General features: G+C 57.5%; 85 protein-coding genes and 2 pseudogenes (2 of these 87 only partly in view). 30 read left to right on the top strand and 57 right to left on the bottom strand.

Annotation, left to right across the window (positions count from 1 at the left end):
- The 13 genes from nuoH to arfB all read left to right on the top strand — a co-directional run.
- Positions 1–111 carry the 3' portion of an NADH-quinone oxidoreductase subunit NuoH gene (nuoH, locus tag B9Z49_RS02335; protein ID WP_108351838.1) on the top strand. Its footprint begins 972 nt before the window's first position, so 111 of the gene's 1,083 nt are visible here — the last part of the coding sequence; its start codon lies off the left edge, out of view; it ends in the stop codon at positions 109–111.
- Positions 112–124: 13 nt separating this feature from the next.
- Positions 125–634: an NADH-quinone oxidoreductase subunit NuoI gene (nuoI, locus tag B9Z49_RS02330; RefSeq protein WP_108351987.1), complete on the top strand. Its 510-nt coding sequence runs from the start codon at positions 125–127 to the stop codon at positions 632–634.
- Between the two features lie 37 nt (positions 635–671).
- Positions 672–1,322 (top strand): NADH-quinone oxidoreductase subunit J, encoded by a 651-nt coding sequence (locus B9Z49_RS02325; protein ID WP_108351837.1) that lies wholly within the window; start codon positions 672–674, stop codon positions 1,320–1,322.
- On the top strand, positions 1,322–1,630 hold the full coding sequence (nuoK, locus tag B9Z49_RS02320; protein ID WP_108351986.1) for an NADH-quinone oxidoreductase subunit NuoK: 309 nt from the start codon (positions 1,322–1,324) through the stop codon (positions 1,628–1,630). The genes B9Z49_RS02325 and nuoK overlap by 1 nt, the downstream gene beginning before the upstream one ends.
- Positions 1,631–1,637: 7 nt before the next feature.
- The gene (gene nuoL, locus B9Z49_RS02315; RefSeq protein WP_108351836.1) at positions 1,638–3,683 is read left to right on the top strand and encodes an NADH-quinone oxidoreductase subunit L; all 2,046 of its coding nucleotides are present in this window, start codon (positions 1,638–1,640) and stop codon (positions 3,681–3,683) included.
- 22 nt (positions 3,684–3,705) lie between these two features.
- On the top strand, positions 3,706–5,181 hold the full coding sequence (locus B9Z49_RS02310) for an NADH-quinone oxidoreductase subunit M (protein ID WP_108351835.1): 1,476 nt from the start codon (positions 3,706–3,708) through the stop codon (positions 5,179–5,181).
- 51 nt (positions 5,182–5,232) lie between these two features.
- Entirely contained in the window at positions 5,233–6,720 is a 1,488-nt protein-coding gene (gene nuoN, locus B9Z49_RS02305) for an NADH-quinone oxidoreductase subunit NuoN (protein WP_108351834.1), read from the top strand.
- An 18-nt stretch (positions 6,721–6,738) separates the two neighbouring features.
- Complete coding sequence (locus B9Z49_RS02300) at positions 6,739–7,041, top strand: DUF2818 family protein (RefSeq protein ID WP_108351833.1); 303 nt, start codon at positions 6,739–6,741, stop codon at positions 7,039–7,041.
- A 28-nt stretch (positions 7,042–7,069) separates the two neighbouring features.
- The gene (locus tag B9Z49_RS02295) at positions 7,070–7,654 is read left to right on the top strand and encodes an NUDIX domain-containing protein (protein WP_108351832.1); all 585 of its coding nucleotides are present in this window, start codon (positions 7,070–7,072) and stop codon (positions 7,652–7,654) included.
- A 9-nt stretch (positions 7,655–7,663) separates the two neighbouring features.
- Complete coding sequence (locus tag B9Z49_RS02290; RefSeq protein ID WP_108351831.1) at positions 7,664–8,197, top strand: DUF1178 family protein; 534 nt, start codon at positions 7,664–7,666, stop codon at positions 8,195–8,197.
- A gap of 201 nt (positions 8,198–8,398) precedes the next feature.
- Complete coding sequence (locus B9Z49_RS02285) at positions 8,399–8,737, top strand: helix-turn-helix transcriptional regulator (RefSeq protein ID WP_108351830.1); 339 nt, start codon at positions 8,399–8,401, stop codon at positions 8,735–8,737.
- On the top strand, positions 8,727–10,004 hold the full coding sequence (locus B9Z49_RS02280) for a type II toxin-antitoxin system HipA family toxin (RefSeq protein ID WP_108351829.1): 1,278 nt from the start codon (positions 8,727–8,729) through the stop codon (positions 10,002–10,004). Before B9Z49_RS02285 ends, B9Z49_RS02280 begins: the two co-directional genes overlap by 11 nt.
- Complete coding sequence (arfB, locus tag B9Z49_RS02275) at positions 10,001–10,402, top strand: alternative ribosome rescue aminoacyl-tRNA hydrolase ArfB (RefSeq protein ID WP_108351828.1); 402 nt, start codon at positions 10,001–10,003, stop codon at positions 10,400–10,402. The genes B9Z49_RS02280 and arfB overlap by 4 nt, the downstream gene beginning before the upstream one ends.
- Before the next feature lie 29 nt (positions 10,403–10,431).
- Here arfB and B9Z49_RS02270 read toward each other — a convergent pair whose 3' ends face one another.
- The 11 genes from B9Z49_RS02270 to B9Z49_RS02220 form a co-directional block, all read right to left on the bottom strand.
- Positions 10,432–11,676 carry an ATP-binding protein gene (locus B9Z49_RS02270; protein WP_108351827.1) on the bottom strand — a complete coding sequence of 415 codons (1,245 nt, stop codon included), beginning with the start codon at positions 11,674–11,676 and terminating at the stop codon, positions 10,432–10,434.
- Between the two features lie 143 nt (positions 11,677–11,819).
- Positions 11,820–12,044, bottom strand: a complete 225-nt coding sequence (locus B9Z49_RS02265; RefSeq protein WP_108351985.1) for a ribbon-helix-helix protein, CopG family — start codon at positions 12,042–12,044, stop codon at positions 11,820–11,822.
- 75 nt (positions 12,045–12,119) lie between these two features.
- Positions 12,120–14,225, bottom strand: coding sequence for an HlyD family efflux transporter periplasmic adaptor subunit (locus B9Z49_RS02260; RefSeq protein ID WP_108351826.1), 2,106 nt, complete (start codon positions 14,223–14,225; stop codon positions 12,120–12,122).
- A gap of 3 nt (positions 14,226–14,228) precedes the next feature.
- On the bottom strand, positions 14,229–15,578 hold the full coding sequence (locus tag B9Z49_RS02255) for an efflux RND transporter periplasmic adaptor subunit (RefSeq protein ID WP_233254478.1): 1,350 nt from the start codon (positions 15,576–15,578) through the stop codon (positions 14,229–14,231).
- The gene (locus B9Z49_RS02250) at positions 15,578–24,994 is read right to left on the bottom strand and encodes a Calx-beta domain-containing protein (protein WP_108351824.1); all 9,417 of its coding nucleotides are present in this window, start codon (positions 24,992–24,994) and stop codon (positions 15,578–15,580) included. The genes B9Z49_RS02255 and B9Z49_RS02250 overlap by 1 nt, the downstream gene beginning before the upstream one ends.
- A 1-nt stretch (position 24,995) precedes the next feature.
- Positions 24,996–25,784 (bottom strand): efflux RND transporter periplasmic adaptor subunit, encoded by a 789-nt coding sequence (locus B9Z49_RS02245; protein WP_108351823.1) that lies wholly within the window; start codon positions 25,782–25,784, stop codon positions 24,996–24,998.
- The gene (locus B9Z49_RS02240) at positions 25,784–27,331 is read right to left on the bottom strand and encodes a TolC family protein (RefSeq protein WP_233254477.1); all 1,548 of its coding nucleotides are present in this window, start codon (positions 27,329–27,331) and stop codon (positions 25,784–25,786) included. Before B9Z49_RS02240 ends, B9Z49_RS02245 begins: the two co-directional genes overlap by 1 nt.
- A gap of 104 nt (positions 27,332–27,435) precedes the next feature.
- The gene (locus B9Z49_RS02235; protein ID WP_108351822.1) at positions 27,436–43,356 is read right to left on the bottom strand and encodes an autotransporter-associated beta strand repeat-containing protein; all 15,921 of its coding nucleotides are present in this window, start codon (positions 43,354–43,356) and stop codon (positions 27,436–27,438) included.
- A gap of 36 nt (positions 43,357–43,392) precedes the next feature.
- Positions 43,393–45,087: a ShlB/FhaC/HecB family hemolysin secretion/activation protein gene (locus B9Z49_RS02230; protein WP_108351821.1), complete on the bottom strand. Its 1,695-nt coding sequence runs from the start codon at positions 45,085–45,087 to the stop codon at positions 43,393–43,395.
- Positions 45,088–45,500: 413 nt separating this feature from the next.
- On the bottom strand, positions 45,501–46,193 hold the full coding sequence (locus B9Z49_RS02225) for a response regulator transcription factor (RefSeq protein WP_108351820.1): 693 nt from the start codon (positions 46,191–46,193) through the stop codon (positions 45,501–45,503).
- Positions 46,194–46,268: 75 nt separating this feature from the next.
- Positions 46,269–48,230, bottom strand: a complete 1,962-nt coding sequence (locus tag B9Z49_RS02220) for an ATP-binding protein (protein WP_146188444.1) — start codon at positions 48,228–48,230, stop codon at positions 46,269–46,271.
- A 156-nt stretch (positions 48,231–48,386) separates the two neighbouring features.
- Here B9Z49_RS02220 and B9Z49_RS21985 point away from each other — a divergent pair.
- Both B9Z49_RS21985 and B9Z49_RS02210 read left to right on the top strand, forming a co-directional pair.
- Positions 48,387–48,569: pseudogene (locus B9Z49_RS21985) on the top strand (IS5/IS1182 family transposase); the annotation flags it as partial.
- A gap of 164 nt (positions 48,570–48,733) precedes the next feature.
- Complete coding sequence (locus tag B9Z49_RS02210) at positions 48,734–51,733, top strand: IPTL-CTERM sorting domain-containing protein (protein WP_158273400.1); 3,000 nt, start codon at positions 48,734–48,736, stop codon at positions 51,731–51,733.
- Positions 51,734–51,788: 55 nt separating this feature from the next.
- Here the strand turns inward: B9Z49_RS02210 and miaA are convergent, their stop codons facing one another.
- Genes miaA through mutL form a run of 3 tightly spaced genes read right to left on the bottom strand, consistent with a single transcriptional unit; the run spans position 51,789 to position 55,974 of the window.
- The gene (gene miaA, locus B9Z49_RS02205; RefSeq protein ID WP_108351817.1) at positions 51,789–52,739 is read right to left on the bottom strand and encodes a tRNA (adenosine(37)-N6)-dimethylallyltransferase MiaA; all 951 of its coding nucleotides are present in this window, start codon (positions 52,737–52,739) and stop codon (positions 51,789–51,791) included.
- A complete protein-coding gene (locus tag B9Z49_RS02200) occupies positions 52,736–53,953 on the bottom strand; it encodes a multidrug effflux MFS transporter (protein WP_108351816.1) in 1,218 nt (405 codons plus the stop codon). Before B9Z49_RS02200 ends, miaA begins: the two co-directional genes overlap by 4 nt.
- A complete protein-coding gene (gene mutL, locus B9Z49_RS02195) occupies positions 53,953–55,974 on the bottom strand; it encodes a DNA mismatch repair endonuclease MutL (protein ID WP_108351815.1) in 2,022 nt (673 codons plus the stop codon). The genes B9Z49_RS02200 and mutL overlap by 1 nt, the downstream gene beginning before the upstream one ends.
- Positions 55,975–56,011: 37 nt before the next feature.
- Between mutL and B9Z49_RS02190 the strand changes: the two genes are divergently transcribed.
- Positions 56,012–56,653, top strand: a complete 642-nt coding sequence (locus tag B9Z49_RS02190; RefSeq protein ID WP_108351814.1) for a DedA family protein — start codon at positions 56,012–56,014, stop codon at positions 56,651–56,653.
- A 31-nt stretch (positions 56,654–56,684) separates the two neighbouring features.
- Here B9Z49_RS02190 and pobA read toward each other — a convergent pair whose 3' ends face one another.
- Positions 56,685–57,881: a 4-hydroxybenzoate 3-monooxygenase gene (pobA, locus tag B9Z49_RS02185; protein ID WP_108351813.1), complete on the bottom strand. Its 1,197-nt coding sequence runs from the start codon at positions 57,879–57,881 to the stop codon at positions 56,685–56,687.
- A gap of 191 nt (positions 57,882–58,072) precedes the next feature.
- Between pobA and B9Z49_RS02180 the strand changes: the two genes are divergently transcribed.
- Complete coding sequence (locus tag B9Z49_RS02180; protein WP_108351812.1) at positions 58,073–58,843, top strand: IclR family transcriptional regulator C-terminal domain-containing protein; 771 nt, start codon at positions 58,073–58,075, stop codon at positions 58,841–58,843.
- Positions 58,844–58,855: 12 nt separating this feature from the next.
- Here B9Z49_RS02180 and B9Z49_RS02175 read toward each other — a convergent pair whose 3' ends face one another.
- The 17 genes and pseudogenes from B9Z49_RS02175 to B9Z49_RS21470 form a co-directional block, all read right to left on the bottom strand.
- Positions 58,856–60,049 (bottom strand): aromatic ring-hydroxylating dioxygenase subunit alpha, encoded by a 1,194-nt coding sequence (locus B9Z49_RS02175; protein WP_108351811.1) that lies wholly within the window; start codon positions 60,047–60,049, stop codon positions 58,856–58,858.
- A gap of 13 nt (positions 60,050–60,062) precedes the next feature.
- Positions 60,063–61,034, bottom strand: coding sequence for a tripartite tricarboxylate transporter substrate binding protein (locus tag B9Z49_RS02170; protein WP_108351810.1), 972 nt, complete (start codon positions 61,032–61,034; stop codon positions 60,063–60,065).
- Positions 61,035–61,101: 67 nt separating this feature from the next.
- A complete protein-coding gene (locus B9Z49_RS02165) occupies positions 61,102–62,121 on the bottom strand; it encodes an SDR family oxidoreductase (protein ID WP_108351809.1) in 1,020 nt (339 codons plus the stop codon).
- On the bottom strand, positions 62,118–63,050 hold the full coding sequence (locus B9Z49_RS02160; RefSeq protein ID WP_108351808.1) for a bile acid:sodium symporter family protein: 933 nt from the start codon (positions 63,048–63,050) through the stop codon (positions 62,118–62,120). Before B9Z49_RS02160 ends, B9Z49_RS02165 begins: the two co-directional genes overlap by 4 nt.
- A 27-nt stretch (positions 63,051–63,077) precedes the next feature.
- Complete coding sequence (locus B9Z49_RS02155) at positions 63,078–64,391, bottom strand: NAD(P)/FAD-dependent oxidoreductase (protein ID WP_233254476.1); 1,314 nt, start codon at positions 64,389–64,391, stop codon at positions 63,078–63,080.
- Complete coding sequence (locus B9Z49_RS02150; protein WP_108351807.1) at positions 64,388–65,215, bottom strand: SDR family oxidoreductase; 828 nt, start codon at positions 65,213–65,215, stop codon at positions 64,388–64,390. The genes B9Z49_RS02155 and B9Z49_RS02150 overlap by 4 nt, the downstream gene beginning before the upstream one ends.
- A 97-nt stretch (positions 65,216–65,312) precedes the next feature.
- The gene (locus B9Z49_RS02145) at positions 65,313–66,308 is read right to left on the bottom strand and encodes a hypothetical protein (RefSeq protein WP_146188443.1); all 996 of its coding nucleotides are present in this window, start codon (positions 66,306–66,308) and stop codon (positions 65,313–65,315) included.
- An 84-nt stretch (positions 66,309–66,392) separates the two neighbouring features.
- Positions 66,393–66,842: a flagellar FliJ family protein gene (locus tag B9Z49_RS02140; protein ID WP_108351805.1), complete on the bottom strand. Its 450-nt coding sequence runs from the start codon at positions 66,840–66,842 to the stop codon at positions 66,393–66,395.
- Positions 66,843–66,861: 19 nt separating this feature from the next.
- On the bottom strand, positions 66,862–68,181 hold the full coding sequence (locus B9Z49_RS02135) for a FliI/YscN family ATPase (RefSeq protein WP_108351804.1): 1,320 nt from the start codon (positions 68,179–68,181) through the stop codon (positions 66,862–66,864).
- Entirely contained in the window at positions 68,178–69,113 is a 936-nt protein-coding gene (locus tag B9Z49_RS02130) for a FliH/SctL family protein (protein ID WP_158273399.1), read from the bottom strand. The genes B9Z49_RS02135 and B9Z49_RS02130 overlap by 4 nt, the downstream gene beginning before the upstream one ends.
- A complete protein-coding gene (gene fliG, locus B9Z49_RS02125; RefSeq protein ID WP_108351802.1) occupies positions 69,100–70,245 on the bottom strand; it encodes a flagellar motor switch protein FliG in 1,146 nt (381 codons plus the stop codon). Before fliG ends, B9Z49_RS02130 begins: the two co-directional genes overlap by 14 nt.
- Positions 70,246–70,264: 19 nt before the next feature.
- Complete coding sequence (gene fliF / locus B9Z49_RS02120) at positions 70,265–72,118, bottom strand: flagellar basal-body MS-ring/collar protein FliF (protein WP_108351801.1); 1,854 nt, start codon at positions 72,116–72,118, stop codon at positions 70,265–70,267.
- 21 nt (positions 72,119–72,139) lie between these two features.
- The gene (gene fliE, locus B9Z49_RS02115; RefSeq protein WP_108351800.1) at positions 72,140–72,487 is read right to left on the bottom strand and encodes a flagellar hook-basal body complex protein FliE; all 348 of its coding nucleotides are present in this window, start codon (positions 72,485–72,487) and stop codon (positions 72,140–72,142) included.
- An 11-nt stretch (positions 72,488–72,498) separates the two neighbouring features.
- Positions 72,499–73,977 (bottom strand): sigma-54-dependent Fis family transcriptional regulator, encoded by a 1,479-nt coding sequence (locus tag B9Z49_RS02110; RefSeq protein WP_108351982.1) that lies wholly within the window; start codon positions 73,975–73,977, stop codon positions 72,499–72,501.
- Positions 73,978–74,863: 886 nt separating this feature from the next.
- Positions 74,864–76,333 (bottom strand): flagellin, encoded by a 1,470-nt coding sequence (locus B9Z49_RS02100; RefSeq protein ID WP_233254475.1) that lies wholly within the window; start codon positions 76,331–76,333, stop codon positions 74,864–74,866.
- 222 nt (positions 76,334–76,555) lie between these two features.
- A pseudogene (locus B9Z49_RS22475) lies at positions 76,556–76,870 on the bottom strand (flagellin FliC); the annotation flags it as partial.
- 246 nt (positions 76,871–77,116) lie between these two features.
- Positions 77,117–77,443, bottom strand: coding sequence for a hypothetical protein (locus B9Z49_RS21470; RefSeq protein WP_146188442.1), 327 nt, complete (start codon positions 77,441–77,443; stop codon positions 77,117–77,119).
- A 226-nt stretch (positions 77,444–77,669) separates the two neighbouring features.
- On the opposite strand from B9Z49_RS21470, the gene pseB reads away from it, so the two are divergent.
- The 10 genes from pseB to pseI are packed head-to-tail and all read left to right on the top strand — an operon-like array spanning position 77,670 to position 86,396.
- Positions 77,670–78,668, top strand: a complete 999-nt coding sequence (pseB, locus tag B9Z49_RS02095; protein WP_108351797.1) for a UDP-N-acetylglucosamine 4,6-dehydratase (inverting) — start codon at positions 77,670–77,672, stop codon at positions 78,666–78,668.
- A gap of 3 nt (positions 78,669–78,671) precedes the next feature.
- Positions 78,672–79,832 (top strand): UDP-4-amino-4,6-dideoxy-N-acetyl-beta-L-altrosamine transaminase, encoded by a 1,161-nt coding sequence (pseC, locus tag B9Z49_RS02090; protein WP_108351796.1) that lies wholly within the window; start codon positions 78,672–78,674, stop codon positions 79,830–79,832.
- Positions 79,829–80,539 carry a pseudaminic acid cytidylyltransferase gene (gene pseF, locus B9Z49_RS02085; protein ID WP_108351795.1) on the top strand — a complete coding sequence of 237 codons (711 nt, stop codon included), beginning with the start codon at positions 79,829–79,831 and terminating at the stop codon, positions 80,537–80,539. The genes pseC and pseF overlap by 4 nt, the downstream gene beginning before the upstream one ends.
- The gene (locus tag B9Z49_RS02080) at positions 80,529–81,152 is read left to right on the top strand and encodes a pseudaminic acid biosynthesis-associated methylase (RefSeq protein WP_108351794.1); all 624 of its coding nucleotides are present in this window, start codon (positions 80,529–80,531) and stop codon (positions 81,150–81,152) included. The genes pseF and B9Z49_RS02080 overlap by 11 nt, the downstream gene beginning before the upstream one ends.
- A gap of 11 nt (positions 81,153–81,163) precedes the next feature.
- Positions 81,164–82,315 (top strand): N-acetyl sugar amidotransferase, encoded by a 1,152-nt coding sequence (locus tag B9Z49_RS02075; RefSeq protein WP_108351793.1) that lies wholly within the window; start codon positions 81,164–81,166, stop codon positions 82,313–82,315.
- A gap of 10 nt (positions 82,316–82,325) precedes the next feature.
- A complete protein-coding gene (gene hisH, locus B9Z49_RS02070; RefSeq protein WP_108351792.1) occupies positions 82,326–82,964 on the top strand; it encodes an imidazole glycerol phosphate synthase subunit HisH in 639 nt (212 codons plus the stop codon).
- Entirely contained in the window at positions 82,958–83,725 is a 768-nt protein-coding gene (gene hisF, locus B9Z49_RS02065) for an imidazole glycerol phosphate synthase subunit HisF (RefSeq protein WP_108351791.1), read from the top strand. Before hisH ends, hisF begins: the two co-directional genes overlap by 7 nt.
- 1 nt (position 83,726) lies before the next feature.
- Complete coding sequence (gene pseG / locus B9Z49_RS02060; protein ID WP_108351790.1) at positions 83,727–84,824, top strand: UDP-2,4-diacetamido-2,4,6-trideoxy-beta-L-altropyranose hydrolase; 1,098 nt, start codon at positions 83,727–83,729, stop codon at positions 84,822–84,824.
- Complete coding sequence (gene pseH / locus B9Z49_RS02055) at positions 84,817–85,335, top strand: UDP-4-amino-4,6-dideoxy-N-acetyl-beta-L-altrosamine N-acetyltransferase (protein WP_233254472.1); 519 nt, start codon at positions 84,817–84,819, stop codon at positions 85,333–85,335. Before pseG ends, pseH begins: the two co-directional genes overlap by 8 nt.
- Before the next feature lie 2 nt (positions 85,336–85,337).
- Positions 85,338–86,396 (top strand): pseudaminic acid synthase, encoded by a 1,059-nt coding sequence (gene pseI / locus B9Z49_RS02050; RefSeq protein WP_108351789.1) that lies wholly within the window; start codon positions 85,338–85,340, stop codon positions 86,394–86,396.
- A 51-nt stretch (positions 86,397–86,447) separates the two neighbouring features.
- Here pseI and B9Z49_RS02045 read toward each other — a convergent pair whose 3' ends face one another.
- The 18 genes from B9Z49_RS02045 to B9Z49_RS01960 all read right to left on the bottom strand — a co-directional run bounded on the left by B9Z49_RS02045 (position 86,448) and on the right by B9Z49_RS01960 (position 107,408).
- Positions 86,448–88,013, bottom strand: coding sequence for a hypothetical protein (locus B9Z49_RS02045; protein WP_108351788.1), 1,566 nt, complete (start codon positions 88,011–88,013; stop codon positions 86,448–86,450).
- Positions 88,013–88,660 (bottom strand): TylF/MycF/NovP-related O-methyltransferase, encoded by a 648-nt coding sequence (locus B9Z49_RS02040; RefSeq protein WP_108351787.1) that lies wholly within the window; start codon positions 88,658–88,660, stop codon positions 88,013–88,015. Before B9Z49_RS02040 ends, B9Z49_RS02045 begins: the two co-directional genes overlap by 1 nt.
- Positions 88,661–88,706: 46 nt before the next feature.
- The gene (locus B9Z49_RS02035; RefSeq protein ID WP_108351786.1) at positions 88,707–90,338 is read right to left on the bottom strand and encodes a tetratricopeptide repeat protein; all 1,632 of its coding nucleotides are present in this window, start codon (positions 90,336–90,338) and stop codon (positions 88,707–88,709) included.
- A 135-nt stretch (positions 90,339–90,473) separates the two neighbouring features.
- Entirely contained in the window at positions 90,474–92,519 is a 2,046-nt protein-coding gene (locus tag B9Z49_RS02030; protein ID WP_108351785.1) for a flagellin, read from the bottom strand.
- 166 nt (positions 92,520–92,685) lie between these two features.
- Positions 92,686–93,090, bottom strand: coding sequence for a flagellar protein FlaG (locus B9Z49_RS02025; protein WP_108351784.1), 405 nt, complete (start codon positions 93,088–93,090; stop codon positions 92,686–92,688).
- Positions 93,091–93,195: 105 nt separating this feature from the next.
- Complete coding sequence (gene fliD, locus B9Z49_RS02020) at positions 93,196–94,614, bottom strand: flagellar filament capping protein FliD (RefSeq protein WP_108351783.1); 1,419 nt, start codon at positions 94,612–94,614, stop codon at positions 93,196–93,198.
- A gap of 72 nt (positions 94,615–94,686) precedes the next feature.
- Positions 94,687–95,601, bottom strand: a complete 915-nt coding sequence (gene flgL / locus B9Z49_RS02015; protein ID WP_108351782.1) for a flagellar hook-associated protein FlgL — start codon at positions 95,599–95,601, stop codon at positions 94,687–94,689.
- Between the two features lie 11 nt (positions 95,602–95,612).
- A complete protein-coding gene (gene flgK, locus B9Z49_RS02010; protein WP_108351781.1) occupies positions 95,613–98,114 on the bottom strand; it encodes a flagellar hook-associated protein FlgK in 2,502 nt (833 codons plus the stop codon).
- Entirely contained in the window at positions 98,111–98,575 is a 465-nt protein-coding gene (locus B9Z49_RS02005) for a rod-binding protein (protein ID WP_108351780.1), read from the bottom strand. The genes flgK and B9Z49_RS02005 overlap by 4 nt, the downstream gene beginning before the upstream one ends.
- Before the next feature lie 40 nt (positions 98,576–98,615).
- A complete protein-coding gene (locus tag B9Z49_RS02000) occupies positions 98,616–99,740 on the bottom strand; it encodes a flagellar basal body P-ring protein FlgI (RefSeq protein ID WP_108351779.1) in 1,125 nt (374 codons plus the stop codon).
- Between the two features lie 26 nt (positions 99,741–99,766).
- Positions 99,767–100,495, bottom strand: coding sequence for a flagellar basal body L-ring protein FlgH (locus B9Z49_RS01995; RefSeq protein ID WP_108351778.1), 729 nt, complete (start codon positions 100,493–100,495; stop codon positions 99,767–99,769).
- A 7-nt stretch (positions 100,496–100,502) separates the two neighbouring features.
- The gene (gene flgG / locus B9Z49_RS01990; protein WP_199224960.1) at positions 100,503–101,288 is read right to left on the bottom strand and encodes a flagellar basal-body rod protein FlgG; all 786 of its coding nucleotides are present in this window, start codon (positions 101,286–101,288) and stop codon (positions 100,503–100,505) included.
- 19 nt (positions 101,289–101,307) lie between these two features.
- Positions 101,308–102,069, bottom strand: coding sequence for a flagellar basal body rod protein FlgF (locus B9Z49_RS01985; RefSeq protein WP_108351777.1), 762 nt, complete (start codon positions 102,067–102,069; stop codon positions 101,308–101,310).
- 41 nt (positions 102,070–102,110) lie between these two features.
- Positions 102,111–104,498 carry a flagellar hook-basal body complex protein gene (locus B9Z49_RS01980; protein ID WP_108351776.1) on the bottom strand — a complete coding sequence of 796 codons (2,388 nt, stop codon included), beginning with the start codon at positions 104,496–104,498 and terminating at the stop codon, positions 102,111–102,113.
- A 54-nt stretch (positions 104,499–104,552) separates the two neighbouring features.
- Positions 104,553–105,242, bottom strand: coding sequence for a flagellar hook assembly protein FlgD (locus B9Z49_RS01975; protein WP_108351775.1), 690 nt, complete (start codon positions 105,240–105,242; stop codon positions 104,553–104,555).
- A gap of 14 nt (positions 105,243–105,256) precedes the next feature.
- On the bottom strand, positions 105,257–105,682 hold the full coding sequence (gene flgC, locus B9Z49_RS01970) for a flagellar basal body rod protein FlgC (RefSeq protein ID WP_108351774.1): 426 nt from the start codon (positions 105,680–105,682) through the stop codon (positions 105,257–105,259).
- Positions 105,683–105,684: 2 nt separating this feature from the next.
- Positions 105,685–106,074, bottom strand: a complete 390-nt coding sequence (gene flgB, locus B9Z49_RS01965) for a flagellar basal body rod protein FlgB (protein ID WP_108351773.1) — start codon at positions 106,072–106,074, stop codon at positions 105,685–105,687.
- 206 nt (positions 106,075–106,280) lie between these two features.
- Complete coding sequence (locus B9Z49_RS01960) at positions 106,281–107,408, bottom strand: hypothetical protein (RefSeq protein WP_146188441.1); 1,128 nt, start codon at positions 107,406–107,408, stop codon at positions 106,281–106,283.
- 56 nt (positions 107,409–107,464) lie between these two features.
- On the opposite strand from B9Z49_RS01960, the gene flgA reads away from it, so the two are divergent.
- From flgA to B9Z49_RS01945, 3 genes are all read left to right on the top strand, one after another.
- Positions 107,465–108,274, top strand: coding sequence for a flagellar basal body P-ring formation chaperone FlgA (flgA, locus tag B9Z49_RS01955; RefSeq protein ID WP_233254470.1), 810 nt, complete (start codon positions 107,465–107,467; stop codon positions 108,272–108,274).
- 124 nt (positions 108,275–108,398) lie between these two features.
- The gene (gene flgM / locus B9Z49_RS01950; protein ID WP_233254469.1) at positions 108,399–108,701 is read left to right on the top strand and encodes a flagellar biosynthesis anti-sigma factor FlgM; all 303 of its coding nucleotides are present in this window, start codon (positions 108,399–108,401) and stop codon (positions 108,699–108,701) included.
- 7 nt (positions 108,702–108,708) lie between these two features.
- Positions 108,709–109,146 (top strand): flagellar protein FlgN, encoded by a 438-nt coding sequence (locus B9Z49_RS01945; protein ID WP_108351770.1) that lies wholly within the window; start codon positions 108,709–108,711, stop codon positions 109,144–109,146.
- Positions 109,147–109,191: 45 nt separating this feature from the next.
- Here B9Z49_RS01945 and B9Z49_RS01940 read toward each other — a convergent pair whose 3' ends face one another.
- The 7 genes from B9Z49_RS01940 to B9Z49_RS01910 form a co-directional block, all read right to left on the bottom strand.
- Positions 109,192–110,553, bottom strand: a complete 1,362-nt coding sequence (locus B9Z49_RS01940) for an MATE family efflux transporter (RefSeq protein ID WP_108351769.1) — start codon at positions 110,551–110,553, stop codon at positions 109,192–109,194.
- A 7-nt stretch (positions 110,554–110,560) separates the two neighbouring features.
- Complete coding sequence (locus B9Z49_RS01935) at positions 110,561–110,899, bottom strand: ATPase with chaperone activity (protein WP_108351768.1); 339 nt, start codon at positions 110,897–110,899, stop codon at positions 110,561–110,563.
- Positions 110,900–110,989: 90 nt separating this feature from the next.
- Complete coding sequence (locus B9Z49_RS01930; protein WP_108351767.1) at positions 110,990–112,390, bottom strand: chromate transporter; 1,401 nt, start codon at positions 112,388–112,390, stop codon at positions 110,990–110,992.
- Positions 112,387–112,767: a hypothetical protein gene (locus B9Z49_RS01925; RefSeq protein ID WP_108351978.1), complete on the bottom strand. Its 381-nt coding sequence runs from the start codon at positions 112,765–112,767 to the stop codon at positions 112,387–112,389. Before B9Z49_RS01925 ends, B9Z49_RS01930 begins: the two co-directional genes overlap by 4 nt.
- Positions 112,768–113,037: 270 nt before the next feature.
- Positions 113,038–114,099, bottom strand: a complete 1,062-nt coding sequence (locus B9Z49_RS01920) for a cyclase family protein (protein ID WP_108351766.1) — start codon at positions 114,097–114,099, stop codon at positions 113,038–113,040.
- Positions 114,100–114,361: 262 nt separating this feature from the next.
- Positions 114,362–115,252: a DMT family transporter gene (locus B9Z49_RS01915; protein ID WP_108351765.1), complete on the bottom strand. Its 891-nt coding sequence runs from the start codon at positions 115,250–115,252 to the stop codon at positions 114,362–114,364.
- A 10-nt stretch (positions 115,253–115,262) separates the two neighbouring features.
- A protein-coding gene (locus B9Z49_RS01910; protein WP_108351764.1) for an SDR family oxidoreductase crosses the window boundary here: on the bottom strand, positions 115,263–115,343 show its 3' portion. 687 nt of this gene lie beyond the right edge of the window; the window shows 81 of its 768 coding nt (coding positions 688–768); its start codon lies off the right edge, out of view; it ends in the stop codon at positions 115,263–115,265.

Genomic DNA, 115,343 nt, shown 5'->3' with positions numbered 1-115,343 from the left:
CGTTATGACCAGATCATGCGTCTGGGCTGGAAGATTTTCATCCCGGTCACCTTGGTGTGGTTGCTGGTCGTGGGCGTGTGGTTGCACTCGCCTTGGAACATCTGGCTTTGAGCGGTGAATGACCATGACAACAATGACTGCTTCCTCTTTCTCGATCAAGGACTTCCTCAAGAGCTTCATGCTCGTGGAGTTACTCAAGGGCATGGCCCTGACCGGACGCTACGCTTTCGCCCGTAAGGTGACGGTGCAGTTCCCGGAAGAAAAAACACCGCTGTCGCCGCGTTTCCGTGGATTGCATGCCCTGCGTCGCTATGACAATGGTGAAGAGCGCTGCATTGCCTGCAAGCTCTGCGAAGCCGTGTGCCCAGCGATGGCCATCACCATCGAAGCCGGTCAGCGCGAAGACGGTTCACGCCGCACCACGCGCTACGACATCGATTTGACCAAGTGCATCTTCTGCGGCTTTTGTGAAGAAAGCTGCCCAGTGGACTCGATCGTCGAGACGCACATTTTTGAATACCACGGCGAAAAACGCGGTGACCTGTACTTCACCAAAGACATGTTGCTGGCCGTGGGCGACCGTTACGAAAAAGAGATCGCTGCCGCCCGTGCCGCCGATGCTCCTTACCGTTGAACGCCGCCCAGTCCTGAACACTTAAAAAGACAGACTTATGGACGTCAAGACCGGTTTCTTCTACCTCTTCTCGGTGGTACTGCTGTTTGCAGCCTTCCGGGTGGTGACCGCACGCAACCCCGTGCACGCGGTGCTGTACCTCATGCTGGCTTTCTCGCAAGCCTCGGCCGTGTGGTTCCTGCTCAACGCCGAATTCCTGGCCATTTTGTTGGTGCTGGTGTACCTGGGCGCGGTGATGGTGTTGTTCTTGTTCGTGGTGATGATGCTGGACATCGGCATCGACACAGTACGCAAAGGCTTCTGGAAAAACTTTCCTTTGGCGGCCACTTTGGGGGCCATCGTGGCCCTGGAAATGGCCGCTGTGTTGTTGTCCGGTTTTCGCGTGTCCGAAGCACCTGTCATGGGCAACGGTGCCTTGCCGGTGGACAATGCCAAGGCACTGGGCATCTTGCTCTACACCGAATACCTGATGCCGATCCAGATCGCTGCGGCCATTTTGCTGGTGGCCATGATCGCGGCCATTGCTCTGACTTTGCGTGAGCGCAAGGACAGCAAGGCGATTGACCCGTCCACCCAAGTCAAGGTGCGAGCTTCCGACCGCATGCAAGTGGTCAAAATGGCCCCGACCCAAGCAGCGCCTGCCCCCGTTGCTCCAACTGATGCAGCACCTGTGGAGGTGAAAAAATGATGACACTGACCCTTGGACACTTTTTGTCACTTGGCGCCATGCTGTTCGCGTTGTCCGTGATCGGCATTTTCCTCAACCGCAAGAACCTGATCGTGTTGCTCATGGCCATCGAGTTGATGCTGCTGGCCGTGAACATGAACTTTGTGGCGTTTTCGCACTACCTGGGTGACATGCACGGGCAAGTGTTCGTCTTCTTCATCCTCACGGTGGCCGCGGCCGAATCGGCCATTGGCCTGGCCATTCTGGTGCTGTTGTTCCGCAACCAGAACAACATCAACGTGGACGAACTCAATTCGCTCAAGGGTTAACAAGAATATGAGTCAGACCCTCAACGCCAGCACACTGCTGGCCATTCCCTTGGCCCCACTGGCGGGCTCTCTGTTGGCCGGCATTTGGGGTACCCAATTCGGTGGCAACTGGATTGGCCGTCGCCTGTCGCACAGCTTCACCATTTTGGGTGTGCTCTTGGCGTTCATCCTGTCGGCCATGACGCTCAGCAGCGTCTTGGGTGGGGCCCGTTTCAACGAAAGCATCTACACCTGGATGGTGGTGGGTGGCCTGAAGATGGAAGTCGGCTTCATGGTCGACAGCCTCACGGCTATGATGATGTGCGTCGTCACCTTCGTGTCCCTCATGGTGCACATCTACACCATCGGCTACATGGACGAGGACGAAGGCTACAACCGCTTTTTTGCCTACATCTCGCTCTTCACCTTTTCCATGCTGATGCTCGTCATGAGCAACAACTTGCTGCAGCTGTTCTTCGGCTGGGAGGCTGTGGGCCTGGTGTCGTACTTGCTGATTGGCTTTTGGTACAACAAACCGACCGCCATCTTCGCCAACATGAAGGCATTCTTGGTCAACCGGGTCGGTGACTTTGGTTTCATCATCGGCATCGGCCTGATTGTGGCCTACACCGGCACACTCAACTACACCGAGCTGTTTGCCAAGGCGCAAGAGCTTGCCGCCATTGATTTCCCTTGGTACATCTTTGGCATGGACGCGATGCTGATCACCGTGATCTGCATTTGCCTTTTTATTGGTGCCATGGGCAAGTCGGCGCAGTTCCCTTTGCATGTGTGGCTGCCCGACTCGATGGAAGGCCCCACGCCCATCTCCGCTTTGATCCACGCAGCGACCATGGTCACAGCAGGCATCTTCATGGTGGCGCGCATGTCGCCGCTGTTCGAGCTGTCTGACTCGGCGCTCAACTTCATGATGCTCATCGGCTCGATCACGGCGCTGTTCATGGGCTTTTTGGGCATCATCCAAAACGACATCAAGCGCGTGGTGGCTTATTCCACCTTGTCGCAGCTGGGTTACATGACGGTGGCTTTGGGTGCATCGGCCTACTCGGTCGCGGTGTTTCACCTGATGACGCACGCGTTCTTCAAAGCGCTGCTCTTCTTGGGCGCTGGCTCCGTCATCATGGGCATGCACCACAACCAGGACATCCGCTACATGGGCGGTCTGCGCAAGTACATGCCCATCACCTGGATCACCTCTTTGCTGGGTTCGCTGGCCCTGATTGGCACACCTTTGTTCTCGGGTTTTTACTCCAAGGACAGCATCATCGAAGCCGTGCACCTGAGCACCTTGCCTGCGGCTGGCTTTGCCAACTTCGCGGTTTTGGCAGGTGTGTTTGTCACGGCTTTCTATTCGTTCCGCATGTATTTCCTGGTCTTCCATGGCCCGGAGCGCTACGACCAGAACCCGGACGCGCACCATGGGCACGATGACCACCACGGTCACAACGATCACGGAACCGATCACGGCCACGACAAACCCCATGAGTCGCCTTGGGTGGTGACGGTGCCACTCATCTTGCTGGCGATTCCTTCTGTGGTGATTGGCTACATGACGATCGGCCCCATGTTGTATGGCGACTTCTTCAAGGACGTCATCTTCATCGACGCCGTCAAGCACCCTGCGATGCAGCAGTTGGGTCAGTTGTTCCACGGCCCAGTGGCCATGGCTTTGCACGGCATGACCATGGCGCCGTTCTGGCTGGCTTTGGCCGGTGTGGTGACCGCTTGGTACATGTACCTGGTCAACCCCAAAGTACCAGCCTTCTTTGCGCGTGTACTGCGTCCGCTGATCGTGGTCATGGAGAACAAGTACTACATGGACTGGATCAACGAAAACATCCTGGCCATGGGTGCCCGTGGTTTGGGCATGGGTCTGTGGAAGGTGGGCGACCGCGCCATCATCGACGGTTTCTTCGTCAACGGTTCCTGGAAAGTCGTGGGTTGGGTGTCTGGCGTGGTGCGCTGGTTCCAGTCGGGTTTCCTGTACCACTATGCCCTGGTCATGATTTTGGGTGTGTTCGTGCTGATGACGTATTTCGTCTGGCTCGCTTAACGGTTTTGAGGACAAAATAAAAATGGGATTGTTAAGCCTTGCCATCTGGATGCCGATCGCTTTCGGTGTCGTCTTGCTGGCCTTCGGTCGCGACAGCCAAGCGGGCGCTGTGCGCTGGTTGGCTCTTGTCGGCGCGATCGCCAGTTTGCTCGTCACACTGCCTTTGATTTCGGGCTTTCAGCTCGGCACATCCGAGATGCAGTTTGTCGAAAAAATCTCTTGGATTGAGCGCTTCAATGTGCACTACCACCTGGGTGTGGACGGCATCTCGTTGTGGCTGATTCCACTGACGGCCTTCATCAATGTGGTGGTGGTCATTGCGGGCTGGGAAGTCATCACCCGCAAGGTCAACCAGTACATGGCCGCATTCCTGATTTTGTCGGGCCTGATGATCGGCGTGTTTTGTGCGCTGGACGGCATCTTGTTCTACGTGTTTTTTGAAGCCACTTTGATCCCGATGTACCTGATCATCGGCATCTGGGGCGGCCCGAACAAAATTTACGCAGCGTTTAAATTTTTCTTGTACACCTTGCTCGGCTCTTTGCTGATGCTGATCGCGCTGATCTACCTGTACGTGACGTCGGGCGGCAGCTTTGACATCTTGACCTGGCACCAGCTTCCCTTGTCGGGCACGGTTCAGACCTTGTTGTTCTTTGCGTTCTTTGCGGCCTTTGCCGTCAAGGTGCCCATGTGGCCGGTGCACACTTGGTTGCCCGATGTGCACGTTGAAGCGCCTACAGGCGGCTCTGCCGTGCTGGCGGCCATCATGCTCAAGCTGGGCGCTTATGGTTTCTTGCGTTTCTCGATGCCCATCGCCCCCGATGCGGCCCGCGAGTGGGGCATGCTGATCATCGTGCTCTCTTTGGTGGCCGTGATTTATGTGGGCCTGGTCGCCATGGTTCAGCAGGACATGAAAAAGCTGGTGGCTTATTCGTCGGTGGCGCACATGGGTTTTGTGACGCTTGGCTTTTTCATCTTCAACCCGCTCGGCGTGTCCGGCGGCATTGTGCAGATGATCGCGCACGGCTTTGTGTCCGCCGCTATGTTCCTGTGCATTGGCGTGTTGTACGACCGGGTGCATTCGCGCGAAATTGCCAGCTATGGCGGCGTGGTCAATACCATGCCCAAGTTCGCCGCCTTTGCCTTGCTGTTTGCCATGGCCAATGCGGGCTTGCCGGGTACCGCGGGTTTTGTGGGCGAGTGGATGGTCATTTTGGGCGCCGTCAAGTTCAACTTCTGGATCGGCTTGTTGGCCGCCTCGGCTCTGATCTTTGGCGCGGCTTACACCTTGTGGATGTTCAAGCGCGTGTACCTGGGCCCTGTGACCAATGACGATGTCAAAGGGCTGGCCGACATCAATGCGCGTGAATTCATGATGCTCAGTTTGCTGGCCGTGGCCGTGCTTTACATGGGCATTTATCCCAAACCTTTCACCGATGTGATGGATGCTTCGGTGATGGACTTGCTCAAGCACGTGGCCGTGTCCAAGCTGCCTTGAGCAGCCCGGGCCAGAACGTATCGCCTGAATTGAAGAATTGAAAGAACACAGATGATGGACAACTCCAGCTGGATGACGATGTATCCGGAGATCGTGTTGCTGGTCATGGCCTGCGTCGTGACGCTGGCCGACCTCTTCGTGAAAAGCCCCAAGCGCACAGGCACTTATGTGCTGACGCTGGCGTCTCTGGGCGGCGTGGCCTTGTTGCACGCCTTCTACGCCGATGCCGGGCAAACGCTCTACGGCTTTGGCCGCATGGTGGTCAGCGATCCAATGGGCCACTGGCTCAAGTGCTTTGCCACCATCGCCGTGATGGTGACCTTGGTGTATTCGCGCCCCTACGCTGCTGACCGCGAGATGCTGCGTGGCGGAGAAATTTTCAGCCTCAGCCTGTTTGCCTTGTTGGGCATGAGCATGATGATCTCGGGCCAGAACTTCATCGTGATCTATTTAGGCTTGGAGCTGCTGACCCTGTCGAGCTATGCGCTCGTGGCCCTGCGCCGCGACCACGCGCAAGCGAGTGAAGCAGCCATGAAGTACTTTGTGCTGGGGGCCATGGCCTCAGGCTTCTTGCTGTACGGCATGTCCATGATGTATGGCGCGACCGGCAGCCTGGAGTTGTCCGCGGTGCTCAAAGCCATTGCCTCGGGCCAGGTGAACCACCAGGTGCTGGTGTTTGGTTTGGTCTTCATTGTGGCTGGATTGGCCTTCAAGATCGGCGCCGTGCCTTTCCACATGTGGATTCCTGACGTGTACCAGGGCGCCCCAACTGCGGCAACCTTGATGATCGGTGGCGCGCCCAAGCTGGCCGCGTTTGCGATTCTTGTGCGCTTGCTGGTGGAGGGCATGCTGCCGCTGGCGTTTGACTGGCAGCAAATGCTGTCGCTGCTGGCCATTGGCTCCTTGCTCATTGGTAACTTGGCGGCCATCGCGCAGACCAACCTCAAACGCATGCTGGCTTATTCGACCATCTCTCAAATGGGCTTTGTGCTGCTGGGTTTTGTGGCGGGCGTGATCAATGGCGAGACCACCTTGGCCGCCAACGCTTACAGCTCGGCCATGTTCTACATGGTGTCGTATGTGTTGACCACTTTGGCCGCTTTCGGCGTGATCATGTTGCTGGCCCGTCAGGGCTTCGAGAGCGAAGAGATCACCGACCTGTCAGGTCTGAACCAGCGCAGCCCCTTGTATGCGGGTGTGATGGCGATCTGCTTGTTTTCGATGGCCGGCATTCCGCCGATGGTGGGCTTTTATGCCAAGCTGTCGGTGCTGCAATCTTTGCTCGCATCGGGGCAGGGCTTCTATTTGGGCCTGGCAATTTTTGCGGTCATCATGTCGCTGATCGGCGCTTTCTATTATCTGCGCGTGGTCAAGGTCATGTACTTTGACGAGCCGGTCACGGCCACCACCGTGTCTGCCTCGCTCGATGTGCGCCTTGTTTTGTCCACCAACGGCCTGCTGGTCTTGTTGCTGGGCATTTTCCCCGGCGCGCTCATGGCTTTGTGTGCCGACTCGATTGTGCGTATGCTGGCGGTCTGATGCTTTGAACACCGCACCATGAGCACGTCCACCCAAATTGGTTTGTTGATCCTGCTGGCAACGCTTGCCGCCAACGTGCCGTTTTTCAATCAACGCATCATGCTGCTGGGTCCACAACGCCTGTCCAAGCCTTTGCTGTGGCGATTGATGGAGCTGTTGGTTTTGTACTTCGTGGTGGGGGTGGTGGGCCTGGCTCTGGAAAACCACAGTGGACAAGTGGCCCCGCAGGGCTGGGAGTTTTATGCGGTGACCGGCACCATGTTCGTCACGCTGGCGTTTCCGGGTTTCGTCTACCGCTACCTGATGCACCGCAAACACTGAGCGCAGCACGGCCCTCACATTGGTTTGCATGTCTGACGACCACCTGATCGAGCACCGGGTCCACCAGGAAGAGCTTTTGCGCGGGCGTTTTCTGCATGCTTTCCGCGACACTGTGCGGCTGCCCAATCAAAACCTGTCTACCCGCGAATACGTGGTGCACCCCGGCGCCGTCATGGTCATCCCCATGCTCGAAACACCCGATGGTTTGCGCTTGGTGATGGAGCGGCAGTTTCGTTATCCCGTGGGGCAAGTCATGACCGAGTTCCCGGCCGGCAAGCTGGACCCCGGCGAGGACCCTTGGCTGTGCGCCCAACGCGAGTTGCAAGAAGAAACCGGCTATACCGCGCGCCAGTGGGCCCGTGCCGGGGTGTTGCACCCGGTCATCTCCTATTCGACCGAGGTGATCGAGATCTGGTTTGCCAAAGAACTGAGTCTGGGTGAGCGCCGACTGGACACCGACGAATTCTTGGATGTGTTCACCGCCAGCCCATCCGAGTTGATGGCCGCTTGCCAGCAAGGCCGTTTGACCGATGCCAAGAGCTTAACGGGCTTGCTCTGGTTGCAAAACGTGCAATCGGGCCAGTGGCCCTTGCATTGGCAAACCGTTACCTGAGTCGATGGCATGAAAGTCCTTGACCTGCAATGCCGCTTGGGCCACAGCTTTGAAGGCTGGTTTGGCTCTCAAGACGACTACGACGCTCAGCGCGAACGCGGCCTGGTGACCTGCCCGGTGTGCAACGACAGCGAGATCACCAAAAAGCTGTCAGCACCGCGCTTGAACCTGGGCCACGGCACAGCCCCCAAAGTGGAGCCGGGGCAGGGCGCTGAACCTGCGGGCGCGGGCAGCGCTGCGGGTGGCTCGCAATCCTCCGCTGCCGTCGCCCCACCTGCTACACCAGCCCTGGCTGATATGCCGCCCGATGCCTTGCAGCAGATCCAGTCGGCCATGATGAAAATGGTCCGCCACGTCATGGCCAACACCGAAGATGTGGGAACGCAATTTGCCGAAGAAGCCCGCAAGATCCATTACGGCGAGCGCGAAGAGCGCAACATCCGAGGCCAAGCCACGCGCGAAGAAACCGAGGCCCTGATCGACGAAGGCATCGAGGTCATGGCCTTGCCCGTGCCAGAAAACCTCAAGGGGCCGCTGCAATAAAGGCCACTGCATCATTGGACTGTGCGCCGTGCGCTGGACTTATGCCCCATCTGGGTTCGCGCCATGTATGTATTTGCTCATTCATGATCCAAAAAAGGCTATTTGACTCGTTTATGAATCAAATCAAGCTTGACTTTGCGCGGTGCACTTGAAACAATGCGCTTTTAGACCGCTCTTAAACGGTTCTTCACGACACCCGCCATGGCCAAGCCCACCACCCGCCCTTGTTCGCAGTACAGCCTGGATGCCCTGTCGCTGCTGGGGCAACTCGTGCGTGAAGCGCGCCTGAGCAGGGCCCTCACCACCACCGATTTGGCGGCGCGCGCAGGTATTTCCCGCAGCTTGCTGCAACGCATTGAGCGCGGTGACCCGGGCTGCTCCATCGGTGCCGTGTTTGAAGTGGCGGCTATCTGTGGCGTGCCTTTGTTCGAGTCGGACGCCCGTTTGCTGACCCAGCAATTGGGCAGACAGCAAGAAAAAATGGCCTTGATGCCCAAGGCCAGCCGGCCTGGCAAGCAGGTGGTCAACGATGACTTCTGAGCCCACCTTGCCCACAGAGGCCTTCGTCTGGGTCTGGTTGCCCGAGGCCAGCGAGCCCGTGGTGGCAGGTGTATTGACGCGGCAAGGGGCGCGATTTGTCTTCAATTACGGCCGCAGTTACCTGGACCGCCCGAATGCCATCCCACTGTTTGCGCCCGAGTTGCCCTTGCGTGCCGGTCCCTTGCCCTTGCTTCCGGGCTTGACCATGCCCAGTTGCATCCGTGATGCCTCGCCCGATGCCTGGGGACGCCGTGTATTGATCAACCAGCAGTTGGGCGTCAAAGGGCCAGGGTCAGACGGCTTCGAGTTGGACGAGTTGACGTATTTGCTCGTATCTGGCTCTGACAGGGTGGGGGCCATGGACTTTCAGGCGTCCCCGCTGCGCTATGTGGCGCGGCATGCCCAAGAGGCTTCTTTGGCGGCGTTGCAAACAGCGGCAGAAAAAGTCGACCGAGGCCTGCCGCTGGCACCCGGGCTGGACCAAGCTTTGCTGCACGGCACTTCCCTAGGTGGCGCTCGGCCCAAGGTGTTGATGGATGATGGGGAGCGCAAATTCATCGCCAAATTTTCGGCCAGCAATGACCTCTACAGCGTGGTCAAGACCGAGTTCATCGCCATGCGATTGGCCCACAAAGTGGGCTTGAACGTGGCCCCGGTACAGCTGCGCCAAGCGCTGGGAAAAGACGTGTTGTTGATTGAACGCTTTGATCGCATTCGGCACCAGGGGCAATGGCGTCGCCGTGCCATGGTGTCTGCGCTCACGCTGTTTGAGTTGGATGAAATGATGGCCGCTTATGCCAGTTACGAAAAACTGGCCGAAATCATTCGCCACCGATTCACCCATGCCAAAGCCACTTTGCGCGAACTGTTTTCGCGCATCGTCTTCAATGTCTTGTGTGGCAACACCGACGACCACGCCCGCAACCACGCAGCCTTTTGGGATGGACGCCAACTGGCGCTGACGCCTGCCTACGACATCTGCCCCCAATCCCGCTCGGGCCAGCAAGCCTCACAAGCCATGCTGATTCAGGGTGCTGACCGCGCCAGCCAGGTGGCCAGCTGCATCGCAGCCGCGACTGTTTTTTTGCTCGGGCGCGAAGACGCCATTGCCATCGTCAACCAACAGGTGACGGTGATCGAGCGCGAATGGCAAGCCACTTGCGATGATGCAGCCCTGAGCGAAGTGGAACGCCAGCTGTTCTGGCGTCGCCAATTTCTCAACCCTTTTGCCTTTCAACAGGCGCCCGACGGGGTACGTCTGCCATGAAACACGCCCTGCACATCGACGACGCCGAGGTCGAGCTGAGCGCCATCCGTGCGCAAGGCCCGGGTGGGCAAAACGTCAATAAGGTCTCCAGTGCCATCCAGCTGCGTTTTGATGTGGCGGGCTCGTCCTTGCCCGACGACGTCAAACAGCGCTGGCTGCAATCGGGCGACAGCCGATTGACGCTGGAAGGCGTGTTCATCCTCAAAGCTCAAAAACACCGCACACAAGAAGCCAATCGGGTGGACGCCTGGGCCAGGCTGTATGAAACGCTGGACCTCTACGCCAAGCCCCCTAAACCCCGCAAAGCCACCAAGCCGACTTATGGCTCGGTACAAAGGCGGCTAGAGGGCAAGTCGATTCAGTCCAAGATCAAGGCCTCACGGCGGGGCCAGGACTGACGGCCATCAAGTCACACGTCGTGGCGCGCCTATTGTTTGCCCCACAAACTTGAAATCGGTGCTGCCCAGATGCCTTCGCCCAAAGGCATTGTTTCGAGACCGTCGTAAAGCAGTACCCCCAGCTTGAACTGGTTGCCCGCCAAGTTTGCCCATTTGCGCAGCCCGCGCAGGTCGCTTTGTTTGACTGTGGCAGCGGCCTTGACTTCTACGCCAATCAGTTGACCTGCAGCGTTTTCAATGACCACATCGACTTCGACTTTGTCAGCGTCTCGGTAGTACATCAGCCGATAGTCTCCGTCGGATGTCGTTGTTTGTTTGAGCAGCTCCCCATAGACAAAGGTCTCTAAGGCATGCCCAAATCTTGTCCGATCTCGTTCAACTTCTTCGGCCGTGAGGCCCAAAAGTGTTCCCAGTAAGCCTGAATCAATGAATTGCAATTTCGGGGTTTTGACAATCCGGTTGAGGTGGTTGCGGGACCAAACATCCACACGTTTGAGTAAATACATGTGCTCAAAAATACCGATGTAGCGCGATGCCGTTTTGCTGTCCAGGCCAACCTGTCCACCCAGTTGGGTGTAGTTGCACATTTGACCGGCAGTTTGAGCCAATGCGCTCAGAAAGCGTGGCAAATGGGCAAGTTTTTCGATGTTTGCAATGTCGCGGACATCGCGCTGGACGATGGCGTCCAGGTATTGCCGTGCCCAAGCGTTTCTACGCCTTGGAGATTCACGTGAGACCGCTTCCGGGTAGCCTCCGCGCAACACGCGTTGAATTAGAGACTCGCCTGCCACCGATGGGTTTGCATTCAGCAGGTGTCCTGAGAACGCGTTGTCTATCCAGTTGGCGTGATGGCCCTCGATTTCGCTTTGAGACAAAGGCAGAAGCGAAAGGGTTTCCATGCGGCCGGCTAAGGAATCTGCCACGGTTGGAATGGCCAACAAATTGGCGGAACCTGTCAGTAAAAAACGACCTGCTCGGCGGTCTTCGTCGATGTTTTTTTTGATGGCCAGCAAGAGCTGTGGCGCACGTTGAATTTCGTCAATGACCGATCTGTCCAAGTTGCGGATCAGGCCCACGGGGTCTTCGCGTGCGGACAGTCGGGTGAGTTCGTCATCCAATGTCAGATAGCGCATCCCCTTGAGCTTGGCGATGTGTTTGACCAGTGTGGTTTTGCCAGCTTGTCGTGGTCCAGCCAGCAAGACAACAGGCGTGTCTTCCAACGCCTCCGTCAGGCGAGGTTCAATTCGGCGTGAATAAAGATTGTGAGGTTCCACGTCGAAAATTATGCCGTAAATTACGGAAATAATCGACGTAAATTACGGATTTATAGGCTGTAAATTTTGGAATTTAAACGTTTGAGCCATGCCGGCAGAGGATCGCCATCCGTCAAGCTGGTCGGGGCCAGGACTGACGGCCATCAAGTCAATGTGTCGGTGGCGTCCAGCCGATCCAGCACGGCCAGTGCCTTGCCCACATCTCCTGTGGCAGCCATAGCGCGGAAGTGGTTTTCTGTGTCCCACGCTGAAATTGCATGTGCACTGAGTTGCTCTACCAACTTGTTCATGCTCAGGCCTCGGCTTTGCGCCAGCGACTTAAGCCGCTGCGCAGTGTCGTCGGGCAACCTAATCGTCAAAGTACTCATTTCCACTCCTCTAGACATTTCGCGGGTGTCATGATCCGCAAACTTCCTAAACGTAAATCTCCACCACGCACTTCGTCAGAATCCAGTTTCCCTGACCAAAACAACCATGATTTGCCGTAAATAACGCGCGATCGGACTGGCCAAATCGGCATGGATCATCAAATTGCCGCGCCATGACAAGTCCTGCATATCCTCCGGCATATTCTGCAGCTCTAGCGTGACGCGGTACACCGCGCGCTCGGGCATTAAAACACCATTTTTTTCGCGAGTGATCACATGCCCGCCCAGCACACTGGCCAACTCTCGCCGAGGTAAAGTTCGCGCAGCGTCTTGGTCGATGGCCGCCACCTTGAGCTGCAACATCTTGCCCGTCGCGCTGTCCACCCAAAAACTGGCCCGCTGCCCCACTTGCACGCGGCCGGCGTCGTCTTCTTCCAGCCAGGTTTCAACCCGCCACGTTGTGCCTTGTTTGACCAGCACCCCCAGCTGCTCTTTCTTGCTTACCCATTGGCCTGCGGCCAAGTCGGGGTCGCTCATAAAAAAGTGCCCTGCATAAGGCGCGCGCGGTTGAAACTGGCTGCGCTCAGCCTGCGTTCCTTTCCACTCGGCTTGGGTGGTAGCAAGGGTCTGTTCGGCCACGCGCAAGCGTTTGCGCATCTCCTCATCAAAACCTGCAATGGCCGCTTGTTGCCGCTGCTGATCGAGGCGCACCGACAACACATTTTCTCGTCCTACCAAATCGGGCACTTGCAAAGTGACTAAGGGACTTCCGGCCGGAGCCAAAGCCCCATGAGCCCAGTGCAAGGCTTCCACACGCGCGCCCACAGGTGCATGGATCGGCCAAGCATCCACCGGCCTGAGTACCGCACTGGCGGTAATTCGTCCTGGCCAGGGCAAAGCCAGCAACAAGATCAGCAGCAGCAAGATCAAAACACTGTGAATGGTGCGTCGCTGCATGCGAATGCGTGGCCATAACTGTTGCCACACACGCAACTCCGAACGGATAGGCCAAAGGATGAACCAAGCAATCTCAACTGCAAACAACAGTAAGCCCAGTACTTTGAAAAAGAACACGTACACCAGCACTGCGATGCCCAAAAACAGCACCAGCCGGTACAACCAAGTTGCACAGGCAAACGCGATCAGGGCGCGTGCCGCCGATGGCCCAAAGTGTTCAGGTGGCGCATCGCCCAAGCCAAACAGCCACTCACGCAATTTCCAGCGGGCCAGCGCAAAACTGCGGCCATGCAAATTGGGCATGTCCAGTGCGTCCATCAAAATGAAGTAGCCGTCAAAGCGCATGAACGGGCTGGCGTTGATGGCCAGCGTGGCCACCCAACTGGTGGTCGACAACACAAACGCCGCCGACTTCAATCCCCCCTCGGGCAACAACGCCCAAGCCAGTGTGGCCCATACCGCCACCACCAACTCGGTGGCAATGCCAGCGCTGGCCACACGCAAGCGGTCAAAGCGGTTGGTCAGACGCCAGGTTTCGTTCGTATCGGTGTAGGCAACTGGCCACATCACCAAAAATGCCACCCCCATGGCTGGCACACGACAACCATAGTGCTTGGCCGTGAAGGCGTGGCCCAATTCGTGCAACAGCTTGACGCAAAACAGCGCCACCCCGTAGGCCATCAAACCTTCCAGATTAAAGGTGTCTACCAACGAAGCCGTAAACACATCCCAACGGCGCAGCACCTGAGTGAACCCAGCCAACATGGCCAACGCTGTCAACCAAGCAAAACCGGAGGAGCCAAACCAGCGTGCCAGCGGCAGCCAACGCGACAACCAGGCATCGGGCTTGATGAGTGGCACCCTGAAAAACAAATAGTGGTGCAACAGCCACTTCAAAGGCGTGCCCTGCAAGCGGGCTAACTGCTCCGCCATCTTGCGCGGTCCGTCGGGGCCTGAACCACGCACCAAATGGTGTTGAATTAAAAACTGCACCACCTCCAAAACATCATCAGCGGTCAACGCCAACGTTGTTTTGGCCGAAATGTCGGCCGCTATCTGCTTCGGATCGTCCATCGACCAGCGCTGCATGATGTGCAAGGTGGGCCAGTCAATCCGAAAGAACTGGTTGCGCACCGGGTCGTGCAGCGTCCAGCTCGGCTGGCCATCGGGCAAGCTGGGGCCGGGTATCAAGTCCAGTTCTTCGCGAAGACGCGGTAGGGCCATGACTCAAAGACCCAGGTAAGCGCGCAGCGTGGCCCACGGGCGCCGGAACATCCAATATCCAAGTGGCACTAAGCCGCCCTGCAACTTGGCAGTCCCCTTGAGGCCCACGCGATGCGCAGTCTTGCCAGACAGAGCAGCACGCACACGGTAGGCATAAGCGCCGTCGGGGCGCTGCACTGCTTCGTGCGCCATGTAACGCAAAGTGGCAGACACCGGCGACAAGGGGCTGGCGCTCAGGTAAAGCAAAACTTCGTCACCCACATCCAACCTGATGGCATCGGCGATCGGAACCCAAGCCTCAACCTCGACATCGTCCAGAGTAGCAATCCGCAAAATGCGCTCGCCAGTGGCCACCGGCTTTCCAATCCACTCCGAGGGGTCATCCATCAGCACCACACCCGTTTGGGGCGCCAACACGCGAGCACGCTTGAGCTGTTGCTTGAGGTAATAGATCTCAGCTCGGCGCTCCTCAATCTTGCCCACCAGCAAACCCAGCTGAGATTTAGCGCGAGCATCGCTGAGCGCCATCTGGCTGGTTTGGCGGTAATCGGTCTCTGCCGTAACCATGGCTTGCACCGCCACATCCAGCCGCGACTTGATCACCATTTCGTCAAAGCTGAACAGCGGTTGCTCAGCCTGCACTTGTTGATTGGGCTGGATGTGAAACACATCAATCACCCCGTCAAGCGGGGCGCGAATAACCAAGGGACTGGAGGGCACCAATTCACCCGGTGCCAACACCGTCAACCGCACAGGCCAAGCCATCACGGCCAGCAACAGCACCACCACCAGCAGACGGCGCTGTCGCCACCAAGGGCGTTCAGCCTGCCAGAACAAAACCTTGGACAAGATCCCACGCCAACCCCGCAAACGGGCCATGCGCGGCCGGTGCATCGCCGCAAAGGCGTGCCACCAAACCTCAGACCATTCATGTAATGCCTCGGTCGCCGAAATCGACCAAGACTCGTCGGACACAAAAATCGCACCGCCCGTCACGCCCGTCACGCCCGTCACGCCCTGAGCGCTGGAAGCCAGCCACAGCCCATTTTCTGGCCACCACTGAGCCCACTGATCGGCCAGCTCTGGGGGCAAATCCAGTGCACTGAACAAACGCGGGCCATCGCTGCCCATGTCCTGCAAATGGTGCGCCACTGCGTCCAGCCACTGCGCATAGGGCACATTGGCATCCACCTGCACCACGCCCGACAGACTCCAGACGCCCTCATCGGCCAACCACAACGCCGCCTGGCGGTAATAAGCCAGATCGAGCGTCTCGTTGACCAACAAAAACCCGAGCTCGCGGTCGGATCCGGCCTGCCGAGATCGGCGGGCCAGCTCAGACAAAGCGCCCATCATCCGGCGCGCACCCGCACGGGCGCAGCCTCACGCACTGGCGCAACCTCACGCACAGGTGCCTTGTTCACCCCATCGCCCACACGCACCAAAGTGATCGGGCGCTTACCCGCCATCTTCAGCTTCTCGGAGAAGCTGTCGCGGCTTTGTGGTTGCGGCGCCGTTTGCTCACCAATGAACATCTGGAACAGCGCTACTGCTTCGCGGCCATCGTCGTCACGCGCCAAGATCTTCAAGTCCAACTTGCCTTTGAAGTCGGGCGGCGGTGTCAAGGTGAATACACCGGTGACCGGATCAAACTGCACCCAGTTAGGCAAATTGCTGTCGTCGGCCTGCTTGGCTTGAAGCCTGATCACCGCATCCTTGCTGGAGTGGATGAACGCGTCAAAAGGCAAGCTGATCCTGGTGGTGGTGGTGGTGGATTGGACGAACTGATCCGTCACACCCCTGTAAAGACTCAGTCCCACTGGTGCTGTATCGCTCACGGGAATCTGATACCCAGATTCACGGGTCATCGCACCGACCATGGACATGGGAGGATCGGCAGGCACCAAGGCATGCGCCAAAGGCGACAGCTCCGAAGCGAACGTCTGCGGAGGCACGACCGCAGGAGGTGACGGTGACAGCATGATAGCGAGTGCTGCTGGCGCAGGAGGCGCAGGCGGGGTTGACGACAAAGGTGCTGGCTTGGGGCTGTCGTCATCAGGCGTGCCAGAGACGTTTTCCGTACCGTTAGGGTTGTAAACCTTGCCCAACCCATCATCGAGGATCGTTGACGTATCCGAACTCGACGGACCACCGCTCACAGCAACCGTCAAACTAAATGCCTCCGCCCCTTCGTACACAGTGTCTACCTGCGTCGTTACACGAACCTGGAAGTTCGTCACCAGCGCCGACAAGCTGAACGTGCCCCCACTGCTCACATTCACCGTCACCAAAAGTTTGCTTACCGGGTCGGTGTAACTCACCACCATCGCTGTGCTGTAGTCAGCCGATTGCGTCGTCACATTGGCCAGCGTTAAGGTGATCGTCTGAGCTGTCTCATACGCGTTGCTCAGGTTCACACCAAACACCGAAGGACTGCCCTCGGACACATCATCCTTGCCCACTACCGTCAACGTCGGACGGTCATCGTTGGCCGGGGTGCCGCTGATGTCACGGCCGTCATCGACGATGGTGCCGGTGGCCGTGCCGTTGGAGCCGCTGATCAGTGCACCATTGCTGGCATTGGCCAACTGCACCCGCAATGTCTCAGCCCCTTCATAAAGGGTGTCCGGAGTCGTTTGGACACCGAAGGTCTGGGTGTTCACGCCAGCGGCAAAGGTCAGCGTCGTGGTACTCCGCGCCGTGAAGTCTCCCATCTCGGCTGTGTCCGGACTTGCCAACGCCAGTGTCGAGACATTTACTGTCTGGCTGACATCAGATGCCCCGGTTCGGGTCACGGTAAACGTGGCCTGGCCGCCTTCACTGACGGTAACGTCGGCAACGCTGAAGGTCGGCCGGTCGTCGTCTGCATTCGGCCCTGGGCCAAAGGGGCCAGGCCCTGTGCCGTCGTCCAAGATCGTGCCGGTGGCCGATGCACCCGAGATAGTGGAGCCTGCGCTGTTGTTGGCGAGCGTGACGTTGAAGGTCTCGCCACCTTCGTAGGTGCTATCCAAGGTGGTTTGCACGGTGAAGGTCTTCCTGGTCTCACCGGAGGCAAAACTCAAAGTGCCACTGTTGGCCGTGAAGTCCGTGCCGCTGGTGGCACTGCCAGAGCTGGTGGCAAAGCCGATGGTCTGGGTGGCCACGGCGTTGCCGGTGCGCGAGACCGTGAACGTCATCAAGCCACCTTCGCTGATGAAGACATCTGCGACGCTGAAGGCCGTCCGGTCGTTGTCTGCGTTGGGGACTGGGCCTGAGGGTTCAGGTCCTGTGCCGATGTCCAAGATCGTGCCGATGGCCGTTGCATCCGAGATGGTGGAGTCTGGACTGTTGTTGGAGAGCGTGACGGTGAAGTTCTCGCCACCTTCGGAGGTGCTATCCACGGTGGTTTGCACGGTGAAGGTCTTGCTGGTCTGACCAGCAGTAAAGCTCAAAGTGCCATTGTTGGCCGTGAAGTCCGTGCCGCTGGTGGCACTGCCAGAGCTGGTGGCGAAGTCGATGGTCTGGGTGGCCACCGCATTGCCGGTGCGCGAGACCGTGAACGTCATCAAACCGCCTTCGCTGATAGAGACATCTGCAATGCTGAAGGTCGGCCGGTCGTCGTCTGCAGTGCTCTGACCCGGCGTGAACGGGCCTGGGCCGACGCCCTCGTTGGGATCGGTGATGTCACCATCGCCGTTGCGGTCCATGCGGCCTGTGCCGTCATCGATGATCGTGTTGGCCGCCGTGCTCGTGATGGCGCTGTTGGTGGCGTAGTTCGCCGTCAGCGTGAAGGTCTCTGCACCTTCAAACACCGCCGGGCTGTCCTGCTCGCTGGCGATATTCACCCGCACCAAGATGTTGCCTGAGACCGGAACCGTCGGCCGATCGCCACTTGTGCCATTCCAGCTGTAGGTCGTCCAGCTCGTTCCGCCATTGGTGGAGTAATCGAAGCTGAACCCGCTGGTCGTGGCGTTCAACGTATTGGCATCGCTGTCATTGCCCAGCGCCAAATTCACCGCATACCCGGCCACACCCGTCACCGTGAACGTTGCATACGGTGAGGCTTCATTGAACACCAGGCCACCGGTCACGGTCAACGTGCTGTCGTTGTCAAACCCAGTACCTGGGCCGGCGCCCTCGTTGGCATCGGTGATGTCACCATCGCCGTTGCGGTCCATGCGGCCTGTGCCGTCATCGATGATCGTGTTGGCCGCCGTGCTCGTGATGGCACTGTTGGTGGCGTAGTTCGCCGTCAGCGTGAAGGTCTCTGCACCTTCAAACGGGCTGTCCTGCTCGCTGGCGATATTCACCCGCACCAAGATGTTGCCTGAGACCGGAACCGTCGGCCGATCGCCACTTGTGCCATTCCAGCTGTAGGTCGTCCAGCTCGTTCCGCCATTGGTGGAGTAATCGAAGCTGAACCCGCTGGTCGTGGCGTTCAACGTATTGGCATCGCTGTCATTGCCCAGCGCCAAATTCACCGCATACCCGGCCACACCCGTCACCGTGAACGTTGCATACGGTGAGGCTTCGTTGAATACCTGGCCACCGGTCAAGGTCAGCGTGCGGTCGTCGTCATAGGCCCCACTTGCAGAATCGCCCGGAATCAACAGCGAACCATCGTCGTAGATCGTTCCTGAGGCTATCGACGTGGTCACCGTCAACGCCACGCTCGTGTTGGTGGTTGCAGCCGCGATGGTTGCCACCACCGTCTCCGCGCCCTCAAAAACCGTGTCTCCAACCGGGTCCACCGTGAAAAAGCTGGATATTTGACCGGCAGCAATGCTCAACACGAAATTGCCAGAGCCATCAGGGCTGATCAAGGTTCCAGTCGCATCCTTGAGCAAGTAATCAACTGGGTTTGCGGCTCCGCTCAAATTGATCGTGACCGAGGAAGCCGTTGGCAATGCATCACCGATCAAATTGACCCTGAACATCATGGCCGCTGTTTCACTGGCATCGCCTTCAGAGATGCCCACAGGACTGACTTCAATTGCCACGGTGGGCAACAAAGTGACGCCCGTTATGGTGAAAGTGAGGTCACTGGTGCTCGTGCCACCGTTCCCATCGCTGATGGTGTACGACACCGTTTGTGTGGCCGACTCCCCTTGGTTGAGGTAATCAAATGACCCGTTGGCATTGAATGTAAAAGCACCCGCGGCATTGATGGTGACCGTGGCACCTGAAGTCAGCGTCAAAAGCGTACTACCAGATGCAGCAACACCTTGACCGCCAATGCCAATCACAGTGAGCGCTTGATTGTCTGGATCAGAATCTGCAGTTACGTCACTGATCGAGTTAGCCGTGACGAGGGTCGATTCATTGGCCGTGTAGACATTGGGGCGAGCCACGGGCGCATTGTTCGGAACAGTTGCTGGCACCCTGATGTCGTCGTTGCTGCTGTCACTGCCGTCATTGGGGTCGGTGTATGCCGCCAGCAACACCGCGCCAGCTGCCAAACTGTTGAATGGCGAGGGCAGTGACGCTTCAAAAATACCCGTATTGGCAACCGTTTGCGTCAAGGTCACAGAAACGCCGTTGACAGTCGCCGTGACGGTTTTACCAGCAACAGAACTGGCTTCGTCCAGGTCGGTCACGCGCAGGTAAGCAGGGGCACCGGCGCTGTAGTTGGCCCCAGCATCCGCACCCGCAGACGTGGTGAACTGGGTGATGGAGGGCGTACCCAAGTCCCGTGCCGTGACGACGAAACTGCCAGTGGCCACATCGCTGATGGTGTTTTCGTAGCCTTCGGCCACAGTAGCGGTGATGGCGTACTCACCTATCTGGTTCAAGGTTTGCCAAACATACTCAAAAACTTTGTATGTGTCTCCAGAGCTTGGACTCCCAACCACCGTCGCTGAAATGGGCGTAGGCAAACCCAGGTCACCCATATCACCCGGCCCATCGATCGACAACTTTAGGCTGGTGATGTCGTAGGCACCAAAAGGGTCCATGACCTTGACGCGAAGGTATACCGTGCCACCGGCGTCGATGCTGCCAGACGAAATTTGATTGCCGCCCACCGAGAAAGGTTGGTCAAAGAAACCCATCTCTTGCACACCAGCAACCACACCATTGGTTTCCGTCACGCCATTGCTGTCGCTGTCTACCCCATCTACATCGACGATCTGGATGACGTTGGTCACAGGCAAATCAATACGGGAAGGGGTCGTGCTGCTGTCGTAGTCGATTTTGAAGCTGGAACCGGCCACATTGTTGGTGATGACCAATTTGACGCTGGCGCCTTTGGGGATGGTCAATCCAGAACTGAGCTCGCCGCTCCAAGTCAAGGTCCCAACGCCAGATGAAGAGGTTGTTTCGCTGTAGGCGGCAGAGCCCAAAGAGGCAATCGTCACATCTGACCCACCGGTTGAATAAGTCAATGCCGCAGTGATACCCGCGTAGGTACCGCTGGTCAGATTTGTCTCAGAACTCACGAATGTGGTGACATTCACCAACCCGGATGCAGGTAGACCAATGGCAGTGGCCATCGGGATCGTTTGGGTGAAAGTGGCGGGCACGGCAGGTGTGCTGGTGCCTGTGGTGTAAGTGATTCGATATTCGAAATCTTTACCGCTTTGTGAAGATCCTTTCTCGAATGCGTTGCCTGAGGGCAAATTTGTCAAGTTAGTATTGGAACCAGACCAGTTAAGTTTTTCGCCCTGTGAAGTGGAAACGCGAATGAAATACTGCGTACCAAAATCGAGCTGGGCGTTATTCAGCCTGGTCAGTTGAACGGAAGTCCGATTATCAAGATCATCTTTGTCTGAATCTTGAGGAAAAACTTCTCCCTTGCCTGTCCAATTGAACAATACCGTACCCGCGCTAGCGGCTGTGGCTATTTCAACCGTAAAGTTTTCTTGACTCGCATTGGCGCCGTTGTTTTCTCTTGCCAATGCCAAAAGCAAATGGGTAGGCACATAGGTTCCAGTACCAGTGACTGTGAAACTTTGCTGTGCACTTTGTCCACTTTTGATTTCATAGCTGTACCCATCTCCATTTTGATTGGTTGTGGTCACTGTTGTCGAGCCACCAGAGCTCTCTGGCGTGATGGCAACTGTTTGGTCTGTATCAGGGTCGCTGTTTGCAGCGTTGCCCGGATGAATGCGATCAAGGTTGCCAGAGGTATCACCACTGGCCGCATCGGCTGACAAATACAAACTCTTGATGAAGGTCACCGTCGCGGTGTCGCGGTTAGGCAAGGACCCCGGCGTGGTCGGGTTGTCGGTCGATGTACCAGTTACAGGGTCGGTGTAGTCGACCTGCAAAACATGCCCTAAAGCCGTTTTCAATTGGCCTGAGTTGTTTGCCACATCCGTGGCCAATGTGGTGGTGAGCAAGGTGCCTTGAAAAACGCCATTGACGCTGTCCGTTCTGGCCAGGGTGACCACCTCACGCTCATTGGTGGTGGTATTGATCACGGTCACCTGAAGGCTGGTACGTGAAGCTTGATCGGCATCCGTGACCCGAATTCCTAATGTGCTGCCCTCTGTGAAGTTGACACTTGTGCTGTCAAAGGAAGAATTGAAGAAATCCACCCGACCATCGGTCGCCGGCGGTGACGGTGCAGCCACACCCACAGCGGTTTTCAAATTGGTGTTGCTACCCGATGTGTAGGTGCCGGGTGTGATGCCCCAATTGATGGCGTTGTCAATGCCCAGCGCACTGCCAGTTTGACCCGAAGTCGGGTCACTGTATGTGGCTTGAATGGTTTCGGCATCCAGCAATTTCAATGTGCCGTTGCTGTTGGTGCTGTCCGTGCCGTTGGTGGCCAAAGTCGCCTGAAAAATTCCCGTATCGACCCCGGTTTCAGTCAAAGTCACCACCTCGACTTCACTTGAATTGGCTTTGCTCACTGTGATCGACAGTGTTTCAGCCGCAGCGGCATTTTTATTCTGATCGCCATCAACCACCCGCAGGCCGATGCTGTTCCCACTGATGAAACTGGCTGCCGTGGCAGAAAAATCAGACCGCATCAAGAATACTTCACCGTCGGTGACATTCACGTTCAGCCGTATTTGGTTTTGCTTGTCCTTTGAAACACCAGTTCCAGTCATGTTCACACTGTTGGTGATGGTGTAGTCGGCATCCGACAAAGCTTTGTTGATGGAGCTGCGCACCAAAACGCGGTAAGTGACCTCCACCGCAGCGCCGCGCTGCAGACCATCGTTCGTGTTGGCTGCGTTACTGGGGTCAAAGTCACTGATGCCGTAACCTGAGTTGGTGAACAAGGCAGGCGTGCCCGTCAGCGTTGTGTTGGCTGTCGGTGTTCCAACAGTGGTGGTGCCATTTGCTGCATAAAGCGTTTGCAAACCACCTTCAATCTTCCAAGCTTTGGTGCCATCTGGCCTGAAAACCGTCAAAACCATGCTGTCGGTCACATAGGTGGCACTGTCGGTCGGCGTGATCGCGTCTTTCAGGACCACATTGAACAGGTCGATGACCGCTCGGTTGGTCAAACGCACGGTGTACTTCACCTCCTCACTCAACTCTACGGTGGTGTTGGCATCGGCAGGGTTGTTCTCAACGGACTCTTTGGTCAGCACATAGTCAGGGAATGGGGTCACTGTGGTGCCCATGTCCAAATAAGGTGTTCCAGGCCCGGCAATGGAGGGGTCCTCACCCCAGGCGGCTGTTAAAAGCGTGCCGTCCAAGGTGTAAACGGTCAAGCCTGTTTGGTCTTTATCAGAGGTGTCGAAAAGTCGATACGACTGCAACTTGCTGACTGAAAAACGGGTGCGTGCCGGGTCATTGGCAGTTGCAGCCGTTACGGTACCAGCGATCACATTGCCGGCACCATCCCTGAGTTGAACCGTCGTGCTGTCTACATAAATCACAGCATTGTTGACAGGCGTCAACCAAACAGGACTGGCGTTCAGGTCGCCCGAAGCCAATGTGCGTGTGACATTGTCTGCACCTGGGCCCCAAGCCACCACAAATTTATCGGTGAGGTAAGACTCTGGCACCAAGGAATAAGACCAATCGTGCGTGGCGTTGTCTGTCGCATCCGCATCGATCACACTCACGGCATAAAACCTTTTAAGGGCGCCACCAGCAGAGACAGTATCGGTGGTGAAAAAACGCGCAGCAGACGCGGGCATCAAAAAGTATGAGGACTTGGTTGTGCTGTTCGAAGCCCAAGTGGTGCCGCTGGAGCCAGTGGTCGCGATCGTGCCGCTGCCAAAGGCTGTCTCGTACTGAATGTTGGCACCCTCGGGGTTGTAAATGACCACATAGGCTGGATTGGCCGTGAGGGTTGTGCCCACAGGGGCGTAATAACTGCTGGCCCACTGCTCGTCAGCCGTCAGCGCAAACCATCGGTTTTCATAAGAAGAAGCCACATCGCCGGCGATGAGGTAAACACCGACGCCTTTGTCTGCTGTGACTTTGGCGCCTGCATTTAAACCGCCATTGACAAAGTAGCTTTGGCCTTCATTGAGGATGACCGTGATGTCGGTCGAGCCATTGCCGTCTTTGTCGATGGTGACGACGGTGTTGTCTTGCGTAGCAATGATGTGAGCCGAGGTGTATTCAAACAGCTTGTTGGTGCCCACGGCGACGGTTTCGATGTTTTGCCCCACTGGCAAGGTGTAGACCTTGCCGGCATTTCCCACATCTACAACGTTGACAGCACCCGCCAAAACAGTGCCGGGGGTTGACGACCAGCCTGCGCGTGTCAATGAGATGGCCTTGGTCGATCCAACTTTGTCGCGACCATCAAAATCCAGCGTTGCAGGCGTTGTGGGATTGACCGCGTTGCTCAAAATGATGCTTTGGCCAGTAACACGGACACCCGTTCCGCTGATGGCGGCCTCACTGTTGTTTTGGATGCCATCGAGGTTGGTGTCCACAAACCAACCATTGTTGTAAGTCCACACCCGGGTGGTGGCTTGAGCGGGGTTGTTGATGTTGGTTTCGTAACCATCTTCCCACTGGTCGTAAACCACCACAGTGCCGTTGCTGGTGGCTGTGATAGCAATGACCGTTTGAATGTTGCCCGTGACCTGGGTATTGATCGCCTTCAAGGCCGTTTGAATGTTGGCCTCGGCCAAAGGGACGTAATGGGTTTGCGCAATCACATAAGGCACGGACGCCTCGACCCAAACAGTCTGCCCATTCACTTGAAGGGCCAAACGATCGTCCTCGCTGCCAGCGGTCACGGCATTGCCTGCAGGATTCACCACGAGCGATGCAAACGCATGGCCCTCGTCCCCTGTGCTGTCTTGTCCGGGGTTCAACCAAGTGTCAATGGCGTGGCCCAGTTCTTCGATCAACACCAGTCCGATGGCCTGACTTTTCGCTTCTTTCGCCACCCAGTCGGCATTCAAATAAATCACTTGTTCGCCAGACACGCCTTGGTCCGCAAATGCACCGGCAATGTGCTGCATTTGCGAGGCATCGAGCAAGGCTACCGGCAGGCTGATTTCACCGCTGCGAATGGCCACAACCATGGCGTCATAGGCCGAAGACCACTGATCACTGGGCGCAGCATCATGACGTCCGCCGTCAAAGATCTGAAGCAGTTGTTGTTTGGCTTCTGGGCGTACTAAAAAGTCGAGCACCATTTTTTGCGCGTCGGCTTGGGCTTGGGCCAAAGCAATGGGTGCAGCCGGTGCGAATAAATCAAACAATTGGGATGACACTGCATCAGATTTGCTGCCTGCATCAGTGACCGCATCCACTACCTGCAGCGCATCCGCCACCGCCGCCCCGTCAAACATGAAGCGCTGCTCCAGCGCCATCAGGCCGCTGGCGCGGCGGACCAGTCCGAGGTTCTTTTTTGTTTGCATGTCATTGTCCTTGGGGCGAGTTGAGCAACACTTTGCCGCTCATGCCTGCGATCAATTCAGGGGGTTTGCCGGTGATGGTCGCGGCAACTTTCACGGATTGGCTGACCGGGTCGACGCGAGCGCCGATACGGGTCAAACGAGCGGGATAGGTCTTGCGGGTTTCATCGATCTGCACTTGGAATGCCCTGCCTGTTCGCAGCCAGCGCAGCCAGACTGAGGGCACCAAAAACTCCAGCTCCAAAACACTGTCGTCAATAATGTCCAGCATGGACTGGCCAGCCTGCACATACTGCTGCTCGCGCACCCTTTGTTCGGCCACACGGCCAGCGAAAGGTGCGCTCACTTGACACTTGGCCAGCACCGCGTTGTGCGCACCGACTTCGGCTTTGGCTTTATTGGTGGCTGTCTTGGACAAGTCCAGTTCCAACTGACCTACGGCATTGAGTTGCTCCAGTCGCACGTTGGCCTGCAGGGTTTGCTCGGCGCCTTCCAGCTCGGCCTGGGCTTTGTCCAACTGGGCCTTTTGTAACGAGCAATCAAACTGCACCAGCATTTGCCCAGCTTTGAACACACCGCCTTCGGGCACAGCTATCGCTGAGACCTTGGCGCCAATTTCGGCGGCTATGGTGGTGTAGCGAAGCGGCATCAGCTGGGCACGAATGTCGTACCGTGCGATGGTCGGTGCAGCGGTTGGCGCTGGGGTTCGATCCGTCGGCGGTAGGGACGGCAAACTCTGTGCGTTGGCCCACGACAAGCTCAAGCCCCAAACCAATGCAGCAACTTTATGCATCACTTGGTCACCTTGGTTCCTTGGCCGATTTGCTGCCATGGTGCCTTGGAGCGGGTGATCTGTGCGGTCAGCTCCTCCAACGGCAGCTCATGGGTGCTGCCAATTTGAGGCTCCAAGCCCAGCGTGGCGAGCATGCGGTTTTCAGCGACTTGCACTTGGGCCAAGGCCTGGTAGCGGCGCAGCAGGCTTAAGATGGAAGCGGTTTCAGTGCTCACCACATCCAGCTTGCTTTGGACCTGCACCAACTGACGGTTGCGCATGACCTGCGCAATTTTGCTGTCGATGTCGTAGATGGCATCGGCACGGTCAAACTGGCTGCGAGCGTTGATGACTTGTAAGCGCGATAGGTGCACCTGGGTCAGTACGGCCGCCTGTGTGGCCATGCGGCGTTGGTCAGCCAAGGCCACGCCAGCTTCGGCCAGTTTCATCTGGGTGCCGGCCGTCACCAAGTTCATCAAGTTAAAGGACAGCTGCACACCGGCTTCGTTCCAGTTGTTGCTCAGCAGATAGCGGTCGGTGTCGTATTTGCCCCCGTAGTTGAACGACAAATTGGGGAACATGCGCAACATGGTTCTGCGCGTTTCCTCGCGGGCAATGCGGCCGTTGTAATGCTGCTCGCGCAGTTCAGGGTTGTTCTGCAGAGCCACCTCTTCGAGCTTGTCCACGGCCACTTGGGTCACTTGGTCATCGATGTTTTTCAGGTCGGTGGTGGCAATTTGAATGCCCTGCCCCACAGGTGCATTGATAAGGGCGGCCAAATCCACTAGGGCAGACGAAAGCTCTTGGTTGATGTTCTCCAGCAAGCGCAGGTTTTCCAGCAACTGGCGCTGGTAGCGCAGGGGCTCCAGCGGGTTGCGCACGCGCTCACCCGAGGCTTTGCGCGAATCGTTCATGGCTTCTTCGGCCAAAGCAATAGTTTTTTGCACATCAGCCTTGAGCAGCTGGGCGCTGGCGGCACGCCAGTAGGCGGTGCGCACGTCTTGCATCAGCAAGTGCATGGCTTTGCGGCGCTTTTCACTGGCAATCAAAAACCGGTCGGCTTGCTGTTTGGCTCCGTAATAACCCAAGCCAACGTCCAGCAAACTCCAGGTCAACCCGAGGTCGTAAGTGCTGTGATTGCGTTCGGATGTGGTTGCGGACGAGCTGGTGTTGGGTTCCTCGGAGGGAAAGCTGCTGCTGTGCGTGAAACGCGCACGGTCACGGGTGGCATAACCCGCCTGCGCCATGATCTTGGGCAGCATGTCGAACTTGCTCACGTTCATCTGGCCCATGGCGAGGGCCTCTTCCATCATGCGCGAGCGTCGGTCCAAGTTGTACTTTAAGGCGCGCGCCATGGCCTCTTCGAGGTTCAGGGGACCGCTCAGAGGGGCTACATCTTTACGTATGAGCTCGCCGTCTTTTTGGATTTGCGAGGCCATGTCTTGCGGTGAAACGGTAACAGGCTGAACACTGGCGCAACCCACCGCAGCCACGCTGGCCAGTGCGACCAGGCTCATCCGCAAGGGGCGCTGTAATTTTTGGATGTTGATGTTTTTTGAAGTTTGCATATTTCCTGCTACGTAAAGAATGGATAAGACTTACTGCCGTTCGATTTCAAATATTTACACTGGTTAATTCAAGTTCAGAGCTGTGCGACTGGGTCGTGACCGACTTAGTCTGTGCGCTCCGAAATCACCAGCAACAGCCGCTGGCCACCTATCGAGAGGGCCAGTTGCATTGGGAAAGCCCCATCGGGTACCGCAGTGGCTTCAAATCGCAGGTTGACACGGTCAAACTTCAGCCAAGCTGGCAGCACACTGCCGTCAACCTGGGTCGCCTGAACAGTCACGCCTTCACCAGCGATCTCTCTGACGCTGTCAGGCAATACGAAGCTAAAGCCCGTACCCGTAGTGGAAATCCCTTTGGGCAACGAGACCGCAACCATGGTGAGCGCGTCTTGCTGTTGAGAGCCTTTGACATCGATGGTGATGCCGCTGCTGTTGGTCGTGCCGCTCGCCGCAATCGTTCCTCCCGAAGCTGCTGAGCCACCAGATGTTATCGAGGACGTCGCACCACCCAAAACCAAAGGTGCGCTGCTGGTCGGGTTGGGTAAGCTGACGCGACTAAATTGGGTAGACGATGCAACTTGGGACAGCAAACTGTCGGTGACCAAATTGACGTTGTCACTTCGCAACTGCTCCTGTTTAAGCTTTTCTGCCGCAGCCTTTTCAGCAGCGGCTTTCTCAGCAGCAGCCTTTTCAGCAGCAGCCTTTTCAGCAGCGGCTTTCTCAGCAGCAGCCTTTTCAGCAGCAGCCTTTTCAGCAGCAGCCTTTTCAGCAGCAGCCTTCTCAGCAGCGGCCTTCTCAGCCGCAGCCTTTTCAGCAGCAGCTTTTTCTGCTGACTTGTTGTCATTGCCTGCAGCAATGGCTAACGGTGGGTCACCATCCTGGGAAGTTGTCTGGGCATTGTTCAGCGCGGCAAGTTGCGCGGTTGACAAACTGTCTCGCTGAGTTGAAGTCAATGCTGCCTTCTGCGCAGGAGTCAAGCTGGCAATTTGTGTCGGCGTGATGGCGCTGAGTTGAACATTGCTCAAAGCCGTCAAGCTGGAGGGGGCCAGGGCTGCCAGTTGAGTCGTTGTCAGAGAGGCCAGCTGGGTTGTGCTCAGAGCGGCTGCTTGTGCGGGCGTGATGGCCGATATTTGGGTTGGAGTGAGCGCAGCGAGCTGCGTGTTTGACAAGTTGGCCAACTGAGCAGGTGCCAGTGCGGCGATTTGGTTGTTGGTCAATGATGCCGGGTTGGCAGGAGCGAGTGCTGCCAGTTGGGTCGCATTGAGGGATGCCAGTTGTGCTGGGCTCAAAGAGGCCAGCTGAGCGCTTGACAAGTTAGCCAACTGAGTGGGGTTCAAGGCGGCTATCTGAGAGGGCGTCAAGCTGGCAATTTGTGTCGGCGTGATGGCGCTGAGTTGAATATTGCTCAAAGCCGTCAAGCTGGAGGGGGCCAGGGCTGCCAGTTGAGTCGTTGTCAGAGAGGCTAGCTGGGTTGTGCTCAGAGCGGCTGCTTGTGTGGGCGTGATAGCGGTAATTTGTGAGGGGCTTAGCGTCGCCAGTTGCGCTGCCGATAAGTTCGCTAACTGTGCGGGTGCCAGTGCGGCGATTTGGTTGTTCGACAGTGAGCCGAGGTCTACGGTTGGAGAGGTTGATGGTTGATTGGTATTAGGAACTGTCTGTTGTGTTGTTATCACGTTGCCAACTAAATTGTTGCCCGCGTTACCCAAAGTCACGCTTGCGGTGCCAGCGTTCAAGTTGCTGGTGCCCGTGACACTCAACGGACCGGTTTGTGTGATGGCGCCATTGCCAGTGGTGGCAGCCAATGCGCCGCCCACAGTGGTGGTGCCCAAGTCCAAAGCGCCGTTGTTGGTCAAAGACAAGTTGCCGGTGGTGCTCACGGTTCCCAGCGTCAGAGCATTGGAGTCGCTCAGGGCAACCTGTGCGCCAGTGGCCGAGACAGCCCCAGTAAAGTCGTTGCCCGCGTTACCCAAAGTCACGCTTGCGGTGCCAGCGTTCAAGTTGCTGGTGCCCGTGACACTCAACGGACCGGTTTGTGTGATGGCACCATTGCCAGTGGTGGCAGCCAATGCGCCGCCCACAGTGGTGGTGCCCAAGTCCAAAGCGCCGTTGTTGGTCAACGACAAGTTGCCGGTGGTGCTCACGGTTCCCAGCGTCAGAGCATTGGAGTCGCTCAGGGCAACCTGTGCGCCAGTGGCCGAGACAGCCCCAGTAAAGTCGTTGCCCGCGTTACCCAAAGTCACGCTTGCGGTGCCAGCGTTCAAGTTGCTGGTGCCCGTGACGCTCAAAGGACCGGTCTGTGTGATGGCACCATTGCCAGTGGTGGCAGCCAATGCGCCGCCCACAGTGGTGGTGCCTAAGTTCAAAGCGCCGTTGTTGGTCAGCGACAAGTTGCCGGTGGTGCTCACGGTGCCCAGTGACAGAGCATTGGAGTCGCTCAGGGCAACCTGTGCGCCAGTGGCCGAGACAGCCCCAGTAAAGTCGTTGCCCGCGTTACCCAAAGTCACGCTTGCGGTGCCTGCGTTCAAGTTGCTGGTGCCCGTGACGCTCAAAGGACCGGTCTGTGTGATGGCGCCATTGCCAGTGGTGGCAGCCAATGCGCCGCCCACAGTGGTGGTGCCCAAGTCCAAAGCGCCGTTGTTGGTCAAAGACAAGTTGCCGGTGGTGCTCACGGTGCCCAGCGTCAGCGGGTTCGCATCCACAATGCTCACGTTGCTGCCACTCAGGCTCACTGCACCCACAAAATCATTGCCTGCATTGCCCAAGGTAATGGCGGCGGGCTGACCGCCTTGCGTGGCTGTGAAGCTGCCGGTGTTTTGCGCTGTAAGCACTGTGCCGCTGGCTTGTGTAATGGCACCATCGGTGCTGCTCACGCTCAGTGTGCCCGTGCTTGTCAAGTTGCCCAGCTGCAAGCCGCCCGCTGTGTCCGTGATGGTGGCGTTGCCTCCCACAGACACATTGCCCAAGCTGCCTTGGTCGAAGCCTTGTGACACAGAAAAGTTGGCCAAGAGGGATGTGCTACCGCCCGTTTGTGCAAACGAAGTGGCCATCAAGTTGCCCGTGCCCGAAAAACTTCCCCCGCTTTGGGTAAAGGTATCCAAGGTGGTCGAGCCTGTATTGACCAAAATACCGTCACTTTGGGTCAAGCTCCCCAAAGTGATGCCACCTGCGCCCACATTCAGGGTGCCCGCGGTTTGCGACAGGTTGCCACCAGCGCCCGTCAGCCCGTCGATGCTGACTGCACCGCTTTGCGCAGGAGCGACCACTGTGCTGCCAAAACTCACGGTCACACCCGATGAAATCACCACATTGGCCACGTTGGCCAAGTCCGGCACTGCACCGCCCACCCAGTTGGCTGGGTCAAACCAGTTGCCTGATGTGCCGCCCTGCCAGGTCACTGAGTTCAACCGTGTGATGGCGCTGGTGCTGTTGGACCCGAGGGTCACGGTGTAGTTGTTGCCGCCGTTGCCGTCGGCAATGGTCACGCTGCTGACCGTCAGGGTTTTGTTGCTGCCAACATTCTTGTCTGCAAAGGCCAATGTGGCCGCTGACACGGTGTCGCTTTCCACACCCAACAATGCAGTCAAGACGTTCAAATCTGCAGAGCTGGCGGTGTAAGCGCCTGCGCCATCGTAGGGTTTGCTCACCGACTGAGGGTTCAATGTGATGGGTTTGGCCGTGATGATGCCATTGGTGCCACTCAAACTGGTACCTGGTGCGATGCTGTAGTTGCCTGCATCGGTTCCTGACAGAGTCAGGTTGCCCACGGAGTAGTTCAGGTTGATGCCTGCATTGCGGCTGGCAAACTGACCTGAACCAGATACTGTGACCGAATCAGTGACCGAGCCGCTAGTTTCCAGACCTGTCAGTCCCAGTGTTGGCGTGGTCAGGCTTCTATTGCCGTCGTAGACCTTGCTGGTCGTGCCGGTGATCGATGCGGTCAGGGCCTTAGGGTCTACGGCATGGCTGCCCACCAAGACCAAATTACCGCCGAAGTTCGCAGCATTGACCTTTGCCACATCGTCAGCCCGCAATTGGTAACTGCCCACTCTAAGCTGGCCTGCTGAACTGGTGATTTGAGAACCAGTGGGTAATACCGTGAAAGTGGCCGAACCGCTGGCCCCATCTTCCACTCTAAAGCGGTTGTTGCCCAGAGCAGTAATGCTGCCAGCGCCAGAGCCAAGTGTCACCACGTTGGACCCGTTGTAATAAGCGGCGCTGCTGATGCTGTAGTTGGCTGCCGTGCCATAGGTGCTGCTGGCATTGTTGACGCGTACCAGCATCTGGTTGGAGCCCACGATGGTGAAGTCGCCATTGACATAGTTGTACTGGTAGTTGCCAAGGGTCAGGCCACCTGGTTGGAGCACACCGATGTAGGTGTCAGCCGTAGAGGCGGTGTTGCTGCGGATCACCGTGGGCGTGCCGCTCAGCACCGAATCTGTTTCCCCGTTCACGAACCCCGTGTAGCTCACGCCTGCAAAGTTGGCGGTATCAGTCGTCTGGGCGACAAATTTCGCATCGTCATTGGCGCGCACCGTGAGAATGGCCCGACCAATGGAGGACGCTACGTTGGTGCTGTTGGCGAGGCGGTAGTTTGAGGCCAGCCCGGTGCCATCGCCCAGGCCGTAGCTCACCGTGGTGGTATAGCTGCCCGCATTGGCGCTCGTGAGTGCTGCGGCGCTGCCGGTGACTGTTACGGTTTCGCCAGTCACCAGGCCACTGAGTGTGCCCAAGGTGAGCGCGCCGGCGGCTGTGCTGCCGTCGTACACCTTGCTGGCGATGCTCGGTGCTGAAATGGTCAGCGCCTTGGACGTGATGCTGTAAGGGGCTGATCCAGGCGTGACCGTGTAGTTGGCGGCATCTGCGCCAGAGAGGCTCAGACCACTGAAGCTCACCGTGGTGGCAAACGCTACATCCTTGCTGTTGAAGGTGCCAGTTGCTGCGCCCGACACGCTCAAGGTATCCCCAGTGATGCGGCGGCCATCGCTGCTGACGGCTGAAGCTGCGGCAATGGGGCTTTGCAAAACAGCCGTGCCACTTACCGATGCTGTTTTGTTGCCGTCATAGGCTTTATCAGCACTGGCCAAGCCGCTGACCGTCAGCGCCTTGGTGTTGACGGTGATCGTGCCCAGGGTGCCCGACACGTTGTAGCCTAACCCCATGAGGTTGTGTCCTATCGCGTAGGCGGTCCCACTTGCGCGCAATAAATTAGCACCACTCAAAGACGGGCTCGTCACACTCTGGATCAGCGTGTCGCCGTTTAACAGGCCACTGGCGGTGCCTGCAGATGGCACGGTGCTGCCATAGGTGATCGTCTGGTTGCTACCAATCACAGTAACTGTGGGTTGTTCGCGGTACACAAGATAGATACCCGTAGCACCTAAACCCTCCGTAACGCCGTTGTATCGGAAATTGCCTGAACCAAAACCAACCAAGCCATTTCCAGCACTTGCGGCTGTTTCGGCCAAACCGGTACTGCCCGCAATACTGCCTGTTCTGATGATTGTTCGGGCGCTTCCCCCCGAACTGACCGTGGCAGATCCAGGGCGGATCACGTCACCGCCAGAAGCATTCCCTGCCAAAGATTGCGAACCCGCCTGAAGCTGCAGTTGACCACCTGAAGAAACGTTTTTGACAAGCGTCAAGTTGCCATTGACTGTGGTGATGGCGACGTTGCCACTTCCAGTTGCGTTGATACCTTGGGTGGTACCCACAGTTCCGATATCGAGTGCACCACTGTTTGTTAAAAACATGGAACCCACGTCGCTTGCAGCCACGGTACCAACGAGGTTGCCAGTATTTTGTAAAAAGATATTTCCTCCCAGCAGGAGCAACTCATTTGCTGTGAGGGTGCCACTTGTAGTGGTTCCACCCACTGTTTTTCCAGAAGTGCCTTGTAGCGTAATTCGGCTGTTGTTTGCTGCCAGTGCAACAGCACTGTTGATGGTGATTGCACCGCCATAAACAGACAATGGTCCAGCAACATTAATGCTTGAGTTGACGGTGATGTCGGCTGTATTGCCGCTCTTGCCGAACGTCAGACCGGCGAGCGTGGTGGCATAGGTGTAACTGTTGGTATTGAACACAGCGCTGAAGCTGGTGCTGGGCTCAATAGTGAGCTGACCCGCGCCAGTGAAGCCGGTGGTGCTCGGGCGGGTGTTGTTGGAAAAAACTAGGCCGCCGCTCGTGAGGGTGGTGACGCCGGTGTAGCTGCTGACGCCAGAAAGCGTGAGGTTGCCCGTACCCAGCTTGGTCAATGTGCCAGTGCCGCTGATGGCGTTGGCCGACGTCAAGTTGTCGGATCGGTTGAAGCGCAAAGCCGCATTGTTGGTTACGGCCCCAGAGCCCAGTGTGCCCGTTGTACCGCCATCGCCAACCTGCAAAGTGCCAGCAGTGATGGTAGTAAGACCTGTGTAGCTGCTGGCACCCGGCAAAGTGAGGGTGCCCGCACCCAGCTTGGTCAAGGTGCCGGTGCCACTGATATCGCCGCCTACTGTCAAGTCATTCGAACGGTTGAATGACAAAGCCGCGTTGTTGACGACGGCCCCTGAGCCCAGAGCACCTGTTGTGCTCCCAGAACCCACCTGCAAAGTGCCTGTACCGATGGTGGTGGTGCCGGTATAGGTGTTGTCACCTGCCAGCGTCCAAGTGCCCGTACCCGACTTGGTCAGGGCACCAGCCCCCGTGCCCAGAATACTGGCCAGACTGCTGGCCGTGCTGGTGCCGTCGAGCGTCAGTCCAAAACCTGAACCGGTGATGGTGCCTGTGTTGGACAGCACGATGTGCCCGCTGCTGGCCTTGATGGTTGAATCGCTGCCCAGCGTCAGCAAACCACTGTAGGTGGCTGCTGTGGCCGAGCTGTTGGTCAGGGCACCCGCAATGCTCAGGCCTGTGCCATTGATCGTCAAGGCTTCAGCCGTGCCCAGGGTAAAGCCGTTCAAGTCCAGGGTGGCGCCACTGGCCACCACTGTGCCCGCAGCGGCGGTACCCAGGGGTGTGTTGGTTGCATCGCCTGCCGCACCCAAGCGTACAGTGCCCGCACTGACAGTGGTGGCACCTGTGTAGGTGTTGTTGCCCGACAGTACCAGTCGGCCCGTACCGGTTTTTGTGAAACCGAAACCGGTGCCACTGACCACGCCTGAGAGGGTCAACTCCGTACCCGCCACATTGACCGTCGAATCAGCCCCCAGCAGTACCGTGCCGGACAAAGAGCTGGTCCCGGTACTGGCAGCCAAAGTACCACCGTTGATCGTCAACGCCTCAGCGCCCACCACGACACCACGCACATCAAGCGTAGCGCCGCTGGCCACCGTGGTGCCTGCGGCTGTGGTGCCGAGAGCTGCTGCATTGCCCACCGCCAAGGTGCCTGCAGAAACCGTGGAGGCGCCCGTGAAGGTGTTGGCGCCTGACAGGGTAAGCGTACCTGTCCCTACCTTGGTGACGCCACCAGCTCCTGAAATCACGCCTGCGAACGTGGTCGAAGTGTTGTTGGTTCCTATGGTCAGCGTATTGGAGCCCAAAGAGATGTTTCGGCTACCTGTAGTAGCCAATGAACCGATCGTCAGGTCACCCCCACTGATGTCAAGTACACCGTTACCGTTAAATAAGAAAGTGACAGCAGAATTGATTCCAAGGGCAGAACTGTGGGTCGTTTTGAGTGTTCCACCGTCAATACTGGTTGGCCCTGTGTAGGAGTTGGCACCAGACAAAGTCCAGACCTGAGAATACCCGCCACTCTCAGAGATGAGCCCACCTGAGCCAAGATCCAGAATACCGGCCAATCGGTTATCGGTCGCTTGGCCAGAGAGGGTCAAGGTATGCCCCAAGCCTGTAACAGTGCCTGTGTTGGAAAGATGAATAGAACCGCCTCTGTCATAAATCCTTGCATTGCCACCCAAGCTCAACAAGCCGCTGTAAGTGACGCTTGTTGTGAAAGAGGAGTTGACCAATGCGCCACCTGCACCTCCAGCTCCTGAACCCGTGATAGACAGAGGTTCAGCGGTACTGAGCGAATAGCCATTGAGATCCAGTGTGGCGCCGTTTGCCACCACCGTACCTGCAGCAATGGTCCCCAAAGGTGAGTTGGTGCCGTCGCCTGCAGCGCCCAGCCGCAGAACCCCTGCACTGATGGTGGTGGTGCCTGCGTAGCTGCTGGCACCCGACAAGGCGAGGGTGCCGGCACCCAGCTTGGTCAAGGTGCCCGAGCCGCTGATGACGTTGGCCACCGTCAAGTTATTCGACCGGTTGAAGGTCAGAGCTGAATTGTTGGTGACGCCCCCATAACCCAGAGTACCCGTTGTGCCGCCATTGCCGACCTGCAAGGTGCCGGCGCTGATGGTGGTGACGCCAGAGTAGCTGTTGGTGCCAGTCAAGGTGAGGGTGCCCGTGCTCAACTTGGTCAAGGTACCGGTGCCGGTGCTGCTGATGGCGTTGGCCACCGTCAGATCATCCGACCGGTTGAAGCTCAAAGCCGCATTGTTGGTGACGGCCCCAGAGCCAAGACTACCTGTTGTGCCGCCATCACCGGCCTGTAAAGTGCCTGCGGTGATGGTGGTCGTGCCAGAGTAGCTGTTGGTGCCCGTCAAGGTGAGGGTGCCCGCACCCAGCTTGGTCAAGGTGCCAGTGCCGCTGATATCGCCAGCTACCGTCAAGTCATTCGAACGATTGAAGGTCAAAGCCGCGTTGTTGACTATGGCCCCAGAGTCTAGAGCACCCGTTGTGCTGCCCGAACCCACCTGCAAAGTGCCGGCTGTGATGGTGGTGACGCCAGAGTAGCTGTTGGTCCCTGTCACGGTGAGGGCGCCTGCACCCAGTTTGGTCAAGGTGCCGGTGCCGCTGATGGCGTTGGCCACCGTCAGATCGTTCGAACGGTTGAAGGTCAAAGCCGCGTTGTTAACCACGGCCCCAGAGCCCAGTGTGCCCTGTGTGCTGCCCGAACCCACCTGCAAAGTGCCCGCGCTGATGGTGGTAGAACCGGTATAGCTATTGGCCCCTGACAGGGTGAGCGTACCTGTCCCTACCTTGGTGACGCCACCAGCTCCTGAAATCACGCCTGCAAACGTGGTCGAAGTGTTGTTGGTTCCAATGGTCAGTGAATTAGAGCCCAAAGCCACCACGCTGCTGCCCCCTGGAGCAGAAGACGCCAAGGAGCCGATAGTCAGGTTGCTCCCACTGATGTCGAGTAAAGCAGCGCTATTCAAACTGATCGTGACAGCAGAACCGTTGCCAAGGGCAGAACTGTGGGTCGTTTTGAGTGTTCCAGCGCCAATACTGGTTGGCCCTGTGTAGGTGTTGGCACCAGACAAAGTCCAAGCGTAGACCCTCCCGTTGTAGGCAGTTGTGACCCCACCAGAGCCAAGAGCCAAAATACCAGCCAATTGGTTATTGATCGACATGCCCGACAGGGTCAAGGTATGGCCCGAGCCTGTGATGGTGCCTGTGTTGGAAAGATTGATTGAACCCGTCTCAGTAGAAATCGTTGCATTGCCACCCAAGCTCAGTAAGCCGCTGTACGTGACGTTTGTTCCGGAGTAGTTGATCAATGCGCCATCTCGACCCGTACCCCCATCTCCTGAACCCGTGATAGACAGAGGTTCAGCGGTACTGAGCGAATTGCCATAGAGATCCAGTGTGGCACCGCTCTCTACCACCGTACCTCCAGCAACTGTCCCCAAAGGTGAGTTGGTGCCGTTGCCTGCAGCGGCAAGCCGCAAAGCCCCCGCACTGATGGTGGTGGTGCCGGTGTAGCTGCTGGCACCCGACAATATGAGGGTGCCTGCGCCTAATTTGGTCAAGGTGCCGGTGCCGCTGATCACGTTGGCCACAGCCAAGGCATCGGACCGGTTGAAGGTCAAAGCCGCATTGTTGGTGACGGCCCCGGTGCCCAGGGTGCCCGTTGTGCTGCCCGAACCCACCTGCAAAGTGCCGGCTGTGATGGTGGTGACGCCGGTGTAGCTGTTGGTGCCGGTCAAGGTGAGGGTGCCTGCACCCACTTTGGTCAAAGTGCCGGTGCCACTGATGTTGCCGCCTACCGTCAAGTCATTCGACCGGTTAAAGGTCAAAGCCGTGTTGTTGACAACGGCCCCAGAGCCAAGGGTGCCCGTTGTACCACCATCTCCGACTTGCAATGCACCAGTGGTAATCGTGGTAGCACCGGTATAGCTGTTGGCCCCAGTCAGGGTGAGGGTGCCTGCACCCAGCTTGGTCAAGGTGCCGTTGCCGCTGATATTGCCGCCTACCGACAAGTCATCCGATCGGTTGAAGGTCAAAGCTGCGTTGTTGACGACGGCCCCGGAGCCCAGGGCGCCTGTTGTGCTGCCCGAACCCACCTGCAAAGTGCCTGCGGTAATCGTGGTGGTGCCGGTGTAGTTGTTGGCCCCTGTCAGGGTGAGCGTGCCTGCGCCCAGTTTGGTTAAGGTGCCAGTGTTGCTGATGACGTTGGCCACTGCCAAGTCATCCGACCGGTTGAAGCTCAAAGCCGCATTGTTGGTGATGGCCCCAGATCCCAGCGTACCCGTTGTGCCGCCATCGCCGACCTGCAAAGTCCCAGCGCTGATGGTGGTGATGCCAGAGTAGCTGCTGTCGCCAGACAAGGTGAGGGTGCCTGCTCCCAGCTTTGTCAAGGTGCCGGTGCCGCTGATCACGTTGGCCACTGCCAAGTCATCCGACCGGTTGAAGGACAAAGCCGAATTGTTGGTGACGGCCCCGGTGCCCAGCGTGCCCGTTGTGCTGCCCGAACCCACCTGCAAAGCGCCAGTGCCGATGGTGGTAGCGCCTGTATAGGTGTTGCTGCCAGACAGTACCAGTCTGCCCGTACCGGTTTTGGTGAAGCCGAAACCGGTGCCGCTGACCACGCCTGAGAGTGTCAACTCTATACCCGCCACATTGACCGTCGAATCAGCCCCCAGCATTACCGTGCCGGACAAAGAGCTGGTCCCGGTACTGGCAGCCAAAGTACCACCGTTGATCGTCAACGCCTCAGCGCCCACCACGACACCACGCACATCAAGCGTAGCGCCGCTGGCCACCGTGGTGCCTGCGGCAGTGGTGCCGAGAGCTGCTGCATTGCCCAACGCCAAGGTGCCTGCAGACACCGTGGTGCTACCCGTGAAAGTATTGGTGCCTGACAGGGTGAGCGTACCTGTCCCTACCTTGGTGACGCCACCAGCTCCTGAAATCACGCCTGCAAACGTGGTCGAAGTGTTGTTGGTTCCTATGGTCAGTGAACTAGAGCCCAAAACCACGCTGCTGGCCCCTGTAGAAGCCAAGGAGCCGATACTCAGGTTGCTCCCACTGATGTCGAGTACAACACTGTTATTCGAAGCGACTGTGACAGCAGAACCGATTCCAAGGGCAGAACTGTGGGTCGTTTTGAGTGTTCCACCGTTAAGGGTGGTTGGCCCTGTGTAGGTGTTGGCACCAGACAAAGTCCAAGCGTAGACCGACCCGTTAAAGAATGTTGTGACCCCACCAGAGCCAAGATCCAAAATACCAGCCAATTGGTTATTGATCGACTGGCCAGACAGGGTCAAGGTATGGCCCGAGCCTGTGATGGTGCCTGTGTTGGAAAGATTGATTGAACCCGAAGAAGGAGAAATCGTTGCATTGCCACCCAAGCTCAGCAAGCCGCTGTACGTGACGCTTGTTCCGACGTAGTTGACCAATGCGCCATTTCGACCCACACCCCCATCTCCTGAACCCGTGATAGACAGAGGTTCAGCGGTACTGAGCGAATTGCCATAGAGATCCAGTGTGGCACCGCTCTCTACCACCGTACCTCCAGCAACTGTCCCCAAAGGTGAGTTGGTGCCGTTGCCTGCAGCGGCAAGCCGCAAAGCCCCCGCACTGATGGTGGTGGTGCCGGTGTAGCTGCTGGCACCCGACAATATGAGGGTGCCTGCGCCTAATTTGGTCAAGGTGCCGGTGCCGCTGATCACGTTGGCCACAGCCAAGGCATCGGACCGGTTGAAGGTCAAAGCCGCATTGTTGGTGACGGCCCCGGTGCCCAGGGTGCCCGTTGTGCTGCCCGAACCCACCTGCAAAGTGCCGGCTGTGATGGTGGTGACGCCGGTGTAGCTGTTGGTGCCGGTCAAGGTGAGGGTGCCTGCACCCACTTTGGTCAAAGTGCCGGTGCCACTGATGTTGCCGCCTACCGTCAAGTCATTCGACCGGTTAAAGGTCAAAGCCGTGTTGTTGACGACGGCCCCAGAGCCAAGGGTGCCCGTTGTACCACCATCACCGACTTGCAACGCACCAGTGGTAATCGTGGTGGCACCGGTATAGCTGTTGGCCCCAGTCAGGGTGAGGGTGCCTGCACCCAGCTTGGTCAAACTGCTGCTGGTGCCTGAAACGATGCCGCTGTAAGTGCTGTTACCAGACTGGGTTACGCTCAATGCCCGCCCACTGGCCAGCGCAATGTTGCCGCTGCCAGAGACGGTTGCTGCATTGAAGGTCACATCACCTGTGGTGGTGTTGGTGGTGGTGAGGTCGGCACCGATAGATACAGCGGAGGCAAATATGTTGACGGGACCCGCAATACTGTTGTTGAAGCCAATGCCGATATCGCTGGTGTTGCCCGTTTTGCCCAGGTTGAGACCTGTCAAAGTCGAGTTGATAGTGAAGAAATCACTGCCAACGCCTTGGCCAAAAGAAGCGTCACTGGGCTCGAAGGTGAAAACACCGGTGCCGTTGATGGCGGGCTTGGTTGCGAGACTCCAGTTGACTGTTTCTGCTCGCACAGTCACGTTGCCAGAGCCGGGGTTCACGGTCACATGGTCCAGGTTCACCAATCCACTGCCATTGGTATCGCCATCACCCCACAACACGACATTGCCGTTGTTGGTGGTGATCGTTTTGGCCGTTGTGTTGACGTTTGTGATGATGTCGCCGCTGGCTTTGATGAGAATTTCTGCACCGCTGGCGGTGCTGGTCATGCCACTGTTGAGCGTGATGTTGCTGCCGATCAAAGAAATGGGGCCAGCGATGCTGGGTGAGCCCGCCAGGGTGATGGCCTGTTCGTTGCCTGTTTTACCGAGGGTCAAGCCGGTGAGTGTGCTGCCAAAAGTCAGTTTGGCCGTGTCTAAGGCGCTGGAAAAGCTGGCCGCGCTGGACGTGATGCTGGCCGTACCCGATGAGACGAAGGACAAGCCGGTGTTGGCGGCGGTGGAATCAATCCGATCAGCGACCAGGCTGATGTTGCTGCTGCTGGTGTCGACCTGACCAGCCTTTTGGCCGAGCACGGACGCGCCGCTGGCTGACATCACAACGCCGGCTGCGCCGCCATTGAGCGTGATGGCCCCAGAGCCAGACAGCACATCGGCAAAAAGGTAGATGCCCGCAATCGCTCCGCTCGACGGGCTTGTGCTGGAGCCATTGATCGAGATGGCACCAGAGCCGGTACTTTTGATGGTGGATACCGCACCAGCACCGGAATTAAACAGAACGCCATAACTGGAGTTGGAGGCGCCGGTCAGTGAAATCGCAGTACCCCCACTCTTGGACGATGTCATGTTGACAGCGCCTGCAAAAAATAGAGCGATGGTCGAACCTGTCTGCTGGGCATCAATGGTGATGCTGCCCGAGCCCGCATCAAAACTCGCACTTGCAAAATACGCACCGGTGAATGCGGCTGTAGCTCTACTTTTGAGCAGAATATTGCCACCGTTCGAGTTGGCAGTGAAGTGGCCGCCAGTTGAAAAAATTTGAGTGGCGTAGCCACTCGGACTTCCTCCAGAGTCAGCCCCCCCAGCCAGCGTGATATTGCCGCCATTGGTACTGATCGTGGTGTTCCCGTTGAATTTAATTGACCCAATACCATCTCTTTCCGAGTCGGACCAATAAGTCACGCTGCCCCCGTTGGTGCTGACCGTTACCCCTGCTGCTTGAGTGATGTTCGAATGCGACTTCAGGGTCAGGCTGTTGGCACTGTTCGAGATGATGTTCGAGTTGATATTGATATCCCCAGAACTCCCGCTGTTTCCGTCTGAACCATAACTGCCTACGTCGTTGGTGGTTGTGACTTCCACGTTGCTGGAGTTCAATGCCGAGACAATGGCACTCGCCTGGGATGCACCGATGGTGTAAGTGAAAGGGTCAATCAACCACAGGCCGGTTTTTCCAGCACTCGGGCTGGCGGCCCGAGTATCGACCGAGAACCTGTCGATGTCGATGCTGGGGCCAGAGGTTTCCACCCATCCGCCATCACCACCATGGGCACCGCCTCTTGCCGCCACTGAACCCTGCGCCAGGGTGAAGCCATCGGGCTTGCCCAGATCGCTCCACAACACCACGGTGCCGCCATTGCCGTTTTGCGTGGCGCTGGCGTCAATGGTGACGCCCTGCGTCATGGTCACGGTGGTGGCTTGGTGCAGCGCGTTGGGGTCTGCCAACACGCGGCGCTCTGCGTTCGCGCCGCCTTGCCAGTCACCACCCACCAGCACGTAGCCGCCGCCCGTGGCGCCTTGGGCGTCGATGGTGGTGTTGTTCAAAAGGGCAATGTGATCTCCCACCAGGATGGTCCCGCCGCCTTGCCCTGTGCGCCCACGGGTAGTCAGCGTGCTGTGGCCCATCATGGCCAGTCGGCCCTGTCCCGGCGCATCGGGTGTACCCGGTGCATTGGGTGAATCTGGTGTGAGGGGCAGGGGGTTGGCGTTGTTCGGTTGTGCTGGTGCACCCGCACGCAAATGGATCTGCCCACCCTGGCCGCCGCTGGCGTCGAGCGTGGCGTTGTTCAACTCCAGGTCAACTTGCGCCTCGATGCTGATTAGCCCACCTTGGCTATTGGGCGTCGCAGGCGTGTTGTCTTGCGTGGCTTGCACGCTCACGCTGCCTTGTATCTGCACTTTGCTGGTGGTCTGGATGCTGAGTGCGCCGCCTTGTGTGGGTGCGCTCAGGTCGATGCGGCCCGTGTCAGTTTGTGTGAAGTGTGTGGCCAGCACTTGCACGCTGCCTGCGCTGTGCTGGGGGCTGCCGGTGGCGCTGATCGTGCCGCTGTTGTTGACCTCGAGGGCGCTGATCTCGATGCGGCCTGCGGGGCCGCTGTCGGCGCTGGTGCTGCCTGCTGCCGAGGCTGTGGTGGCATTGGCGCTCACGGTGCCCGTGTTCTCGACCCGCTTGCTGGCCGACAGGATGATGCGCCCGCCTTGCTGCTGCAGGCCGTTGGCCTCAATGCGGCCGCTGTTCTTGACCACGCCGCCCACCAGCCGGTCCATCGATTGGGCGCTGATGATGATCAAACCACCCGGCGCCTGCACCGCGTGGCGGTTGTCCACCAAAGCGGCAATTTGGCTGGGCTCGACGCGGATGCTGGTCAAGCGGTTGTGGGTGTCAAACTGCAGATCCACCGCCTCGCCAGCGGCCAGGGCCACAGTGCCCATGTGCGCGATCACCGCGCCTTGGTTGCGCACCTCGGGCGCGAGCAGGGCGATGTAGCCGCCCAAAGCAGCTTTGATCTCGCCCTCGTTGACCACTTTGCCCGTACTGCCGTTGCGCTCGAAGCGGTTTTTACCGGCCATGAAGTCGGCATCGCTTGTGCCATGTGTGGTGGCGATCAGGCCGCCCACGTCGACCCGCGCGTCTTTGCCGAAAAACACGCCCGACGGGTTGGTGAGGATGACTTGGCCGTTCGCCGTAATTTGGCCAAAGATTTGGCTGGGGTCGTTGCTCAGCACGCGGTTGAGCGTGACGCTGCTGGCACTGGGTTGCGCAAACTGCACCTTGGCGTCTTTGCCCACATTGAAACTTTGCCAGTTGATGGCGGCGCGGTCAGTGCTTTGCTGAATCAGCATGTGGGCACCGCTTTGGCCAATGCTTGCTTGACCCGCGCTGACTTGCCCACCCGTGGGAAGGGCCGTGGGCGGGGGCGCCGTTTGGGCGTATGCGCCATTGGCCAACAGGCCGACCATGAGGCTGGTCAGGGTGGCTGCCAGTTTGACGCTCGAGCTGGGTTTACCTTTGGCCGAGACCGTCTCTGCGGCGGCGACATAGGCTTGTTTGCTGGCGTTCCAAACGCTGTGGAAGGTCTTGTTCATGGTGCTGCATTCCCTGGGGGATGTCTGTGTTTCATGTCAGAAAGGAACGCTGGCGCTGAGCCATGCGCGGTTGCGCTTCAGGGTGCCGTCGCTGTCGGTGCCGCTTGCCGTGGGTTTGGGGTTGTTGCCGTTGCGGTGTGCCCAAGTGATGCGGGTGGAGATGCCGCCGGGGCCTTGCCAGTTGGCACTCAGGCCATGGCCGCTCAGCGACAGCGTACTTTTGGGATCGCCTGAGGTGGTGGGCAGACTGACCACACTGCCTTGGTCGATAAAGGCGCTGAGTACCCAGCTTGGGTTGACGCGCCAACGCCATTCGGCGGCGAGCACTTGGCCACTTTCGCCGCCAAGCTCGCTGACCGGGTAAGCCCGAACCGTGCCCGAGCCACCGATGTAAAACTTTTCGGACGAGTCCAGAGCTTGGTTGGCGTGTTGCCCTTGCAAGCTGAGCAACACCGTGTGCGCGCCAGTGATGGTTTGTTGGCGCGAGAGGCTGTAGTTGATCTTCGAGTAACTGCGGTCAATGCTGTTGACCAAGCTGTGTGCGCGCATGTTGCTGAGCTGACCTTGCAGCCATTGGGCCGATGCGCTGTTGGCGCCGCCTTGGCCCCAGTTGTCAAAGAGATTGCCCGACAGACCCAAACGAAAGGCGTTGGTGTTGTAGTCGGAGTAGCTTTTGGCGTTGTCAGGGGTGCTGCTGCTGTTATCGCTGTAAAAACGTTTGGCTTCCAGGCCGCCCGAAAAGTACACGTTCTGCAGCCTTGCGCGCAGCAAGGGGTAGCTCCAGTCCAGGCCCATACTGCTGGAGCTGCCCTGGATGTTCAGATCGCGAGTGCTTTGCGGACCATCCACCACCTTGTATTGCATGTGGCTGGCGCTGATGCCCAGGCGCAGACCGCTGAAACCGAAGGGTTGTGTGTAGGCGATGCGCCCATAGTCACTGCCCTGGGTGCGCAAAACGTTCAGGCTGAGCAGGTCACCACGGCCGGTGGGGCTGTTGATGTTGAGGTTGGCCGTCAGGCGTTCGCTGCCGGTAGAGATGGCCCCAGTGTTGTCCAGTCCGATATCCCCATAAATCAAGGGCTCGTCGGTCGTTTGCAGAGCAAGCGCAGTTTCGCCCTCGCTCGCGCCGGGTGCCAGTGTGCCCGCCACGCTGATGCCGGGCAGGTCGTCCGCCAAGAGCAGGGCTCTGTCGAGCTTGTTGGCGTCAAGCGCTTGGCCTGTTGCCAGTTGTTGTGCAAAAAAAGCTTGCAACCGGTCGCGTGTCACCCGTTGGGTGTTTTCGCCTTCAAAGAGCAAACCTGCAAATCGCGCTTCGATGACTTGCAGGGTGAGCGTGCCCTCGCTGATGTCCTGCTCTGGCAGGTAAACACGCACGATCCAGCCTGCCTGTCGGTAGGCAGTGGCGACCGCATCGGCGGCGCGCTGTAGCCCGGCAAAGTCGAGCTGCTGGCCCACAAACGCCTGCAGGGCGGTTGCCAGTTGTTCGCTGCTGAGCAAGTTGTTGCCTGCAAAGCGGAAGGATTTGACCATGACGGTCATGCCCGATGTGGGCTGGATTTGGGGGGGCAGCGGTGCGCTTTGGGGGCGCGCTGCGGGCAAAGGCAGTGGGCGCTGTTGCTCGATTTGCTGACGCAAGCTGCCAGCGTCTGGAGGCGTTTGGGCCCAGCCCGAAAAGCTCAGCCCCAATGCGACAGGCAAAGGCCAATAAGTGGGAAGAGGTCTGTTGGGCATTTTGCGGGTCAATGTGGGTCAGAAAAAAGATCGCGCGAGAGTAATACGCGCAAAATTTTTTCGCCAACAAAAACCAACAAAATTGCCAACAAAAACCAAAAAAATTAACAAAATGATAAATAGCGTCCCAGAGTTGGGAAGAGGGTTTGTTAAATAGGGTGTTGGCCGATTTCAGGCCCATCCTGCAGTTAGCCCAGCAGGGTGAAGAACAACGCGACTTGCCAGCGCTGTTTGTAAACTGCACAAATAGTCAAGGCAGAAAGCGGGTGGGGCAATATGGGATCGGCGGCAACACTGAGCTGGCCTGAGCTGGTAACTGCGCGGGTGACTGTTTATCGCTCTTCGAAATTAACAATCCAAATCGGCAGCAATGATTAGAAAACGACTGATATGCGCGCAATCTGAAATGGGAATCACTGGCTAATCAATATTTTGCAGCAAAGTATGTAGCCGCGGTTGTATACAGATCGGATGCCAGGGGAAGCGGCACCAGCCGATATCAGTTTTTTTCGCAACCTGGCAATGCGCATTTCTAGCGCGGCTGCGGTGGGGAGCGCATCACTTAAGCCAAGAAGCTCAGCCAGTTGCCAAGGTGCCAGCGGTTGACCAGCAGCGCGTACCAGCCCTGCCAGTAGCATTGTTTCATTGGGGCTAAGGTCCGCGATCCCATGGGGCCCTTCAAGAGCATGGCTATCCGGTCTCAGATGCAAGGCCTCAGATTCAACGTCGAGTGACCGTTGCTTTTGAGCTATGGCAGCAATTCCAGCCATGAGTTCCACAGGATCCACCGGTTTGGTGAAATAAATATCTGCACCGCTTTCGTAACCGATGACTTTATCCCCAATCATGCTGCGCGCGGTCGAGATGATGATGCCGACTTTTGGATGAACCTGTCGCAGTTTTTTGACCAATACCAGTCCGTCTGAGTCTGGAAGATTCAAATCGATCACATAAACATCGGGCGTGAAATCACCCGACTCGTCCAGTATTTCGGCAGCCAATCCCACGCCTCGCACAAAGTGCCCTTTTTCCTGAAAAAAAGACATCAACCCCTCACGAAGGTCATCGTTGTCTTCCACGATCAGGATTTTCAGTGCAAATGCCATTCTTAACTCTTAAAAATGCCAAGATCTGCTCATGCTGCACCAAATGAGACTTTCAAACCAACACAAGCCAACGCCTCAGGTCGGTCGGTTGCTTAGCTGGGCGGGCAACCAAATCTCAAACCGCACCAAACCATCACTCGGTGAATAGGTCACATGCCCATTCAGCAATTCCAGGAGTGCCTTGACCAGAAACAGGCCCAGTCCCGAACCAGATTGCTTTCGAGCCAAGGGGCTTCGGTAGTACTTTCCAAACAGCTTGCTGGCTTCGGGCCAACCTGTTGAGCCCACTTCATTTTCAATTTGCCAACGCCACCCGTTTATTCCTTGTGATCCGGTGGTGGCTGTCAGCCTCAAAGTGATGCGTGAATTGAGTGCGCTGTATTTGTAGGCGTTATCCAATAGATTGCTCAGAACGATAGAAAGTATCTGAGCATCTGTTTGCGCCAGGCAAGGGTCTGTGGGCAGGTCGAGCAGCATGCGTTCAGGTTGGCGGCTGGACGAACATACAAATCGCGTGAGCTCTGCAACGTCCAGCAACTCCATGCGCGGCTGTAGGCTCTGATCTGACAACTGCCCTGAGTGCACGCAGCGTTCGATCACACGGTTCATGTCGTCAATGGCGCGCTCCATGGCGGGACGTCCCTTTTGCCCTGCCTCCATCCAAATGCGAAGATTGGCCAAAGGGGTTTTGATTTCGTGCGCCAGCATGGCCAGCAACTGCCGCTGATCACTCAAGTATTGTTCGTTCATTCGCGCCTGCTCTTGCTGCCGAATCAGCTGGTTGGCCAAAGCCTCATGCCTTGATCGGAAAAGGCGATGACGCACCCCCAAGATAATCAACATCACAAAACCGTTGGCCACAAGGTTGCTCATGTTGCCGTAAAAAAGAATGCGGGACTCTTGTATCAGGCCTAAATTGGTCATGGTTGGGATGGCGTTGACAAACGCATAAAAAAAGACATACGCCAGAATCACTGCCTTGGGTATGGGGGGCTGAGGTTGGCTTTTTGGGGATACCAAAACCGTTATAACAAGCCATACCAACAGAAAGGTTGCCACCGCATTGACGCCCATGAGGGCCAGGTGGGTAGGCCCCAAAATCCCAAAGACAGCAAGCCCGATGAGCACCCACAAGCTTGAACGCATGACTCGCAGCATCCAGGCAGGAGATGAGTACTCGATCAGCAGGGAGGCAAAAAACAAGAAGATGGTTCCCACCATGACAGCGGCCACTGTGCTGGTTGTCTGAGAAAGCATCCCTTCTGGAAACCACTCACCCAAAATCGCACGGGCAAAACCCAAATGGAAAAAACCCCACAAGGTCACCATCAACTGTTGGATGGCAAAGGTGGCTGTGACCCGATCGCGCGAAATGAGCCACTCCATCACAGACCAAACCCAAAGAAACAGCGATACCAGCAAAAAACTGCCGGTCACCCATTCCACCCATCGAGTGAACCGCTTGGCTTCTGCCATGGGCAACATTTCCAGGTAGACCAGTCGTGTGCTCGAGCTTTCAAGTCGAAGTAGCACGTCACGTGCTTTGGTTTGTGGTGACACCTCGAATGTGAAAACAACGCTGCCCAGTGCATCTTCACGTGCGGGCAAGAAGTCACCTGCATGGCGAATGACCCCTGTGGTCGGGTCGTAAAACGTCACCCGGTCCAAGTAAGGCGGGCGTACCACGAGAACTTGCGGCAACTCATCGCTGCGCAAGGCTGCTGGCACGGTGATGCGCAGCCATATCGGTTCCAGACCAAAACCCCAAGACTTCCAACCTGTGAATGTCTCCCAATTTGCCTTGTCCAGCACGGTATCTGCTGTTGCCGTGCCATCGGGGTCCAGCCAAGCGGCAAATGTAGTGTTGACTGGCGCGATCGGTTGGGCGGTGGCCATGGCGTGGCTAACGGTCAAGACCAAGGCGATGGCAACAACCAATACCCTAACCCGCCATAAAAGTGCGCTTAGCGCACCTATCCATGAACGGATGATCAGTTGGCTTTTGTTGGCTTCTTGGGGCGAGTCAATAAAACTCAAAGCAGTTTTCTCGGTTTGTTGGAATTTGTTAGAGATATCAAAAGAGCTCAATTAAGGTTCAACCTTCCGTACATCAGATTTGATTGCTTAGGCGCGTCAAACCGGATGGCTTTTGATGCAGGTAATCGTAAGTGTGGGTCGCAATTTTGTCATTAAAAACTCAAGGCCAGTATCCGGACCAAGGTCGAGCAACCGCTTCGGGTGATCAAGTGCCAGTTTGTGCATCGCGAGACGCATTACCGGGGTTTGGCCAAGAACACCAGCCGGTTGCTGCTGATGTTTGCGCTGTCGAACTTGTGGATGGTACGCAAACGAATTTTGCAGGGGCTGCAGGCATGAGTGCGACTGTAGTGCGGGCAAAGGCTGAAAAGCGTAGGCCCTGCAGCCTCAAAAACGGGAAATCGACGACCAATTCAGTTCTTGTTTCGCCTTGTGAATATTCACGCATCCACTCACGCATTGGCAGGGGTTATGCAGACCATCCTTCAACAAAATAAATGAAAATGAAAAATATTTTTATTTCTGCGCTATTGGCGATTTCAAGTCAAGCATTTGGTGCATACCTAAACTTGCAACCCCTCGCCAACCAATCTGTGAACGGATTCTGTGGTGCAGCCCATTACAGTCCCAATACACCACCGACTGGTAACTTTCTTTATGCAGGTCTTACTGGCGGAACTGCTTCATGTAGGACTGATGTCAATAGTTTTGTTAGTAGTGCAAATCCTTATAATAGACTATCATTTTCTAATACCTCAAGATTCTTTAACTTTCAGAGTTTTCAGGTTAATAATACAACAGGTGGTTCTCTTAATCTAAGCGTTCAATCAATTTCTAATATGGATATATGGGATGATCCTGCTAATATCGATGTTGTAGTAGCGACAGAAAACTTCACGGTTCCAGCGAATACAACCCAAACCATTACACTCAATGGTAACCATCTGAAACTCAAAACCGCGATCATTAACTTTTCAGCTACAAACATAGCGGGCGTAAGCTTCCGTAACTTTAGCGTAGAAGTACTATCTTCTGTGGGTGGAAATGTATCGGGTTTGGCTGCTGGTGAAGCAGTCACGTTAATAAATAATGGGTCAGACAATAAAACAGTTTCAGCAAATGGATCCTTCACATTCGATACTTTTTTAGAAAGCGGTAGCATCTATTCTGTGACTGTTGGAACCAACCCTCCTGGCAAGATTTGCAGCGTCACAAGGGGCTCAGGCACTGTTGGCGTCTCCAATGTCACAAACGTTGCTGTTGCTTGTGCTGTTCCTGCACCGACTGTTTCTTCGGTTTCACCTACATCAGGAACAACAACTGGTGGTACCAGCATTACCATTACGGGCACTAATTTGACAGGAGCAACGGGAATCACAGTTGGTGGTGCAGCATGTACAGGTGTGACCATAACGTCTGCCACCTCAGCAACCTGTTCAACGCCAGCAGGAAGCGCAGGCACTGCAAGCATCCTCGTTACCACTGCTGGTGGAACCAATGCGGCCAACACGCTGTTCACCTATGTTGCCGCGCCGACAGTGAGCGCTGTCTCTCCAACCAGTGGGACAACCGCCGGCGGCACATCCATCACCATCACGGGCACTAATTTGACAGGAGCAACGGGAATCACCGTTGGTGGTACAGCATGTACAGGTGTGACCATAACGTCTGCCACCTCAGCAACTTGTTCAACGCCAGCAGGTACGGCAGGCACTGCAAGCGTGATCGTCACCACTGCAGGTGGAACCAATGCGGCCAACACGCTGTTCACCTACGTTGCCGCACCCACTGTGACCTCCGTCTCTCCAACCAGTGGGACAACCGCCGGCGGCACATCCATCACCATCACGGGCACTAATTTGACAGGAGCAACGGGAATCACCGTTGGTGGTACAGCATGTACAGGTGTGACCATAACGTCTGCCACCTCTGCAACTTGTTCAACGCCAGCAGGTACGGCAGGCACCGCAAGCGTGATCGTCACCACTGCTGGTGGAACCAATGCGGCCAACACGCTGTTCACCTATGTTGCCGCGCCGACAGTGAGCGCTGTCTCTCCAACCAGTGGGTCAACCGCCGGCGGCACATCCATCACCATCACGGGCACTAATTTGACAGGAGCAACGGGAATCACCGTTGGTGGTACAGCATGTACAGGTGTGACCATAACGTCTGCCACCTCTGCAACTTGTTCAACGCCAGCAGGTACGGCAGGCACCGCAAGCGTGATCGTCACCACTGCTGGTGGAACCAATGCGGCCAACACGCTGTTCACCTATGTTGCCGCGCCGACAGTGAGCGCTGTCTCTCCAACCAGTGGGTCAACCGCCGGCGGCACATCCATCACCATCACGGGCACTAATTTGACAGGAGCAACGGGAATCACAGTTGGTGGTGCAGCATGTACAGGTGTGACCATAACGTCTGCCACCTCAGCAACTTGTTCAACGCCAGCAGGTACGGCAGGCACCGCAAGCGTGATCGTCACCACTGCTGGTGGAACCAATGCGGCCAACACGCTGTTCACCTATGTTGCCGCGCCGACAGTGAGCGCTGTCTCTCCAACCAGTGGGTCAACCGCCGGCGTCACATCCATCACCATCACGGGCACTAATTTGACAGGAGCAACGGGAATCACCGTTGGTGGTGCAGCATGTACAGGTGTGACCATAACGTCTGCCACCTCAGCAACTTGTTCAACGCCAGCAGGTACGGCAGGCACTGCAAGCGTGATCGTCACCACTGCAGGTGGAACCAATGCGGCCAACACGCTGTTCACCTACGTTGCCGCACCCACTGTGACTGCTGTCTCTCCAACCAGTGGGTCAACTACTGGTGGCACGTCCATCACCATCACGGGCACTAATTTGACAGGAGCAACGGGAATCACCGTTGGTGGTTCGGCGTGTTCTGCTTTCAGTGTGACCAATAGCACGACTGCAACCTGTACCACCCCAGCAGGTAGTGCAGGTACAGCCAGTGTCTTGGTCACCACGGCAGGTGGAACCAATGCGGCCAACACCTTGTTCACTTATTTTCTACCTATTCCAATCGTCAGTGCTAACGGCTCAGCGACCATAACTGGTGGTAACTTCCTTGCGGCCCAATTTTCTTCTGCCAGTAGGGCACCACCGACTGGCAAGACATTTCCTTACGGTGTTTTTGAATTCACCGCCCAGACCACATCTGGTGGGACAGTGAGCATCACAATCACATATCCTCAAGCATTGCCTACCAACACACGGTATTTGAAACTTATCAATGATGCTTGGGCGGATTGGACAAACCTGGTTTCAGTATCTGGAAATACAGTCACCTACTCAGTTGTAGACGGTGGAACTGGCGACTCGAATTCTGCCGTCGGGTTGATTACTGATCCATTTGGTCCCGTGATAGATGTGGCAACAGATGCCGCGCCCATACCAACTTTGTCTGAATGGGCCATGATCTTCTTGGCCAGCTTGATGGCGATGTTTGCCATTTTCACAACGCGTCGTCGGTAATCAAGATATGTAACCAGAGAAAGCTCCGCAAAAATCATTTCTTGTTATCCGTCACTCAATTAAATGAGCCCAAGTTTCGCCCCAAAGCGATCACTTGCATCATGGCATCCAGCCCATCGGCATCAACCACCCGCCGCCCTGGCATGCTGCGCAGCCAAGTGATCTGCCGCTTGGCCAGTTGGCGCGTGGCAAAGATGCCGCGCTCCAGGATCTCGGCTTCGGTCCAGCCCGCATCCAGCCCTTCCCAGGCCTGGCGGTACCCCACGCAGCGCATCGAGGGCAGGTCGGGGTGCAGGTCGCCGCGTGCCCGCAGGGCCTTCACCTCATCCATGAATCCTGCCGCCATCATTTGTTCAAAGCGCAGCGCGATGCGCTGGTGCAGCCAAGCGCGGTCCTGTGGTTCCAGGCTGATGACGGGAATGTGCCAGTCGGGCGCATGCGCTTTGGCGCTTTGGTGAAAGGACGTGAGGGTCTGGCCTGTGGCGGTCCAGACTTCCAAGGCGCGGCCAATGCGCTGGCTGTCGCCGGGGGCCAGGCGGGCGGCCGTTTGCGGGTCCACCTGGGCCAGTTGCGCGTGCAGGGCGGGCCAGCCGAGTTGCTCGGCTTGTTGGTGGATTTGGGCGCGCACCTGCGGGTCGGCCGCGGGGATGTCGTTCAAGCCCTCCAGCAACGCCTTGAGGTACAGCATGGTGCCGCCCACCAACAGCGGTGTTTTGCCGCGTGCACGGATGTCGCGGATTAGTCGGGTCGCGTCTTTGGCAAATTCTGCCGCGCTGTAGCTGTGCAGCGGGTCCAGCGTGTCGATCAGGTGGTGCGGCACGGCGGCCAGTTCTTCGCGGCTGGGTTTGGCCGTGCCAATGTCCATGCCCCGGTAAACCAGGGCCGAGTCGACGCTGATGATTTCTGCGCCGCCTTGGGGCTGCAGGGTTTGGGCCAAGGCCAGTGCCGCTGCGGTTTTGCCGCTGGCCGTGGGGCCCACGATGGCGATGGCGTCGGGGCTGCTCATGCCGCTGCTGTGGCCATGAGCACCGGGCGGCCGTGGCGCTGAACGGCGGTCCAGGCCACCAGCGTGATGACGATGGCCCAGAGCAAGACGCCGTGTGCCAGCGCAAACACCGGGCGGTCCATGTGGGTGCTGAGCCATGCGCCCATGAAGAATGCGCCCAGCATCATCAAAAACCCATTCAATGCCGAAGCTGTGCCTGCCCGTTGCGGAAAGGGCGCCACGGCTCCGCTTTGACCGCAAGGCTGATGGACGCCATGGCCCAGCATGAAGATGTACATGGGCACCATGACGGCCCAGGCACCGTACCAGTCCTGGCCTTCTCCGGCATAGGCCAGCGCTGCCATGCTCACACCGCCGGTGACGGTCAGCACCGCTGCCATGCCCACGGTGCGGTGCACGCTGGTGCGGCGCAGCAACCAGCGGCACAAGAAGGTGCCCACGATGTAGGACAGCGACATGCTGAGCATCAGAAAACCATAGGCCGTTTTGCTGTAACCCATGAATTGAATGAAGACAAACGACGAGCTGGCCAGAAAAGTGAACAGCCCCAGGTAAGACGCAGAAGACAAAGCGCACCAGGTGAGGAATACGGGGTGGCGCAGGATGGCGAGGTTGGCGCGAATCAGGGGGCCGGCGCGCAAGGCGTGCGGATCGGGTTGGGCCAGGGTTTCTTCGAAGCGCCAGGCCAGCAAGGCGAGGGTGCCGGCGCCGAACACCGCGACGGCGATCAGGGCCACGCGCCAGCCCAGCCAATCGGTGAGCAGGCCGCCCAGCGGCGCGCATGCGCAAGCGATGATGCCCAGGCCGGTGAGGGCTTGCGACATGACGGTGGCACCTTGGGTTGGTGCAAACAGGTCGCGCACCACCGCTCGCGCGGCCATGACCCCCGCGCCCATGGCGATGCCTTGCAGCGTGCGGCCTGCGATCAGCCAAGCCATGCTGGGGGCAAATGCACACGCCACCGATGCGAGGGTGAAAGCAGCCATGCCCCACAGCAAGATGGGTCTGCGTCCAAAGCGGTCCGACATGGGACCCCAGACGAGCTGGGACAGACCAAATGCCAGGAGCAGCGCCGTGAGCGTGAGTTGGGCCTGGCCCATGCTGGCACCAAAGCCTTCGGTGATGACGGGCAGGGCTGGCAAATACAGGTCGCTGGTGACGGGTTGCAGTCCGAGCAGCAGGGCCAGGATGAGGACGATGAGTTTTTGACCCATCACCGGCCTCGCAAAAACAGCGCATCCAGATCGCGCAGCGTCATCTGACGCCAAGTGGGTCGGCCGTGGTTGCACTGGTCGGAGCGTTCGGTGTCTTCCATTTGACGCAGCAAGCCGTTCATTTCGTCGAGCGTCAGGCGGCGGTTGGCACGCACCGCGCCGTGGCAGGCCATGGTGGCCAAAATCTCGTTTTGGGCGCGTTGCACCACGGTGCTGGCGTCATGCTGGGCCAACTCGGCCAACACGCTGCGGGCCAGCTCCACCGCGTCGCCTTGCGCGAGGCTGGTGGGCACGGCGCGCACGGCCAGGGTCTTGGCCGACAGGGGCGAGATTTCCAGGCCCAACTGTTCCAGCGCCTCGGCGCAGGCTTCGGCGGTGGCCACTTCGTTGGGGGTGGCGGCAAAGGTGGCCGGGATCAGCAGCGGTTGGCTGGCGATGCGTGAGGCTTCCGTGGTGTTGAGTTGGTTTTTGAGGCGTTCGTACACGATGCGCTCGTGCGCCGCGTGCATGTCCACCACCACCAGGCCTTGCTTGTTTTCGGCCAGGATGTAAACGCCGTGCAGCTGCGCCACAGCGCGGCCCAGCGGCCAGTCGCCTTCAGGCAGGGGATCAGCCACTGAACGGGGATCCCCGTGGGAGCGCACCCCTGTGCGCGATTGGTTATCGGCAGTGGGTCCGATGGTCCAAGCTCCAGGCAATTCTTGCGCGCTGGGTGGCTTCTGATCAAAGCTTGTCTCGTGGCCATTGGCCCGGAAAGCGGAATCGTTTGTGGGTTGCCACAGCGCTTTCAGGTCGGCCATGGCCTGTTCGCCATCCACGCGGGGGCGCACAAAATCGGCCGGTTTGTAGCTGGGGGCAGAAAAAGTCGAAGGGCCAGGGCGCTCAAAAGCCATGCCGCCTTGTTGCCAGGCGGCTGATTCGGGCAGGGCTTTGGGTTCGGGGCCGGTGGTCAGTGCAAAGCCGCTGGCCGTGTTCACGGCGTCGTCGTTCAGGTTGTTCGAGCGCGGCGAGGCCAGCGCGTTTTCCAGCGCGTGGCGAACGGCCTGGTGCACGGCGCGGCTGTCGCGAAAGCGCACTTCGATTTTGGTGGGGTGCACGTTCACATCCACCAGCGTCGGGTCGATTTGCATGAACAGCGCATAAGCCGGTTGTTTGTGCCCGTGCAGCACGTCTTCGTAGGCGCTGCGCGCACCGTGCATGACCACTTTGTCGCGCACAAAGCGGCCGTTCACATAGGCAAATTGGTGGTCTGGGCGAGAGCGGGCAGCGTCGGGCAGGCCGGCGCGGCCCATCACTTTGAGCGGTCCGGCGTGGTATTCGATGGGGATGGACTGGGCCACAAACTCTTCACCCAGCACATCGGCCAGGCGCTGAGCCAGGCCTGCCGCGCCAGGGTGCACGCGCCACTGCTCCACCAGCTTGCCCTCGTGCCAGATGGTAAAGCCCACGTCGGGGCGGGCCAGGGCGTGGCGGCGCACCGCCTCCACGCAGTGCGCCAACTCGGTGTTGTCGCTTTTCAAAAACTTGCGGCGAGCGGGGGTCGAGAAGAACAGCTCTTTGACTTCCACCGTGGTGCCCACTGCGCGGGCGGCCGGGCGGATCTCGCCGGTGCGGCCATCGAGTGCAAAGGCGGTGGGCTGACCGTCCATGCGAGAGAGCAGGGTGAGCTCGGACACCGAATTGATGGCCGCCAGGGCTTCGCCCCGAAAGCCCATGGTCATGACCGATTCGAGGTCGTCCAGATTGCCGATCTTGCTGGTGGCGTGGCGTTTGAGCGCTGTGGCCAGCTCGTCCGGCGCGATGCCGCCACCGTCGTCCTCGACGGAAATCAAGCGGGTGCCGCCACCCACCAGGCGCAGCGTGATGCTGCGTGCGCCCGCGTCCATGGCGTTGTCCACCAACTCGCGCACCACCGAGGCAGGGCGCTCGACCACCTCGCCTGCGGCGATCTGGCTGATCAGTTCATCGGGGAGTTCGCGGATGGGGCGGCGCGCGGAAGCCGGGGTTTGTTGGGAAGTCACTGTCTGATTTTAGGGCTTGGGCAGGGATAATCGGCGCATGGACATTCTTTTGCAACTCGTTGATTTCATCCTCCACGTCGACCGTTATTTGGAGGCCTTTGTCGCTCAATATGGGGCCTGGGTCTATGCCCTGCTGTTCCTCATCATCTTTGTGGAAACCGGCGTGGTGGTCATGCCGTTTTTGCCAGGCGACTCGCTGCTCTTCATTGTGGGGGCCATGTGTGGCGCGGGTTTGATGAACCTGCCCTTGGTCATGGGCCTGCTGCTGGCAGCGGCCATTTTGGGCGACCAGACCAACTACACCATCGGGCGCTACTTTGGCCCTCGGGTGTTCCAGTGGGAAGAGTCGCGGTTTTTCAGCCGCCGGGGCTTTGACCAGGCCCACGCTTTTTACGAAAAATACGGCGGCATCACCATCATCCTGGCGCGTTTCATGCCGTTTGTGCGCACCTTTGTGCCCTTTGTGGCAGGCGTTGCCGAGATGACGCGCAGCAAATTCAGCTTCTTCAATGTGGTGGGCGCGGTGATTTGGGTGGTGGGTCTGCTGTCGGTGGGTTACCTGTTTGGCAACCTGCCGATCGTGCAGCAGCATCTGAGCAAGATCATCTGGGCTTTGATCATCGTGCCGGGCCTGATCGCCATGTTCGGGGCATGGAAAGCAAGCCGCGCCGGTGTCTGAGCCGCGGGGCTGTCATGCCCCTGGGCGCTCATCAAGAGTCGCCAAAATTCAGCGGCAAGCCCACATAGTTTTCTGCAATGGTGCGAGAACCCGCTTCGCTGTGGACCAGGTAGTCCAGTTCGGCGTCTTGAAACTTCTGGCCGATGTCGCCGTTTTCGGGAAAGTGGTGCATCAGGCTGGTGAACCACCAGCTGAAACGCTCGGCACGCCAGATGCGGCGCAGGCAGCGCTCTGAATAGCTGTCGATGCCCGCCTCCGAGTTCTCTTGGTAGTACTCAATGAGAGCGGTGGACAGGTACTTCACATCGGTGGCCGCCAGGTTCAGGCCCTTGGCGCCGGTGGGCGGCACGATGTGGGCGGCGTCACCCGCCAGGAACATGCGGCCAAAGCGCATCGGCTCGGTCACAAAGCTGCGCAGCGGCGCGATGCTTTTTTCTATGCTGGGGCCAGTGACCAGATGCTCGCGGGCTTCGGGGTCGAGGCGGTTGCGCAACTCGGCCCAGAAGGCGTCGTCGGACCATTGCTCGACCTTGTCGGTCAAGGGTACTTGCAGGTAATAGCGGCTGCGCGTGGCGCTGCGCTGCGAGCACAGGGCAAAACCCCGCGTGCTGTTGGCGTAGATCAGTTCGTGGTGCACGGGTGGGGTGTCTGACAACACGCCCAGCCAGCCGAAGGGGTAGACCTTTTCATATTCCTTGATTGCGCCTTTAGGGGCACTGGCGCGGCATACCCCGTGAAAGCCGTCGCAACCGGCGATGAAATCGCATTCGATGGTGTGCAGCTTGCCATTTTTTTCGTAGGTGACACGGGGCTTGGCGGTGTCGAATTCGTGCACCTGCACGTTCTCGGCCTCGTACACTGTGGGCAGACCCGCGGCCTGGCGTGCGTCCATCAGGTCGCGGGTGACTTCGGTCTGGCCATACACCATGACGTTTTTGCCGCCTGTGAGTTTGTTCATGTCGATGCGGTGGCGCGCCCCTTTGAACAACAAATCAAAACCACCGTGGACCAGGCCCTCCTTGTGCATGCGCTGGCCCACACCGGCTTCGTTGAGCAGGTCCATGCTCACTTGCTCCAGCACGCCGGCTCGGATGCGCGAGAGCACGTAGTCGCCGCTTTGCCGCTCCACGATGACGGCGTCGATGCCGGACTTGAACAGCAATTGGCCCAGCAACAAGCCGGAAGGGCCTGCGCCAACGATGGCCACTTGGGTGCGGGTGGTGCTCATGAGGTGTCTCCTGAAATCGGTCAGTGCAATGCAGTAAAGCTTAAGAGGTGGGGCTGTTTTGCGAGGATGGTGGTGATGAAGTTTGTGCGATTGACAGTTAATTTGTGCGATGATCGCGCAAAATGACGGAAGTCAAAATGATTTTTTAGGTCGGGCCTTCAGGTCCGACATGTTTTTTTGGAGCTGCCCCCATGACCCTTGCGAAAGCCGACTACATCGAAGGCTTGGCTAAGGGCCTGGCCGTGCTGGAGGCTTTTGACACCGAGCGCCAGCGCCTGAATGCGACACTGGCCGCGCAGCGCACGGGCATTACGCGGGCGGCGGCGCGGCGGCACTTGCTCACGCTGGCCGAGCTGGGTTATTTGGAGACCGACGGCAGCCACTATTGGTTGTCGGCGCGCGTGCTTCGCTTTGCGGGCAGCTACATGGCCACTTCGCGCTTGCCACGCACGCTGCAGCCCACGCTCAACCGCTTGGCGCAGCAAACGCAAGCGGCCTTCAGCGCGGTGGTGCGCGATGGTGATGAATGTGTCATCGTGGCCCGCAGCGCTGGCGCGGCCGAGCCGGTGCGGCATTTGGCCTATGGCCTGCACCTGGGGGCACGTTTGCCTGCGCATGCCACGTCCACCGGTCGGGTGCTGCTGGCCAATTTGTCCAAGGCCGATTTCGCCGCATGGCTCAAAGGGCGGGAGCTGGCCCGGATCACGCCGCAAACCGAGGTGAACGCCACCCAGTTCAAGGCCCTGATCGCGCAGGTTCGGCAGTCTGACCACTGCTTGGCCCGCGATGGCCACGAGCTGGGCATCCACGCGCTGGCCGTGCCGCTGCGCAACATGCAGGGCCAGACCTTGGCGGCACTCAACGTAGTGGGCACGGCCGAGCAATTGAGCGACGCAGCGGTGCAGCGCCAGTGGCTGCCACTGCTGCTGCAAGCTGCGCGGGAGTTGCGCCCTTTGTTGTGACTTTGTTGAGAATCAGTCCAGCAGAAAATTGCCAGACGTGAAGTGCACACCAGGCGTATGGGCATCGAAGTGCACACCCGCTGGGTCACCGCCGGCAGCAACGACATCCAACTGTTGCATCAGCATTCTGCGCAGCATCACGATGCCTCGGTCGCTGGTGGCCAGATGCTCGTCGGAATGGTGGGCGATCACGCCCTGGCTGACCATGGCTTCCACGTCGTTGGGAAACATCTGGTGTTCCTCTTCGCTCATCTCTTCCCACAGCTTGCCGTTCATGCGGGTGCGCATGCGTGACAACTCGCCTTGTTCCCGCACACGCCCGACCACAAAAATCCGGAAACTGTGGTCGTCGATCGGCAGGATCCAGCCGATGGACTCAACCCGGCCCATGCGGCCAACTTTGGGGCTGGGGATCACGCGCAGTGTGGGCAGCCCCGCTTCGCTGATCCGTTTGAAAGAACGGCCATCTGGCAGATGGCGCATGGAAATGGTCCGAACACCCGATGCTGTGTTTTCCCAGTTGACCTCGGGCATCACGGCCATTTCTTCCACAAACTGCGTGCCACTGAAGGACGCATGCAAGATGACGACGTGAAAGGGATCGACCAGGTTTTCGTAATGCTGCATCCAGTTGCAGGGAATGACGCGGGGGCCGCCACCGCCGATGCTGCTGTCGTCGGCCTCCAAAAACTCGTCTTCGTCCAACTGGTCCAGGCATTCATAGGTGGGCAACACGGGCTTTTTGTCGGGTGGCCCCATGTAGGCCCAAATCAGCCCGTAGTGCTCTTGCAGCGGATACCAGGGCTGGCGCACTTTGTCTTTGAAGCGACCGCCATCGGGCTCACACGGCTGGTCCAGGCAATGGCCGGTGGCATCGAATTTCCAGCCGTGGTAGCAGCAACGAATGCCGGTTGCGTCGACTTTGCCGTAGAAAAGCGATGTGCCCCTGTGCATGCAGTGCGGGTAAAGCAAGCCCGGCTGCCCCGACAGGTTGCGAAACAGGATCAGGTCTTCGCCCAGCACACGGACTTTTTTGGGCGTGGCTGTGGCGTCGCCGCTCAGGCCAATGGGGTGCCAATAACGGCGCAACAACTCGCCCATCGGGGTGCCGGGCCCCACTTCGGTCATGTTTTTCAAATGGCTGGGGGCGGGGCGGCCGTAAGCCGTGCCAGTGTCAACGGGCACCAAGGGGATGATTTTGCTCATGGGGTGTGGGGTTTCAGTTGGGGGTCACGCCTGCGGCTTTGATCAGTTCGGAGACCCGGGGGTAATCTGCTTTGAAGACCTCCATGAATTGCGCGGGCGTATTGCCCAGTGGTTCAAAACCAAAGGCGCTCAGGCGGGCCTGAATCTCAGGCATCAGGGTGATTTCCCGCAGGGCCGTGACCCAGGTGTTCTGAATCTCAGTACTCAAACCGGCCGGGGCGTACATGCCAATCCAACTGTCCACGTCAAAGCCCTGGAAGCCTTGCTCCTTGAAGGTGGGCACTTGCGGCATGCTGGAGACCCGGCGGGTGCCTGCAATGCCAATGACTTTCATTCGGCCACCCTGGGTTTGGGCCTTGGCTGTGGACGGGTTGGCCCAAGCAAAGTCGAGCAGATCACCGAACAAGTCGTTGTGCGCAGCGGCTTCGGATTTGTAGGCCGCATGCACCAGGTTCAGGCCAGCTTGGCGTTTGAGCAACTCACCAAACAAGTGGGCGCTGGAGCCGTTGCCCCAGGTGCCAAAGGACATGGCGCCTTTCTTCTTGGCAAACTCCACGAATTCCTTGAGGTTGTTGAACGGTGCATTGGCCCGTGCCACCAGCATGGGGCCGCCAGTGGCCAGCATGGACAGCGGGGTGAAGTCTTTGACTGGGTCATAGGGCAGCTTCGCTTGCAAAATGGCGTTGTTCACATGGGTCAGCGGCAGCGTCATCATGACCGTGTAACCGTCGGGTGCGGACTTGGCCACAAAATCGGCCGCAATGATGCCGCTGGCACCGGGCTTGGCGTCGACGATGATCGACTGACCCCACCGTTGTTGCAGTTTTTCGCCATAGGCTCTGGCCAGCGCATCGATGGGCCCGCCCGCCGTGCCAAAGGGCACGATGCGAATCGGACGGTTAGGGAAAGTACTGGACTGAGCCCACACTGGCGCACTGAGCAGTGCGGTGGTGGCGGTCAGCACCTGGCGGCGGTTGATGGTCATGCTTGTCTCTCGTTGCAAAGGTAAGACAGTATCTTCGGTCAAGCTTTGTCTGAATGCAACATGGCAGTCAGCGCCCAATCCCGGGCTTTAAGGGATTGCGGATCGGTCGCAGCGTTTCTCGTGCGCTGATCAAGGCCTCCAAAGCTTGGGCGCTGGTTTTGTGGGGCGTGTAGCCAAACCGGGTTTTGAGTGCCGTGTTCAGCAACACAGGCCGGAAGCGCAGAAAGTCGAGTTGTTCTGGGCCATAGCGGCTGATGCCCAGTCGGTGGCCAATGAACAAAGCGGTTTTCAAGATCCAGGCGGGCAGCACACGCGGGCGTTTGTTCAGCCGCTGTGCAATGTCAAAAATCGTCAAGGCTCCATCACCCGCCAGGTTGAAGCAGCCACTGGGTGCTTGGCCGCTCAGGGCGTGCACGATGGCCCCGGTCACGTCTTCGTCCCAGATGAAGACGAAGGGGCTGTCCGAGCCCTGGATGGCCAGCAAGCGGGGTTTTTCAAACAGCGCGGTGATCTGGTTGTCCACCCGCTCGCCCAGGATGGTGCCGATGCGCAGCACCGTTTGCTGCAGCTGCGGGTGGGTTTGGCGGTGCTGCGCCAGCATCTCTTCGACCAGGCGTTTGTGGTGGCTGTAGGCAAAGCTCTCGTTGCCGCGCAGGGGCATGTCTTCGGAGAGCCAGGCAGGGTTGTCGGCGTGGTAACCATAGGCCGCGCCGCTGGACGAGACCACGATGTGCTGCACACCATGCGCCACGCACGCTTGCAAAACGTTGCGCGTGCCTTCCACGTCGACCGAGTATTCGAAGGCGCGGTTGGCGTCTTTGCCGGGCGTGACGATGGCGGCCAGGTGCACCAGGGTGTCGATGCGGTGCGCCGCCACAGTCTCGGCCAGGGTCGGGTCTCGCACGTCTTGCGTGAGGTAGGTGATGCCAGGCAGGCGCTGCCCAGCAGGCACTTCGCGCACGTCAACCGCGATCACGGCTTCGCAGTCACCTTGCTGGGCCAGCTGGCTGATCAGCCCTTGGCCCAGAAAGCCCGAGGCGCCCGTGACCAAAACCCGCTGCGCACGCTGAGGGCATGGCCTGATCATTCGGCGGTGCCGGGCCGCTGAGCGGCAACGCCGTCCAGTGGCCTGCGTGCCCACCAGCCCGCCAGCAACAGTCCGGCGATGATGTCCCAAAAGCCCCAAACGCCCGCCACCACGGCCATACCGCCCAAGCCGTCAAAAAAACTGAAAATCAGCACCAGGCCCAGACCTGCATTGCGGATGCCCACTTCAATCGACAGTGCGCGGCTGTCGTAATCGGACAATCGGGCGGCCTTGGCACACACCCAACCGGTGCCAAAGGCCAGCGTGTCGTGCAAGATGACGGCCACCAGCACCAGGCCCACATAGTCCAAAAAGTAGCGCCAGTTGCCCGCAATGGCGGCCACGATGAAACCAATCAGGGCCATGAAACTGATGATGCGCAGCGGCTTTTTGAAGCGCTCGGTCCAGACCGGCACATAGCGGATGCACAGCAGGCCCAGCACGAAAGGAATGCCGATGATGAGCAGGATGTGCGCAAACATTTGCACCGGATCCAAAGCGATGCTGGTCAACAACTTGGAGCCCGTGGGGTGCAAGCCACCCCAAAACGCGAAGTTCAGCGGCATGGCAACTATGGCGATGGCATTGGACACGGCCGTCATCGACACGCTCAGGGCCACATTGCCCTTGGCCCGGTGTGTGAGGATGTTGCTGACATTGCCCGGCGGGCAGCAGGCGATCAGGATCATGCCCAAGGCAATGCTGGGTGATGGCTGCAGCACCAGGGTCAGCCCATAGGTGATGGCGGGCAAGAGCAGGAACTGCGCCCCAATGCCCACGGCAAAGGCCATGGGCATGCGCAGCAAGCGGCGAAAGTCGTCCAGGCGCGTGTCCAGCGCGATGCCGAACATCAAAAAAGCCAGCACGCCGTTGAGCAGGGCCAGCGAGGCAGGGTTGAAATTCAGGCGGATTTCGTCGACAGGCAGCATGGGGGCTTTCGTGAAGGAGGAGGGGGCTCAGGCCAGCTCGGCGGCGGTTTGGCGCATGGTGTCTCGGTAAACATCCTTGTTGACGTAACAGGCCATGCGCTCAACCTTCAGGTAGCGGTAACCGCCCGACAAATCGGGCGAGGGGCCTTGGCGCGCTTTGGAAAACGCCAGCGCCTTGGCCTGGCCCGCGTCCAGGCCTTTGAAGTACAGCGCCATCACTTCGGCCTGCTCGGCGCGGCCTTCCCAGCCCAGGCCCGCCGCCTCGACCATGCCCAACACGGCCAGGCGGTCAAAGCGGGGCGCAAAAATGTTCAGGTACAACTGGGGTGACATGCCTTGCCAGTTGAGCAGGGCGTTGTTGATGAAGGGGTAGTGCAGCTTGTAGCCGGTGGCCGCCATGACCAGATCGTAGTCGGCTTGGCTGCCGTCTTTGAAGTGAACGGTGTGGCCATCGAGTCGATCCACATCGGGCTGCACCTTCACGTCGCCATGGCCAATGTGGTGCAGGATGAGCGAGTTCACGATGGGGTGCGACTCGTACATTTTGTAGTCGGGTTTCGGAAAGCCAAAGCGCACCGGGTCGCCGGTGAACCACTTGAGCAGGGTGCTGTCGACTTTTTGTTTGAGCCAGCGCGGCAGTTTGGTTTTGCCCCCCACGGTGTCGGCGGGCAGGCCAAAGACATATTTGGGCACGAAGTAATAGCCCCGGCGCACCGAGATGTCCACGCTTTGCGCGTGGTGCACCGCGTCCACCGCGATGTCGCAGCCCGAGTTGCCCGCGCCCACGATCAGCACGCGCTGGCCTTTGAAGTGTTCGGCCTTTTTGTAGGCCGAGGTGTGCAGCAACTGCCCGCTGAACTGGCCTGGCCATTTGGGCATGTTGGGTTCGGCCAGGATGCCATTGGCGATCACCACACCTTTGTAGTCGTGGGTTTCCAGTTGCCCCCCGCCGACATCCAGGGTCACGCGCCACAACGTGTCGGGCGCATCGCTCACGGGTTCGACCTGTTTCACCCGCACACCAAAGCGGAAATGGCGCTTCAGGTCAAAGTGCTGGGCATAGGCTTGGAAGTACGCGAGCAACTCGCGGTGGCTGGGGTAATCGGCCGTGCCGCCTGGCATGGGGAATTCCTTGAACTCGGTGGTCCGTTTGCTGGAGATCAAGTGGGCCGACTCGTACACGGTCGAGCGCTCATTGCCGATGTTCCACAAACCGCCGACGTCGGTGTGGGCTTCAAATCCCTGGAATGCGATGCCGTGTTTGCTCAGGGCCCGTGCCCCGGCCAGGCCGGCGGGGCCTGCGCCAATCAAGGCGAATTGTTGCTGTGTGGCCATGCTCATAAGGTGCGTTGGAGAGGGGTGTCAGAAAGGCCAGGGATCGGTGTGGCTCCGGCTTGGTGGGCGCGGGGTTTGCGGGGCTGGCCCAGCAAGATGCGGTCGTGCCAGCGGGCGGGCAACAGCGACAGGGCTTGCGACAGCCAACCGATGCGGCGTGGCAAAACAATGTGTTCGCGGCCTTGCGCCACGCCGCGAAGCAAGTCGCGGGCCGCTTCATCGGGCTCCAGCAGTCCTGGCATGGCAAAGGTGTTGCCCGCCGTGAGCGCTGTGCGCAAATAGCCTGGGCTGATGGTGTGCACCGTGAGCTGGCTGGGGCGCAACTCTGCCCGCAGGCTTTGCAAGTAAGCGATCAGCCCGGCTTTGCTGGCGCAATAAGCCCCATTGCCCGGCATGCCGCGCCAGCCCGCCACGCTGGCCACGCCCACCAGCGCAGCAGGGCGCTGACTGTCCAGCATGGCCTGCAGGAAGGGTTGGAACGTGGTGGCCACGCCAAGCAGGTTGATCTCCAACATGCGGCGCATCACGGCCAGATCGGCCGGGTCGCTGGTTTCAAAACCGCCGGCCACACCGGCATTGGCGATCACCAGATCGGGCGCGCCCCAGTGTTTCAAGCAGTCTGCGGCCATGGCCTGAATGGCCTGGGCGTTGGACACGTCGGGGGTGTAAATGCGGCAGCGCTCGGGGGCCAGTGCCTGCAAGGCTTTCAAGGTATCGTGGTTCAGGCCCACCAGCGCGACCTGCGCACCCGAGCCCAACAACTGCCGCGCCAAACTTTGCCCTAAGCCCCCGCAGGCTCCTGTGATGACGGCGCATTGGAACGAGGGCATGGCGTGTTGGCTGGAATGCGGGTGAGTGGAATTGTTTGCAATTTTGGCACGTTAAATCACCCTTGGACCTCAGTGAAGACCCTTGCGAAAGGCTTGTTCAAGGGCTGCACTGGGTGGCGGTTTTTTTCCCGATCGCATGCCGCACGCAGAAGTAGCGGATTTCGGGCGACTGGAATTCCTTGATCGATCGCACCATCGACGGGTTGGGCATTTCCGGGGCCATCACCCGTTCTTGGGACAGGGCCCACAAGCCTTTGTCGCTTCGCACGCCGCCGTTCCAGTCGCCCAATTCATTCAGGTAAATGTACTCACCCACGGTGGGCAATCTGGCTTGTATGCATTCACAGGCGAACTGGGCTTTGCGCGGCGAGTTGGTGGTGCCCAGCACGTTGCCTGGCGCACCTAAAAGTTCCAAGGTTTTTCCTTGGTAAGTGACTTGGCTTGGAAAGTGTGTTTTTTGAAACTGGCTGAACACTTGGTAAGCGATTTGTCCCATCACCGATTCCGGTATGCCCCGGGCCTGGTAATTGAAGCTGTGTCCAGTCTGGGTTTCGAGGTGCAGGGTCACCAGCACATCGCCTTTGCATCCCGGGCTGAAGGAATAAGTGCCCCAAGCCATGCCGGTCAAACCCTCGATCGGTTTGGCTTCCAGGCTGCCCTGTCTTTGCTGGGCGCGCAGCACGCGCACCAACTCGCTCAGGGCCGTGGGGTTGAAGAAACTGACTTTGCGAACTTGGGGATGGTGCAGTTCATAGACCCGGTCGAGCGCGGCCTTGAAACTGCCTTCGAGCAAAACGTCCATGCCAAATCCGCCCGTAGCCCTCTGACGCCCTTGGTCGATCAGGCTGTCTAAGGTCTGCAGCAACTCAGGTGCTTGTTTGGGCTCTGCGCCGGCGCGGATCAAGTCGCCCAACAAACGGACCATGTCGCTGGCCTGTTGAGCGCGGGTGCGGCCATAGGCGTCCTGGTATTGGCACAGGTCTTGGCCGCGCACAAAGGGGATGGTCGGCCACAAGGCCACATGTGCAGCGCTGTGAGATGGATCGGCCAAAGCCTGCCCGCCCAAGACCGCGCCACAAAAAATCAGACTCACATTGCGCATCATTCGCGCCAGCATAGTCACAAGCCCAAGACATTGCCTTGACATAGCGCAATGAATCAGCTCAAAGGTTTCAGCTCAAGACCCCATCCCCAAGATGAACTGGCGCACGCCCAGCTCGTCCATTAATTTTTGTTCATGGCGTTTGGCGTCTTGTGCCACAGCTTTCGCATCTTGCGCTGCCAGCGACGCCATCTTGTGCAATTCGATTTCGGCTTGTAGCTTTTTTTGTCGCATCTGGGTCAGCGTGGCCTGGGCTTTGCTCAGGTCAAGCACCACGCGCTGCTGCAGGTTCAACAGTTGGGCCATGAATTGGCGGTGGTTCATGCTCGCTTGCATGCCCATCACGGGCGCTTGGCTGGTCTGCTCCTGCAGGCGGTATTCGTCATACAGCTTGCACAGGCGCTGGTGGCTGGCTTGGAGCTGATCGACACGGGCCAGGGCCTGCACGATGTCGTTTTGCGCATCGTTCACCGCATCTTGGGCTTTGCGCACCAGCACGGGCCAACATTTTCGGGCTTCTCGCATGGTCTTCTCCTTGGGGGTGTCAGGTGGACATCAAGGCCTGGACTTCGCGGCGCGTGGTCGCGGCGTCCTGGCTGGTGTGCATGTCTTGTTGTAAAAAATGTTCCATCGCCGTGCGCAGGCGAATGGCCTGGTCCAGGTCCGGGTTGCTGCCTGCCTCATAAGCGCCGACCTGGATCAGGTCCTGGTTTTGTTGGTACAGCGACCACAAACGCCTGAAACGGTTGGCCAGCTTTTGGTCTTCAGGCGAGAGCAGGTTTTGCATCACCCGCGAGACCGAACCGGTGAGGTCAATGGCGGGGTAATGCGCCGCATCGGCAAGCTTGCGCGAGAGCATCACCTGGCCATCGAGCGAAGCGCGGGCAATGTCCACGATCGGGTCGTTGGCGTCGTCGCCTTCGGCCAGCACGGTGTAGATGGCGGTGATCGAGCCAAAGCCATGTCGCCCGACACCGGCACGTTCGATCAAGTTGGGCAGCAGCGCAAACACCGAGGGCGGGTAGCCTTTGGCCGTGGGGGGCTCGCCAACCGCCAGACCAATCTCGCGCTGCGCATGGGCCACACGCGTCAGACTGTCCACCAGCATCAAGACGTTTTTGCCTTGATCGCGAAAGTATTCGGCGATCACATGCGTCAGGTGTGTGGCTTTGAGGCGCAGCACCGGCGACTCGTTGGCCGGAGCGGCCACCAGCACCGACTTGGCCAGGCCCACGGGGCCCAAAGATTCTTCAATGAAGGCTTGCACCTCACGGCCGCGCTCACCGATCAGGCCGATCACCACCACGTCGGCTTCGGTGAAGCGGGTCATCATGCCCAGCAGCACGCTTTTGCCGACGCCAGAGCCCGCCACCAGCCCCAGGCGCTGACCCCGGCCAATGGTCAACATGCCGTTGATGGCTTTGACACCCACGTCCAGGACTTCTTTGATGGGGCCACGCTCCATGGGGTTGATGGGTCGGCCTTGCAGGCTCAGCACATCACGGCACTCGGGCGGTGGTTTGCCGTCCAGCGGTTGCCCGCGCCCATCGATGATGCGGCCCAGCAAATCGGGGCCCAGGCACACTTGTGAGGTATGGCTGATCACGCGCACCTGCGCACCTGGACCAATGCCTTGCGGTTCAGTGAATGGCAATAAAAAAAGCGTTTCATCGTTGAAGCCCACCACCTCGGCCTCGACCCGGTGGCCCATCTGCCCCATCACTTCGCAGCACGCGCCCAGCGGGGCCATCAGGCCACGCGTTTCCAGCCGCATGCCCACCAAGCGCACCAAGGTGCCGCTGCGCTGGGGCTCGGGGGCATGCAGCCCGCCGATCAGCTGGTTAACTTCTTGTTCAAAATTCATGCGGGCATGTCCCCGTCGGGCGCTGTAGGGCCTGTAGATTTGGCGTCGGTGTCCTGCACGTCAATCACTTGACGGTCCCAGTCTCGTTTGGGGGTGTTTTCAGGCATGGCGTCGACTTTGTCTTGCACCAGGCTGGACGTTTGCATCCAGGCCTCGGGCTGGGGCAGCAAGCGACGCGCCAATGACTCCAGGCGGTGCTCGATCAAGTCTTGCACCACGCTGTCTTGCACGCGAACGCGCACACTGCCCGGGCGCAATTGGGGGTCGGCCTCCAGCTCCAGGTGGGCCGTTGCGGCTTCTCCCATGGTTTGCAGGCGCTTCATGTCTTGTGGGTTCAGGCTGACTTTGACCGGTTGCGCCGGGTGGTCCAATTGCTGGATGCACGACTGAACCAGGCCCTGAATGGCTTGTCCAGAAATTTGCAGCTCGGCGCGAACCAGTTGTTCTGCCAGGTGCAAGGACAAGCGTTTGAGCGGTTCAAAAAAGCGCTGGGGGTCTTGGCTGATGCTGCGCAGCTCAATGCCCAAATGGCGGATGAGTTCGCGCTCTTTATCGCGCTCGGCGTCCAGTTGGGCGTGCAAATTCGCTTGGCCTTCCTGGATGCCACGCTGGAAGGACTCGTCCAACATCTTGGCCAGGACCGCTTCGGAGACGTGGTTTTTTTCGGGCTCTGGCGCAGTCAAGGCCGCGGTCTGTGTGGCCTCATGCTGCGGCTTTTGATTGTCATCGGTGAATTCGTTTGCATTCAGAGGTGAAGGCAAGGTCAGGGCGTCGGTGGGCTCGCTGCGATCGGCCACACGCCAGGGGCCAAAGGCGTGCGCTTTGGCTTCGTCCCATTGCGTGCGCAAAAAACTGGGGGTCTGGCTTTTGCCGTTGAGCAACGGATTGGCGCTCCAAGGGGCAGCTTGGGCATTCAGGTCAGACAAAGCCATCGCCGCCTCCTGCCAACACCAGCTCGCCCGCATCGGACAGCTTGCGTGCCAGACGCATGACGTTCTTTTGTGCCTCTTCCACTTCGGAGATGCGCAATGGCCCTTTGCTTTCCATGTCGTCCACAAACATGACGCGAGCACGGGCGGACATGTTGTCGAGGAACTTGTCCTTGACGAAGTCTGGTGCACCTTTGAGCGCCACCATCAACAGGTCTGGCTCGGCCTTGCGCATGATCGCCTGGATGCCCCGGTTGTCCACACCCACCAGATTCTCAAAGGTGAACATGTTGTCCTGGATCTTTTGCATCAAATCAGCATCAATCACTGACAGGCCCGACATGATGGCCGATTCGAGTTCGACCTTGACCGAATTCATGATCTGAGCCGCGGCTTTGACGCCACCAAAGCTGGACGATTTGGACGAAGAGTTGGATGCGAACTGCTTCATCATGATTTGCTCCAACTCTTCCATGGCCGAAGGCTGCACCGTGTCCAGGCTGGCAATCCGTTGAATGATTTCCGGGCGCGCTTCTGCGGGCAGGAAGTTCAGCACGTCAGCGGCCACGGTGTGCTCCAACACCGACAAGATGATGGCCACCACCTGCGGGTGTTCACCCCGGATCATTTCTGCAATGGAACGGGCATCCATCCATTTGAGGATCTCCAGCCCTTTGCTGCCTTGGCCTGGCATGATGCGGCTGAGCACCGAAGAGGCTTTGTCGTCACCCAAAGCGCGTTTCAAGACTTTCTCTACATAGTCGCCTGTACCCAAGCCCAAGCTGGTCTGCTTCTTGAGAGTGGCCACAAATTCGTCGAGCACAACGTTCACCGCCTCTTGCGACAAATCGGCCACTGACACCATGGCACCACCCAGCGACTGAACCTCTTTGGGGTTCAAAAATCGGATGATTTCGGCCGCTTGTTGCTCGCCCAGCAAGAGCATCAGCACCGCAGCCCGCTGAGCGCCGGTCAGGGCGTCCAGCTCTTGTTGCAGCTCTTCGGTGATCACGATCGGTGCATCGCCCAAAGCCGATGCGATTTCCTTGACTTCCTTGCCGTCCTTGCCCTTGGCATCCTTGCCTTTGGCGTCCTTGCCCTTGGCATCTTTGTCGTTGTCTTTTTTCGTAGCCATAGTTCTGTCCTTGTGTCTCTCAGGAAACCTTGATCATGCCCTTGAGCACGTTGGCCACACGGCCTGAATCTTCGGCCACCAGCATGCGGATGAGGGCCACTTTGTCGTCGTAGGTGTTGGCTGTGTCCAGCATGTCGATGCTGATGCTCGACTTCTTGGGCTTGAGCTTGGCCTTGATCTCTTCCAGGCTTTCGCCTTCGCCAATCTGGATCATGCGCATGTCTTCGGCGCTGAGCTCGCCATCGGCCATGGCAGCGGCTTTGGCTTTCTCTTCTTCGGCCATGGCTTTGGCCATCGTGATGCTGCGCATGATCGGGCGCACCACGATCAGCATGAAAACGATGAAGCTGATGGCGATCAGGGCGCTGGTCAGGGCGGATTGCACTTTGTTTTCGATGTACCACGGTATGGTCTCGAGGGGTGCAGGCGCTTCAAAACGGGCCGGTACGACCGACACATTGTCGCCGCGTGCTTGGTCAAAACCCACCACGCCCCGAACCACTTGTTGCATTTGCTCAATTTCTTGTGGGGTAAAGGGAATGCTCTTGGGTGCATTGGGTTCTGCGGCTGCGCCATTGGCGGGCGGCGGGGCAGGGCGCTCGTTCACGATCACCGCCACGCTGACTTTCCTGATGCCGCCGCTGGCACTGCGAACATGACGCACGGTTCGGTCAAGCTCGAAATTGCGTGTGGAACGGCTGCTGAGCGTGTTGTTCGATTCGGACTGGCCCTTGGTCGGGTCCACCTGGGTGCTGGTGGTGGTGGTGGGGGTGGGGGGTGGCGTGTTGGCCAATGCACCCGGGATGCCCTCGGCAGCGCGCACGGCGGCGCGGTCTTCGGCCAGCACTTCCGAGCGGGTACGGGGGCCTTTGTCGCGGTTGTCAAAGTCTTCTGTGGTGCTTTCGGTCTGGGTAAAGTCCAGCGACAGGTTCACCTGCGAGCGCACATTGGCTTCGCCCACCATGGGCGTGAGGATCTGCATGATGCGGTTGCGCAAGACCTCTTCCATTTGTTGCTTGTGCTGCTCCTGCGCTGAAGTCAGGCCCAGTTTTTGTTCGGTGGCCGATTCGGTCATCAGCTTGCCCACGTTGTCGACCACGGTCACGTGGTCGGGCGTGAGGTAAGGCACGCTGGACGACACCAAGTGAACGATGGCCTGCACCTGTGATGCAGACACAGCACGGCCAGGGTAGGGGGCCAGCACCACCGAAGCCTTAGGGGGGGTGCGGTCACGCACGAACACACTTTGTTTGGGCGTGGCCAAGTGCACGCGGGCGCTTTGCACACTGCCAATTTGCATGATGCTGCGTGCCAGTTCCTGCTCCATGGCGGCGTTCACCTTGACCTGCTCCATGAACTGGCTGGTGGTCATGGATGACTGGTCTTTCAGGCCATCCAGGCCCGTAGCGCCCGCCTTGGGCAAACCTTGCGCCGCCAGAAAAATGCGCGCCTCGTGGAAACGGTCGCTGGGGACTGTCAGCTGGCCGGTGGCCGGATCGATTTTGGGTTTGAAGTCAGATGTTTTGAGCGACTCGAAAGCGGCTTGTTGGTCGGCCTCTTGCAGGCCGGGCATGACGGGGCGGTAAGGCGTGGTCGACATCCAGGCATACGTCAAGCCAAACAGGACCATGACGGCCAGCATCACGATCAGCGGCAACACCCGGCGCACCGAGGGCTGGTTGATCATTTTGTTGAAATTGTCCGATATGCCCAATGTTTGCCAAGTGCTCAAACCGGTGCCGGGTGCGTCAGCGCCTTGGGAGGTCAGAGCCATGCTGCCGTTGGGCGCAAGGGCGGGGGGTGCTGAGACAGCCCCTGCATTGCCGGGGACGGTCATCATGCCGTTGTTCATTGTTGCGGTCGCTGTGGCCATGGTGTGTTCTCTTTATGTCGTTCAGACCGGCATGTTCAAAATATCTTCGTAGGCTTTGAGCACCTTGTTGCGCACCTGCAAAGTCGCCTCGAAGGCCAAAGAGGATTTCTGCATGCCCAGCACCACATCGGTCAGAGCCACGTTTTCCCCCCGGTCAAAAGCGGCACGCATTTCAGTCGACTGCACCTGCACTTGGTTGACCTGGCTGAGCGCACCCGAGACAAATTCACCAAAGCTGCTCTTGCCCACATCGGGGGTCAGCCCCTTGAGTTGGTCAGAGCCCGGCAGACCGGCTGCTTGTGACTGGTGGCTGCGCAGGGTTTGCAGCATCGACTGGATGTTGGCGGGCGAAATCGCTTTGTCAATCATGAATGACTCCTTCAGCAGGCCGATGCCATGACCAAGCCGTGCTCACGCCACTGGGCCATCTTGTAGCGCAGCGTGCGCGGGCTGATGCCAAGGCGTTTGGCGGCTTCTATTTTGCTGGGCGTGTTGGCCAATGTGGCCATGATCACCTGATGCTCGTTCATGCGCGCTGCGCTGTGCAGATCGGTGGGCAAGCTGTCAGGTTTTTCAACCGTGTCTTGTTCTGGCAAGCCCAGGTTGTTCTTGGCTGCCGCCATGAACTGTTCCATGTGCGTGGCCGAATTTGTCTCTGGTAGGACCACATCAGGTGCTGCAGTCAAAGTCACAGGTGCCAAGGCCGCAGCGATGGAGGTCAACCAGTCGTCAAACATGAGGTGTGCCGGGGTGACCACATGGTCCGTGCACAGCACCATGGCGCGGCGCATCACATTTTCAAGCTCGCGCACATTGCCGGGCCAAGGGTATTGCAGCAGCAGTGCTTGGGCTTGTGGGTGCAGTTGCCAGGGCCTCTTGTCGTATTGCAACAGGCACTGCATGGCCAGCGGGATGATGTCGCCAGGACGCTCGGCCAAAGGCAGCAAGCGCATGCGGAACGTGGCGATGCGGTAGTACAGGTCTTCGCGGAACTCGCGGTCTGCGATGGCTTTTTTCAGATCCTTGTTGGTGGCGGCCACGATGCGCACATTCAATTGGATGGTGCTTTGGCCACCCAAACGGGTGAGTTGGCGCTCTTGCAGCACGCGCAGCAGCTTGCTTTGCAGGTGCATGGGCATCTCGCCAATCTCGTCCAGAAACAAGGTGCCGCTTTGGGCCTGCTCGAACAAACCTTTTTGTTCGCGGTGCGCCCCCGTGAACGCCCCTTTTTCGTGACCAAACAACATGTCTTCGATCAGGTTTTCCGGCATGGCCGCGCAATTGAGTGCCACAAACGGGCCTTGTGCGCGGCCCGAAGCTTCGTGCAGCACGCGGGCCAAGACCTCTTTGCCCGAGCCGGTGGGGCCCACCAGCAAAGCGGTCACGTCGGCTTGGGCGACTTTTTTGGCCAGGGCCAGCAGGTGCTGGCTGGCGGGGTCGACAAACACCACATTGCGCATGGGCTGTGGCGTCTGGCGGACAGTGGTCGGAACGAGTTGGTTGTGCAGTCGCTGCCACGAAGCTTGGCGCACATCTTGAGCGGCCAGCACCGTGAGTGCGCCAGCTTGAGTGGCTTCTACCACCAGGTCCAGCTCTTGGCGCTCAACACGGCAGACCAAGGGGGTTCTCAAACCAGCATCTTGCAAAAGTTGTTGAACAGCTTTGAGGCGGTTGACGTCAGCCGTGAGGTGCAGCACCACCATAGCCGCATCGGCGGCATGGGCCAACAAGTGGTCCAGGGTGTTCACGGGCATCACAGCCCAGCCGCTGACCTGCAATGCATGGCTGTGCTCGGGACTCAGGGCAGATTCGGGGTCCAGCCAAAGGGCCAGAGGGGTTGAGTAGGGTTGTGACTTCACGGTGTTGGTCTCATGTTCATGATGAGACTCAGTAAGCAACCCTTGTGCCAGTATTTTTATGATTTTAAAGTGATTTAAATTAAATTAATTTAAAACTTTTTAATTTAAAAACCGAAACCAAAAGATCGACAGGTCTTGACGAAAGATTGACAGATCAGCGCACAGGGTCATCGTTGTCGCAAGCCACTTCGGCCCACACACGGGCCTTGTTGGCCTCGGTCTGCACGGTGATGGCCAACAAATACACTGTGCCCGCCAAAAGCTGGGCTGCTTAATCAACCATCAGCGTGGATTTGACAAACCAGTCCAATGCCTATTGATCCGAACCTGTGAAGTCTTGAACAACACGCAAGGGATGGGTTTTTGCAAGAGGGCGGCTCTGCGCGTTGGCGTGGCCTATGAGGGCCAGCGACAGCAAAGAAGTCAATGAACCACAGGGCCAGTGGAGGCGTGTGCTCATGGGTTACCGAGGGGTTTGGCAGCAGCGGGTTGTATGGCTTTGACCACAAAAGCGCGGCAAAACTGGCCATCGATCCGCAACACGTCCAGTGAAGGCAAATTTTTGGATTGGAAGCCCATGGCTCGGCAAACGTAGGGCGTTGTTGGAACGTGGCTGACGCCAAAAAACCGGCACTGCCAGCAATTGGGCCCGCGTGTCGGGTCCGTTGTCGGGGCGTAGGCAAGGGGCAGCGTGGGCATCAGGGTCTCGTATCGTATTTATGCTGCCAGGCTTTACAGGCCAACAAGGCCAAAAAGCCCGACAAGCTTGTTGGTGTTCATTCGATTTTCCATATGGGATTTTTTTAATCTTTTAGATAGAAAAAAAATTGAGTTAAATACAAACAATCAAGTCATCAAATTATTTGACTGTCAAGAATTTAACTCATCAGTTTTGCAAGAGTTGCATCACTGTTTGTGGATCTTGATTGGCCTGTGCCAGCATGGCAGTAGCCGCTTGCTGAATGATCTGCGTCCGGGCCAATTCGCTGCTGGCTTTGGCGTAGTCGGTGTCTTGAATGCGACTGCGCGAAGCCTCGGTGTTGGTCACCACGTTGGCCAGGTTGTCCATCGTGCTGTTCAAACGGTTCTGCATTGCACCCAATTTGCTGCGTATGGCACTGACGGTTTCCATGGCTGAATCAATCGTCGCCAAGGCTGCACTGGCTGCTTTGTCACTGCTCACGTTCAAACCCGTCAGACTGCTGCCAGATGCGACGCCCATACTCGCTGCGTTAACCTGGAAGTCGGCTGCGCCGACATTGGCCTCCAACAAACCATGTTCACCAATGGTTGTTGCATCATCACCCAGTTCAATGCTGATAGGGCTGTTTGTAGCAGAGTCCAAACGTATCGATGCGAAAGTAGTACCTACTGTAAAAGCTGTCAAGGTGGCTACTGCTGTGCCACCAACTGTCAGTGATTGCACGTTTGCACCTGTCAAGCGGAAGCCGCCCGGCGTTCTTTCTGCAGTGATACCAGTTTCGGTTGTTTTGAGGTTGATTGCGGTGATGACACTACCGACGGTTGTGGCGGCAGCTCCTGAAAATACTGTTGTTCCATTGAAGGCCAGGGTTGCACCAGTCGACAGGGCTGCAACTTGTGCGTCTGTCATGGCAAAACTTTGATCAATGTAGGCGGTAGCAATCACACCCGTATCGGCAGAGAAATTGTTGATCGCATCCAGTTTGCCTTGGAAAGAAGTGGTGGCAATTTCGGAACTGTAAATGGCCGTGCCGTTGATTTTGATATCAGTTGCCCCCCATGCAGTGGTGACACCAGCGGCTGCTAATGCGGAGCCTGTGACCGAGTAAGCGTCATTTGCACTGCCTACATCAGATGTCGTTCGGCGGAAACCCAAGCTTTCCAAATCGGCCAGAGAACCACCATTACCCGTGTCAATTCGGACTGGGTTGCCATCGTCAGATTCCAATTTCAAGAAACCCATGAAATCAGTCTGTGCGCCCAAGAATCCAGAACCACCATCGTAAGAAGTTGCTGAGGGTGCGGAACTGTCATCAACAGTAATCGTGGCGCCAGTGTTGTTGGACAAAACCAGCCTGCCCTCATCGTTGACACTGGCTTGAACCATCGCACCGGCCTCGGCATTGATGTTGGCGACCAACTCTTCCATGCTGTTTGAGGCAGAGATGGCGTAAACAGTAGGGGTAGCGGCACCCAGGGCTGTGACGGTGAGTTCGAACTCACCGTTGGCTGTGACACCGTCACCGACATTTCTGGCCACCACCACGTTGAAGCCACTGGCCGTCACGTTGTCGACGCTGGTGTTGATGTTGGCGATCACGTCTTCCAAGTCGTCAGTTGAAGCAATAGCATCCAGCGCTTGGTCGTTGATCATAATGTTGCCGGCGTTGACAGCACCAAGGTTTGTGCGCGCACCGACCAAGGCATCGACAGCGCCCGCTGGACCGCCCATGCCCAGATCTTTGAGGCGAATCGAATCGATGCCCAGCTTCATGGTCTGGTCGGCTTTGTCACCGATTTGCAAGGTTTTGTTCTTGAACGAGCCATCCAGCAGTTTTTGACTGTTGAATTCGGTGGTGGTGGCAATGCGTTCAATTTCAGCCTTGAGCTGAATAACTTCGTCATTCAAAGCGACTCGGTCGGAATCGTTGTTGGTGCCGTTGACCGATTGCACGGCCAATTCACGCATGCGCTGCAAGATGTCGGTGACTTCGTTCATGGCGCCTTCACCCGTTTGCATCAAAGAGATGCCGTCGTTGGCGTTGCGAATGGCCATGTTCAGGCCGCGAGTCTGGGCTTCCATTCGGGTGGAAATGGCCAGGCCTGCTGCGTCGTCTTTGGCGCTGTTGATGCGCTTGCCCGTGGACAACTGCTGCATCGCAGTCGAAACGTCGCGGTTGTTTTTGGACATCGCATTTTGTGCGACCAAAGACTTGATGTTGGTGTTGATAACGCTCATGATTTTCTTTCGTTAAATTCGTGGTTGAGAGGTCAAAATTCAGTTCGTTCGTAAATCTGTCTGGGGCTTTGAATCAATATTTTTGTAATCAATTTAGAAATGAAACAAACTTAAGTTCACAATAAATAAAGACATGTCGAAATCGACTGCATATTTCCTCAATCGACTGGCTGGCAGCAGGTTTTTTCGTGAAAGAGCTCATTCAGATGTCTCCAAAGAAGTTGTCGATAAATCGGCAATGTTCATGGCCGAATCGGTATGACAGCCCTTGAAGCAATAGTTGTGCCTGATTTTTTTGCCTCCCTGTCGTTTCCCAAACAGGGGTTGATTGAAGAAGCTGTGACCAGTAGCCCGCCTATTGCTTCGGCCCATTGAAGTCTTGATCAACATAGCAAGAGATCGCTTTTTTGTAGGAGCCCACCCCTGTGGGCGATGGGCGTGGAACACGCCCTGAAAACCATCGCCCACAGGGTGGGCTCCTGCAAAGACAAAAATATCCACATGGCCGACAAAAACATGGGCCATTCAAACTTCATCGGGCCGGATCAATAAGACCTCTTGGGTCAAAAAAGGGCACACTGCAATTTTTTGCCGCTTGCGGCCAAAGATGACCGCTCTTCAAGGCGACCAGGCGCTATGACAAAAAGCACTGCGAGTTCAATTTTCTGGTGAACTGTTGAAGTCGATAATCCGACAGTGCGACTTCAAAGCTGGCCTGTATGTTGCTTGGCTAGTGAATCAGGAGATAACGATGTTTGCAAATCAAACTGTTTTGGTGACTGGCGGTACCGGCTCGTTCGGTAACACTTTTGTACCCATGACGCTCAAAAGGTACAACCCCAAAAAGATCATCGTCTTTTCACGCGACGAGATGAAACAATGGGACATGGCCAAGAAGTTCGAGGGCGATGATCGGGTTCGATTTTTCATTGGCGATGTGCGCGATAAAGACCGTTTGCATCGCGCCCTGGACGGCGTGGACTATGTCGTGCACGCTGCTGCCACCAAAATTGTGCCAACGGCCGAATACAACCCCTTTGAGTGTGTCAAAACCAACATCATGGGGGCCATGAACCTGATTGATGCCTGCATTGACAAAGGCGTCAAAAGGGTGGTGGCCCTGTCGACCGACAAAGCCAGCAGCCCGATTAATCTGTATGGGGCGACCAAACTGGCCTCAGACAAATTGTTTGTCGCCGGTAACTCCTACTCTGGCGGAAAAACGACAAGATTTTCAGTGGTCCGATATGGCAACGTCATGGGCTCTCGTGGCTCTGTGATCCCTTTCTTCATGTCCATCAAAGACAAAGGTGTCTTGCCGATCACCGACAAGCGCATGACGCGTTTCATGATTTCCTTGGAAGAAGGCGTCGAACTGGTCTGGCACGCCTTTGAAGACATGGTGGGCGGTGAAATTTACGTCAAAAAAATCCCATCCATGAAAATGACTGATCTGGCGCGCGTGGTGGCACCAGAGGCTCGCCAGGACGTGGTCGGGATTCGCCCAGGCGAAAAACTCCATGAGCAAATGATCAGCGCAGAAGACTCGCATTACACCTACGAATATCCTGAGCATTTCAAAATTTTGCCCACCATCAACGGATGGGCCAATTGCCCCAAGCGCATCAAAACAGGGGTCAAAGTGCCTGAGGGTTTTGTGTATGCCAGTGACAACAATGCAGAATGGATGTCCGACAAGCAATTGCAGGACTGGATCTATGTGAACAAAGACAAGATCGGAAGCATCTGAGTCATGATCCACTATGGCCGTCAGGATATTACGCAAGACGACATCGACGCCGTTGTGGCTGTCCTGAAATCCGTCAACCTGACCCAGGGCCCGGCCATTGCGCAGTTTGAGCAATGTGTGGCGAACCACACCGGTGCCCAACACGCAGTGGCTGTGAGCAACGCCACCGCAGCCCTTCATATTGCTTGCCTGGCCCTCGAGCTTGGCCCCGGCGACTGGCTTTGGACCACGCCCAACACCTTTGTGGCATCGTCCAATTGCGCCCTGTATTGCGGCGCACAGGTCGACTTTGTCGATATCGACCCGCGCACCTACAACCTGTGCCCGCAAAGGCTTGAAGAAAAACTCATCCAGGCCCAAAAAGCCAACAAGCTGCCCAAGGTGGTTGTGCCCGTTCACCTGACCGGCCAACCCTGTGACATGGCCGCCATCCACGCGCTGGGTCAAAAGTACGGTTTCAAAATCATCGAAGACGCCTCGCACGCCATCGGCGGCCGATACAAAGGTGAGCCGATTGGCAATGGCCGCTACAGCGACATCACCGTTTTCAGTTTTCACCCCGTCAAGATCATCACCACGGGCGAGGGCGGCATGGCCCTGACCAACAGCTACGAACTGGCCACACGGCTGGGCCTGCTGCGCAGCCACGGCATCACCCGCGACCCAGCCTTGATGACCGAGCCGATGCAAGGCCCTTGGTATTACCAACAAGTGGCGCTGGGCTTTAACTACCGCATGACCGACATGCAAGCCGCGCTGGGTGTCAGTCAAATGACGCGTCTGGTTGACTACGTGCAACGCCGCCACGACATTGCGCACCGTTACAGCGAACTCTTGGCCGACCTGCCGCTCACCCTGCCTTGGCAACACCAAGACAGCCACAGCGCTTACCACCTGTATGTGGTCCGCTTGCAGCTCGACAAAATCAGCGCCACCCACCGCCAAGTGTTTGAAGCACTGAGGGCCAATGACATCATGGTCAATCTGCACTACATCCCGGTGCACACGCAGCCCTTTTACCAACAAATGGGCTTCAAGCAGGGCGACTTTCCGCAAGCCGAGCAGTACTACCGCGAGGCCATCAGCATCCCAATGCACGTCAATTTGACCGATGAGGAACTTCAATTTGTGTCCAACTGCTTGCGCGAGGCCATGGGCTTATGAGACTGGCGGTCATCCCTGCTCGCGGGGGCAGCAAACGCATACCCCGCAAGAACATCAAACTCTTTGGCGGCAAACCCATGATCGCATGGTCCATCGAGGCCGCCATCCAAGGTGGGTGTTTCGATCGCATCATCGTGAGCACTGACGACGCCGAAATTGCCGATGTGGCCCGAGCCTATGGGGCAGAGGTGCCCTTTGTGCGCCCGCCAGAATTGTCTGACGATCACACTGCCACCATCCCCGTTGTGACTCACGCTATCAAATGGATATCTCAGCAGTATGGCCCCGTAGAATTTGTCTGCTGCTTGTATGCCACAGCGCCTTTTATCCAGAGTAAAGACTTGCGACAAGGTCTTAACTTGCTAATAAAGTCCGACGCGTTGTATGCGTTTACGGTGACCAATTTTGCAGCCCCCATTCAACGTTCGTTTCGCATCACTCAGCAACAACGCATCGAAATGTTCAACCCAGATCAATACAACACAAGATCACAAGACCTTGAGGAGGCTTATCACGATGCTGGTCAGTTTTATTGGGGACGGGCTGAAGCTTGGCTGTCGTCGACCCCTTTGCACTCAGAGTTTGCGATACCCCTCTTCTTGCCACGCTACAGAGTCCAAGACATTGACACCTTGGACGACTGGATTCGAGCTGAAATGATGTTTGAAATTTTGAATAAACATACAGAAAAAAATCATGACCTTTAAAACTGATCAAGAAGCCTTTTGGGCAGGTGATTTTGGAACTGAATACATACAGCGTAACCAAGGGGATGCCCTGTTGGCTTCCAACTTGGCTTTTTTCGCCAAGGCTTTACATCAGGCTAAAGGCTTCAAAACTTGCATTGAATTTGGCGCCAACATTGGCATGAACCTCAAAGCTCTAAAGTTGTTGCATCCCGACTTAGATGCGCATGCCATTGAAATCAATGCGGATGCGGCAGAGGCTTTGGGCAAGGTCATTCCAACCAATCAAGTTATCAATCAGTCCATTCTGGACTTTACGTCTTCACAGCAATGGGACCTGACTTTGATCAAGGGTGTCTTGATTCACCTGAATCCAGAAGTGTTGCCGCAGGTGTACGACAAGTTATTCGCAGCATGTGGTCAATATTTGCTCGTAGCAGAGTATTACAACCCCGCTCCAGTAGCGATTCCTTATCGTGGTCACAGTGATCGCCTTTTTAAGCGAGATTTTGCTGGTGAAATGATGGACAGACACCCCCAACTCAAACTGGTTGACTATGGATTTTCCTACCGACGGGACCCCAAATTCCCGCAGGATGACATCACCTGGTTTTTGATGGAAAAAATAGATTAGGAGTTGTTGAAATGCTCAAATATTGCAAATGCTGTGTCATGCCGGATACCAAGCCTGACCTTCAAATAGATGAAGAAGGAATTTGTAACGCATGCCGTAGCTTCGAGAGACGCAATGAGGTCGATTGGGATGCGCGTTATCAAGAGCTTTTAAGGTTGCTCGATAAATACCGCCAAAAAGATGGCGCTAATTGGGACTGTATTGTTCCTGTTAGCGGTGGCAAGGACAGCACTTATCAAGTGGTGCGCATGCTTCAGTTGGGGTTGAACCCATTGTGCGTTACCTCTACCACTTGTGATTTGTCTCCATTGGGTCGGGCCAATATCGAAAACCTCAAGCGTTTGGGCGTTGATTACATTGAGGTTTCGCCCAACCCTTTGGTTCGTGCCAAACTGAACCGTGTGGGTTTGACTCAAGTGGGTGATATTTCATGGCCAGAGCATGTGGGCATTTTCACCATACCGGTTCGAGCTGCAGTTCAATTCAATGTGCCGTTGATTGTTTGGGGTGAAAACTCTCAAAACGAGTATGGTGGCCCTGCGGCAGCAGCCGAAAACAACGTTCTTACGCGACGTTGGCTTGAGGAATTTGGTGGCATGCTGGGCATGCGGGTCTCAGACCTGATTGGCCAAGAAGGCATTGAGGCCAAGCACCTCATTTCATATACCTACCCCAAGGATGAAGATCTTCAAAGGGTGGGCGTGACTGGTTTGTTTTTGGGGCATTACATTCCTTGGGATGGCCTCTCAAACACTTTAATTTCTCAAGCTAACGGCTTTCAAACCTACCACAAGGTGGTCGAGGGTTCGATGGTGAACTATGAGAATTTGGACAATCACCACACAGGCATTCACGACTACTTTAAATTTTTGAAGTTTGGTTTTGGTCGTGCTACAGACTTGGCTTGTCTGCATATTCGCCGCGGTCGTTTGACTCGTCAAGATGGTATTGAAGCCGTTAAGCGCCTGGATGGTTTGTTTCCTTGGGAATATTTGGGTAAGCCTTTGAAGGACATTCTGCAGCCACTTGATATGTCTGTTGATGAGTTCATTCGACTCTGTGATCAATTCACCAACAAGAAAATTTTCAAACGGGATGTCGGCGGTGCTTTGGTGAAAGACCGGCTTGGTAACCTGACGAAAATTAATGACGACAATGTCTGATCGCTAAGTCATGAGAGTCGGCGTCATCGATTACGGTGTGGGTAATTTGGGATCTGTGGTGCGGGCTTTGGAAGTGCTGCGTGTCTCCCCCGTGTTGGTCAACCGCACGTCTGATATGCACGCTACCGATTGTCTTATATTGCCTGGCGTTGGTAATTTTGCAGATTGTGTCCGCATGCTGGAGGCAGGGCACTGGATCGCTGCGCTCAAAGAAGAGGTGCTTGGTTACAACAGGCCGCTTTTGGGTGTTTGTGTGGGCATGCAATTGTTGGCCGACAGCAGCACGGAGGGGGCCGTCAATGGCGAGCCTGTTACTGGTTTGGGTTTTGTACCCGGGCAGGTAAAACACCTCGCCGCCTTGGGTTGTCAACTTCGGGTGCCGCACGCGGGTTGGAATGCCGTGAGTTGTGGCCACACCAAAGATTCCTTGTTCAACGGCATACCCGCTGAGACCGACTTTTACTTTGTTCACAGCTACGCATTCCAAGCTCAAAACGTGGCCGACGTGATCGCCACGACCGACTACGGCCCGACAGTCACGGCAGCCGTGCGCCGAGGTCATGTGTGGGGCACACAGTTCCATCCCGAAAAAAGTTCAAAAGCCGGTTTTAAAATTCTGAAAAATTTCATCGAGGGGCCAACATGTTGAAGGTGCGAGTCATTCCGACCCTCCTTTGGAAGCAATTTGGTTTGGTCAAAGGCATTGCTTTTGACAGCTGGCGCCGAGTGGGGCCTGTGTTACCCGCTGTGAAGGTCTACAACCAGCGCGAGGTGGATGAGCTGGTTTTATTGGATATCGTTGCCCACTTGTCTCCAGATGCTCCGGATTTCGAATCGATTGCAGAATTTGGACAAGACTGTTTCGTGCCTTTGACCGTCGGCGGTGGTGTCACACACATCGATCAAGTTCAACGACTGCTCCGAGCCGGGGCCGACAAAGTTGCTGTGAATACTGCCGCTTACGCGCGCCCCAATTTCATCAATGAAATTGCAAACCGCTACGGGGTCCAGTGCGTCGTGGCCAGTGTGGACGTCCGATTTCAAGACGGCTCTTGGAAATGCTTCAGTCATGCGGGCCTGCAAGCTACAGGCAAAGACGTCGTTGATTGGGTACGTGAATTGCAGGACCGCGGTGCCGGTGAAATCCTCATCACCTCGATTGACAAGGATGGCACCATGCAAGGCTATGACCTCAACCTGATTGAGGCAGTGGTTAAAGCGGTCAACATTCCCGTGATTGCCTCTGGCGGAGCGGGCAACTACCAACACATGGTGCAAGCCGTGAAAGAGGCGGGCGCATCGGCGGTTGCTGCAGCCAGCATTTTCCATTTCACCGAACAAACGCCAGCGGGTGCTAAACAGGCTTTGGCGGCAACTGGTATCCCGGTTCGTCAGCCTTTTGTTGCTTGATATGCGTATTTTTTTTCGCGTTGACGCATCGATACAAATCGGCACAGGCCACGTCATGCGCTGCCTCACGCTGGCAGATGCCCTGCACGCGCGGAGCGCACGCTGCAGCTTCATCTGCCGCCCACACAGCGGTCATTGGCTGGAAATGATTGCCCAACGCGGACACCATGCCGTTGCCTTGCCCAATGACGGGACAACAACTCACCACATGCCCGCCGACCCAGTCCATTCAGAATGGTTAGGTACTGACTGGCAAACAGACGCACAGCAAACCCGCGAGGCATTGGTCAACGACACCGTTGATTGGCTGGTGGTAGACCACTACGCTTTGGACCGCCGCTGGGAACAGACCCTTCGCCCCCATTGCCAAAACCTCATGGTCATAGACGACCTGGCCGATCGCCAGCACGACTGCGACGTGCTGCTGGACCAAAACCTGGGCCGCAGTGCCCAAGACTATGGCGGTCTGCTCAAGCCCCAAACTGCCACATACATCGGTCCGCAATACGCACTGCTGCGCCCAGAGTTTGCCCAACTGCGCAGCCAAAGCCTGGCCCGGCGCACACAGCCGCAGCTTAAGCACTTGCTCGTCACTATGGGCGGCGTGGACAAAGACAACGCCACTGGCCAAGTACTGCAAGCGCTGACCGCTTGCCACTTGCCCGCAGATTTGAGCATCTCTGTGGTCATGGGGCCGCACGCACCCTTCTTGGCAGATGTCCAACAACAAGCCTCGAGAATGCCTAGGCCAACGCAAGTGTTGGAGGGTGTGAACGCAATGGCGCAACTCATGTCAGACAGCGATTTGTGCATTGGGGCAGCAGGCAGCACATCTTGGGAGAGATGCTGCATGGGCTTGCCCACATTGCTGTTGGTTCTTGCAGACAATCAACTGCCGAGTGCCCAAGCTTTAGAGAAAGCAGGCGCTGCACTGGCCGTTAGCAACGACCACAACATATCGCAAGTATTTGAAAAGCACATGCAAAGCGGAGCCAGTGTGCAACTCAAAAGCTGGTCCTTGGCTGCAGCTGCAGTGACTGACGGTCTTGGCGTCCAACGCATCGTTGCGGCGATGCTCACGGAACGACTGCATGACTGAAAACCTTCTGATTCGCAGCATGATCGAGGACGATTTGCCCATGGTCCTGGCGTGGCGCAACCACCCCGAAGTTCGCCGCTACATGTTCACCCACCACGAAATCAGCCTGGCAGAACACACCCAGTGGTTCATGAGGGCTGTGCAAGACAACGCCCGACGTTTGCTCATCGTGCAAGAGCAGGGCAGCCCGATTGGCTATGTGCAGTTCAGCAATGTGGAGCCTGGTGGGGTTGCAGATTGGGGCTTCTACGCACGGCCTGAAGCAGCAAAAGGCACGGGCAGTAAGCTAGGCGCATCAGCCCTTGAACATGCATTTGGCCAATTGAAACTGCACAAAGTGTGTGGTCAAGCTATTGACACCAACCAAGCCTCGATCCGATTCCATGAACGATTGGGCTTCAAACGCGAGGGTGTGCTGCGCGACCAAAAGCGCATGAACGAGCAATACCAAACACTCATTTGCTTTGGCCTGCTTGCCCATGAATGGCAAGCCCATACACAAGGGACCTAACCATGAAACACATTCAAATTGAAGGTCGCCCCATTGGGCCAGATCACGCCCCTTACGTGATTGCAGAGGTTTCGGCCAACCACAATGGCAAACTCGAAACCGCGATGCGCATCATCGAAGAAGCCAAAAAGGCCGGGGCAGATGCCGCCAAGCTGCAAACCTACACGCCCGATACCATCACCCTCAACTGCGACAGCGAAGACTTCAAGATTCGTGGTGGCTTGTGGGATGGACGAACGCTGTACGAACTGTACGAAGAAGCCCACATGCCTTGGGAATGGCACAAGCCGTTGTTTGAGCATGCGCGTAAAGTTGGCATCACCCTGTTCAGCTCGCCCTTCGACAACACCGCCATTGATTTGCTAGAAGACCTGAACGCACCTGCTTATAAGATCGCTTCTTTTGAGGCCATTGACTTGCCTCTGATCAAATACGCGGCCCGCACTTGCAAGCCTATGATCATCTCAACTGGCATGGCCGACGCCGAAGAGATTCAAGAAGCCATTGACGCCGCGCGCGAAGGCGGCTGCAAAGAGTTGGCGATCTTGCACTGCGTCAGCGGCTACCCCGCACCGGCGCAAGACTACAACCTGCGCACCATCCCCGACATGATCCAGCGATTTGGCTTGGTCACCGGGTTGTCAGACCATACCCTGGACAACACCACCGCCATCACCAGTGTGGCCATGGGCGCGAGCATCATCGAAAAGCATTTCACCCTGGACAGAAATGGTGGCGGGCCAGATGACAGCTTTTCGTTGGAGCCTGCAGAACTGGCCGCTTTGTGCTTCGGAGCCAAAACAGCCTGGCAGGCCTTGGGCCGTGTCGATTACGGCCGCAAATCAAGCGAGCAGGGCAATGTCAAATTTCGGCGATCGCTGTATTTTGTGAAGGACATGAAGGCGGGAGATCTCATCACTGCTGATTGTGTAAGGAGTGTGAGGCCTGGCAACGGTTTGCCACCAAAGATGGTTGAACTTGTTGTTGGTGCTGTTGTTAAATCTGATGTCTCATTTGGAACGCCAGTCAAAAATGAGTTACTGATCTCAAAGAGCGTGTAGGGCGATCTGGACAAGGATATCGTTGTCACACGCATGCGATGCGGTCAATCTTTAGAAAGAGTGATCTCCACCCACCAAGCCATCGGCACTGATACAAACTTGGTTCACATCAAGTGTGGCATGGTCAGACCGCAAGACGTACCAGAGAATGTCACCGTCTGATGGGGCATACCCTCCTGCTGCCATCAGGTCTTCGGCAACCAGCGTCAGCGCAGCGTTTCCTCGCAGATCTAATGTCTTTTGAGCAACGGGACCATGTTGAGCATAAAAGGTTAACGTTGCCTTGCGCTCTAAAAACTCTTCACGTATCTTGCTAAACGCGGTAACCATAATCAGATTTCGTCCGCCTGTCTGGGCCACGACCGGCCCCCACTTCCAAGTTCTGCGACCCGATCCCCAGGTCTTGGCCAAATATGCAGAGGAGCTGATGTTGGTCCCTAGCGAGTCCCCTGCATGAAAGTCGAGACCATAAGTAATGCGCGCTGGCAATTGATGATTCTTTGCGCGCAATTGCAAAACGTACAAGCCTGGTGAATCGTCAATGCCTTGATCACGGACCAGTTTGCGTATCTTGAGGTGGCGCATACCGCCCTCTGGCGTTCGCCATTCGCCGAGGTTGATTTCAAAGCGCAGATTCCCTTCCGTGCCATAACCCTGCAAACGGAGTTCAATTGTTGATCGCGCGTAGATTGGATAAAGCACCAAATCAACGTCAAGTTCCTCTGGCAAGACAAATGGAACAAACGCAGGGTAGACCGAAGGATCCAGTCCCGATGTGTCGAAATAGTCAGAATGCTCGGTTGCGTCGAAATAGCTGTGCGTCACCGACAGCCAGCTTTTGTCCTTCAAGGCGTTTCCAGCCACAAGGCGCAGGTGTACGTTGTCCAGCGGCAGATCAATCTTGCACATCCCCAGCTTGTCACCGAGAAATTGATGCACACCTTCAATGCCAGCCGTTCTAATGTCCAACGTAGCGTAAGCTGGCAGCGGTTGCAGTGTTAGCTTTCGCGCCAATTCCAGACCGTCCTCGCGTACCGCTACGAAGTCGACTTCGCCTCCAGGGAAAGGTACTGGCCCGTTAACAATGAAGATGAAAGGGTCATGCTCAGCCGCGTCAAGCCTGAACCCTGTCTGCCAAGGGTTTAGGGCAACACCTCGCGCACGGTCCTCGGCGTCGTTGTAGATTCGCTGGCTTGCATGTACATAGCTTACGCCGCGCGAAGTCTCGTAAAAGACGCTGAGGCCCGGGAATTGAAATTTGAGATCCTGCGAGGAGAAGGCTTCAATCTCAATGCTGCCTTGGAACGCTTGATCGTTTCCAAGCAGCAGGCGAAGATCAAAGTCATATGTCATCTCGGACAATTGACTGAAAGTGCGCGCGCACTTGATGCCTTTATGGTCGCGCACAGTGACCAAAACCCCGACATCGTGGTTGTGGTTTTTCTCGCGCCAATAATTCAAGAAAGCGATGCGGGTGGTGGCGTCCTTGTCGGCGAATGCGTAAAAGAGCGCTGATGCCCGAAAAACAGGCATGTAAGAGAGGTCACCGTAGGCACCACGCTCGGCAAATACCAAAGCCTGCATGGTTTGGTCATAAGAGCCTACTGTCTGTTGCATCAGAATGATTCTTTGATCATGTAAGCACTTGGCGTGTTCGCCCAAGGAATGGAACGTAGGCGCAAGTTTTTACCCTTAAAGAACTCATCTACTGCATTTGATTCGCCATAGTTGCGCAATGCATACTCGTCAAACACCACAAGTCCGCCAGGGCTAACGATCGGGTAGAGGTTTTGCAGACAGGCCAGGGCACCCTCGTAGTTATCCACGTCGATGTACAGCAACGAAACTCGAGAGCCGAGATTGTCATGGACGTATGCCTTGGTGGTCTGTACAACATTACCCGCAATGAGGTCCAATTTGTCGAATCCCCATGCACGGCAATTTTCCAAAATCACATTCTGTGGGGTCCACCGCGTTTCATGCTCGTCCAGACAGTCCTTATCAGCCTGGAACCGAAAATCCATTGCTCGATCAGTTTCAAAAAAATCGAAACCCACAATTCGGGTCTCATTGTGTGGCCTGAACAGCCGCATAAGTTTTGCCCAAGTGTAAATACCCGACCCTTTGAAAACGCCGCATTCGACGATGTCTCCCGGGACATCTTGCACCATGCGGAAAAGTTCATGCCTCGCTAAAATCTTTTGAAGGCGATCCGGACCTGTGCTGGCCAGAAAGTCGTCGTATAGGCTAAGGTTGCTGTTCATTCTTGGATCCTGTGGGCAAGTTAATCTAAATCAAGTAATTTTAATATCAAATAAACTTTATTTCATCAACAATTTTTGGAACTATGGAGGTTAATGGCTTTCCAAAATCTGGTGGAAATGAACGTACGTCATTGGCCCATGGATAATTGGTTTGTCCCAAATAAACCCAGTCCTTAAGTCCAAACAGGATTGTTTTTTGACCAACAGCAATGGCCATTTGAGCAACCGCTGTTCCCGCCGAAACCACAGCATCTAAACAACTGATGATGGCAGCAACGCTTTCTTGATCATTTTTCAAGTCAACGTCATCCCAGCGCACAATTGAAATGCCAAGTTGCTGTTCAACGCGACGCAACTCCTCTTCGCAATCACCGTACTGAAGGTTGACAAATACGCAGTCCTCCAGTCCCAAGAGTGGCGTCAGTTCATCTATTGACAAGTAATGTGTGTTGCGGTTTGCGCTCAGCATGCCGCTGCGCCAGCACAATCCAAGAAGTTTTTTCCCTTTGAATGGACTTAACCGTTCAGAAAAATCACTCACCAAATCTGCATCGACTTGAAGATAGGGTTTGAATTTTTGCAAGTCTTCAATGTTGTTGCGAAACAACCCCAACAATGAACCAACAGGGATGTGTACATCAAAGTCTTGCGACCCTTTCGCCATCATTGGGTTCAAATTAGTCGCTCTGACCTTGACTTTCGGAAATGATCGCGACATCAGGCTCACCAGCCTTGGCTCGCACTCCATAACGACGTTCTGACAATGCTCTAAGGCTTCATTCATGAGGCCAAAAAGCCAGAGCTCATCACCCAGGCCTTGCTCCGCCCAAATTAGAAGGCGCTTATCGTCCAGAGGCTCTCCACGCCACTGGGGCAATTGAAAGTGACGCTTGGGGGTACGACTGGCCAAATCTGTCGGCAAAAATCCGTAGTCATACCTGCGCCAACCTTCCCTAAGGCGGCCAGTTGACAGGTGACTAAAGCTTGAGCGGTACAACACCTCTTTTGCAAATGTCGTGTTGGGGTCCAAGTTGGCCAACAAATTGTTGAACAAAACGACAGCGGCCTCATCATCGCCCCGCTGTTGAGCCAGTGTCGCTAAATTGGACAGCGCGTCCACGTTGTTTTTATCGAGCACCAGCGCTGTTTCAAAAGCCTGTTCACCCTCTTCCAGTTTGTTGACACCCAACAATGTGGCGCCCAAGTTGTTGTAGGCGACTGGGTTGGTGGGTTCCAAAGAGAGTGCTTTGGTCGCATACATCATCGACTCCACATATTTCTGCGACTTTCCAGCAGCCGCTGACAAGCTCGTCCATGCATCAAAGTCGTTGGGATTGGACTTCACGTAACGGCTCAAAAATCGAATGGCCAGGTCAAAAGCACCGATTGCTGTGTAGGCAATCCCACAGTGTTTAAGGATGACCAAATCCTCGTGGTCTTGTTCATGCAATTGATGGAACAACTTGGCGGCTTCATGTTGTTGGCCCATGTGGAAAAGCGCCACGGGTTTGCTGCGTTTGGCGAGCCGATGCTCAGGTTGCCGTTTCAAAATTGCGTCCAAAATCTCGAAAGCCTCATGGTATTTTTGTTTGTTGAGAAGTTGGACGGCTTTTTGACACTGCGCGTCGGCCAGCTTTAGGGCTGGATTGGTTTTGGGGTTGGGTATTTTGGATTTCATCGATAAACCTGTTGGCAATTACCCATACTAGCAATTTCCAGACCAAAAAAAGCCTGGCACCTTGTGGGTGCCAGGCTTTTGAGAGAGCCAGAAGGACTTGAAGGGATCGATGCCTCCAATCCCCCTGTTGCTGAATTACTGCAGCAAAGACAATACAGACTGTGGCTGCTGGTTGGCCTGGGCCAACATGGCGGTTGCAGCTTGCTGAATAATCTGTGATTTGGCCAATGCAGTGGTTTCTGTGGCGTAGTCGGTATCCTGGATACGGCTGCGTGCTGCTTCTGTGTTGGTGACCACATTGCTCAAGTTGTCGACCGTGCTGTTCAATCGGTTTTGCATCGCACCCAGTTTGCTGCGCATATCGCTGACAGTGCCGATGGCCTTGTCGATGGTACCCAATGCCGCGGATGCAGAGGGTGCAGAAGCGATGCTCAGGCCTGACAAGTTGCTACCTGCGGTGCCCATGGTTGCACCATTGACTTGGTGGTCGGCTGCCCCTACGTTGGCCTCCAAGAATCCGTGTTCGGCAACTGTTGAGTCATCACCCAGTTCAATGCTGAAGGGGCTGTTTGAAGCAGAGTCCAAACGGATAGAGGCGTAAGTGGTGCCAGTTGAAAAACCTGTCACGCCAGCAACTGCTGTTGTACCTCCAACAGTCAATGTTTGAACGTTTGCGCCCGTCAACCGTAAGCCGGCCGTCGTTCTTTCTGCAGTAATACCCGTTTTGGTTGTTTGAGCGTTGATTGCTGTGATGACATCGGTGACAGATGCGGTTGCAACCCCTGTGAAAACGGTTGTTCCATTAAAAGAAAGGGTTGCAGTTACTGACATAGCTATGACTTGCGCATCAGTCATCGTAATACTTTGATCAATGTAGGCGGAAGCTATCACACCCGTATCGGCAGAGAAATTGTTGATCGCATCCAGTTTACCTTGGAACGAGGCTGTATCAATTTCAGAACTGTAAATGGCCGTTCCGTTGATCTTGATATCGGATGCGCCCCATGCCGTGGTAACACCAGCGGTTGTTAACGCGTCCCCTGTGACCGAGTAAGCGTCATTGGCGCTGCCCACATCAGAGGTCGTTGGACGGAAACCCAAGGTTTGCAAATCAGCAATCGTGCCACCATCACCCATGGCGATGCGGACTGGATTGCCATCGTCAGATTCCAATTTCAAGAAACCCTTGAAAGTAGTCGCTTCGGCCAAGAATCCAGAACCACCATCGTAAGTTGTTGCAGATGCGGAAGCGTCTGTCACAGTAATGGATGCGCCAGTGGTGTTGCTCAAAACCAGCTTGCCCTCATCGTTGACACTGGCTTGAACCACCGCCCCGGCTTCGGCGTTGATGTTGGCGACCAACTCGTCCATATTTTCCGAGGCAGAGATGGAGTAAACAGTGTCGGCACTGGCACCCAAGGCTCTGACGGTGATATCGAGCTGACCGTCTGTTGTGACACCGTCGCCGATATTTTTGGCCACCACCACGTTGAAGCCACTGGCCGTCACGTTGTCCACGTTGGTGTTGATGTTGGTGATGATGTCTTCCAAGTCATCGGTCGCGGCGATGGCGTCGAATTTCTGATCGTTGATCAAAATATCACCCGCACCAACCGCGGCGATAGACATACGCCCACCCACGATGGCATCTGCTGCGCCCGCAGGGCTTCCCATGCCCAGGTCCTTGAGCTTCAAAGAGCCGATGTCAACCTTCAGCGTTTGATCCGCCTTGTCGCCAATTTGCAAAAGTCTGCCCTTGTATGAACCGTCCAGCAGTTTTTGGCTGTTGAATTCGGTGGTGGTGGCAATGCGTTCAATTTCAGCCTTGAGCTGCGTAACTTCGTCATTCAAAGCGACTCGGTCGGAATCGTTGTTGGTGCCGTTGACCGATTGCACGGCCAATTCACGCATGCGCTGCAAGATGTCGGTGACTTCGTTCATGGCGCCTTCACCAGTTTGCATCAAAGAGATGCCGTCGTTGGCGTTGCGGATGGCCATGTTCAGGCCACGAGTCTGGGATTCCATACGGGTGGAAATGGCCAGGCCTGCTGCGTCGTCTTTGGCGCTGTTGATGCGCTTGCCAGATGACAAACGCTCCATGGCCGTGGTCAAGGCCCGGCTGTTTTCTTGAATGGCTTTCTGCGCGGTCAAAGCTTTGACGTTGGTGTTGATAACTGACATGAGATTTCTCCTTTAAGGCAGATCACAAATGGACGGCAGGTTATCCCGAGGGTGCGCCTGCCTTAACGTTGGACAACATGTTGTGACATGCTGTTGTTCAATGAATCGGATAGTGGGTCAACAACTTGAGTTGAATCAGCAAAAATTGTGAGAAATTGAGAGCTGTTTACAGATATTCATTGAAGAGCAATCCCTTGCCTTCTTCAATGCTGTGCGCCATGCGAACCACCTCTTCGTTCGGAATTTGCCGAACGACTTCACCGGTCTGGAGGTTGCGGACGGTGATGATGGGACGGTTGATTGTTTCGTCCATTTGGAAACTCAAATCACGGCCGTTGTCCTTGAGCTGTTGGTTCAGGTTTTCAACGGCTTGTTTGATGCTTTTGCGCAAGTCTTCAGCGTTGTAGCCCAAGTCCACTTTTTCAGGGGCCTTCAGTTCGACCTTGGAAATGGCCACCGCTTTCACCGGCTCCAAATTGGGTTCTGTCGTGTTGCTTACCGTGGGTGCAACAGCTTTGCTGGGCGCACTGCCAGCTTTGTTCGCCTGAGCGCTTATGTCACCGATATTCATGATGGACTCCTTCACGGTATGGCCCGAAATGAGCCTGTCGTTCAGATGAGTCGACGCAAAAGCGGCAAACTTTAGCCGCTTTTGTTGAAAATATTGGATACGGTCTTAATTCTTATAGAAATTAGCAAGGCCTTCAAAAGTTCCTTTGAGGCTTTCTCTCATGCTGATGCTGCTGCCCACAATCGATTCCATGGCGCCGAACTGACGGGTGTAGCGGTCCAGCAATTTTTTCATCTGGTCCTCTAAACGCACCAAGTCCGCCTTGAAACGGTCGACCTGTTTGGTGGCATTGTTGGTTTGCAGTGCAATGGATCCCGTGCTTCGCATCATCTTGTCGAGCTTGCTGACGGCATCGCCAGCGACACCGCCAGGCACTGTGCTGAAAACGCTCTTGTTGTTGGTGTTGGCACTGAACATCTTGGCCACATCGTCAAAATTGGTTTCCAATTTCGACAACAGTTTGTCTTTGTCCAGTTGCAAAGCCCCGTAGCGGTCGAAGCTCAAGCCCACATCCCGTGGTGCTGCGGCTTCTGTGCCCGGTGTGCTGGATGCCGCAGTGAGCATGGTGCGAACTTGGGTGCGAATGTTTTGAACCAAGGTGTCACCCGCAAGGGCTCCCCCAAATTCCTCAACTTCACTGTCACGATCGCTCAAGATCAGCAGGTTTTCTTCAAAGTTTTTGTAGGCGGTGACCAGGTTTTCAACTTTCGAGGTGATGCCCGTGGTGTCACGCGTCAGATCGATGCGGGCATTGCCTGTGGTCACGGTCGCTATATTAAAAGTGACACCACTGACCACGTCACTCACGCTGTTGCTGCTGCGCTCAATGGACAGGCCGTTGACGGTCAATAGGGCGTTTTTAGCCTCTTGCAATTGGTTGTCGGTGGCACTTAAACCAAGGTTTAAATCTAATGCGGTTCCATCGGCGTCAACGGTCGCCAGCGTGAAGGCATTGCTTGTACCTTCACCCCCTGTGATCACGATTCGCCACGGCGTTGAACCACTGGTTTGAATGAGCTGGGCGGTGACACCGGCTTCGGCTGCATTGATGGCAGAAACCACGCCTGCTGGTGTGTCTTCTTCGACCTCGATGGATGTGCTGGTAGCGCCGTTGATGGACAAGGCCAGAAAGAAACTGCTGCCAGCGTTGAGCGCGGTGGTGCTGGTTGCAAGGCCATTGCTGGCGGTGCGCTGGGCCTGCGCGACTTGAGTCACGGCCACTTGATAGCTTCCGGCTGCGGCTGTGGGGCTGGCCACGGTGCTCAAAGCTGAAGTTTGTGTGTTGGCTGTTTGTAAAGAGGCAAAGTCACTCAAATCATTGAGACCTTCAAATGCGGTTTTGAGTTCGCCCAGTGAATATTTGATGACCGAGTAGCCTGAAATACGCGCCTCTGACTTGCTGATTTTCCCTTCAATAATGGCTTTTCGCGGTTCACGCGTGGCTTCCATCAAATCTTTGGCCAAGGTTTTGGTATCAATACCAGAGCCTGCGCCGAGTGTGTTGATGATGTTGCTGGTGGCCATGGTGCAGGTTCTCTAACGAGGTGATTCGGTTCAGATTCGGTGCGAGAGATAAAAACTGTAATCGACGGTCTATCAGCTTCTGATGTAATCAAAAAGGGTTAATCCTGAAATCTTTGCAAAGCTGCCCATCGCTGCTTCCAATCCCATCATTTCCTTGTTCATGCGCGTCACGGCTTCTGTGTAATCCAAGTCTTCAATTTCCGACAAGGTTGATTTGAGGCGCAACACCGTTTCGTCCAAAACATCGCGCTGCGACTGCACCACGATTTGTTCAGATCCGTTTTGTGATTGAGACAAGGTTAAATTGTTGTGCATCTGATTGAGGTCGGCAATGCCTTGCTCAATAGGGTTTGTGTCGTTGTTGTTCATGCCTTCGATCATCTGATCCAAGGCGTTGAAAAACTCCACACTTTGTCCGTCGCTTCGCAGTACACGGCTGAAAACATCGGTGCCAGAACGGGTGAATTGAACAGTACGCTCAACGCCTGCTGGAATGCGGGTCTGGGTCTGGTCACCTTGATAGACCACATCCCCGCTGCTATTTTCAGCAAACGCAGGGGTATTGACCCTGGTGCCCGAAAACAAATAGTTTCCGCTGTCGTCGCGGGTGTTGCCAAGACTCAGGAGTTGGTCGCGCAGCGCTTTCATTTCGACACCAATGGCTTTGCGGTCGTCAGGGCCCAAAGTGTCATTGGCGGCCTGAATGCCGAGCTCTTTCATGCGTATCAAAAGGTCATTAGACGAAGAAAGGGCGGTTTCTTCTGCGGTGTAGCGTCGCATGGCAACATCCAGCGTTCGAATATGGCTGTCTTGTCGCTGTATCTCACCTTTAAGGCGTTGAATGGCGGCCGCTTGATCAGGGGCTGCACTGGGTGACAAAATTTGTTTTCCCACGGCAAGTTGGGCTTGAGTGGTGGCCAGTTTGTTCTGGATATTGCTCATGCGCGTGGTGGCGCGGTCAAACATGAATGAGGTGGAGATTTTCATGGACTTGGCTCTCAGCGTATTTGCAGAATGCTCTCAAACAAGGACATGGCGGTTTGCATGACCTTGGCATTGGCTTGGTAGGCCTGTTGAAAACGCACCAGCGCCGAGGCTTCTTCGTCCAAGCTCACGCCCGAAATGCTGTCTCGGGCTTCTTGAGCCTGCTGGTACACCACCTCTAAAGCTTGCTCTGAAATGGCGGCCTGACGGGCCACATTGCCCACCTGGTTCACGCGTTCAATATAGGCCTCGGTGATGGTCAGTCCACCAGGCATCAGGCGTTGGTCTTCGAGTGACACCAGTTGCAGCATGGTTTCGTTGTTGCCAATGCCGTCTCGGTTGCCGTCGATGATGAATTGATCGCCAGCTTTGGGCGCAGTCGAAAATTCAAGTCTCAGGCCGCGGTAGCTCACGCTCTGGGTCGCTGAGTTGGGGTCTATCTGCAATTCGCGCTCAGCCAGCACCGTTTGTGTGGTGTTGTCCACAATTTGGTAGGTGGTGCCAGTGATGAATTGCACGGTGGTAGGCCCCTCGCGAAGGGCCTGCTTCATGTCACCTTCGATGCCCGCAAACTGAGCGGTCACAAGCGCTGTGCTGGCCGCGCCGCTGCGGTCAGTGACAAACACCAGCAGGTCATCGGCTGCGGCACCCGTGATCGAGATGCGGGTATCAAAGCCAAGATTTTTCAGACTTTGGGGCGTGCCTGCACTGCCCATGCCCAGGCGAATGTCATCGGTGGTGTTGGTGCTTGGGCGGCTCAGGACCAATTGGCCTGCCACCGCGCTGGCGGTCACGCCGGTGTCGCTGCTTTCGGCATTGAGCCAAGAGACGATGTCGCTGAGTCCGAGCGTGCCCGTCATGCTGAGCGCAGGCAGGGCGTGGCCATTGAGCGTGAAGGTGTTGGCTGCAATGGGGCCTGCAAAACCCGAAAAATCAGAGCCTTGCAGTACCGCTGACAGCTTTTTAGGGGCCAGCAGGTCGCCTGTGTCTGGGTTGAATTGTTGTTCCAGCCGCACCTCAGCTTTGGCACCCATGAAGATGTCCATGTCGAGGTAGGTGGGGCTGTCGGTTGCGCTAAAGGCGGCGTTGAGTCCGCTGTCGCTGTAGGTGGCATTCGCTTCCATGCCGTTGGTTTCTTGGACCAACAAGGATTGCTCTTGGCTGGTCAGCGTGGTTCCCAGCAAGTGACGACCATCGCGTGTCAGGACTTGGAAAGATTGTCCCTGACCCGGGTTGTTTAGTGTCAACGACAAGTCTTGCATGCCTACACCAATCAGGCCCAGGCTGGCAAAAGGCTGGCCTACGCTCATGTTCACGCTGACCGTTGCGGTCTGCGGAATCTGGGCCAATGCCAGATCGCCCAGCATAGAGGTCGGTCCTTCAAAAGAAGGGGCCTTGTAAGCGATGCGGGCTTGTGCGGTGCCGCTGTTCAGTGGGGAGTCGATGACACGGAACTGTCCCGCCGCGGCAACACGGTTGGCATCTTTGATCAGCAAGTTCATGCCAGCAGATTGGCCTGACAGACCTGCGCTAAAGCCAAACAAATCACCCCCCAGTTGGCCTTCGGCGTCGACGCCGTCGCGGTGAACCATGTTGATTTGTTGGGTCATGGTGGCGGCAAGGTCATCCAGCGCGGCGCTTGCTGGTTTGAGCACTTGGTCACGAAAACTCATCACACCACCGATCTTGCCGCTGCTGATGCCCGGCATCGATTCAGGAATGCCATAAGCATCAATGACAAAATCGAGTTTTCCTGGATCGATACTGGACTCCAATGCGTTGATCGCACGCGAGTTGATTTGGTTGACCAAAATACCCTGGTCCAGGGTGTCACCCACACTGACGATGACCGCGCCGTTGGGTTCAAATTTTGTCTTGATGGCCACCAGGCTGGAGAGTTCGCGCAGCAACAGGTCGCGTTGGTCCAGCAGTTCAGAAGGTTGATTGGCGACGGCGCCGTGTTTCGCCAGTTGCTTGTTCATCAAGGCGAGTTGACCGGTCAATGCATTGACCTGGCCGACATTGGTTTCTACCGATTGGCGGGTTTCGTTTTCGAGCAGTTCAAACTGACCTGCCAACTGGCGAAACCGTGCTGCCAAGCCATCGGCATCGCGTAAAAAGATGCTGCGAGAGACCACAGAAGCCGGGTCGGTGGCCAGGTCGCGTGCCGATTCAAAAAACAGGTTCATCGCCGTGGTCAGGCCGATGCTTTCATCGCCCATCACGTCGATCAGGCGGTTGACGTAAGACAGCAGGGGCTTTTGGCTTTCCAGGTCGCTGTTGCTGTTGCGCAGGTTGGACTCCACAAAGGCGTCGTATTGGCGCTGGACTGAATCAAAGCGTGTGCCGGTGCCGAGATAACTGTTGCCGATCTGACGTGGCTGGTTGGCGGTCAGGGAAACGTCTTGGCGTGTGTAGCCGTCGGTGTTGACGTTGGCAATGTTGTTGGACACCGTGGACAGCGCCCGTTGGTATGCCGTGACGCCCGAGCTGCCAATACTGAGCAAGTCGCTCATGGCTTATCTCCGAGCTTGAAGCCGCTGGTGCGCTCCAGGCGGTAGGCCTCAGCGGCCGCTGGCTTGATGGGCAGGGGTTCGCGTGCTGGATTCAGGGGCAGGGCGGGTGCGCTCAGGCTGATCGGCTGGCGCTGGCGCAGCGCGTCTTGCGTGCTCATGGCTTGGACCTGGTTCATCTGGCGTTCCATCATGTCGGCCAAACCCATGCCGCCGCGCTTGGCCATGCTGAGAGACACTTCCTTGTCCATCAGGTCCTGGTACATCTCCATGTTGCCGCCTTCGACCAGATCGCTTTTTTCAATCGAGTCACGCATCGTCTTCATCATTTGCTGGATGAAGTAAGCCTCGAATTGTTCGGCGGTCTTGCGTACCGCTTTGCTGGGGTCGCGTGCGGCATCGCCCTTCAACTGCGCCAGGGCGTTGAAGTCCAGATATGAACCGGAAGAGCTGATGTCGTTCATGGCGGTTGGGTGGTTCAGTTCTCAGACGGGTCTAAGCCGCTCAGATGATGATCAGCTCGGCCCGCAGGCTGCCGGTGCTTTTGAGGGCTTCAAGGATGGCGATCAGGGCCGAGGGCGTGGCGCCCACTTGGTTGACCGCATCCACGACCTGGCGCAGGTCCACGCCGGGCTGGAACAAGAACATCGGGTTCTTGGGTTCGTTCACAGCGATTTGGGCGTTTTCCACCGGAGCCGTTTGGCCTTGGGCCAGAGGGTTGGGTTGCGAGACTTCGTTGGTCGCGGAAATGGCGACTGAGATGGTGCCGTGCGCCACGGCCGCAGCCGTCACGCGCACATTGCGGCTGATCACCACGGTGCCGGTTCGGGAGTTGATCACGACGCGGGCAGGGGGCTCGCCGGGCACCACGTCCAGATTTTCGACCATGCTCATGAAGGCCACGCGCTGCGACATGTCGGTGGGGGCTCGGATGGCCAGGGACATGCCGTCGATGGCGCGTGCTGTGCCTTCGCCAAAACTTTTGTTGACAGCGTTCACGATGGCCGTGGTGGTGGTGAAGTCTGATTCACGCACGTTCATGACCACATGGTCTGAACTTTCAAAAGGGGTTTCAACCATGCGCTCGACCGTGGCACCGTTGGGTACGCGGGCCGAGGTGGGGACACCAATGCTGACCTTGGAGCCGGCCGCGTTGGCATCGATGCCCGTGGCCGTGAGCGCCCCCTGGGCGATGCCATACACCTCGCCGTCCACGCCGCGCAGGCTGGTCAACAGCAAGTTGCCGCCGCGCAGGTTGGTGGCCTTGCCAATGGCCGAGACGTTGATGTCAATTCTTTGGCCGGGCTTGGCGAAAGGGGGCAGCTCTGCCGTCACCATCACCGCGGCCACGTTTTTGATGTCGATCTTGCCGGCGGTGGTGCCTTGCTCGAAATCCGACAGCGGGCCGTCCAGGCTCACGCCCATGCGGCTGAGCATGGACTTCATGCTTTGCGCGGTGAAGGAAACATCCGAGCCATCCCCCGTGCCTTGCAAGCCCACCACCAGGCCGTAGCCAATGAGTTGGTTGGTGCGGCCAGCGGCCACGCTGGCCAGGTCTTTGATGCGGTCAGCCCAGGCGCTGGCGTTCAGGCCGAGCAGCAACACCAAAGCAAGAAGGGTGGATTTCATAAAAGGTCTCTTGGGGTGTCAATCGATCAAAAGGGCCAGATCTTGAGCAAGGCCTTGGTGCCCCAACCCGTTTTGGCCACCGCCGCCATGTCGCCGGTTCCGCGGTAGGCAATTTGGGCATTGGCCAGACGGCGCGACTGCACCATGTTGTTGGGCGACACATCGTCGGGGCGGATGATGCCGCTGACCTGAATGACCTCAGCACCTTCCGTCAGGGCCAGTTGTTTTTCGCCGCGCACCATCAGGTTGCCGTTGGCCAGCACCTCGACCACGGTGACCGACACCGCACCTGTCAGGCTGGCGCTTTGGCCTGCTGTGCCCACGCCGCTGCTTTTGATGCTCGTTTCGTTCAGGTTGACGCCATTGAGCACGCCACCGAGCGTGGTGCCCAGAATTTTGGTGGGCAGTGCCAGGTTTTGGATTTTGGACACCAGGCCACTGGGCACGACATTGTTTTCAGAATCGCGCGAGACGGTGCCTTTTTGCTCGCGACCGGCGCGGGTCGACTCGTCAAGCATGACCGTGATCAGGTCGCCCACGCGGTAGTTGCGGCCACGGCCAAAAAAGTTGTCGCTGTGCCGCCCGTTGTAGATGGCACCTGTGGCCATGCGGGGTTTTTCGACGGCCACGGGCAGGACCGGCGCGAATTCGGGGGAATGCGCCAAAGGCTCGGGGGCGGTTGCGCAACCACCAAGGCCCAGGGCCAGCAAGCCAAGGGCTGAAACGCGTGTGATGAAATGAATGCGGGCTGTCATGGCGGGCTTACATGTTGTTGTTCAGGAAGCGCAGCATGCCGTCTACGGCAGAGATGGCTTTGGAGTTGATTTCGTAAGCGCGTTGGGTCTCGATCATGTTGACCATTTCTTCCACCACGTTCACGTTGGACGCCTCCAGCGCCCCTTGCATCAACTGACCAGCGCCGGTCTGGCCGGGCTGCGAGACCACGGGTGCACCACTGGCCGTCGTTTCCTTGAGCATGTTCTGGCCAATGGCTTGCAGGCCTGCAGGGTTGGAAAAGCGGGCAATTTGAATCTGCCCCAGCACCTGGGCGCCGCCGCCTGCTGCGGTCTCTACCGACACCGTGCCATCCTGGCCGATCGAGATGCTGGCCACGTTGGGGGGGATGTTGATGGCCGGCTGCAAAGGCGCGCCGTTGGCGGTGACCAGCTGACCGGTGGCAGAGAGCTTGAAGCTGCCGTCACGCGAATAAGCAATCGTGCCGTCAGGCTGGGAGATTTGGAAAAAGCCATCACCTTGCACCGCCATGTCCAGCGCATTTTTGGTGGTCACCAAACTGCCTTGGGTGTGGGTTTTTTCGGTGGCAACAATCCGCACGCCGGTGCCCAGCATCAAGCCTGTGGGGGCTTGTGCGTCGGCGCCCACCTGGGCCCCGGGTTGGCGCAGGTTCTGGTAGAGCATGTCTTCGAAGGTGGCGCGGTCGCGCTTGAAGCCCGTCGTATTGACGTTGGCCAGGTTGTTCGAGATGACCGACATGCGCGTTTGCTGCGCATCCAGGCCGGTCTTGGCAATCCACATTGAGGCATCCATGGGGCTCTCCTGTCAGGTGTTAAGCGGCTTTCATCATGGAAGCGCCGGACTCGTCGAGTCCTTTCATTTCCTTGATGATGCGAATCTGGGTTTCAAAACTGCGCGAGTGATCGATCAACCGTGTCATGGCCGTAATGGCACTGACGTTGCTGCCCTCCAGGGCTTGCGGAATCACTTTGGGCAGGCTTTCTCCCAATGCAATGTCTGTGCCATCTGGTTTTTCCGACACCTTGAACAAACCGTCTTCACGTCGGCCCAGGCTCACGCCTTTGACGTCGCGTAAGCGCAAGCGGTCGATCAAGACGTCTATGGCGGGTCCGACCTGCGCTGGGTCGCGTGCATAGACGCTGCCGTCCGGGTTGACGTTGACCGTCAGTCCCGGTGGGATGGTGATGGGGCCGGCTTCGCCCAGCACCAAGTGGCCAGAGCCGTTTTCCAGTTGCCCCTGAATGTTCACTTTCAGATCGCCCCTGCGCGTGAAAGCCAGGTCACCATTGGGGGCCTGAACCGTCAGCACAGCGGTGCCTGCCAAGGCCACGTCCATCGGGCGGCCGGTGGCCATGACCGGTCCGGGGTCCATGCGAATCAAGTCTCGCGAAACGGTTTGAGCCTGGAAGCGGGATTCAAAACCCGCACCCTCGACTTTTACCGATTGCAAGGCCACGTCGAAGCTGCTTTTGAAACCCACCGTGGACACGTTGGCCAGGTCGTTGACCAGCACCTGGCGTGCCGTGGACTGCTCTTTGATGGTGGCGTTCGATGTGAAGACAAGGCGGTCCATGGTGCGGCTCTCTGGGGTTCAGTCGTGGCTTTTTCAGTGGATCAAGAGCGGATGTTGATGATGGCGCTGGTCATGGTGGAGCTGGTTTCAATGGCCTTGGCGTTGGCCTGGAAGTTACGCTGCGCGGTGATCAGGTCCACCAGCTCTTGCGTCAAGTCCACGTTGGCACGCTCGGTGGCACCCGCGCGGATCGAACCGAAACCTGCAGAACCGGCTTCGCCGACTTTGGCGACACCCGAGATGGCCGAGGACAAGTAGCTGGCATCACCCACCTGGCGAAGACCTGAAGGGCTGGAGAAGTTGGCCAGCACGATCTTGCCCAAGGACACTTGCGAGCCATTGGAGTAAGTCGCATTGACCAGGCCGTCCACACCGATGTTCAGACCCATCAACTCGCCCTCAGGGGCACCGTCTTGCGACTGTGAGAGCACCGCGAATGCGCTGGAGTATTGGGTGGACTTGGTGAAGTCGATGGACATGGTCAGGGCACCCTTGCCGCCTGCCAAGAACGCGGTTTCGAAGGGCATGCCCACCAGTGGCGAGATGGGTTTACCGGTCAGGTCGAAGCTGAGCTCGCCACGGTCCAAGTAAACAGGCCACCATTCGGTTTGTTCAGACAGCCCTGCGGCATCTTCGGTTTGAATGCCATTTTTAACAAATTGCAGTGCGCCATTTTCTGTGAATTGGGTCAATTTTTTCCACTCGCTGGTGGAGCCAAATGTCATTTCGGTGTTGGCCAATCCCCAGTCGGCAGATCCGGTCACCTGGATGGCCGAGTTTTCACCGGTGGTGCCCGTTGTGAAAATGAATTGTTTGGCCTTGGGGTCGAAGTTGACCACGACACCGGAGACTTTGCGGCCTGTGGCCGGGTCGGTTTTGCCGTTGATGCTGTCTTGCAGGGCCTTGGCAAAACTGTCGATGTTGGTGTAGGTGGTGGGGAATGGCAGTTCCGTCTTGAAGGCATAGCCGTCCACCGACACAAAAAAGTCTTTGTTGGACGATGTGGTGCTGATACTTTTGGTGGTGTTGATGGTCATGGTCTCACCGCGCAAAACTGCGGGTTCACTGACCTTGCCGCGCACAGCCTCGGTGGTGGATGAGGGCACGGTCAAGGTAGGCGAGTCGGTCAGGCCCAATAAAGCGATGGCTTTGGCATCAGCGGCGCTGACCACGATGCTGGAGCCATCGCCTGTGGTGCCCGAGGCAATGGAGAACTTGGTGGTGTCAGGGTCAAAAGCGACGGTGATGCCGAAACGGGCATTTTGGATGGCTGGCGTGGGTTCGACGACGGGTGTCACACCAGGGGCTGAACCCAGCGTTGCCGGTGTTTCGGGCAATGAGCCGAGCACGTTGTTGATGGCAATTTGAAGGTTCCGTGCCAACACTTCGGGGTCTTGGTCGCCAGCTTTCAGGGTGTAGGTGATGGTCTGATCGGTCGCGGCGGCAGTTTGATTGGCCACGGGGGCATCGGCTTTGATCTTGAAACTCAAGGTGCCGGTAGTGGCGCCGACCAAGGCGCCATTCACGAAGTTGGTTGTGCTCAGCGAGCTGCCAACAGCCGTGGCTGGGGAGGATCGTCGCACGTCAGTCAGTTGGTCCAGCGAAAACATCTCGGTGGTGCCAGAGCTGGGGACCACACGGGGGTCGCTCTTGGGCAAGACATCGCCATACTTGTTGACAAACAATGTGCCACCGACTTTGTCGGTCGCTTGCTGCAAAGCCGGTTTGACTTGGGTGTCACCCACAAAAAAGTAGGTTTGCCACTTGGAGCTGGGGGGCGTTTGGTCTTGGCTCGCGTTTTGGGTTTTGGCGTAGTACACCGTGGCCAGGTAGCCGTTGCCACCGCTGTCGTACACCGTCAAGGCGGTGCTCTTGTTGTAGGTGCTGGGGTTGGTGCGGTCAAAGTCGGCCGTGATCACCACCGAGTCGGCCGGCAGGTTCAGGCCGAGCTGGATTTGGGTGGTTTCAACCGCTTCGCCTGACGTCTTGGGGGGGATGGTCAGGGCGTTCAGGTCGGTCAAGTCGGCCTTGCCGGACGAGTCGACCGATGCGGCCATCAGGCGTTGCCCGGTGGAGTTGACCACGTTGTTTTGGTCGTTCAGTGTGAAGGAGCCGTTGCGGGTGTAAATGTCTTGCAGACCATCGGGCGTTTTGAGCGGGAAGAAACCGTCGCCCGTGATGGCCAGATCGAGCGAGTTGCCCGAGGTCGAGATGTTGCCCTGGCTGAATTCCTGGCTCACCTGCTTGAGCGAGACGCCCTGACCAATGTTGCTGGACGATTTTTGCAGCGGCGATGTCGAGAAAATGTCGCCGAAGTCGGCCCTTGAGCGCTTGAAGCCCGAGGTGCCCACGTTGGCGATGTTGTTGGAGGTGACGGCCAATTGGGCGGTGGCAGAGTTCAGTCCGGTGAGCGAGGTGTAGAAAGACATGCTGGAGTGCTCCTGTGAGGCGTTGGGTGTGAATGTGTTGGGGCGTTGATGGGCTTAACTGCCCACGCGCTTGACGTCGGTCAGCAGCATGGTTTTGCCACCGTCGACTTCGACGCTGACGCTGCCATCGGCTGGATTGCTGGAGATCGCACGGACCGTGGACAAGGTGCTGACCGGGACCGGGACACTCTTGCCGTTGACAGTTGCTGTGGCGCTCAAGCGGTACAGACCACTGGGCGCGGGTTTGTCGGTGGCGTCCTTGCCATTCCATGAAACGGGGGCTGTGCCCGGCAACTGGGGGCCTGCCACCAGCTCTTGCACCAAGCGGCCTTGGCTGTCGTGCACGCTGAGTTGAACTTGGCTGGCGCCCATGGGCAAGTCGATGCTGCCATCGATGACGCCGCCCGACGTCAGCTGTGTAGGGGTGTCGATCACCGAGACTTTTTTGCCGATCAGCGCGGCGCTGCCGAGCATGCGTTCGCCCGAATAGGATTTCACAAAATTGTCCAGAGAGCCTTGCATGTTGGTCAGTGCTTCGAGCTGCGAAAACTGCGCGAGCTGGGCCACAAAAGCTTCGTTCTTGACGGGCTCCAATGGGTTCTGGTTTTGCAACTGCGCGGTGAACAAGGTGAGGAATTCCTGCTTGCCCATGTCCTCGTTGGTTTTCTTGGCTGCGTCTTTGACGTCTTCGTAGCGCGAGACGTTTTGGAGCAGGCTGGAGGATGCGACGTTAGGGGTGGCCATGGGGTGCTTTCAGGTCAGGCCTTGGAGATGTCCAGCGTGCGCATCATCAGTTGACGCGCCGTGTTGATCACTTCGACGTTGTTTTGGTAAGAGCGTGCGGCGGCCATCATCTCGACCATCTCGGTGACTTCGCTCACGTTGGTCTGGTAGACGTAACCGTCCTTGTCGGCCAAGGGGTTGTTCGGGTCGGACACGCGGCGTGGCGGTGCGGTGTCATCGGCCATGCGGTCGATCTTCACGCCACCCACATAAGGGGCGCCGTTGTGGGTCATTTGCGCGTCTACCAAGGCCTTGAACACCGGGCGTTTGGCGCGAAAAGCGTCTTGCTCGGTGGTGGCCACGGTGCCTGCGTTGGCCAGGTTGGAGGCGGTGGCGTTCATGCGGGTCAGCTGCGCGTTGAGCGCCGTGCCGGCAATGCCAAAAATGTTGTCCATGGCCATGATCAGTCTCCTCTCAATGCTTTGCGCACACTGCTCACCCGGCTTTCCAGAAAGTTCAGCGTGGCCTGGTAGTCGGCTGCGGCTTTACCGTACTGGGCTTGTTCGACACTCATTTCAACGGTGTTGCCGTCAAAAGCGGTGTTGAATGGGGTGCGGTAACGCATGCCGTCGGCGTCGAGCCCCTGGCCCACTTCAAAGTGGCCTTGGCTGGTGGCCTGCATGGCGTTGTCCTGGAATTGGGTTTCTTTCATGACGGCCTTGAAGTCGATGTCCCGCGCTTTGTAGTTGGGCGTGTCGGCATTGGCGATGTTTTGCGCCAACACTTCCAGGCGTCGGCTTTTGACTTGCAAAGCTTGTTCATGCACACCGAGTGCCTGGTTTAACAAATTCATCTGGACTCCTGGGGTCGTGGTTTCGATGGACAGGTGTCGTCAATTTTTTGACGAAGGATGCTCAAGTTGAGCGGCTTGTGGTCGATAGCTGCAAAAGCCGTGCCAAGTAAATGTGTTGTCTTTGGCGTTAGACCGATGCACCCTTGCCGCCGGGAGCGGCAATTTGCCGTCAGCGGCAAAGCCCTGCGGCCAAGATTTGCCGCTGTTCAGCGCAACGCTGTGGGCAGCGTGTTGGCCACCTCGTCGTATAGGCGGGCTACACCGCCTTTGCCCACAGCGCCCAGCACAGGCGAAAGCGCATCGCGAGGGGCTTGGGGCAGCAAGGCGTTGGTCAAGGTGTGCAACCCGGACAAGATGGAGTTGCGCGTGATGGGCGCGCGCGTGTCTTGCCCCACATGCAGGTAACGAGCCTGCTGCCCGGCAATGGACAGCGGCGCGTCGGGCCGTGTTTCTTGCCGGGCAGCTGGGGTCAGCACCGTCAGGTACAAATCATCCAGTCCGACCGGGGGGCCTTTGACGCGCAGACCGGCTTGCGAGAAATAACGGTCCACCAAGTCCAACTGCTGCAGCAAACCCATGCCCAAAATTGCCCGGGGGTTGTCCTTGAAGCCCACCGAGGCAGCGCCCCGGTTGGGGCCATCGCAAAACTGGATGATTCCATGGCAGTTGCCATTGCTGGCTTGGGGGTTCATGCCGCCGCTCTCCATGAGGCTCAGGCGGGCAAAGTCATCGGGCTGGAAGTTGTAGCGGTCGGCCAGCGCCAGGATTTTGTCTTTGACGGCAGGGGCGTCCGAGGCGGTCACAAAACCCTTGGCAATGGCCCGCTCCAATGTTTTGTCCAGCACCGGGTGCTGTCCGTTGGGGGCCGGGTGACTGGCCCAAGCGATCGGGCGGTTGGCCAAAGCGTTGGTGGTCAAGGTTGAAGAGGAGGCCAGTTGGGCCACGGATTGAGCGCTGCGCGCATTCAGATCCAGAGGCCCAGGGGCTTCACCCCGTGCCAGAGCCGGCATGAGCAGACTAGAGAAATCGATTTTTTGACCCGTCAGGATCAGGTTTGGGTTGTCAATCTGGTTGCGTGCGGCCACTTGGTGGGCCAGGCGCATGGCCTGATGCTCGGTGATGGGCTGCTGATTTTGTCGGTAATGGGCCTTGACCAGGCCAATCAAGGTGTCGCCTTCCTGCGCTTTGACCAGGCCACTGCGGGGGGACACCTCCGCCAGCACCTGCCCGAAGGCCCCGCTCCGGCCCGACGCGGGCAGCAGTCCTCCGCTGCCCGTTGGGGCAGGGGGGCTCAGCGCCGGCAGGCTGGGCAAAGGGGGCAACAGGTTGCTCATGTCGGTGGTGGGTGTTTCCGGGGGCTGGTCTCGTTTTTGCTTGGTAGATGTCAATCATGAACACTGTCAAAACTTTCACACCTATGAAACCCTCCATGCAAATGCTGTGCCGACTTCTGGATCAGGTCATGCTTCGTGGCCTCTGGCTCGGAGCGGTTTTCTGTTGGTTCGGCGTTCCGGCCTGGGCTGCGATCCCTGCTTCACCTGCTTCACCTGCTATGGCGCTGCAAAAGTCGGTGCTCGATTGGGTGGTGCAAACCCAATCGGTCCCAGCCGAGTCGGTGGTGCTCGCCCCCCTGGACCCGCGCCTGCAGGTCAAGGCCTGCACCGGTCCCCTGGCCATGGATCTGCCCTTTGCCAGCCCCGATACCATCCGCGTTCGCTGTGCCCAACCGGCGTGGCAGCTTTATGTGCGTGTGGCTGTGACCGGGCGCGTGGCGGTTCCGGCTGGTCCCGTCAAGGCAGAGCCCGCCCCGGTGGAGAAACGCCAGGTTCTGGTAGCTGCCGTCCCGCTGCAGCGCGGCATGACCTTGACCGAGGCTCATGTTCGTCTGGTGGATGCCGATACATCCAGCATGCCCGTCAATGTGTTGGAACAAGTTTCACAAATTTTGCACAGTGAGGTGGTGCGCGATGTGCGCCCCGATACCCCGCTGCGAAGTCAAGACATTCGACCCACTTTGCTCGTCAAAAGAGGCCAAATGGTGCTGATGTCGATCGGGCAAGCCCAGGGTTTCCAGATCTCGGCCCGTGTAGAAGCGCAGCAAGACGGTCGCTATGGCGAGCAAATCAAGCTCAAAAACCGCGATTCCGGGCGCATGCTGACGGGGCTGGTCAAAGGTCCCAATCAGGTCCAAGGCCTTTGAAATGCCAAAAGATGAAATTTAAGAAAATAAACGCGTGTTGGGCTCAAGTTCTAGAATCAGGTGCCGATTCTGTTTACGAGCGAGGTTTCTGCTCAACAAAAAGAGACCAGAAAAGAGAATCATCATGACTGATCCCATCTCTAGTTTTCGCCGGGTTGCCCAAATGGACGCGTCCAATCGGCAGGTGTCTGCGAAGGCCCAGGAGCGCGACTCGGACGTTGCGTCCGAAGGCCTGACCAAGGTATTGGCGCCCCAGGCGGACGAAGTCAAACTGAGCGCTGTTGCGCAAAAAGCCATGCAAGAGCCAGAATTCGACCGGGCCAAGGTGGAGGCCATCAAAGAGGCCATCCAAAAGGGTCAATACCCCATTGACACGCGCCGCATTGCCGAAAATTTCTTGGCCATTGAAAAAATGATCAAGGAATGAGTTTGGCATGAGCCTCAGCCCCACCATGCCTGCGCTGGACCCACATCACGACACGATGGATGCGTGGCTTGACCATGCGCCGGTGGATACCGCACGCCTGGCCGAGTTGCTGGCTTTCGAGTTTGAGGTGTTAAAAGCCCGCGACATGGCGGGCTTTGAGGCTTTGCAGGAAGAGAGAATCTCCATTTTGGAACGGCTGTCCCAAGTTGCCCAATGGGCTGCTGGCCAAGACCCCGTGCCTGTCTTGTGGCAGAACCTGCAGGCAGACCTGCAGCAGTGCAAACAAGACCATTTGCGCAATATCCAACTGCTTCAACGCCAGTTGCAAGCCGTCAAGGGTGCTTTGCAAGCCCTGCAAGGCGAGTCGGCCGCCACCGTCGACCTGTATGACCGCCTGGGTCAAGTCTCCCGACGCCGAGGCGTTAGCCCCTTTTTGGACGCCTGAGTTTTCTCCCTCGGTAGGTGACTGGCTGGCGAGCACCGTCTTGATTTACTGGGCCCGCTTGACCGAGGCAGTCCAGGGGGTAAAGGCCACAGCCGCAGCGGTGGCTAAGCCATACAGCAGCATGGCCCACGCCACCAGCACATAAAAGTTGTCCGCTGTGCCTTGGTGTTGCGCCAACCACCAGCCCCCGCCCGCCACCAACACCAGCCGCACTGTGCCCGCCAGCACCGGTCCGATGACTTGGCCTGCGCCTTGCGATGCAAAGTACAGCGTGAGGCCCAGGCCAAAGAAAGGGAATGCAGGCCCGGCCGTCACCAGGTATTGCCGCGCGTAGGTCAGAACCGCCTCGTCTTGTGAGAACAGGCGCGCCCACACATCGGGTGCCAGCGTGACCACCGCGCCAATCACCCCCAAGTTCAGGGCCGATACGCCCGCGGCCACCCAGGCCACCCGCCGCGCCCGAGCCACCTGGCCCGCGCCCATGGCCATGCCCACCATGGGCACGGCGGCCACGCCGATGCCAAAGGCGATGGGAATCAGCAAAAACTCCAGCCTCTGTCCAATGCCGTATCCGGCCAGCGCCTCGGTACCCAGTTGCGCCAGCAGGCCGGTAAAAATTAAAATGGCCAGCACCGATTGCACGGGTGACAAGCAGGCCACGGCGCCGACCCGAAGGATGTCTGCCAACAAGTTGCGCTGGAGGACAAAGCCCTGCAGGTGCAGCGTCAGACGCCCCTGACTGCGAATCAGGTACCACAGGAAATACAGCACGCCCGCCGCAGTGGCCAGGATGTGACCCAGGGCTACCCCCACCATCCCCAGAGCGGGAACCGGTCCGGCCCCCAAGGACAGCACGCCGCTCAGCACAATTTGCAAGACCGCTGTGGCCACCAGCGCCAAAGAGGGCGCGCGCATGTTGCCTGTGCCCCGAACGATGGAGGCCAGCGTGTTGAGCAGCCACAACAGAGCGGCCCCGGCAAACAGCACTTGGCCGTATTGCACAGCCTGCTGCTGCACCGCACCACGCCCGCCCAGCAGGGCGTAAAGGTCAGGGCCCCACAGCAAGAAGAGGGCGCTGTAGATCAGGCCAGCGCCCAGGCCAATCAGCAAGGCGTGCTGCACCAGTTTTTCTGCACGCTGCAGGTCTGCAGCACCCAGGGCTCGGCTGATGGCCGCCGACACCCCCCCGCCCATGGCCCCGGCAGACATCATTTGGGTCAGCATGGCAAACGGGAACACCAAGGCCATGGCCGCCAAAGGCGTGGTGCCCAGGCGGCCTACGTAATAGGTTTCGGCAATGCCCACCAGCACCGTCATCACCATGGCCAGCACATTGGGCGCGGCCAGGCGCAGCAAGGTGGGCAAGATGGGGGCCGAGAGCAGCCTTTGCAAATCGGGTGTGCTCATGCGGTATTCAGACTGGTTGGCCCGGAGCGGGCGCTTGCAAGAGTTGGTCCATGGGCCACTGCAGCAACTCGGCCAGGCGGCACACCACCCAGCGCGCCTCGCCGGGCGTGACCACGGCAGGCTCGGCCAGAAGTCCGGTTTCGCATTGCGCCAGCACCAGCTCTTCGGTGATGCCCAGGGTGAACTGCATGTTGGCGGCTTTTTCTGTCAGCAAATTGGCCAGGTCTTCGCACAGCTCATAGCGCGTGGCCAGATCGCGCTGGCCCAATGTGGGCTTGATCTTGCCCGGCGGCACGTACAGCGCCATGAAGGAGGGGGGAATGTGGATCTGGAATTCTTCGGTCATGGCGTGGTGGGGCGTTCTGGGTGTGCATTAACGCACAGAAGCGGCTGCTGGGCGGTGGCTTGGAAAGCGTGGTGAGCACGGGTGAGGGGCTCAGACGAGCAACTGCCTGACCAGCCCCAGTGCCGTGCAAAGGCCCAACAGCTTGAACACGCTCAGCTGCCTGCGGATCAGCAGCCAAGTGGCCAGCAGCGTCAGCGCGAAAGCCCCCAGATCGGGCAGCATGTGCCAGCCCCCGGGCAGCCAGGTTTGGCGAGCAAACACACCCGCCAGGTGCACGATCACCCCGATCACGGCCGCCATGATGCCCCGCAAGGGCCCGGCCAGTGAGGGCATGTGGCGAGTGGACTCCACCAGCGGGCCGCCTGCCAAAATGAACACGAAGGAGGGCAGGAAGGTGAACCAGGTCACCACACAGGCCGCCACGATGCCGCCAAGCACTGGGTGGCCCAACAAGGCTTGGCTGTGTCCGCCCAAAAACCCCACAAACGCCACCACCATGATCAACGGTCCCGGTGTGCTCTCGCCCAGAGCCAGCCCGTCCATCATTTGCGCCGCCGTCAGCCAGCCATACTGGCCCACGGCCGTTTGCGTCACAAACGGCAGCACTGCGTAGGCGCCGCCGAAGGTCAGCAAAGCCGCTTGCGTGAAAAAACCACCCATCAGCGTGAGGGTGTGGCCGAGCCCGAACACCAGCGCGATCAGGCCCAGGGTCACAGCCCACAATCCCACCCCCCAGGCCAGCGCGCGCACCAGTCGCGGGTGGCTGTAGTGCGTGTGCGCGAGGGCGGGCGTGTCGTCGTCCAGCCAGGCCGGGGCTGCTCGGGTCTCTTGCGGTGGGCTCGTGACATTCGATTCTGTGGGGCGAGTGTCCTGCTCCGCCTTGGCGCCGCGGGTGGGCTCTGGGCCAGCCTGGGCGGGGTCTTGAAGACCTGATGGCTGACGCGACATGTAATAGCCTGTGGCCGCTGCACCCGCAATGATCCAAACAAAGGGCAGACCCCACAGCATGCCCAGCAAGGACAGCACCGCCAGCGCCCACAACCAGCGGGCTTTCAAGTTGCGCATGGCCAAACGGTGCGCAGCTTGCAACACCAATGCGGTGACCGCGGGCTTCAGGCCCCACAGCAGCGCTTGCCCCCAAGGGTGTTGCCCCCAAGCGGTGTAGGCCCAGCTCAGCACGATCAGCAGCACCAAAGACGGCAGCACAAACAGGGCGCCCGCTGCAATGCCCCCGCGCGTGCCGTACATCAACCAGCCGGTGTAAGTGGCCAGTTGCTGTGCTTCCGGCCCAGGCAGCAGCATGCAGTAATTCAAGGCATGCAGGTAGCGCTTTTCTGAAATCCAGCGGCGGCGCACCACCAGCTCTTCGTGCATCAGCGCGATTTGCCCGGCCGGGCCGCCAAAGCTCATGCAGCCCAGCCAGAACCAGAACTTGATCGCCGCCCTGAAGCTGGGGACCTCGGGTGCGTCCGATGCTTGAGGGGCGTTCATGCCTGCTCGAACTGGGTGCGAAAGGCCTGCACAAAACCAGGCGTGCCACTCAAGGACAGGCTCAGTGAGAGGCTTTGCGTGTTGACCGGCTCGGGCAAAAGGCTCAGCTGCCCGGTGCTGGGCACAAAGCGGGGCGTGGCCACTTGGGGCTTGCCGTCGTGGCCCAGCAGCGTGACCTGCAGGTCAAAATCCCAGTTGGCACCGTTTTCCAGGGGGCCAGGGCCTTCGTGGTCAAAGCCGTGTGCCCAGCGCAGCACCTGCGCGACCTCTTGCAACAAAGCCGTTTTGTGTTGGGGCGCAGGTTGCGCCAGCGCATCCCAGCAGACCACGCCCTCGGCATCCTCGCTGCAGTCAAAATCAAGCAATTGCAAATTCATCAGCCCACTCCAACCCGGGATTATCTTTCCGGCTGCCCGATTGTCGCCGCCGAAGGCGCTGGCTCGTTGTGGATCCAGCCCGATGAAGTCTTGAAAATTATTGAGGGGATAGCGTTTTTTTTGTAGGAGTCCACCCTGTGGGCGATGTGTGTGGAGCACGCCCTGCAAGCCATCGCCCACAGGGGTGGGCTCCTACAAAGACAACAATTTACGCATGGTCAACATCAAAATGGTCCATCCAAATTTCACAGGGCCAGATCAATAGACGGCTCACACCGTGGCAATGGGCGTGGCCGGTGAGCCAATGGCCCCGGGCAGGCGCAAGGGCGGGGCGGTGAGCAAAAACCGGCATCGGCCGTTCTGGCGCAGCCAGTCGGCCAAGGGGGTGAGGTGCCAGATTTCGCCCAGGTGCACGCCCAGCTTGAACAAACAATGCTCGTGCAAAGGCAAAGCCGCGCAGCTGCCGGGCCGGGGCGAGGCGGGCAAGCCTTCGACCGCGTAGTTGTCGGCGATCAGGGCGACCAGGCCCGAATCGGTGATCCATTGCAGCAGTCGCTCGTCGCGCCCCTCCAGCACGGCGCAAGAGTTTTCCACCGCGTGCGGATCGGGCTGTTTGTTCATCTCGAGCAGCATCTGCGCAAAGCCGGTGTGCAGGCACACCATGTCGCCGGGCTCCACCACCACTTGGTCTTTTTTCAGGATGTCCATCAGCAAGTCATAACCCACACGTACCCGCTCACGGCCCAGATGCGCATGCAGGTCGATCATCACCGCACGGCCTTGTACGCAGCGCTCGGACATTTTTTCGATGCCCAAGGCCTTGGCAGAAGATGTCGATTCGCGGGCGATCTCTGGAAAACCAAAAATACCCGCACCTTCGCTGCCACTCGGGCCGATTACATCGGTGCCTGCGCGAAAGCCGTTGTAGTACACCGGCTCGGGTACGCCATCGCCATTGGCGTCGAACATCGAGCCCACATGCGCCAGGCTGTCCCACTGGGTGCTGTACTGCAAATGCATGATCACCAAGTCGTCGCACACCACATCGGTGCAGACCGGGTCGTCGCACCACAGCTGGTAGTTCATGTTGGGCTTGCCCTCGCGCACCGTCGGGCGCAGCACGGGCGGCTGTCTCCGGGGGTTGAGCACATTACCCCCAGGAAAATCCAGCGGCAGGCTCAGGTTGAAGGTCTGCCCGGTGCGCACCTCGTGTATGCCTTGCAGCACTTTTTCGGGGGTCAAGAGGTTCATGCGCCCGCATTGGTCGTCGGGGCCAAAGTCGCCCCAATTGGAGCCAGGGGGGCGTTGTTTCCAGCGGTGGGATGAAGACATGTCTGACTCCTGTGATGAGCGCCCAAGCGCAAAAAATATTGCATGCCATCTTGGGCGCTTGGTGCCTGTTGGTGTGTCACCGAACTGACTGATCGACCAAGAAACCAGTCGCTGGCGTATCTTTGTAGACATGAGCCCACCCTGTGGGCTAAGGCTTGCAGGGCGTGTTCCACGCCCATCGCCCACAGGGGTGGGCTCCTAAAAAAGAGATCCCTTGCATGGGGTTCAAGACTTCAAGGGCCGGATCAATAAATTGAGGTGCTTATTTGGGACCTTCGCCCTGAAACTCGCGCCACAGCAAATACAGGCCGCTGGCCACCACCACCAAGGCGCCCAGCACCACGGCCATGTCGGGCACCTGGTCAAACACCAGCCATCCCAACACGGTCATGTAAACAATTTGCTGGTACAAAAACGGGCCCAACACCGCCGCTGACGCATAGCGGTGCGCCACGGCCACAAAGTAGTGGCCAATGCCGCCGCACAAACCGGCCAAGGCCATCACGAACCACTCGAGCAGCGTGGCCGGTTGTTGCCATTGCCACAGTGCAAAAGGCGTCAGCGCCAAGGTGGCCACCACCGCCGAGGTCAGTTGCGTGGTGGCCGGGTTTTCACTGCTGGCCAGGTAGCGCGTCATCATGTTGAACAGGGCGTACAAAATGGCGTTGAGCGCTGACAGCAAGATCGCCGGGTGAAAGCCCTGGCTGCCCGGGCGGATGATGACCAGCACGCCCAAAAAGCCCACTGCAATCGCCAGCCAGCGTTTGGCGTCCAGCCGCTCGCCCAACCACCAGGCTGAGAGCAAGGCGATCAAAATCGGCACGGAAAACTGCATGGCTCCGGTCTCGGCCAACTGCAAATATTGCAAGGCCCAGAAGTTCAGCGCGGTCATGGACGCCAGCATCAAGCCGCGCAGCAGCTGCAAGCGCGGGTGCCGCCAGCGCAGCAAATCGCCTTTGACCGACGGCGCAAAAACCGCAATGGAAAACAGCGAATGCGTGAGAAAGCGCATCCACACCACTTGCATCACCGGCAGGGTGATCACCAGCCACTTGGCCGAGGCGTCGAGCAGCGCAAACATCAAGGTGGTGACCGTCACCAGCGCAATGCCGATGCGGCGGTGCCGGGCGCTGTCGCTGAAAAGCTGGCTCATCGGGCCGGGCTCAGCGCTTGGGCGGTGTCTCCAGACCGCCCGTGTAAAAGCGGTTGAAGGTGGGCGAGATGATCAACTCGTTGATGCAGGT

Origin of the sequence: Limnohabitans sp. 2KL-51, assembly GCF_003063645.1 — a bacterium.
Taxonomy (GTDB): Bacteria; Pseudomonadota; Gammaproteobacteria; order Burkholderiales; family Burkholderiaceae_C; genus Limnohabitans_A.
The sequence above is the reverse complement of the archived record's forward strand: the minus strand, read 5'-3'. Positions and strand labels throughout refer to the sequence as shown.

Bases quoted from the DNA above. Each gene is read 5' to 3' on its own strand.
- nuoI (WP_108351987.1), top strand. From the start codon at position 125: ATGACAACAATGACTGCTTCCTCTTTCTCGATCAAGGACTTCCTCAAG.
- B9Z49_RS02325 (WP_108351837.1), top strand. From the start codon at position 672: ATGGACGTCAAGACCGGTTTCTTCTACCTCTTCTCGGTGGTACTGCTG.
- nuoK (WP_108351986.1), top strand. From the start codon at position 1,322: ATGACACTGACCCTTGGACACTTTTTGTCACTTGGCGCCATGCTGTTC.
- nuoL (WP_108351836.1), top strand. From the start codon at position 1,638: ATGAGTCAGACCCTCAACGCCAGCACACTGCTGGCCATTCCCTTGGCC.
- B9Z49_RS02310 (WP_108351835.1), top strand. From the start codon at position 3,706: ATGGGATTGTTAAGCCTTGCCATCTGGATGCCGATCGCTTTCGGTGTC.
- nuoN (WP_108351834.1), top strand. From the start codon at position 5,233: ATGATGGACAACTCCAGCTGGATGACGATGTATCCGGAGATCGTGTTG.
- B9Z49_RS02300 (WP_108351833.1), top strand. From the start codon at position 6,739: ATGAGCACGTCCACCCAAATTGGTTTGTTGATCCTGCTGGCAACGCTT.
- B9Z49_RS02295 (WP_108351832.1), top strand. From the start codon at position 7,070: ATGTCTGACGACCACCTGATCGAGCACCGGGTCCACCAGGAAGAGCTT.
- B9Z49_RS02290 (WP_108351831.1), top strand. From the start codon at position 7,664: ATGAAAGTCCTTGACCTGCAATGCCGCTTGGGCCACAGCTTTGAAGGC.
- B9Z49_RS02285 (WP_108351830.1), top strand. From the start codon at position 8,399: ATGGCCAAGCCCACCACCCGCCCTTGTTCGCAGTACAGCCTGGATGCC.
- B9Z49_RS02280 (WP_108351829.1), top strand. From the start codon at position 8,727: ATGACTTCTGAGCCCACCTTGCCCACAGAGGCCTTCGTCTGGGTCTGG.
- arfB (WP_108351828.1), top strand. From the start codon at position 10,001: ATGAAACACGCCCTGCACATCGACGACGCCGAGGTCGAGCTGAGCGCC.
- B9Z49_RS02265 (WP_108351985.1), bottom strand. From the start codon at position 12,044: ATGAGTACTTTGACGATTAGGTTGCCCGACGACACTGCGCAGCGGCTT.
- B9Z49_RS02260 (WP_108351826.1), bottom strand. From the start codon at position 14,225: ATGGCCCTACCGCGTCTTCGCGAAGAACTGGACTTGATACCCGGCCCC.
- B9Z49_RS02255 (WP_233254478.1), bottom strand. From the start codon at position 15,578: ATGGGCGCTTTGTCTGAGCTGGCCCGCCGATCTCGGCAGGCCGGATCC.
- B9Z49_RS02250 (WP_108351824.1), bottom strand. From the start codon at position 24,994: ATGCAAACAAAAAAGAACCTCGGACTGGTCCGCCGCGCCAGCGGCCTG.
- B9Z49_RS02245 (WP_108351823.1), bottom strand. From the start codon at position 25,784: ATGCATAAAGTTGCTGCATTGGTTTGGGGCTTGAGCTTGTCGTGGGCC.
- B9Z49_RS02240 (WP_233254477.1), bottom strand. From the start codon at position 27,331: ATGCAAACTTCAAAAAACATCAACATCCAAAAATTACAGCGCCCCTTG.
- B9Z49_RS02235 (WP_108351822.1), bottom strand. From the start codon at position 43,356: ATGAACAAGACCTTCCACAGCGTTTGGAACGCCAGCAAACAAGCCTAT.
- B9Z49_RS02230 (WP_108351821.1), bottom strand. From the start codon at position 45,087: ATGCCCAACAGACCTCTTCCCACTTATTGGCCTTTGCCTGTCGCATTG.
- B9Z49_RS02225 (WP_108351820.1), bottom strand. From the start codon at position 46,193: ATGGCATTTGCACTGAAAATCCTGATCGTGGAAGACAACGATGACCTT.
- B9Z49_RS02210 (WP_158273400.1), top strand. From the start codon at position 48,734: ATGAAAAATATTTTTATTTCTGCGCTATTGGCGATTTCAAGTCAAGCA.
- miaA (WP_108351817.1), bottom strand. From the start codon at position 52,739: ATGAGCAGCCCCGACGCCATCGCCATCGTGGGCCCCACGGCCAGCGGC.
- B9Z49_RS02200 (WP_108351816.1), bottom strand. From the start codon at position 53,953: ATGGGTCAAAAACTCATCGTCCTCATCCTGGCCCTGCTGCTCGGACTG.
- B9Z49_RS02190 (WP_108351814.1), top strand. From the start codon at position 56,012: ATGGACATTCTTTTGCAACTCGTTGATTTCATCCTCCACGTCGACCGT.
- pobA (WP_108351813.1), bottom strand. From the start codon at position 57,881: ATGAGCACCACCCGCACCCAAGTGGCCATCGTTGGCGCAGGCCCTTCC.
- B9Z49_RS02180 (WP_108351812.1), top strand. From the start codon at position 58,073: ATGACCCTTGCGAAAGCCGACTACATCGAAGGCTTGGCTAAGGGCCTG.
- B9Z49_RS02175 (WP_108351811.1), bottom strand. From the start codon at position 60,049: ATGAGCAAAATCATCCCCTTGGTGCCCGTTGACACTGGCACGGCTTAC.
- B9Z49_RS02170 (WP_108351810.1), bottom strand. From the start codon at position 61,034: ATGACCATCAACCGCCGCCAGGTGCTGACCGCCACCACCGCACTGCTC.
- B9Z49_RS02165 (WP_108351809.1), bottom strand. From the start codon at position 62,121: ATGATCAGGCCATGCCCTCAGCGTGCGCAGCGGGTTTTGGTCACGGGC.
- B9Z49_RS02160 (WP_108351808.1), bottom strand. From the start codon at position 63,050: ATGCTGCCTGTCGACGAAATCCGCCTGAATTTCAACCCTGCCTCGCTG.
- B9Z49_RS02155 (WP_233254476.1), bottom strand. From the start codon at position 64,391: ATGAGCATGGCCACACAGCAACAATTCGCCTTGATTGGCGCAGGCCCC.
- B9Z49_RS02150 (WP_108351807.1), bottom strand. From the start codon at position 65,215: ATGCCCTCGTTCCAATGCGCCGTCATCACAGGAGCCTGCGGGGGCTTA.
- B9Z49_RS02140 (WP_108351805.1), bottom strand. From the start codon at position 66,842: ATGCGAGAAGCCCGAAAATGTTGGCCCGTGCTGGTGCGCAAAGCCCAA.
- B9Z49_RS02135 (WP_108351804.1), bottom strand. From the start codon at position 68,181: ATGAATTTTGAACAAGAAGTTAACCAGCTGATCGGCGGGCTGCATGCC.
- B9Z49_RS02130 (WP_158273399.1), bottom strand. From the start codon at position 69,113: ATGGCTTTGTCTGACCTGAATGCCCAAGCTGCCCCTTGGAGCGCCAAT.
- fliG (WP_108351802.1), bottom strand. From the start codon at position 70,245: ATGGCTACGAAAAAAGACAACGACAAAGATGCCAAGGGCAAGGACGCC.
- fliF (WP_108351801.1), bottom strand. From the start codon at position 72,118: ATGGCCACAGCGACCGCAACAATGAACAACGGCATGATGACCGTCCCC.
- fliE (WP_108351800.1), bottom strand. From the start codon at position 72,487: ATGATTGACAAAGCGATTTCGCCCGCCAACATCCAGTCGATGCTGCAA.
- B9Z49_RS02100 (WP_233254475.1), bottom strand. From the start codon at position 76,333: ATGATCAACGACCAAGCGCTGGATGCTATTGCTTCAACTGACGACTTG.
- B9Z49_RS21470 (WP_146188442.1), bottom strand. From the start codon at position 77,443: ATGGCCCATGTTTTTGTCGGCCATGTGGATATTTTTGTCTTTGCAGGA.
- pseB (WP_108351797.1), top strand. From the start codon at position 77,670: ATGTTTGCAAATCAAACTGTTTTGGTGACTGGCGGTACCGGCTCGTTC.
- pseC (WP_108351796.1), top strand. From the start codon at position 78,672: ATGATCCACTATGGCCGTCAGGATATTACGCAAGACGACATCGACGCC.
- pseF (WP_108351795.1), top strand. From the start codon at position 79,829: ATGAGACTGGCGGTCATCCCTGCTCGCGGGGGCAGCAAACGCATACCC.
- B9Z49_RS02080 (WP_108351794.1), top strand. From the start codon at position 80,529: ATGACCTTTAAAACTGATCAAGAAGCCTTTTGGGCAGGTGATTTTGGA.
- B9Z49_RS02075 (WP_108351793.1), top strand. From the start codon at position 81,164: ATGCTCAAATATTGCAAATGCTGTGTCATGCCGGATACCAAGCCTGAC.
- hisH (WP_108351792.1), top strand. From the start codon at position 82,326: ATGAGAGTCGGCGTCATCGATTACGGTGTGGGTAATTTGGGATCTGTG.
- hisF (WP_108351791.1), top strand. From the start codon at position 82,958: ATGTTGAAGGTGCGAGTCATTCCGACCCTCCTTTGGAAGCAATTTGGT.
- pseG (WP_108351790.1), top strand. From the start codon at position 83,727: ATGCGTATTTTTTTTCGCGTTGACGCATCGATACAAATCGGCACAGGC.
- pseH (WP_233254472.1), top strand. From the start codon at position 84,817: ATGACTGAAAACCTTCTGATTCGCAGCATGATCGAGGACGATTTGCCC.
- pseI (WP_108351789.1), top strand. From the start codon at position 85,338: ATGAAACACATTCAAATTGAAGGTCGCCCCATTGGGCCAGATCACGCC.
- B9Z49_RS02045 (WP_108351788.1), bottom strand. From the start codon at position 88,013: ATGCAACAGACAGTAGGCTCTTATGACCAAACCATGCAGGCTTTGGTA.
- B9Z49_RS02040 (WP_108351787.1), bottom strand. From the start codon at position 88,660: ATGAACAGCAACCTTAGCCTATACGACGACTTTCTGGCCAGCACAGGT.
- B9Z49_RS02035 (WP_108351786.1), bottom strand. From the start codon at position 90,338: ATGAAATCCAAAATACCCAACCCCAAAACCAATCCAGCCCTAAAGCTG.
- B9Z49_RS02030 (WP_108351785.1), bottom strand. From the start codon at position 92,519: ATGTCAGTTATCAACACCAACGTCAAAGCTTTGACCGCGCAGAAAGCC.
- B9Z49_RS02025 (WP_108351784.1), bottom strand. From the start codon at position 93,090: ATGAATATCGGTGACATAAGCGCTCAGGCGAACAAAGCTGGCAGTGCG.
- fliD (WP_108351783.1), bottom strand. From the start codon at position 94,614: ATGGCCACCAGCAACATCATCAACACACTCGGCGCAGGCTCTGGTATT.
- flgL (WP_108351782.1), bottom strand. From the start codon at position 95,601: ATGAAAATCTCCACCTCATTCATGTTTGACCGCGCCACCACGCGCATG.
- flgK (WP_108351781.1), bottom strand. From the start codon at position 98,114: ATGAGCGACTTGCTCAGTATTGGCAGCTCGGGCGTCACGGCATACCAA.
- B9Z49_RS02005 (WP_108351780.1), bottom strand. From the start codon at position 98,575: ATGAACGACATCAGCTCTTCCGGTTCATATCTGGACTTCAACGCCCTG.
- B9Z49_RS02000 (WP_108351779.1), bottom strand. From the start codon at position 99,740: ATGAAATCCACCCTTCTTGCTTTGGTGTTGCTGCTCGGCCTGAACGCC.
- B9Z49_RS01995 (WP_108351778.1), bottom strand. From the start codon at position 100,495: ATGACAGCCCGCATTCATTTCATCACACGCGTTTCAGCCCTTGGCTTG.
- flgG (WP_199224960.1), bottom strand. From the start codon at position 101,288: ATGGATGCCTCAATGTGGATTGCCAAGACCGGCCTGGATGCGCAGCAA.
- B9Z49_RS01985 (WP_108351777.1), bottom strand. From the start codon at position 102,069: ATGGACCGCCTTGTCTTCACATCGAACGCCACCATCAAAGAGCAGTCC.
- B9Z49_RS01980 (WP_108351776.1), bottom strand. From the start codon at position 104,498: ATGTCTTTCTACACCTCGCTCACCGGACTGAACTCTGCCACCGCCCAA.
- B9Z49_RS01975 (WP_108351775.1), bottom strand. From the start codon at position 105,242: ATGGCCACCCCTAACGTCGCATCCTCCAGCCTGCTCCAAAACGTCTCG.
- flgC (WP_108351774.1), bottom strand. From the start codon at position 105,682: ATGGCCATGGACAACATTTTTGGCATTGCCGGCACGGCGCTCAACGCG.
- flgB (WP_108351773.1), bottom strand. From the start codon at position 106,074: ATGAATTTGTTAAACCAGGCACTCGGTGTGCATGAACAAGCTTTGCAA.
- B9Z49_RS01960 (WP_146188441.1), bottom strand. From the start codon at position 107,408: ATGAGCAACCTGTTGCCCCCTTTGCCCAGCCTGCCGGCGCTGAGCCCC.
- flgA (WP_233254470.1), top strand. From the start codon at position 107,465: ATGAACACTGTCAAAACTTTCACACCTATGAAACCCTCCATGCAAATG.
- flgM (WP_233254469.1), top strand. From the start codon at position 108,399: ATGACTGATCCCATCTCTAGTTTTCGCCGGGTTGCCCAAATGGACGCG.
- B9Z49_RS01945 (WP_108351770.1), top strand. From the start codon at position 108,709: ATGAGCCTCAGCCCCACCATGCCTGCGCTGGACCCACATCACGACACG.
- B9Z49_RS01940 (WP_108351769.1), bottom strand. From the start codon at position 110,553: ATGAGCACACCCGATTTGCAAAGGCTGCTCTCGGCCCCCATCTTGCCC.
- B9Z49_RS01935 (WP_108351768.1), bottom strand. From the start codon at position 110,899: ATGACCGAAGAATTCCAGATCCACATTCCCCCCTCCTTCATGGCGCTG.
- B9Z49_RS01930 (WP_108351767.1), bottom strand. From the start codon at position 112,390: ATGAACGCCCCTCAAGCATCGGACGCACCCGAGGTCCCCAGCTTCAGG.
- B9Z49_RS01925 (WP_108351978.1), bottom strand. From the start codon at position 112,767: ATGAATTTGCAATTGCTTGATTTTGACTGCAGCGAGGATGCCGAGGGC.
- B9Z49_RS01920 (WP_108351766.1), bottom strand. From the start codon at position 114,099: ATGTCTTCATCCCACCGCTGGAAACAACGCCCCCCTGGCTCCAATTGG.
- B9Z49_RS01915 (WP_108351765.1), bottom strand. From the start codon at position 115,252: ATGAGCCAGCTTTTCAGCGACAGCGCCCGGCACCGCCGCATCGGCATT.